At 62.5% G+C, this 115,343-nt stretch carries 86 protein-coding genes, 1 tRNA gene and 6 pseudogenes (1 of these 93 cut by a window edge); 52 read left to right on the plus strand and 41 right to left on the minus strand.

Going from position 1 to position 115,343, the window contains the following annotated elements:
- Positions 1-229: 229 nt before the first annotated feature.
- The 10 genes from XI08_RS33310 (at position 230) to XI08_RS33355 (ending at position 12,906) form a co-directional block, all read left to right on the plus strand.
- Positions 230-2,569, plus strand: a complete 2,340-nt coding sequence (locus tag XI08_RS33310; RefSeq protein ID WP_027547888.1) for a mechanosensitive ion channel domain-containing protein — start codon at positions 230-232, stop codon at positions 2,567-2,569.
- Between the two features lie 101 nt (positions 2,570-2,670).
- Positions 2,671-3,669 carry a Bug family tripartite tricarboxylate transporter substrate binding protein gene (locus XI08_RS33315; RefSeq protein WP_271577645.1) on the plus strand — a complete coding sequence of 333 codons (999 nt, stop codon included), beginning with the start codon at positions 2,671-2,673 and terminating at the stop codon, positions 3,667-3,669.
- A gap of 383 nt (positions 3,670-4,052) precedes the next feature.
- Entirely contained in the window at positions 4,053-5,705 is a 1,653-nt protein-coding gene (locus XI08_RS33320; protein WP_271577646.1) for an NAD-dependent malic enzyme, read from the plus strand.
- Between the two features lie 280 nt (positions 5,706-5,985).
- Positions 5,986-6,378, plus strand: coding sequence for a BlaI/MecI/CopY family transcriptional regulator (locus XI08_RS33325; protein WP_271577647.1), 393 nt, complete (start codon positions 5,986-5,988; stop codon positions 6,376-6,378).
- Positions 6,375-8,894 (plus strand): M56 family metallopeptidase, encoded by a 2,520-nt coding sequence (locus XI08_RS33330; protein ID WP_271577648.1) that lies wholly within the window; start codon positions 6,375-6,377, stop codon positions 8,892-8,894. Before XI08_RS33325 ends, XI08_RS33330 begins: the two co-directional genes overlap by 4 nt.
- A gap of 166 nt (positions 8,895-9,060) precedes the next feature.
- Entirely contained in the window at positions 9,061-10,524 is a 1,464-nt protein-coding gene (locus XI08_RS33335) for a DUF1800 domain-containing protein (protein WP_271577649.1), read from the plus strand.
- 2 nt (positions 10,525-10,526) lie between these two features.
- Positions 10,527-11,777: a DUF1501 domain-containing protein gene (locus XI08_RS33340; protein WP_271577650.1), complete on the plus strand. Its 1,251-nt coding sequence runs from the start codon at positions 10,527-10,529 to the stop codon at positions 11,775-11,777.
- A 28-nt stretch (positions 11,778-11,805) separates the two neighbouring features.
- Entirely contained in the window at positions 11,806-11,970 is a 165-nt protein-coding gene (locus tag XI08_RS33345) for a hypothetical protein (protein ID WP_271577651.1), read from the plus strand.
- Positions 11,971-12,123: 153 nt separating this feature from the next.
- Entirely contained in the window at positions 12,124-12,648 is a 525-nt protein-coding gene (locus XI08_RS33350) for a septal ring lytic transglycosylase RlpA family protein (RefSeq protein WP_271577652.1), read from the plus strand.
- 102 nt (positions 12,649-12,750) lie between these two features.
- Positions 12,751-12,906, plus strand: a complete 156-nt coding sequence (locus XI08_RS33355; protein ID WP_167771231.1) for a hypothetical protein — start codon at positions 12,751-12,753, stop codon at positions 12,904-12,906.
- A 72-nt stretch (positions 12,907-12,978) separates the two neighbouring features.
- Here the strand turns inward: XI08_RS33355 and XI08_RS33360 are convergent, their stop codons facing one another.
- From XI08_RS33360 to XI08_RS33370, 3 genes are all read right to left on the minus strand, one after another.
- Positions 12,979-13,284 (minus strand): hypothetical protein, encoded by a 306-nt coding sequence (locus XI08_RS33360; RefSeq protein ID WP_027547880.1) that lies wholly within the window; start codon positions 13,282-13,284, stop codon positions 12,979-12,981.
- A gap of 115 nt (positions 13,285-13,399) precedes the next feature.
- Positions 13,400-13,672 carry a hypothetical protein gene (locus XI08_RS33365; protein ID WP_271577653.1) on the minus strand — a complete coding sequence of 91 codons (273 nt, stop codon included), beginning with the start codon at positions 13,670-13,672 and terminating at the stop codon, positions 13,400-13,402.
- A gap of 133 nt (positions 13,673-13,805) precedes the next feature.
- Positions 13,806-16,496: a flavin-containing monooxygenase gene (locus XI08_RS33370; RefSeq protein ID WP_271577654.1), complete on the minus strand. Its 2,691-nt coding sequence runs from the start codon at positions 16,494-16,496 to the stop codon at positions 13,806-13,808.
- Positions 16,497-16,684: 188 nt separating this feature from the next.
- Here XI08_RS33370 and XI08_RS33375 point away from each other — a divergent pair, with 188 nt between their 5' ends.
- Both XI08_RS33375 and XI08_RS33380 read left to right on the plus strand, forming a co-directional pair.
- Positions 16,685-16,933 carry a hypothetical protein gene (locus tag XI08_RS33375; RefSeq protein ID WP_333928765.1) on the plus strand — a complete coding sequence of 83 codons (249 nt, stop codon included), beginning with the start codon at positions 16,685-16,687 and terminating at the stop codon, positions 16,931-16,933.
- A gap of 146 nt (positions 16,934-17,079) precedes the next feature.
- Positions 17,080-18,561: a carboxylesterase/lipase family protein gene (locus XI08_RS33380; protein WP_271577655.1), complete on the plus strand. Its 1,482-nt coding sequence runs from the start codon at positions 17,080-17,082 to the stop codon at positions 18,559-18,561.
- 7 nt (positions 18,562-18,568) lie between these two features.
- Here the strand turns inward: XI08_RS33380 and XI08_RS33385 are convergent, their stop codons facing one another.
- Positions 18,569-18,748, minus strand: a complete 180-nt coding sequence (locus XI08_RS33385; RefSeq protein ID WP_027547875.1) for a hypothetical protein — start codon at positions 18,746-18,748, stop codon at positions 18,569-18,571.
- A gap of 158 nt (positions 18,749-18,906) precedes the next feature.
- On the opposite strand from XI08_RS33385, the gene XI08_RS33390 reads away from it, so the two are divergent.
- Together XI08_RS33390 and XI08_RS33395 are read left to right on the plus strand one after the other, a co-directional pair.
- Positions 18,907-19,710 (plus strand): DODA-type extradiol aromatic ring-opening family dioxygenase, encoded by an 804-nt coding sequence (locus XI08_RS33390; protein ID WP_271577656.1) that lies wholly within the window; start codon positions 18,907-18,909, stop codon positions 19,708-19,710.
- A gap of 198 nt (positions 19,711-19,908) precedes the next feature.
- On the plus strand, positions 19,909-20,616 hold the full coding sequence (locus XI08_RS33395) for a Crp/Fnr family transcriptional regulator (protein ID WP_027547873.1): 708 nt from the start codon (positions 19,909-19,911) through the stop codon (positions 20,614-20,616).
- A 25-nt stretch (positions 20,617-20,641) separates the two neighbouring features.
- Here XI08_RS33395 and XI08_RS33400 read toward each other — a convergent pair whose 3' ends face one another.
- From XI08_RS33400 to glgC, 3 genes are read right to left on the minus strand one after another with little or no spacing between them, the layout of a single operon-like run.
- The gene (locus tag XI08_RS33400; RefSeq protein ID WP_271577657.1) at positions 20,642-20,902 is read right to left on the minus strand and encodes a SemiSWEET transporter; all 261 of its coding nucleotides are present in this window, start codon (positions 20,900-20,902) and stop codon (positions 20,642-20,644) included.
- A 45-nt stretch (positions 20,903-20,947) separates the two neighbouring features.
- A complete protein-coding gene (gene glgA, locus XI08_RS33405) occupies positions 20,948-22,405 on the minus strand; it encodes a glycogen synthase GlgA (protein ID WP_271577658.1) in 1,458 nt (485 codons plus the stop codon).
- Complete coding sequence (gene glgC / locus XI08_RS33410) at positions 22,402-23,664, minus strand: glucose-1-phosphate adenylyltransferase (RefSeq protein WP_027547870.1); 1,263 nt, start codon at positions 23,662-23,664, stop codon at positions 22,402-22,404. The genes glgA and glgC overlap by 4 nt, the downstream gene beginning before the upstream one ends.
- 336 nt (positions 23,665-24,000) lie before the next feature.
- On the opposite strand from glgC, the gene XI08_RS33415 reads away from it, so the two are divergent.
- A complete protein-coding gene (locus tag XI08_RS33415) occupies positions 24,001-24,411 on the plus strand; it encodes a hypothetical protein (protein ID WP_027547869.1) in 411 nt (136 codons plus the stop codon).
- Positions 24,412-24,527: 116 nt separating this feature from the next.
- On the opposite strand, the gene XI08_RS33420 is transcribed toward XI08_RS33415, so the two are convergent.
- The gene (locus XI08_RS33420) at positions 24,528-25,514 is read right to left on the minus strand and encodes an ABC transporter substrate-binding protein (protein ID WP_271577659.1); all 987 of its coding nucleotides are present in this window, start codon (positions 25,512-25,514) and stop codon (positions 24,528-24,530) included.
- 478 nt (positions 25,515-25,992) lie between these two features.
- Here XI08_RS33420 and XI08_RS33425 point away from each other — a divergent pair, with 478 nt between their 5' ends.
- The 9 genes from XI08_RS33425 (at position 25,993) to XI08_RS33465 (ending at position 34,931) form a co-directional block, all read left to right on the plus strand.
- Positions 25,993-27,093 carry an ABC transporter substrate-binding protein gene (locus tag XI08_RS33425; protein ID WP_271577660.1) on the plus strand — a complete coding sequence of 367 codons (1,101 nt, stop codon included), beginning with the start codon at positions 25,993-25,995 and terminating at the stop codon, positions 27,091-27,093.
- Positions 27,071-28,093 carry an ABC transporter permease gene (locus XI08_RS33430; protein WP_271577661.1) on the plus strand — a complete coding sequence of 341 codons (1,023 nt, stop codon included), beginning with the start codon at positions 27,071-27,073 and terminating at the stop codon, positions 28,091-28,093. The genes XI08_RS33425 and XI08_RS33430 overlap by 23 nt, the downstream gene beginning before the upstream one ends.
- Positions 28,087-28,887, plus strand: a complete 801-nt coding sequence (locus XI08_RS33435) for an ABC transporter ATP-binding protein (protein WP_271577662.1) — start codon at positions 28,087-28,089, stop codon at positions 28,885-28,887. The genes XI08_RS33430 and XI08_RS33435 overlap by 7 nt, the downstream gene beginning before the upstream one ends.
- A complete protein-coding gene (locus XI08_RS33440; protein WP_271577663.1) occupies positions 28,881-30,053 on the plus strand; it encodes an acyl-CoA dehydrogenase family protein in 1,173 nt (390 codons plus the stop codon). The genes XI08_RS33435 and XI08_RS33440 overlap by 7 nt, the downstream gene beginning before the upstream one ends.
- A gap of 30 nt (positions 30,054-30,083) precedes the next feature.
- Positions 30,084-31,184 (plus strand): LLM class flavin-dependent oxidoreductase, encoded by a 1,101-nt coding sequence (locus XI08_RS33445; protein WP_271577664.1) that lies wholly within the window; start codon positions 30,084-30,086, stop codon positions 31,182-31,184.
- Positions 31,181-32,119, plus strand: a complete 939-nt coding sequence (locus tag XI08_RS33450) for an ABC transporter substrate-binding protein (RefSeq protein WP_271577665.1) — start codon at positions 31,181-31,183, stop codon at positions 32,117-32,119. Before XI08_RS33445 ends, XI08_RS33450 begins: the two co-directional genes overlap by 4 nt.
- Positions 32,120-32,466: 347 nt before the next feature.
- On the plus strand, positions 32,467-33,312 hold the full coding sequence (locus XI08_RS33455) for a CmcJ/NvfI family oxidoreductase (RefSeq protein WP_271577666.1): 846 nt from the start codon (positions 32,467-32,469) through the stop codon (positions 33,310-33,312).
- 103 nt (positions 33,313-33,415) lie between these two features.
- Complete coding sequence (locus tag XI08_RS33460; RefSeq protein ID WP_027547860.1) at positions 33,416-33,712, plus strand: septal ring lytic transglycosylase RlpA family protein; 297 nt, start codon at positions 33,416-33,418, stop codon at positions 33,710-33,712.
- 49 nt (positions 33,713-33,761) lie between these two features.
- Entirely contained in the window at positions 33,762-34,931 is a 1,170-nt protein-coding gene (locus tag XI08_RS33465) for a Gfo/Idh/MocA family protein (protein WP_271577667.1), read from the plus strand.
- Positions 34,932-35,139: 208 nt separating this feature from the next.
- Here XI08_RS33465 and XI08_RS33470 read toward each other — a convergent pair whose 3' ends face one another.
- The 3 genes from XI08_RS33470 to XI08_RS33480 all read right to left on the minus strand — a co-directional run bounded on the left by XI08_RS33470 (position 35,140) and on the right by XI08_RS33480 (position 39,183).
- The gene (locus tag XI08_RS33470; RefSeq protein ID WP_271577668.1) at positions 35,140-36,450 is read right to left on the minus strand and encodes an ABC transporter substrate-binding protein; all 1,311 of its coding nucleotides are present in this window, start codon (positions 36,448-36,450) and stop codon (positions 35,140-35,142) included.
- Between the two features lie 248 nt (positions 36,451-36,698).
- Positions 36,699-37,820, minus strand: a complete 1,122-nt coding sequence (locus tag XI08_RS33475; protein WP_271577669.1) for a D-alanine--D-alanine ligase family protein — start codon at positions 37,818-37,820, stop codon at positions 36,699-36,701.
- Positions 37,821-37,950: 130 nt separating this feature from the next.
- On the minus strand, positions 37,951-39,183 hold the full coding sequence (locus XI08_RS33480; RefSeq protein WP_027548423.1) for an SMP-30/gluconolactonase/LRE family protein: 1,233 nt from the start codon (positions 39,181-39,183) through the stop codon (positions 37,951-37,953).
- A 274-nt stretch (positions 39,184-39,457) separates the two neighbouring features.
- Between XI08_RS33480 and XI08_RS33485 the strand changes: the two genes are divergently transcribed.
- The 6 genes from XI08_RS33485 (at position 39,458) to XI08_RS33510 (ending at position 44,504) form a co-directional block, all read left to right on the plus strand.
- The gene (locus XI08_RS33485) at positions 39,458-39,721 is read left to right on the plus strand and encodes a hypothetical protein (protein WP_271577781.1); all 264 of its coding nucleotides are present in this window, start codon (positions 39,458-39,460) and stop codon (positions 39,719-39,721) included.
- 700 nt (positions 39,722-40,421) lie between these two features.
- Positions 40,422-41,984, plus strand: a complete 1,563-nt coding sequence (locus XI08_RS33490) for a 2-isopropylmalate synthase (protein ID WP_027548421.1) — start codon at positions 40,422-40,424, stop codon at positions 41,982-41,984.
- Positions 41,985-42,209: 225 nt separating this feature from the next.
- Positions 42,210-43,211 (plus strand): TRAP transporter substrate-binding protein, encoded by a 1,002-nt coding sequence (locus XI08_RS33495; protein ID WP_271577670.1) that lies wholly within the window; start codon positions 42,210-42,212, stop codon positions 43,209-43,211.
- A 194-nt stretch (positions 43,212-43,405) separates the two neighbouring features.
- Positions 43,406-44,002: a Spy/CpxP family protein refolding chaperone gene (locus XI08_RS33500; RefSeq protein ID WP_271577671.1), complete on the plus strand. Its 597-nt coding sequence runs from the start codon at positions 43,406-43,408 to the stop codon at positions 44,000-44,002.
- 168 nt (positions 44,003-44,170) lie between these two features.
- Positions 44,171-44,246 (plus strand) — tRNA-Lys (locus XI08_RS33505).
- Between the two features lie 102 nt (positions 44,247-44,348).
- Positions 44,349-44,504 carry a hypothetical protein gene (locus XI08_RS33510; protein ID WP_271577672.1) on the plus strand — a complete coding sequence of 52 codons (156 nt, stop codon included), beginning with the start codon at positions 44,349-44,351 and terminating at the stop codon, positions 44,502-44,504.
- A gap of 44 nt (positions 44,505-44,548) precedes the next feature.
- Here XI08_RS33510 and XI08_RS33515 read toward each other — a convergent pair whose 3' ends face one another.
- From XI08_RS33515 to XI08_RS33530, 4 genes are read right to left on the minus strand one after another with little or no spacing between them, the layout of a single operon-like run.
- On the minus strand, positions 44,549-45,559 hold the full coding sequence (locus XI08_RS33515) for a Gfo/Idh/MocA family protein (RefSeq protein WP_271577673.1): 1,011 nt from the start codon (positions 45,557-45,559) through the stop codon (positions 44,549-44,551).
- Positions 45,546-46,595 carry a Gfo/Idh/MocA family protein gene (locus XI08_RS33520; RefSeq protein WP_271577674.1) on the minus strand — a complete coding sequence of 350 codons (1,050 nt, stop codon included), beginning with the start codon at positions 46,593-46,595 and terminating at the stop codon, positions 45,546-45,548. Before XI08_RS33520 ends, XI08_RS33515 begins: the two co-directional genes overlap by 14 nt.
- Before the next feature lie 10 nt (positions 46,596-46,605).
- Complete coding sequence (locus tag XI08_RS33525; protein WP_271577675.1) at positions 46,606-47,754, minus strand: N-acetylglucosamine-6-phosphate deacetylase; 1,149 nt, start codon at positions 47,752-47,754, stop codon at positions 46,606-46,608.
- A complete protein-coding gene (locus tag XI08_RS33530; RefSeq protein WP_271577676.1) occupies positions 47,751-48,533 on the minus strand; it encodes a glucosamine-6-phosphate deaminase in 783 nt (260 codons plus the stop codon). The genes XI08_RS33525 and XI08_RS33530 overlap by 4 nt, the downstream gene beginning before the upstream one ends.
- 132 nt (positions 48,534-48,665) lie before the next feature.
- On the opposite strand from XI08_RS33530, the gene XI08_RS33535 reads away from it, so the two are divergent.
- From XI08_RS33535 to XI08_RS33550, 4 genes are all read left to right on the plus strand, one after another.
- Positions 48,666-49,703 carry a LacI family DNA-binding transcriptional regulator gene (locus XI08_RS33535; RefSeq protein WP_271577677.1) on the plus strand — a complete coding sequence of 346 codons (1,038 nt, stop codon included), beginning with the start codon at positions 48,666-48,668 and terminating at the stop codon, positions 49,701-49,703.
- A 112-nt stretch (positions 49,704-49,815) separates the two neighbouring features.
- Positions 49,816-51,159 (plus strand): ABC transporter substrate-binding protein, encoded by a 1,344-nt coding sequence (locus XI08_RS33540; RefSeq protein ID WP_271577678.1) that lies wholly within the window; start codon positions 49,816-49,818, stop codon positions 51,157-51,159.
- A 63-nt stretch (positions 51,160-51,222) separates the two neighbouring features.
- The gene (locus XI08_RS33545) at positions 51,223-52,110 is read left to right on the plus strand and encodes a carbohydrate ABC transporter permease (protein WP_027547705.1); all 888 of its coding nucleotides are present in this window, start codon (positions 51,223-51,225) and stop codon (positions 52,108-52,110) included.
- Entirely contained in the window at positions 52,107-52,961 is an 855-nt protein-coding gene (locus XI08_RS33550; protein ID WP_271577679.1) for a carbohydrate ABC transporter permease, read from the plus strand. The genes XI08_RS33545 and XI08_RS33550 overlap by 4 nt, the downstream gene beginning before the upstream one ends.
- A gap of 144 nt (positions 52,962-53,105) precedes the next feature.
- On the opposite strand, the gene edd is transcribed toward XI08_RS33550, so the two are convergent.
- From edd to XI08_RS33570, 4 genes are all read right to left on the minus strand, one after another.
- A complete protein-coding gene (edd, locus tag XI08_RS33555; protein WP_271577680.1) occupies positions 53,106-54,935 on the minus strand; it encodes a phosphogluconate dehydratase in 1,830 nt (609 codons plus the stop codon).
- Positions 54,936-54,984: 49 nt separating this feature from the next.
- Positions 54,985-56,463: a glucose-6-phosphate dehydrogenase gene (gene zwf / locus XI08_RS33560; protein WP_271577782.1), complete on the minus strand. Its 1,479-nt coding sequence runs from the start codon at positions 56,461-56,463 to the stop codon at positions 54,985-54,987.
- Positions 56,464-56,513: 50 nt separating this feature from the next.
- The gene (locus tag XI08_RS33565; RefSeq protein ID WP_271577681.1) at positions 56,514-57,473 is read right to left on the minus strand and encodes a carbohydrate kinase family protein; all 960 of its coding nucleotides are present in this window, start codon (positions 57,471-57,473) and stop codon (positions 56,514-56,516) included.
- Between the two features lie 118 nt (positions 57,474-57,591).
- Positions 57,592-58,827, minus strand: coding sequence for an ROK family transcriptional regulator (locus XI08_RS33570; RefSeq protein WP_271577682.1), 1,236 nt, complete (start codon positions 58,825-58,827; stop codon positions 57,592-57,594).
- A gap of 221 nt (positions 58,828-59,048) precedes the next feature.
- On the opposite strand from XI08_RS33570, the gene XI08_RS33575 reads away from it, so the two are divergent.
- The 3 genes from XI08_RS33575 (at position 59,049) to XI08_RS33585 (ending at position 62,064) form a co-directional block, all read left to right on the plus strand.
- On the plus strand, positions 59,049-60,068 hold the full coding sequence (locus tag XI08_RS33575; protein WP_271577683.1) for a sugar ABC transporter substrate-binding protein: 1,020 nt from the start codon (positions 59,049-59,051) through the stop codon (positions 60,066-60,068).
- Positions 60,069-60,187: 119 nt separating this feature from the next.
- Positions 60,188-61,270 (plus strand): ABC transporter permease, encoded by a 1,083-nt coding sequence (locus XI08_RS33580; protein WP_271577684.1) that lies wholly within the window; start codon positions 60,188-60,190, stop codon positions 61,268-61,270.
- Complete coding sequence (locus XI08_RS33585; RefSeq protein ID WP_442869881.1) at positions 61,246-62,064, plus strand: ATP-binding cassette domain-containing protein; 819 nt, start codon at positions 61,246-61,248, stop codon at positions 62,062-62,064. Before XI08_RS33580 ends, XI08_RS33585 begins: the two co-directional genes overlap by 25 nt.
- Before the next feature lie 325 nt (positions 62,065-62,389).
- On the opposite strand, the gene XI08_RS33590 is transcribed toward XI08_RS33585, so the two are convergent.
- The 4 genes from XI08_RS33590 to XI08_RS33605 form a co-directional block, all read right to left on the minus strand.
- On the minus strand, positions 62,390-62,989 hold the full coding sequence (locus XI08_RS33590; protein ID WP_271577686.1) for a DsrE family protein: 600 nt from the start codon (positions 62,987-62,989) through the stop codon (positions 62,390-62,392).
- A gap of 36 nt (positions 62,990-63,025) precedes the next feature.
- On the minus strand, positions 63,026-63,646 hold the full coding sequence (locus tag XI08_RS33595) for a hypothetical protein (RefSeq protein WP_271577687.1): 621 nt from the start codon (positions 63,644-63,646) through the stop codon (positions 63,026-63,028).
- The gene (locus XI08_RS33600) at positions 63,643-64,686 is read right to left on the minus strand and encodes a TAXI family TRAP transporter solute-binding subunit (protein ID WP_271577783.1); all 1,044 of its coding nucleotides are present in this window, start codon (positions 64,684-64,686) and stop codon (positions 63,643-63,645) included. The genes XI08_RS33595 and XI08_RS33600 overlap by 4 nt, the downstream gene beginning before the upstream one ends.
- Positions 64,687-64,778: 92 nt before the next feature.
- Complete coding sequence (locus tag XI08_RS33605) at positions 64,779-66,971, minus strand: hypothetical protein (RefSeq protein WP_271577688.1); 2,193 nt, start codon at positions 66,969-66,971, stop codon at positions 64,779-64,781.
- A gap of 719 nt (positions 66,972-67,690) precedes the next feature.
- Here XI08_RS33605 and XI08_RS33610 point away from each other — a divergent pair.
- Positions 67,691-68,065 carry a VanZ family protein gene (locus XI08_RS33610; protein ID WP_271577784.1) on the plus strand — a complete coding sequence of 125 codons (375 nt, stop codon included), beginning with the start codon at positions 67,691-67,693 and terminating at the stop codon, positions 68,063-68,065.
- A gap of 464 nt (positions 68,066-68,529) precedes the next feature.
- Here XI08_RS33610 and galE read toward each other — a convergent pair whose 3' ends face one another.
- Positions 68,530-69,588: a UDP-glucose 4-epimerase GalE gene (gene galE / locus XI08_RS33615; RefSeq protein WP_271577785.1), complete on the minus strand. Its 1,059-nt coding sequence runs from the start codon at positions 69,586-69,588 to the stop codon at positions 68,530-68,532.
- Positions 69,589-69,838: 250 nt separating this feature from the next.
- Positions 69,839-71,221 (minus strand): polysaccharide biosynthesis/export family protein, encoded by a 1,383-nt coding sequence (locus tag XI08_RS33620; protein ID WP_271577689.1) that lies wholly within the window; start codon positions 71,219-71,221, stop codon positions 69,839-69,841.
- Between the two features lie 377 nt (positions 71,222-71,598).
- Here XI08_RS33620 and XI08_RS33625 point away from each other — a divergent pair, with 377 nt between their 5' ends.
- Positions 71,599-73,095 carry an undecaprenyl-phosphate glucose phosphotransferase gene (locus XI08_RS33625; RefSeq protein WP_271577690.1) on the plus strand — a complete coding sequence of 499 codons (1,497 nt, stop codon included), beginning with the start codon at positions 71,599-71,601 and terminating at the stop codon, positions 73,093-73,095.
- A gap of 1,514 nt (positions 73,096-74,609) precedes the next feature.
- Here XI08_RS33625 and XI08_RS33630 read toward each other — a convergent pair.
- From XI08_RS33630 to XI08_RS46455, 3 genes are all read right to left on the minus strand, one after another.
- The gene (locus XI08_RS33630) at positions 74,610-77,912 is read right to left on the minus strand and encodes an acetoacetate--CoA ligase (protein WP_271577691.1); all 3,303 of its coding nucleotides are present in this window, start codon (positions 77,910-77,912) and stop codon (positions 74,610-74,612) included.
- A 163-nt stretch (positions 77,913-78,075) separates the two neighbouring features.
- Positions 78,076-78,747, minus strand: coding sequence for a class I SAM-dependent methyltransferase (locus XI08_RS33635; protein WP_271577692.1), 672 nt, complete (start codon positions 78,745-78,747; stop codon positions 78,076-78,078).
- A gap of 794 nt (positions 78,748-79,541) precedes the next feature.
- The gene (locus XI08_RS46455; protein ID WP_442869882.1) at positions 79,542-80,213 is read right to left on the minus strand and encodes a glycosyltransferase family 4 protein; all 672 of its coding nucleotides are present in this window, start codon (positions 80,211-80,213) and stop codon (positions 79,542-79,544) included.
- Positions 80,214-80,831: 618 nt separating this feature from the next.
- On the opposite strand from XI08_RS46455, the gene XI08_RS33645 reads away from it, so the two are divergent.
- From XI08_RS33645 to XI08_RS33660, 4 genes are all read left to right on the plus strand, one after another.
- Entirely contained in the window at positions 80,832-81,575 is a 744-nt protein-coding gene (locus XI08_RS33645; RefSeq protein ID WP_271577694.1) for a WecB/TagA/CpsF family glycosyltransferase, read from the plus strand.
- A gap of 11 nt (positions 81,576-81,586) precedes the next feature.
- Positions 81,587-82,792: a glycosyltransferase family 4 protein gene (locus XI08_RS33650; RefSeq protein WP_271577695.1), complete on the plus strand. Its 1,206-nt coding sequence runs from the start codon at positions 81,587-81,589 to the stop codon at positions 82,790-82,792.
- Positions 82,789-83,184 (plus strand): hypothetical protein, encoded by a 396-nt coding sequence (locus XI08_RS33655; protein ID WP_271577696.1) that lies wholly within the window; start codon positions 82,789-82,791, stop codon positions 83,182-83,184. Before XI08_RS33650 ends, XI08_RS33655 begins: the two co-directional genes overlap by 4 nt.
- A gap of 184 nt (positions 83,185-83,368) precedes the next feature.
- A complete protein-coding gene (locus tag XI08_RS33660; RefSeq protein WP_271577697.1) occupies positions 83,369-84,823 on the plus strand; it encodes a lipopolysaccharide biosynthesis protein in 1,455 nt (484 codons plus the stop codon).
- Between the two features lie 577 nt (positions 84,824-85,400).
- Here the strand turns inward: XI08_RS33660 and XI08_RS46080 are convergent.
- Positions 85,401-86,315, minus strand: a pseudogene (locus tag XI08_RS46080) (NAD-dependent epimerase/dehydratase family protein).
- 457 nt (positions 86,316-86,772) lie between these two features.
- Here XI08_RS46080 and XI08_RS33675 point away from each other — a divergent pair.
- Positions 86,773-86,955 (plus strand): annotated as a pseudogene (locus XI08_RS33675) (transposase domain-containing protein); the annotation flags it as partial.
- Between the two features lie 273 nt (positions 86,956-87,228).
- Here the strand turns inward: XI08_RS33675 and XI08_RS33680 are convergent.
- Together XI08_RS33680 and XI08_RS33685 are read right to left on the minus strand one after the other, a co-directional pair.
- Positions 87,229-88,401, minus strand: coding sequence for a prenyltransferase/squalene oxidase repeat-containing protein (locus XI08_RS33680; protein WP_271577699.1), 1,173 nt, complete (start codon positions 88,399-88,401; stop codon positions 87,229-87,231).
- 56 nt (positions 88,402-88,457) lie between these two features.
- Positions 88,458-89,369 carry an AAC(3) family N-acetyltransferase gene (locus tag XI08_RS33685; RefSeq protein WP_271577700.1) on the minus strand — a complete coding sequence of 304 codons (912 nt, stop codon included), beginning with the start codon at positions 89,367-89,369 and terminating at the stop codon, positions 88,458-88,460.
- A gap of 276 nt (positions 89,370-89,645) precedes the next feature.
- Between XI08_RS33685 and XI08_RS33690 the strand changes: the two genes are divergently transcribed.
- Both XI08_RS33690 and XI08_RS33695 read left to right on the plus strand, forming a co-directional pair.
- A complete protein-coding gene (locus XI08_RS33690) occupies positions 89,646-90,488 on the plus strand; it encodes a glycosyltransferase (RefSeq protein WP_271577701.1) in 843 nt (280 codons plus the stop codon).
- A 1-nt stretch (position 90,489) separates the two neighbouring features.
- On the plus strand, positions 90,490-91,611 hold the full coding sequence (locus XI08_RS33695) for a glycosyltransferase (RefSeq protein ID WP_271577702.1): 1,122 nt from the start codon (positions 90,490-90,492) through the stop codon (positions 91,609-91,611).
- Positions 91,612-91,701: 90 nt separating this feature from the next.
- Here the strand turns inward: XI08_RS33695 and XI08_RS33700 are convergent, their stop codons facing one another.
- The 8 genes and pseudogenes from XI08_RS33700 to XI08_RS33730 all read right to left on the minus strand — a co-directional run bounded on the left by XI08_RS33700 (position 91,702) and on the right by XI08_RS33730 (position 99,039).
- Entirely contained in the window at positions 91,702-91,938 is a 237-nt protein-coding gene (locus XI08_RS33700) for an IS1096 element passenger TnpR family protein (RefSeq protein WP_333928827.1), read from the minus strand.
- 43 nt (positions 91,939-91,981) lie between these two features.
- A pseudogene (locus XI08_RS33705) lies at positions 91,982-92,116 on the minus strand (IS1096 element passenger TnpR family protein); the annotation flags it as partial.
- Positions 92,117-92,214: 98 nt separating this feature from the next.
- A pseudogene (locus XI08_RS33710) lies at positions 92,215-92,451 on the minus strand (IS66 family transposase); the annotation flags it as partial.
- Positions 92,406-92,582 (minus strand): transposase domain-containing protein, encoded by a 177-nt coding sequence (locus XI08_RS46460; protein WP_442869883.1) that lies wholly within the window; start codon positions 92,580-92,582, stop codon positions 92,406-92,408. The pseudogene XI08_RS33710 and the gene XI08_RS46460, both read right to left, overlap by 46 nt.
- 124 nt (positions 92,583-92,706) lie before the next feature.
- Positions 92,707-94,968, minus strand: coding sequence for a non-hydrolyzing UDP-N-acetylglucosamine 2-epimerase (gene wecB, locus XI08_RS33715; protein ID WP_271577703.1), 2,262 nt, complete (start codon positions 94,966-94,968; stop codon positions 92,707-92,709).
- Positions 94,969-95,450: 482 nt separating this feature from the next.
- Positions 95,451-95,582 carry a transposase gene (locus XI08_RS33720; protein WP_442869884.1) on the minus strand — a complete coding sequence of 44 codons (132 nt, stop codon included), beginning with the start codon at positions 95,580-95,582 and terminating at the stop codon, positions 95,451-95,453.
- A 272-nt stretch (positions 95,583-95,854) separates the two neighbouring features.
- Positions 95,855-97,756, minus strand: a complete 1,902-nt coding sequence (gene asnB / locus XI08_RS33725) for an asparagine synthase (glutamine-hydrolyzing) (protein WP_271577704.1) — start codon at positions 97,754-97,756, stop codon at positions 95,855-95,857.
- A 314-nt stretch (positions 97,757-98,070) separates the two neighbouring features.
- On the minus strand, positions 98,071-99,039 hold the full coding sequence (locus XI08_RS33730; RefSeq protein ID WP_271577705.1) for a glycosyltransferase: 969 nt from the start codon (positions 99,037-99,039) through the stop codon (positions 98,071-98,073).
- Between the two features lie 372 nt (positions 99,040-99,411).
- Here XI08_RS33730 and XI08_RS33735 point away from each other — a divergent pair.
- The 4 genes and pseudogenes from XI08_RS33735 to XI08_RS33755 form a co-directional block, all read left to right on the plus strand.
- Positions 99,412-99,919: pseudogene (locus XI08_RS33735) on the plus strand (transposase); the annotation flags it as partial.
- Between the two features lie 1,084 nt (positions 99,920-101,003).
- Positions 101,004-103,517 (plus strand): hypothetical protein, encoded by a 2,514-nt coding sequence (locus tag XI08_RS33745; protein WP_271577706.1) that lies wholly within the window; start codon positions 101,004-101,006, stop codon positions 103,515-103,517.
- A gap of 109 nt (positions 103,518-103,626) precedes the next feature.
- Entirely contained in the window at positions 103,627-106,275 is a 2,649-nt protein-coding gene (locus XI08_RS33750) for a type I secretion system permease/ATPase (protein ID WP_271577707.1), read from the plus strand.
- On the plus strand, positions 106,262-107,686 hold the full coding sequence (locus tag XI08_RS33755; protein ID WP_271577708.1) for an HlyD family type I secretion periplasmic adaptor subunit: 1,425 nt from the start codon (positions 106,262-106,264) through the stop codon (positions 107,684-107,686). The genes XI08_RS33750 and XI08_RS33755 overlap by 14 nt, the downstream gene beginning before the upstream one ends.
- 139 nt (positions 107,687-107,825) lie before the next feature.
- Here the strand turns inward: XI08_RS33755 and tnpC are convergent.
- Together tnpC and XI08_RS33765 are read right to left on the minus strand one after the other, a co-directional pair.
- Positions 107,826-109,393: pseudogene (gene tnpC / locus XI08_RS33760) on the minus strand (IS66 family transposase).
- A 512-nt stretch (positions 109,394-109,905) separates the two neighbouring features.
- On the minus strand, positions 109,906-110,820 hold the full coding sequence (locus XI08_RS33765) for a hypothetical protein (RefSeq protein ID WP_271577709.1): 915 nt from the start codon (positions 110,818-110,820) through the stop codon (positions 109,906-109,908).
- 910 nt (positions 110,821-111,730) lie between these two features.
- Between XI08_RS33765 and asnB (XI08_RS33770) the strand changes: the two genes are divergently transcribed.
- The gene (asnB, locus tag XI08_RS33770; protein ID WP_271577710.1) at positions 111,731-113,707 is read left to right on the plus strand and encodes an asparagine synthase (glutamine-hydrolyzing); all 1,977 of its coding nucleotides are present in this window, start codon (positions 111,731-111,733) and stop codon (positions 113,705-113,707) included.
- Between the two features lie 324 nt (positions 113,708-114,031).
- Positions 114,032-115,343, plus strand: partial view of an O-antigen ligase family protein gene (locus tag XI08_RS33775; protein ID WP_271577711.1) — the 5' portion only. Its footprint extends 47 nt past the window's final position; the window shows 1,312 of its 1,359 coding nt (coding positions 1-1,312); its start codon is at positions 114,032-114,034; its stop codon lies beyond the right edge, outside the window.

The raw sequence follows: 115,343 nt of genomic DNA on the forward strand, positions 1-115,343 counted from the left end.
TTTGGCGTGAGTGTCGTGTTGCATCGATGCACGCCCGCGAGCCGGCATTTCGCTGTGTCGGGAGCGGGTTCCTGTTTCTTGCATCGCGGCAAATGCCAAGAGAATGTCGCCTCCTTGGCCAACTTCCGACACAGCGCCGGGGCGAATAACAACCATCCGACATGACGCACGTGCTTCGGCGGTGACGGCCCCGTCGCCGCGGGCGCATTCATTTTTTCAAGGAATCCTCGTGTCGCATAAGCTTGCCTCGGCGCTCCTCGCAGCGCTCTTCCTCGCCATCTCGTCTCTCGCCGGCGCCCACGCCGAGCAGCGAGCGCCGGCGACCAATGGTGCGGCCACGCTGTCGCCGGACGAGGCCAGGCGTGCGCTGGAGACGCTGCAGGACGACCAGAAACGCGCTCAGATGATCGACACGCTACGCGCGATCGCGAATGTATCGGGTCAGCAGCAGCCTGCCTCGTCCGCGCCCGAACAGAAATCGCCGATCCCGCTTTCGGCCGACGGCCTCGGTGCGCAGCTCCTGCTCACGGTATCGGAGCAGATCGGCGAGATCTCGGGTGAGATCGCCAGCGTGGCGCGGACGCTCACACACTTCCCGGCCTTCTACTACTGGATCGTGCGAACCGCGAACGATCCCGCGGCCTACAATCTCCTGATCGAGATCGCCTGGAAGCTCGCGCTGGTGCTCGGCTGCGCCCTCTCCGCCGAATGGGTGATCTTTCGTCTGATCCGCCGTCCGGTCGCGTTCCTGGAAGGACGCGTGCCCCAGACCGCGCATCTGCCGGCGCACGCGACGCTCGTCGCCGATCCACCGTCATCGGTGGCCGATGTCACCCCGGCGCCCGAACTGCACAAGCGTCGCCACAGTCTGATGCGGATCTGGCAAGTCCTGCTGCGGTTGCCCTTCGTGCTGGGGCGCCTGGTGCTCGAATTGCTTCCCGTGTTCGTTTTCGTGGGCATCGCCACCGCGCTGCTCGGAACGGAGATCGGTGAGCCCACGACCGTCCGCCTCGTGATCCTCGCGGTCGGCAACGCCTATGCGTTCTCGCGCGGGCTCATCTGCGTGGTCCGCGCGCTGGTGGGGCCGTTCGGCCTGCTTCCGGTTCGGGCCGAGACCGCGGCCTATATCGAGATCTGGGCACGACGCATCGTCGGCGTCGGCGTCTCCGGCATCGCTTTCGCCAATGTGGCGCTGCTGCTCGGTCTGCATCGCGCCGGCTACGCCGCGCTGCTGCGCATGGTGATGCTGGTGGTGCATCTCTTCATCGTCGTCATCATCCTGCAATGCCGCCGCCAGGTCGCCGAAGCCATTCGCGCGCCCGCCGAGCGGCCGGGGATCGCGGCGCGCCTGCGCAACCGCATCGCCGGTGGTTGGCATTATCTCGCGATCGCGCTCGATCTTGCGCTGTGGGCCGTGTGGGCGCTCAACATCCGCAACGGCTACGCGCTGCTGCTGCAATATTTCGTCGGCACCATCGTGGTGGCGCTGATCACGCGCGTCGCCATCATGCTGACGCTGGGCCTGATCGACCGCGGCTTCCGCATCAAGCCGGAGATCCTCCAGCGCTTTCCGGGGCTGGAAATCCGGGCCAACCGCTATCTGCCGCTGCTGCGCAAGATCGTATCTGGCGTGATCGCCTTCATCGGCTTCGTGGCCGTGCTCGAAGTCTGGGGCGTGGACGCCATCGTCTGGTTCTATGGCGGCCAGATCGGCAGCCGGCTGATCTCGGCCGTGGCTACGATCGGCGTCGCCGTATTCGTCGCGGCGGCGATCTGGGAAATCAGCAACGCGCTGCTGGATCGCCAGATCAATGCGCTGTCCCGCGACGGGCACTACGCCCGCGCCGCGCGCCTGCGGACCTTCCAGCCGATGCTGCGCACCGCGCTGCTCTGCGTGATCGCCGCCGTCGTCGGCCTCACGGCGCTCAGTGAGATCGGCGTCAATGTCGCCCCGCTGCTGGCAGGCGCCGGCATCGTCGGCATCGCCATCGGTTTCGGTTCGCAAAAACTGGTGCAGGATCTCATCACCGGCCTGTTCCTGCTACTGGAGAACACGGTGCAGGTGGGCGACAACGTCAGCGTGTCGGGGCTGTCAGGCGTCGTCGAGAACGTCTCGATCCGCACCATCCGCCTGCGCGCGGGCGACGGTGCCGTGCACATCGTGCCGTTCAGCGCGGTCACGACCATCACCAATGCCAGTCGCGGTGCCGGCAACGCCTCCGTCAGCGTCAACGTGGCCTACAAGGAGGACACCGACCGCGCCGGTCAGATCCTCAAGGACATCGTCGACGAGATGCGCCGCGAGGGTGACTTCCGCGCGCTGATCCGCGGCGACCTCGAGCTCTGGGGCGTCGACAAGGTCGATGGCGCGATGGTGTCGATCGTCGGCCAGATCCGCTGCACCGAGGCCGGCCGCTGGCCTGTCCAGCGCGAGTTCAACCGCCGCATGAAGCAGCGCTTCCAGCAGAATGGCATCGAGGTCGCGTCCGCGACCCAGACCATCCTGATGCAGATCGCGCCGCCGGCAGACAACGCGGCCACCCTGACGCCGCGGCGGGCGGCCGGATAAAAGCTCGACGAACTTCCCCCTTGCCTCCGCTCACGCGGCAGCGTTCACTCCGGCTTCAGCCCGCTAGCAACATGCGGGCGGCAAAAAGGTGGGGGAGAACGATGCGGGGGCTGTGGGGCGGACTACGCAGTCATCTGATCGTCATAGGCGTGTTGATCGGATGCGCGGCAGGGACCGCGCCGGCAGGCGCCCAGCCCTTTCCATCGCGCCCCATTACGCTCGTGGTGCCGTTTGCGGCGGGCGGGCCGACCGACACGCTGGCGCGAATCCTGTCCGAACGAATCGCTGCCGAGCTGCACACGACGGTGGTGGTCGAGAACGTCGCGGGCGCCTCCGGCAGCATCGCCGGCGCCCGCGTCGCGCGCGCAACCCCTGACGGCACGACGATCACCATCGGCCATTGGGGCACGCATGTGCTCAATGGTGCGATCTTCAAGCTGCCCTACGATGTCATCGCCGATTTCGAACCGGTCGCGACGATTGCGATGGGGACGCAGCTCATCGTCGGCCGGAAGTCGCTCGAGGCCAGCAGTCTGAAAGAGATGATCGCGTGGCTGAAGGCCAACCCCGGCAAGGCCACCGCCGGGACGGCCGGCGCCGGCACCGGCGCCCATGTCGCCGGCGTCTTCTTCAAGGCGAAGACCGGGACCGACTTCCAGTTCGTGCCCTATCGCGGCGCGGGGCCCGCCATGATCGATCTCGTGGCCGGCCAGATCGACATCATGTTCGACCAGGCCTCGAACTCGCTGCCGCAATACAAGAACGGTGCGATCAAGGCGTTTGCCGTGACCTCGCCGACAAGGCTTGCATCCGCACCCGACATTCCGACCGTCGACGAGGCGGGGCTGCCCGGCCTCTACATCTCCTACTGGCACGGCATCTGGGCACCGAAGAACACGCCGAAGGACATCGTCACAAGGCTCAACGCGGCCATCGCCGCCGTGCTCGCTGATCCCTCGGTCAAGCAGCGCTTCGGCGAATTGGGGCAGGAGATTCCGCCGCCGGACCAGCAATCGCCTGCGGCGCTCGCCGCCTTCCAGAAGGCCGAGACCGAGAAATGGTGGCCGATCGTGAAGGCCGCCGATATCAAGCCTGAATAGTGCTGCAGCCGCATGACACTCCCTCATCCTGACAGATTGTGAGGCTTCTCGTCATTCCGGGGCGCGACGAAGTCGCGAGCTATGGTGCGCAATTGCGCACCTGAGAATCCATCGGGCCGCAGAGACGGCCGTGCAATGGATTCCGGGTTCGCGCTGACCTGCGCCCCGGAATGACGAGGGGAGAGAGCGGCCGCTCTCAATCCCTCACCATGAGGAACAGGAGCGTTGCGACGTTAACCCTTGCCTCGCGCGTGATCTGCGATCTGCACTAAAGTTCTCGCTGCGGTGCGAGATCATCGACACATGAGTCCTATGTCCTTGATCTCCGGGGAGCGCTGGCCGACAATGACTACGGTTCAATAAGAAACTCCTTGGGGGAATTCGTGAATAGACCTGCCCGGGTCGCGGCCCAGTCGCCATCGTCCGATCAATCGCACGGCATGGCGCTGCTGCGCGATCCCTTGCTCAACAAGGGCACCGCCTTCACGGAGGCGGAGCGCGCGGCGCTCGGCCTGCGCGGCCTCTTGCCGCCTTGCGTGCTGACGATGGAGACGCAGGCCGATCGCGTGCTCACCAACCTGCGCACGCTGCCGACCGATCTCGAAAAATATGTCGCGCTGAATGCGCTGCATGACCGCAACGAGGCGCTGTTCTTCCGCGTCGTGGTCGACAATATCGACGAGATCCAGCCGATCATCTACACGCCGACCGTCGGGCTCGCCTGCCAGAAATACGGCCTGATCTTCCAGCGGCCGCGCGGCATGTTCATCTCCTCGCGCGATCGCGGCCAGATCGCGGAGATCCTGAAGAACTGGCCCTATCCGGCCAGGCTGATCGTCGTGACCGATGGCGAGCGCATCCTGGGCCTCGGCGATCTCGGCGCCAACGGCATGGGTATTCCGGTCGGCAAGCTCTCGCTCTATTCGGCCTGCGCCGGCGTGCATCCCGAGCACTGCCTGCCTGTTGTGCTCGACGTCGGCACCAACAATGAAGAGCTGCTCAACGATCCCTATTATCTCGGTTTGCGCGAGCGCCGGCTCACGGGCGAGGCCTATGACAGCTTCGTCGACGAGTTCATGGTCGCCGCGCAAAAGACGTTCCCGGGCGTGCTGATCCAGTTCGAGGATTTCGCCAATCACGCGGCGTTCAAGCTGCTGCACAAATATCGCGACGAAGCCTGCGTCTTCAACGACGACATCCAGGGCACCGCGGCGGTGGCGCTTGCCGGCCTGTTCTCAGGTCTGCGCGTCTCCGGCGGCAAGCTGAAGGATCAGAAAATCCTGTTCCTCGGCGCGGGCGAGGCGGCGACCGGCATCGCCGATCTCGTGGTCTCCGCCATGATGGCTGAGGGCGCCACCGAGGCCGAAGCGCTCCGCCGCAACTGGCTGGTGGATTCCCGCGGCCTCGTCGTCAGCGGTCGGAATGGCCTGTCCGGTCACAAGCTTCGCTATGCACATGCCGACCAGGCGCCGATCACCGACTTCCTCACCGCGATCAAGACGCTGAAGCCGACGGCGATCATCGGCGTCGCCGCGGTCGGCGGCGCCTTCACGCCCGACGTGCTCAAGGCGATGGCCGAACTCAACGAACATCCGATCGTGTTCGCGCTCTCCAATCCGACCTCGAAGGCCGAATGCTCGGCGGAGGATGCCTATCGCTACACCGATGGCCGCGCGCTGTTCGCCTGCGGCAGCCCGTATGATCCGGTGACGCTCAACGGCCGCACCTTCGTGCCGCGCCAGGGCAACAACTCCTACATCTTCCCCGGCGTCGGCCTCGGCGTCATCGCCAGCCGCTCGCGTCTCGTCACCGACGAGATGTTCATGGCCGCCGCGCATTCGCTCGCCGATTGCGTCGGCAAGGATGACCTCGTGCAGGGCAGCCTCTATCCGGCGCTCCCCCGCATCCGCGAGGTCTCGGCCCGCATTGCCGCCGCAGTGGCAGACGTCGCCTATCAGCGCGGGCTCGCCGACGGCCCCGCGCCCAACGACGTGAAGGCCCTGGTCCAGTCGCAGATGTACGAGCCGAAGTACTGAATGCTTCCACGTCGTCATGGCCGGGCATAGCCGTCCGAAGGACGGCGTCGCTTCCGCTCGCCTATGTCCCGGCCATCCACGCCTTACCGCGCGGGACGAAGAACGTGGATGCCCGGGACAAGCCCGGGCATGACGGCCTCTCATGCTCTCGCCCAGCCTGGCCGCCGGTTAGGTCAGCACGCCGCCACCATTTCAAGTGGAATCGCCGTTGCGCGGCGCGGCCCTATATGCGACGCTCTGTAGCATTGCAAGAAGAACTCAATCCGCAAGGTCAGATGCCATGGACGATCGTATGCCCGAACTGGGCGACCTCGAGCACGAGGTCATGCAATTGGTTTGGGCCCATGGTCCCGTTACGGCCGAGGTCGTGCGCGAGCGGCTGTCGCGGCGTCTGAAGGAATCCACCGTCCGCACGGTGCTGCGCCGGCTCGAAGAAAAGGGCTATGCTCACCACACCGTGGACGGACGCACCTATGTCTACCACGCGGCCGAAGAGCGCTCGCGGGTTGCCGCCAAGGCGGTGCAGCGCATCGTCGACTGGTTCTGCAACGGCTCGATGGAAGAGGTCCTCGTCGGCATGGTGGACAATGCGATGCTCGACCAGCAGCAATTGCGCTCGCTGGCCGACCAGGTGGCCAAGGCGAAGAAGGCGAGGGGAGTGAAGAAAGAATGATCGCAACTCTGGCTGAGGCGGCGCTGCGCTCCTTCGTGCTGGGAGGCGTCGTCTGGTTCGGTCTCAACCTGTTTCGCGTGCGCAATCCGCACGTTCACATGACGGCGTGGGTCGTCGTGCTGCTGGCCTCGCTCGCGATGCCATTCGTGATGCATTGGCCGACGCTCACCATCGACCGGCTGCCCTTGTCCGTGCCGGTGCCGGACGAATTGTGGCCGGCCGACATTTCGATGCTGGAGACGCCGCAGCCGGCGTTGCCGATTGCGCCCGGTGCGGCCATTGCGCGGCCGGTGAAAAGCGTCGCGTCGATCGACTGGTGGCTGGTGGCCACGGTGGTCTATGCCGGCGTCGCCAGCCTGTTGCTGCTGCGTCTCGCGATCGGCCTCGGCCTGACCTGGCGCCTGGCGCGCGCGGCGAAGCCGGTGAAGGGTGTGCAGCTGATCGGCGCCGACGTGCGCGTCAGCCGCGGCGTCGGCGGCCCCGTGACGTTCGGCTCGACCATTCTGGTGCCGCCGCAATTTGCCGGCTGGGATGCGAAGAAGCGCCTCGCGGTGCTCGCCCATGAAGGCGCGCATGTCGCCAACCGCGATTTCTACGTCCTCTTGCTCGCGTCCCTCAACCGCGCGGTGTTCTGGTTCAGCCCGTTCTCGTGGTGGCAGCTTGCGCGCCTTGCCGAGCTTGCCGAGATCATCAGCGATGCCCAGGCGATCGCGGTGATCGACGACCGGCTGTCCTATGCCGAAATCCTGCTCGATGTCGCAACCGGCGTGAAGCCGCGGCCGATGGAGCTCGCGATGGCGCGGGCCTCCACCGTGCGCGCCCGCATCGAGCGCATCATCGCGGCGGCCGCGATGCCCGTCGCGGTCGGCTGGCGCAAGCGGCTGTGGATCGCGGCCGCGATCGTTCCGGTCGTGGTCGTGTCCGCCGGCATGATCGCCTATCGCACGCCGGATCCCGCGCCCGTCGCCGCGGCTCTCGGTGACGTGCCGGCCCAGCACTACCGCCCCTTCGTCAATTTCTACGCCATGGGCCCGGCCTCGGTGTTCGCCATCTTTCGCGAGGGCGACGAACTCTATGGCCAGCTCACCGGGCAGCGCAAATTGCGCCTGACGGTGGGCAATGACGGCACCGCGTCCTACACCGCCTCGTCCGGCGAGATCACGTTTCCGCTCGACGCGGAGCGCCGCTCCGCGGAGCTGATGCTGCGCATGAACGGCCGCGACATTCGCGCACTTCGCGTCGCCGAAGTGCCGACGGCGGCCACCGATTCCGTATCGCTCGACCAATATGTCGGCTGGTACAGGGTCGCGCCGAACCGCGTGCTCACCGTGCGCCGCGACGGGGATCGGCTCCAGGTGCAGGAAACCGTGCAGGGCCGGGCGGCGCTCCTCGCCGAAGGTGCCGACGTCTTCTCGATCCATGGCGACAATCTCCTGGTCTTCCTGCGTGACGACCAGGCCAAGGTCTCGCGCGTGCTGGTCCAGAACGCGGTATTCGGCGCCCGTCTCGCGCCGCGGATCGACGCGGCTGAGGCGCAGGCGATCGAGGCCGACTTCGCGCGCCGTATCGCGGAAGCGCCGGATCGCTTCCGCGAGCAAGTTCCCGTCGCCGGCGGCAAGGAGATGATCCTGCGCGGGATCGAGGATCTGCGCCATGGCACGCCGAATTACGGTCGGATGAGCGCGCCGCTCGCTGCCAAGGTCCACCGTCAGGTCGACGAATTACACGCGACGTTCGTCGCTCTCGGCCCGGTGGAGTCGCTGTTCTTCCGCGGCGTCGGGCCCGGCGGCTACGACATCTATGGCGCCAAGTTCGAGAACGGCACGGCGGAATTCCGCCTGCTGCTCGAGCCCGACGGCAAGGCCGGCGACGTCATCTTCCGCGCCGACGGCAATGACGAGCTCGGTGGCATCGTGCCTTGCGCGGAGGAAGCGAATGTGCGCGGCCGCGCCGGCACCTCGCCGATCCGGATCATGGTCTACAACGAGATGGGCGACGACATTCAGGTCTTCAATCTCGATGCGAACGGCGAGCGCAAGGCGCAGAGCGTCGTCAGGTCAGACATGACCTGGGTCGCGCTGACCACCGTGAACAATCCGTGGGTCATTGCCGACAAGTCGGGAAAATGCTTGGAGATCCTGGTGCCGGGGCGGCAGACGCGCTTCCACAATGTCGAGGCAGCGAACGTCGGGGCCCGGCCGGGGCGCGCCGCGCGTCGCGCCGTTCCGATCGCCAATGGCGAGGCGATGCTGCGGCAATATCTCGAGGGCATCGGCAAGGGACAGCCGGACTACGACCATATGACGTCCGAGGTCGCCAACATCGCGCGCCAGCAGCTTCCGTTCGACCAGGCGATCCTGGCGCGCCTCGGTGCCTTGCGCGCGATCTCGTTCCGCGGCGTCACCGCGCTCGACAGCGACATCTACATCGCCCAGTTCGCGAACGGCTCGGCGGAGTGGCGCATCGGCGTCAGGAACGGCACGATCACCAAGATCGCGCTCGGGCCCAGCTTCTAGGATTGTTGGAGCCGCCCGTCCGTCAGACCGGCGGCTCCCGTGTTCTTGATGGCAGTGCCTCAATCTCCGCTTGTCGGCTCGGATCGCCAATGTTACGTTACGTAGCATTACGGATCGTAGCTTAGCAAGGCGCCGCCGGCAGGCGCGAGAGAATTGGGCGTTCGCCATGAGCAATTCCGCAAAGTCCGATTCTGTGCTCGCGCTTCATCGCTTCGGGATGGGGCCGCGACCGGGATCGATCGCCGCCGTCGGCACCGATCCGCGCGGCGCGCTGATCGCCGAACTCGACAGGCCGCTGCTGCTGACCGCCGCGGCCGCGCTTCCCAGCAGCGCAAAGGCGTACCGCACCGTGGCCGACGCCAATGCGCGGCGCACGGCCCGCGCCAAACAGGCGCAGCAGCAGGCCAAGAAGCAGCAGATGGCTGCGGCGCCCGTCATGTCCGAAGATCAGACGCAAGGACAGGCACAGGGACAGAGTGCCGACAAGGATGCCGCCGAGATGGCGGCCAAACTAGCGGCCGAGGCCATTCCCGATCCCGGGCGTCCGATCTATTTGCAGGAAGCCATGCTGCGCACCGAGGCTGCGCTCGCAGCCGACATCGGCTTCGCCGAGCGGCTGGTGTGGTTCTGGTCCAACCATTTCTGCGTTTCGGCCAACAAGATCCAGAGCATGTCCGGCGCCTATGAACGCGAAGCCGTTCGCGCCAACACACTCGGCCGCTTCGTCGATCTCCTGCTGGCCGTCGAGGGCCATCCGGCGATGCTGTTCTATCTCGACAATCTCGCCTCGATGGGCGCGAACTCGACCGCCGGCATCAACCGCAGCCGCGGCCTCAACGAGAACATCGCCCGCGAGATCATGGAACTGCACACGCTAGGTGTGCGCACCGGCTACACCCAGGACGACGTGATCAGCTTTGCCAATGTCATGACGGGATGGACGCTCGTTCCGCCCGGCGACAATCCCGAGCACGGCGGCGAGTTCACCTTCAATCCGCGGCTGCACGAACCCGGCGGACAGACGGTGCTCGGCAAGCGCTATGAGCAGGAGGACGCAGAGCAGGGCCGCGCCGTGCTGCGCGATCTCGCCGCGCATGCGGCGACGGCGACCCATGTCGCAACGAAGCTTGCGCGCCATTTCGTCGCCGACGAGCCGCCGCCGGCGCTGGTCGCGCAGATGGCGAAGGCCTTTCGCGACACCGAGGGCGACCTCAAGCAGGTCGCGATCGCCATGGTGTCGTCGGACGAGGCCTGGCGCGGGCCGCCGTTAAAACTGAAGCGTCCCGGCGAATGGGTGGTCGGCATGGTCCGCGCAACCGGCATCACGAGCGTCGATCCTGTCCGCTACACCGGCGGCCAGGAACTTCTCGGCGAAGCGCTGTGGCGCCCGCCGGCGCCGAAGGGCTATCCGGACGACGAGGCGAGCTGGATCGACGGGGTCGGCCGACGGCTCGACGTCGCCAATTATTTTGCCGAACGCGTCACCGGCACGGCCGACCCGCAAGGCATCATCGAAGACGTCTTCGGATCCGAGATCGCGCCCGAGGTGAAGCAGGCGGTCGGCCGCGCCGAGAGCCGGCAGCAGGCGCTCGCGCTGCTGTTCATGTCGGCGGATTTCCAGAGGAGGTGACCATGGGCTCGGACAATCATTTGCCCACGCGGCGCGAGCTTCTGATCGGCTCCGGTACCCTGTTCGCCTGGAGTCAGATGCCGCGGATCGCGCGCGCCGAAGGGCGCGATCCACGCCTGCTCGTCATCGTCCTGCGCGGCGCGCTCGATGGTCTCGGTGCGGTCGCGCCGGTCGGCGATCCCGACTGGATCTCCTTGCGCGGGGATCGCGCGCTGGTGCTGGATGGCAAGCCGCCGGCGCTGCCGCTCGATGCCTTCTTCGCGCTCAATCCGGCGATGCCGAACCTGCACAGGCTCTACAAGAGCGGCAAGGCCTCGATCGTCCACGCCGCCGCCACGCCCTATCGCGAGCGTTCGCATTTTGACGGCCAGGACGTGCTCGAGAGCGGGTTCACCAGACCCGGCGCGACCGCGTCGGGATGGCTCAACCGCGCGCTGGTCGCACTGGAATCCGGCGGGCGCGTCGATCCGCGCGGCAGTCGCGCGCTCGGCATCGGTTCGGTGACGCCGCTGGTGGTGCGCGGCTCCGCGCCGGTCATGACATGGGTGCCGCAGAAACTCTTGCCGGCAAGCCAGGACACGCAGAATCGCCTGCTCGATCTCTACCAGCACACCGACCCGAAGCTTGCGAGCGTGCTTCAGGCGCGCATGAAGCTCGCCTCGCTCGACGGAGCGGTGGGGACCGGCGATCCGATGTCGGACGATCCGACGCTGGCGCCTCCCGGCATCGCACGCGTGCGCGCCTATTTCGCCGAAGCGGCCGGCACCGCCGCGCGCTATCTTGCAAAGCCCGACGGCCCGCGCGTCGGCGCCATGGGCTTCGTCGGATGGGACACGCACATCGCCGAAGGCGCGGCCTCGGGCCAGCTCTACAATCTGCTCGGTGCGCTCGACGGCGCCTTCGCCGCGATCGAGACCAACATGGGCGAAGCTTGGCGCGAGACGGTGGTCGTGGTCGTCACCGAGTTCGGCCGCACCGCACGCATCAACGGCACGCAGGGCACCGACCACGGTACGGGCACGGTCGCCTTCCTCATCGGTGGCGGGCTCACCGGTGGCCGCGTGATCGCGGACTGGCCGGGCCTGAAGCCGGCGCAGCTGTTCGAGGACCGCGATCTCAAGCCGACCACCGACGTGCGCGCCGTGCTGAAGGGTCTGCTCAGGGATCACCTGCGCGTGGAGGAGAAGGTGCTCGCCGAGACGGTCTTCCCCGGCAGCGCCGACGTCAAACCGATGCCAGGCCTCGTCGGCTGACGGCGCCTTTCGAAACCGGATCGGGGTCATGGGCACACTGACACAACGGGAGCTCGACTTTCTCGCCAGCCTGAAAACCGGCTGGCGAAGGCTCTATCGGCTTGAGCTGGCGCGGCTGCTGAACGGGGGCGCCGAGGCGAGCGATGCTCAACCGGAGGCGCGCCCGATGGTCTGGCGCATCGTATCAGGCTGATATTCGCTGATTTGTCCCGATTCAGGACACGCCAGTGTGGTGGAATCGTCACAGCCGGGTGCGAAAAAACCCCGGCCTCAGGCCCGCTTTTGTTCCGACAAGGTTCTGCCCTCATTGCCCACCGAAACTTGAGGCCGTTCGGAGGGGCGTATCATGTCTCGCTTTGCACGTGCCGAAAGTGCCCGGATTTCCCCCGCAACCTCGTGCCGGCTGCTGCTCGCCATCATTGCCGCGGCCTCGCTCGCGGCCTGCGCGCAATCTCCGGTCGGCCGCCAGAAGGCCGATCTCGCTGGCACCAGCCGGCAGGCCGCGGCCGAGCGGCCGCACAGAGTGGCGGCGCTGCATCCACGGCCGACCAACCGGGCACGTCCGTCCGGTGATGCGGTGAGCAGCGCGCGGACAGGCTCACATGGCATTGCCAGTTTCTATTCGGATACGGAGACTGCGAGCGGCGAGAGGTTCGACAAGAACGAGCTGACCGCAGCCCATCCCAGCCTGCCGTTCGGCACGAAGCTGCGCGTCACCGATGTCTCCTCCGGCCGCTTCGTGACCGTCAGGGTCAACGATCGCGGACCCTACGTTCGCGGGCGCGTGGTCGACATCTCGCCGTCCGCGGCCGAGGCGCTCGGCATGGTGGACAAGGGCCTCGCCAATGTCAGGCTCGACGTCGTGCGGTAAGGACGATTCGTCGCTGCAAGGCGCGGCCGCTTAACCGCCTGTTAGCCGCTTCTCACGCACCATGGATGCCCAACAATTCAGGGCTTTTGGGGAGGCGGACGCTTGAATACGATCCAGTATCTCGAAGATCAGGCCGCGCGTGCCGAGCGGCTCGCCAAACGGATCACGGATACGCTGACGATCGAAAAGCTCCTGGCCTTCGCCGACGAACGCCGCCGCGAGATCGACGTCATCGCCGGCAAGTATCGGCGCGCTTAATCCACCACGAACGCTGCGAGAGCGGCGCTTGTTGCCTGCGATTTGCAGCGCGTCGACGAGAACGATGCGCGGTCAGGTGTGGCTCTCGACGAAATCGCTGAGATAGTCGGGAAGCGTGATGCGGTCGATGTCACAGCGCGCCCGGATTTCGGCGGCGATCTCGGGCGAGATATCCTTCACCCAGTGCTCGAGCGTGTTGAACGAGATCACCTTGATCGGATCGTTGAAGCAGCCGGCGACGAGCTCATTGATCGTGACTTCGAGATCGTTCCGCTCGATGCGGATTTCAGTGGCCTCGTCGCGGCGGTCGATCACCACGAACAGGGTCTGGTCTGCGCCATAGGGCACGACCGGAGATGGCACGTCAGCTCTAAGCATCTTGGACACTCACGCCTTGGCTTCCGATCCCCGTTAACGGGAAAAACCGGAAGAAGGTTCCTATGGGTGTGGATGAAGCTTGTCGTGGACGTGCAGCTTTGCCGTCTGTACGCAATCAGAGAAATTCTCTCAAGCGCGAGAGCTCGATGATGTGCTCGGGCGAGAGGATATCCGTGACCAGCGGCGGCTGCGCCGCCGTGCGGATCTCATAGAGATGCCTGGTCGCTGCCGGCTTCTCCATGAACGCCGAGATGCATTCGTCGAGCGTGCCCTCGCTCACCTGGTAGGACTCGCGGTCCGGCCGGCGCTGGTTGGCAAGTGACGGCCATTTACACAGCGCGGCGCGGGCGCTGAAATCGACCTTTGAATCCGTAACCACGTCCCCCATCGCCCGGCCTCACGCAAAAAAGAACCCCAGCACGCAAATCTGCGCGCCGGGGCCTACATCCAAACGCTGCATCTCAATGCTACGAGCACACAACGCGGCAGTCGGGGAAAGGTTCCCGGCTGCCTTATTGTTGTCAACTGGCGGCCGCTGCGATCCTGTGCCCCGGGCGGGTATGACCGTGGCTCTGCTCGTCGCCGAGGTTGACCTGCGTCGGAAGCCCGGCAAAGCGCCGCAGGGCCTCGGCCATCTGCACCCGGCCTGGCGCGCCGGTGATCACCACGTCCACCATCGTGAAGGACGAGTGGAAATGGCCGCGCGCCTTGAGCTGCTCGACCGGCACGCCGGCAGCGGCCATCGCTTCGGCATAGGCGATGCCCTCGTCGCGCAGCGGATCGAACTCGCAGGTGACGACGAAGGCGGGCGGCAGGCCCGCGACCTTGCCGCGGAGCGGCGAGACGCGCGGGTCAATACGGTCGGCCGGCGAGCAGTAGAGGTCCCAGAACCAGTCCATCAGCGAGCGCGTCAGGAAGTAGCCGGTCGCATTGTCGTTGTAGGAGGGACGATCGAAGTCGCAGTCGGTGACCGGGCACACCAGGAGCTGGCCGGCAATGTCAGGCCCGCCGCGGTCGCGCGCGAGCTGGCAGGTGACGGCGGCGATGTTGCCGCCGGCGCTCCAGCCGGCGACCAGCACCGGGCCCGGCTTGCCGCCGAGCTCGGCGGCGTGCTCGGCGATCCAGCGCGTCGCCGCATAGCCGTCCTCAGCCGCGGTCGGGAAGCGATGCTCCGGCGCGTGGCGGTAGCCGACGCTGACGAACATCATCCCGGTCCGGCGCACCATGTCGCGGCAGAACGGATCGTCCGACTGCTCGTCGCCGAGCACCCAGCCGCCGCCGTGGAAATAGACCACGACCGGATGCGGCCCGGGCGCTGCGGGCTTGTAGACACGATAGGGAAGCGGGCCGTCGGTGCCCGGCAGCGTGCCGTCCACGACATCGCCGATCGGTCGTCCCGCCGGGCGGCCCTTGTTGAACTCGTTGACGAAGGCGCGGGCGCCGAGCGCGCCCATCGATTCGATCGGCGGCAGGTTCAGCGTTGCCAGCAGGTTCAGCACCAGCCGCACATCGGGTTGCAGCCGCACCGCCTCGCCGTCATTGCACTGCGCGGCGACGTGGGGGCCGGTGAGCCTGAAGCCGAGCATGCCGCGGCTGACGACCTCGTCGCAGATGCTGCGATAGGGGCCGACACCGCCGGTATAGGGCATCAGGCCCTGCACCTTGCCGGGCACGTTCGCGCCCGTGTACCAGGTGTTGGCGAGCCGGTGCAGCGTCAGCGTCGAGCAGTCGGCCATGTGCCGGCCCCAGCCGGCCTGCGCCGCCTCGGTCGGCTCGATCGTGGTGAAGCCGGCATCGCGCAGCGCGGCAAGGCGGTCGACGACCCAGTCGACATGCTGCTCGATCGACACCGCCATGTTCGACAGCACCGAGGGGCTGCCGGGACCGGTGATCATGAAGAAGTTCGGGAAGCCCTCGACCGTGAGCCCGAGATAGGTCTGTGGCCCCTGTGCCCAGACATCCGACAGCGACTTGCCGCCTCGCCCGGTGATCGGATGCACCGCGCGGATCGCGCCGGTCATGGCGTCGAAGCCGGTCGCGAACACGATGACGTCGACGTCGACGCTGCGCCTGGCCGTGGTGATGCTGCTTGCGGTGATCGCCTTGATCGGCTCCTGGCGCAGATTGACCAGCGTGACGTTCGGCCGGTTGTAGGTCGCGTAATAGTTGGTGTCGAGGCAGGGGCGTTTCGCACCGAACGGATGGTCGTGTGGCATCAGTGCCGCCGCCGTCTCGGGATCCTTCACGACGGCGCCGATCTTCTCGCGAATGAGATCGCAGATCAGCTTGTTGCCGTCGACATCGACCGCCTGGTCGGCCCAGAGTTGCGTCAGGATATAGACGAGATCGCCCTTGCCCCACGCCTCCTCGAACCGCGCACGGCGCTCGGCGTCGCTGAGTTGCCAGCTCACGGCCGTCTGCTGCGGATAGGGCACGCCGGCCATCGACTGGCGCGCCTGCTCGCGATAGGCGGCGCGGTCGCCTTGCAGCAGACTCATGCGGTCGGAGGGCGCGGGGCCGTTGTGCGCCGGCAGCGCGAAATTCGGCGTGCGCTGGAACACGGTCAGATGCGCGGCCTGTTCGGCGATCAACGGGATCGCCTGGATGCCCGACGAGCCCGTGCCGATCACGGCGACGCGCTTTCCCGCGAGATTGACGCCGTCATGCGGCCAGCGGCCGGTGAAATAGACCTCGCCTTTGAAATCCTTGACGCCGTCGATCTCCGGCGGCTTTGGCGCGGAGAGGCAGCCGGTCGCCATGATGTAATGGCGACAGGAGACCGGCGCGCCATTGTCGGTGGTGAGCTGCCAGCGCTCGGTCGCCTCGTCCCATTTGGCTTCCGTGACCTTGGTCCCGAAGCGGATGTCGCGGCGCAGGTCATAGCGGTCGGCGACGAAGCCGAGATAGCGCAGGATCTCAGGCTGGGTCGCGTATTTCTCCGACCAGGTCCAGGCCGTTTCGAGTTCCGGATCGAAAGTGTAGCTGTAGTCGATGGTCTGGATATCGCAGCGCGCGCCGGGATAGCGGTTCCAGTACCAGGTGCCGCCGACATCGCCGGCCTCTTCGAGGGCGACGGTCGTGAAGCCGGCCTTGCGCAGGCGATGGAGAAGATAAAGGCCGGCAAATCCGGCGCCGACCACGGCAACGTCGACCTGCCGGGGTGTTCCACGCGCCGCGTCAGAGGCACGCGCAGCAACCATTGCGTCAGGCATTCATTCCTCCCGTGTTTTTGTTTTGCCGGCACGCTATCGCCACAGGCCGGGCTTGTCATCAGAACAAGTGCAATCTTCGGTAGCTGTTTGCGGCGTCATCGTGGCAGCGCGAAGGTTACCTCAATGCACGCACCGCGATGCACAATCGCCGTGATTTACCGGTCTAATCAGGCACGATCCGCCTGTGTATGCTTGCGGTTACAAGCCACGCGAACCGACCGGGCGACATGACAGAGTTGAGTGAGCGGACGAAAGCGAACATGGACGTCGTCCTGGAGGAGACGTGCCGCCAATTGCCGCACGGCGGCGATCACGACAGCCGCAGATTCATCGCCGAGCGCCTGATCGAGGCGGCGCAAGCGGGACACTCCACTCTTGGTGAGCTCGGCATCGTCGCGCGGCGCGCGCTGGCGGAGCTCATCGGCAAGGGCGGCTAGCCGCTGTTGCGATGAAGTTGGGCTCTGGCCGCGGCGCGCTCCCTCGCCCCGCTCTTGCGGGGAGAAGCAAGGCCGGAGCTTGCTTCTCCGTCAGTCGTAGACGTAACCTTCCGGGGAGCTTCTCCGCGCATTGAGATCCCCCAAAGATGCGGTCCCTGCTTGCGCTCACAGTGGTTTCCGTAGTCCTTTGCCTCGCCGGTTCGGCCATGGCCCAGCAGGTCGGACAGTTTCCATTCGCGCTGACGCGCGAGGGCCAGATGCTCGGCGGCGTCGAAGGCGAGGTGGCCTTCTTCAAGGGGCTCGCTTATGCAGCGCCGCCGGTCGGCCCGCTGCGCTGGCGCCCGCCGGAGGCAACGGCCGAGAGCTCCGAGATGCGCACCGCTTATGAGTACGGCGCGCCCTGCCTCCAGCCGTCGCTGCCGAAGGCGAGCGAAGATTGCCTCACGCTCAACGTGTTCCGTCCCTTCGGGGTCGATGGCCCGCTGCCGGTGATGGTGTTCATTCATGACGGTGCCTTCGTCGGCGGCACTGCGAACGATCCGATGTTCGACGGCGCGAAACTCGCGCAGGCGGGCGTGATCGTGGTGACCGTGAATTTCCGCCTCGGCGCGCTCGGCTGGCTCGCGCATCCGGCGCTGTCGGAAGGCGGCTCCGGAAACTACGGACTGATGGACCAGATCGCGGCGCTGCATTGGGTCCACGACAACATCGCGGCGTTCGGCGGCGATCCCGGGAACGTCACCCTGTTCGGTAGTGGCGCGGGCGCGACGTCGATCGCGCTGTTGATGCTATGCAACGAGGTGCGTGATCTGTTTCAGAAAGCCATCCTGCAATCGGTGCCCGGCCGGGCGCGCCTGCGCTCGCGGCAGGAGGCGGAGGCCTGGGGCCGGCAATTCGTCGCGACGCTCGGCGCTGATGGCAAGGAGATCAACGCGCGTACGATCCAGGCCATACGGCTGCTTGCCGCCGAAACGAAGCTGCTCGCGAAATTCCCGCACGGCTTTGCGCCAACGATCGATGGACGCCTCGTGACGGAAGATATCGCCGCAGGTTTTGCGGCCGGGCATGAAGGGCGGATTCCCCTGATCGTCGGCTCCAACAATGACGAGACGGATTTCGACAGCGAAGCTGACATCGCGGAGGCGCTTGCATCGTCTGGCATCACCAGCGATGACCTGCCCAAGCTCTATCCCGACCTCGCCAGGGCTTCGGACCTTGCGGCAAGGTTTTATACCGACAAGGTCTTCTCCGAGCCGGTGAGACTGCTGGCTCGTTTGCACGCCGCAAGCGGCGCGCTGACCTTCCGCTATCGTTTCGCCTACGTGCCGGAGGCCCGGCGGACCAATCCGGAGGGCGGTCACGGGCGGGAATTGCAGTTCATCTTCGGCGTGGAAGGCGTGCCCGGTGCCGGCATCTTCTCGCGGCGCGATCGCGAGCTCGCAAGCCGCATGCGCAGCTACTGGATCAACTTCGCCAGGAGCGGCGATCCCAACGGTCCCGACCTGCCACGCTGGGACGCGGCGGCAGGCGGCGATCGCCTGCTGCTGATCACGAATGATCGCATCGCGAGCGGAGACGATCCCTTCGCGGAACGTCTCGACCGGCTCGCAAGTGAGAGCAGAAAATGAGCTGGACTTAGGCCGCGAGCTCGACGCGCGGCGCCGGGCTCAGCCGGTCTTCTTCCAGATAATCCATCGCGCCGTCCTTCTCGACGGCATAGAACTGCTGGCCTTCCCGCGACTTGAAGGCGGCGCGAACGACGCCGCGGCGGCCCTTGTCACTGTTGACGACGTCCCCCAGCGCAAACTTCCTCATCACACGTCCTCGTCTTCTGGCCGACTCCTTCGGCCATGGCGGGGATTTTGAAAGGCAAATCGTTAACGGCTTGCTAACCATAGGGGTTTGCCTATGCTCGCCGCCGATCGTGCGGCCAGTTCGCACGCGCATGTTGTCAACGAGACGAGCTTTCGCCCATGACGCGATTTCCGACCCTGTTCCTGTCCCATGGCGGCGGCCCCTGGCCGTTCATGGAGGACCGACGGGTGCAATATGCCCGGACCGCCGAGGAGTTCGGGCGGCTGCCGCAGCTTCTCCCCGAAAGACCAAAGGCCGTGCTCGTCATCACCGGACATTGGGAGGCCGACGCCTTCACCGTGTCGACCTCGGCGCATCCGCCGATGGTGTACGACTATTACGGTTTCCCCGAGCATACCTATCACCTCAAATATCCAGCGCCGGGCAAGCCCGAGCTTGCAGCTAGGGTGAAGGCGCTGCTCGCGGGCGCCGGCCTCGATTGCCGCGAAGATGCCAATCAGGGTTTTGATCACGGCACCTTCGTGCCGCTCGGCCTGATGTATCCGAACGCCGACATGCCGATCGTGCTCTTGTCGCTGAAATCGACCTACGATGCGGCCGAGCACATCAAGGTCGGGCAGGCGATCGCCTCGCTCCGGGACGAAGGCATTCTGATCGTCGGCAGCGGGCTCACCTATCACAACATGCGCGGCTTCAACCGGCCGGAGTCCAAGCCGGTCTCCTACGATTTCGAGGCCTATCTGAACGAGGCGATCAGCGCGCCGGATGCGGCGCGCCGCAACGCGATGCTGGTCGATTGGGAGAACGCGCCGAGCGCGCGCCTGGCGCATCCGCGCGAGGACCACCTGCTGCCGCTGATGGTTGCGGCCGGCGCCGCCGGCAGCGACGTCGGCCACCGCGTCTTCGTCGACGAAGTCGTAAACGTCGCGATGGCGTCGTACATGTTCGGCGGCCAGCCTTGAATCGCGCGTCTGCAAGTGAAATCGGCGGAAAGTTCCAGATTGTCCCTCGGGATAGTTGAGTAGGGGCATCGCGCCGACGGCAGAAAACGGCTCATGCACACGCCAAAGTGCTTATGCGGGCCATTTCTGTCCGTTTCGCTCGATTCATTTTCGCGCTATGGTTGTGTCTATTGCTCTATGATTTTTCCGAAGAATTAGATGGTATCGGCGGATCCATTCCGGAACGCTTTTCTCAAGTCGCTGAGGCCAGCCGACTTCGCGGCCATTCGCCCGCATCTCAAGGCCGTCGAGCTTCTGGAGGGGGCTTCGGTGATCGAGCTTGGCCAAACCGTTGCGTGGGCTCATTTTCCGCTGACAGCCGTCGTGTCTCTCGTTGTCGAACTTGAAGCGGGAGAACGGATCGAAGTGGCGTTGGTCGGCCCCGACGGCATTTTGGGTACTTTTGGCGTATTGGGAGAGCCCGTCGCACTGGTTCACGCGGTCGTATTGGTGCCGGGTGTGGCTCTGCAGGTCGAAGCTGCCCGCCTTCGCGCTCTCGCGCAGCAGAGTGTCGAGTTCCGGGATGGCCTGACGCGTCACAGTCAGGCCCTGTTCGTTCAGGCCCAGCAATCCGTGGGCTGCAATGCATCCCACACCGTCGAGGCGAGATTGGCGCGATGGCTCTTGCGTGTTCGGGATCTATCCGGCAGCGACCGCTTCAAGCTCACGCAGGAATTGATGGCCGAGATGATCGGGGTTCGCCGGAACAGCGTCTCGTTCGTCGCCCATGCTCTCCAGGAAGCGAACGTCATTCGATTCAGCCGCGGTCACATCGAGATCGTCAACGCCGCCGAGCTCAACAAGGCCACCTGCGAATGCTACCGTGCGGTGAAGTTGCAATACAAGCGGCTTCGCTTTTCCGACTGAAGAACGATCCGCGGAGCGAGCAAGCTCACCCGTATCTCAGCTTCATCACCAGAATGCCGCCGGCGAGCAGCATGGTGACGGCGTTCGAGGCGATCAGCGGGCCGTCGCCGCTGAGCAGGCCGTAGACGAGCCAGAGCGCCAGGCCCAGCACCATGACCAGAAACATGCCGAGTGAGATGTCGCGCGCCGCGCGGGTCTTCCAGACCTTGATGAACTGCGGCGCGTAGGCGACGGTGGTGCAGGAGGCTGCGGCAAAGCCGATCAGCTTGATCAAGAACGGGTCCATGCCGATCCTATAACATGGATTCGGCGCGCCCTCCGCCGGTATGCGCTAGGCGCGGCGTGATTCGATCAGGCTCCGGTACAGCGCGGCATAGTCGCCGGCGCGGTTGCGCCAGGAGACGTCGGTCGCAAGGCCGTTTCGCTGCAGGCGCCGCCAGGTCAGCTTGTCGTGGAAGACCGCGTTGGCCTTGCGCAGCGTGCCGGCGAGGGCATCCGCCGTCACCGGGCCGAACTTGAAGCCGGTGGCATCGCGGCCGGACGCATCGGCCTCGCCGATGTCGACGATGGTATCCTCGAGACCGCCGACGCGGGAGACGATCGGCACGGCGCCATAGCGTAGCGCGCAGAGCTGGGTCAGGCCGCACGGCTCGAACCGCGACGGCACGATGAGCGCGTCCGAGCCCGCCTGGATCAGATGAGCGAGGATCTCGTCGTAGCCGATCACGACCCCGATCCGGCCGGGATTGGCGCGTGCCGCTGCCTGATAGCGGTCCTGAAGATCGCGGTCGCCGCTGCCGAGCAGTGCGAGCTGCATGCCTTCGCCCAAAATGGTCGGAATGGCCTCGAGCAGGAGATCGAGCCCCTTCTGCCAGGACAGCCGGCTGATGACGCCGAGCAGGGGGGCTTCGTCCGAGGAATCGAGATTGAATTGTTGCTGAAGCACCGCCTTGTTCGCAGCCCGGAATGCGAGATCTTCCGCACTGAAGCGATAGGCGATGTGCGAATCGGCCTGCGGATTCCACACCGCGATGTCGATGCCGTTGAGGATCCCGCTCAATGCGCCCGCGCGTGCGCGCAAGAGGCCGCCGAGCCCCATGCCGCCCTCGTCGCTCTGGATCTCCCGCGCGTAGGTCGGCGACACCGTCGTGATGCGATCGGCGAATTGCAGGCCGGCCTTCAGGAAGCTGATGCCGCCGAAATACTCGAGGCCGTTGACGTCGAAGGAGCTCCACGGCAGGCCGATCGCACCGATCAGCTCGGGAGCGAACTTGCCCTGATAGGCCATGTTGTGGATCGTCATCACGGTGCCGGGCCGCGGCCGATTGTCGTAGTGCAGATAGGCCGGCGCGAGCCCGGCCTGCCAGTCATGGGCGTGCACGATGTCGGGCACGAAGGCCGGCACGAGGCCGTGGCCGATGTCGGCCGCCACGCGCGACAGCGCCGCAAAGCGCACGCCATTGTCCGGCCAGTCGACGCCTTCGGCCGTAACATAAGGGTTGCCCGGCCGCGCATAGAGATGCGGCACGTCGAGCACGAACAGGTCGAGCCCGTCATGCGTGCCGGCGAGCAGCCGGCCCGGCCCGCCGAAATAGTCCGGCCAGCGCTGGATTTCCTCTGCGCCGGAAACCAGCCGCATCACGTCGGGATAGCCCGGCATCAGGGTGCGCATTTCGACGGCATGCGCCTTCAGCGCAATCGGCAGCGCACCGGCGACATCCGCGAGGCCGCCGGTCTTGACGATGGGATAGACTTCAGAGGCGACCGCGAGGACGCGAACAGGCGTCATGTATTGAGCCTGTCGATCATCGGCTGGGTGATGAGGGAAATGCCCTGCTCGGTGGTGCGGAAGCGCTTTGCATCGAGTTCGGGATCCTCGCCGATGACGAGCCCCTCGGGGATCTCGACGCCGCGGTCGATCACGACATTCTTCAGCCGCGCGCCGCGCCCGACATTCACATAGGGCATGATCACGGCGTTCTCGACATTGGCGTAGGAGTTGATGCGCACGCCGGTGAACAGCAGCGAACGGCGCAGCGAGGCGCCGGAGATGATGCAGCCGCCCGAGACCAGCGAGCTGACGGCCTGGCCGCGCCGGCTCTCCTCGTCGTGGACGAACTTGGCGGGCGGCGTGATCTCCGAGTAGGACCAGATCGGCCAGGCCCGGTCGAACAGGTCGAGCTCGGGCACCACGTCGGTGAGGTCGATATTGGCCGCCCAATAGGCGTCGACCGTGCCGACGTCGCGCCAATAGGAGCGGGGATCGCTGCCGGAACGGACGCAGGAGCTGGAAAACTGGTGCGCGATCGCGCGGCCGTTCTTGACGATGTAGGGAATGATGTCCTTGCCGAAATCGTGGTTGGACTTCGGATCCTCGGCGTCGCGTTTGAGCTGATCGAACAGGAATTTCGCATCGAACACGTAGATCCCCATGCTGGCGAGCGAGACGTCCGGCTTGCCGGGCATCGGCGGCGGATCTTTCGGCTTTTCCAGGAACTCCTGGATCCAGCCGTTCTCGTCGATATGCATGATGCCGAAGCCGGAGGATTCCGCGCGCGGCATTTCGAGGCAGCCGACGGTGACATCGGCGCCGCTGTCGACGTGCTGGCGCAGCATTACCTCGTAGTCCATCTTGTAGATGTGGTCGCCGGCGAGCACGACGATGAAACGGGCGTTGTGCGACTCGATGATGTCGATGTTCTGGTAGATCGCGTCCGCCGTGCCGACATACCACATGTTCTCGGAGACACGCTGGCTCGCGGGCAGGATGTCAAAACTCTCGTTGCGCTCGGGGCGGAAGAAGTTCCAGCCCATCTGAAGATGCCGGATCAGGCTGTGCGCCTTGTACTGGGTGGCGACCGCGATGCGGCGGATGCCCGAGTTCACCGCGTTCGACAGCGCGAAATCGATGATGCGGGACTTGCCGCCGAAATAGACCGCGGGCTTGGCGCGCCGGTCGGTCAGCTCCAGAAGCCGGCTGCCGCGTCCGCCAGCCAGGACGAACGCCAGCGCCTGACGGGCGAGCGGCTCATTTCCGACGGCACTCATGTCATCCTCCCACTCTTCTCTGGCGCAAGCCGGAGCCCTCGCGAGATGCCTCTCGGCCGCGCACCATTGGAACCGATAGTAACGGTACGAATAGTAAATCGGGAAGGAGGTTGTTGGTTGCGAATGCGCGGGAAGCTTAATGCTTTGCCGTGGCGATCGGCCGTCGGCGTCGTCGCGCCGCGTGCCGCCTCCCCGGCGACCCGCTGATCATATTTGAGGCATGCACGGGCTCTCTTGTGCGCCGCACGCAAAATCGAGGCTTTGACTTGGCGCCGGGATGCCCGATCATGGTGAGTGTTCCTTTTCCAAATGAAACGTCAGACAAGGAGCAAGACGATGAGGATCTGGACAACGGCAATCGCCTGTTCGCTGGCGGGCGTGGTCATCGCGAGCCAAATCGGGCAGGTGGCGGCAGCCCCGCTGCCGACCAACGTCGCGGCCATGAAGGCCGCGGCCGGCGACGACGTCACGCAGGTGCACTGGCGTGGCGGCGGCTGGGGATGGGGTCTCGGCGGCCTCGCGGCCGGTGCGATCATCGGCGGCGCCATCGCCAGCAGCGCGCCTTACGGCTATGGCTATTATGGCGGCGGCCCGTATTACGGTGGCTATGGTTATCCGGGATATGGCTATGGTTATGCGCCGGCCTATTACGGCTATGGGCCAGCCTATCCCCGCTATTACGGCTATCGTCGGTACTATCGGCCCTATTACGGTTACTACCGCCCGTACTACCGCGCCTATTGGTGACGGTTAGAGCGAGAGCCACACGATCAGGCTCATGCAGGCGAAATGCGCGAGCACGATCGCGGCGAGATGCAGCGGGCCGGCCTTGAGGCGAAGCCTGTGCATCCCGCCGTCTCCGCCTAGTTCGATCCCGCGGCCGCGGCGGTGAAGCTGCGGTCGACGGCTTGGTTGACGTCGAGCTTCTTCGGCAGGATGCCGTAGCGCGTCGAGCGGTCCGAAGCTGCCTGGATCTCCTTCACCACGTTCTCGTCGATCACGATCGGGCTGGTGCGCTGCGCGGTGTAGGCCGACAGCAGTACGTCCTCCGGCAGCCTGGTCAGCTCGGCCGTGCTCCTGGCGTATTCGGCAACATGATCCAGCGACCACAGCCGTGCCTTGTTCAACCGCTGCACGAGGTCGTGCACGGCCGCGCGCTTGGTGGCGATGGCATTGTTGGAGGCGACGATGAAGGTGATGGTCGGCGTCAGGCCTTCGCCGTCGGCGATCACGCGGGCCTTGTCCTTCAGCGTCGCGAAGGAGACGTAGGGCTCCCACACCGCCCAGGCGTCGATCGAGCCGGCGACCAGCGCGATCTTGGCATCCACGGGGCCGAGCGGCGCGAAGGTCGCGTCCTCCAGCTTGATCTGCGCCTTCTCCAGCGTCGCGTCGATCAGGAACTGGCCCCAGCCGCCGCGCGTGCCGGCGAGGCGCTTGCCCCTGAGGTCGGCCGCCGACTTGATCGGCGAATCCTGCCGCACGAGGATCGCCTGCGTCTTCGCATCCGAACGCGTGCCGCCGATCGCCTTGATCGGCGCACCCGCCGCATAGACCGACAGGAAGGAGAGATCGCCGGTGTAGCCGACGTCGAGCGCGCCGGCGTTGAGTGCTTCCAGGATCGGCGCCGCCGCCGGGAATTCCGACCATTCGATCTTGTAGGGCAGGTCCTTCGCGTAGCCGGAGATTTCGAGCAGCGAGCGATTGCCGCCCTTCTGGTCGCCGACGCGCAGCACGACGGCGTCGGCCGCGAGTGATGCAGCTGCCGTCGACAAAGTGATGGCGGCGGCCAGCAGCGAGGTCGCAAGTCGGCGCGTGATCGAATGATCGAGAGAAGAGAAGTTGATGCTCATGTGATCTGTCTTGTTGGTTTGCTCACGGCGCGTGAGCGAACGATGCAGCGGGACGATCAAGTCTATGAGCGCGCGACGCGCAGTCAATGAAATGGCCGTCCGTATTGTGCCTGCGCCAGGCAACGACGTTTCAGTGAGGCGTTGTTTTCGAGAACGTGCGGCGTGCGCGGCCGATGCTGCGCAGGAATGAAGCAGGGGAAAGAGTCGCAAGGGCTCTCTGCCAACCGATGCATCGGCGGAAATCGTTTCATCGTTCCTGCACGCGCCGGTGGAGAGAATGACTTTACCTCGCGCCACATTCGAAATTCCATTTCATTGACGATGCGGCAGGCGCGCCGCATGATTTGCGCATCGCATCAACGCGGCGCGGGAAGCGCCGCTGAAAAGATATTCTCTCAACGCAGCTCCGCACGGAACATGCGCAACGTCATCCGTTGCGCGAATGGCGGAGCCGTGCCAGCGCAGGAGCCAGGGGCCGATGAACAACGAGAACAAGCGCGGCGGATCGAGCCTCGATCGACGTCACCTGCTCCAGGCGGGGCTCGCTGCCGCTTTCGCCGCGCCGCTGGGTGCGCTCGGCGCGCAGGCCTTTGCGCCACAGGCGATCGCGCCCGGTGTCGACCTCTCGGAGTTCCCGCTGTGCCGGACGGCGGCAGATAGCCCAGCGCTCACCGGCGCGCCGCGCAAGCTGAAACTGTCGTGGAACGCCGGCGCGGTGTGCCTCGCGCCGGTCCCGGTCGCCATCGAGCACGGCTTCTTCCAGAAGCACAATCTCGACGTCGAGCTCGTCAACTATTCCGGATCGACCGACCAGCTGCTCGAGGCGATCGCGACCGGCAAGAGCGATGCCGGCCTCGGCATGGCGCTGCGCTGGCTGAAGCCGCTGGAGCAGGGCTTTGACGTCAAGATCGCCGCCGGCACCCATGGCGGCTGCATGCGCGTGCTGACGCGCAACGATTCCGGCGTCGCCAAGCTCGCCGATCTCAAGGGCAAGATCGTCGCGGTCGGCGACCTCGCCGGTCCTGACAAGAACTTCTTCTCGATCCAGCTCGCCCGGCTCGGCATCGATCCGGTCAAGGACGTCGACTGGCGCGCCTATCCCGGCAACCTTCTCAACGTCGCGGTCGAGAAGGGCGAGGTGCAGGCCTTCCTGTCGTCTGATCCGCTTGGCTATCTCTGGCTCAAGGACACCCAGTACAAAGAGGTGGCTTCCAATCTCGATGGCGAATATCGCGACAAGAGCTGCTGCATCCTCGGCCTGCGCGGCAGCCTGGTGCGCGAGGAGCCGCAGGTCGCGCGCGCCATCACGCAGGCGCTGCTCGATGCCGCGATGTTCACCTCGCAAAATCCGTCCGTCACGGCGAAGTCGTTCCAGCCCTACGCGCCGAAGACGGCGACGCTCGCCGATATCGAGGGCATGGTGCGCTACCACACCCATCACCATCATCCGGTCGGCGAGGTGCTGAAGCGCGAGCTCAAGGCCTATGCCGACGACCTGAAGAGCGTGCAGGTCTTCAAGCAGAGCACCGATACTGCCAAATTCGCGGAGCGCATCTATGTCGACGTATTCGCTGTCTGACGGCCTCGCCTCCGGCGCGCCGCGCCTCTCGCGCGCACCGCTGCTCGCGACCTGGGTACGGGACTCCGGCGTCGGCATTCTCGCCAGCGTCGCCTGGATCGCCTTCGGCCTGTCCTGCCTGTGGTGGGACGATGTCGGCGACTGGTCGCGCACGCATTCGCTCGGCATTGCCGCCTTCGTCATCGCGGCCGTCGCGCTGTTCGGCACCGTCGGTGCGGACTACCTCGGCTCGGCGGGCAAGGCGTTGCACCAGCGCGCGCCCTGGCTCGTCGCGCTCGGTGCTTTCCTGACCTTGTGGGAAGTCGCCACCGCAAAATTCGCCTGGCTGCCGCTGCCTTTCTTTCCGCCGCCGCAGTCGATCATCGAGGTCTACACCGACGACCTGCCCAAGCTGCTCGACAGCGTGTTCGCTTCGGTCAAGCTCCAGCTCGGCGGTTATCTGATCGGCGCCACGGTCGGTTTCCTGACCGGCGTCTCGATCGGCTGGTCGCGCGCGGTTGGCTATTGGGTGCATCCGGTGCTGCGCTTCATCGGCCCGCTGCCGGCGACCGCCTGGCTGCCGATCGCATTCTTCAGCTTCCCGTCGAGCTGGAGTGCCTCGACCTTCCTGATCGCGCTCGCGACCGGCTTCCCCGTCACCGTGCTGACCTGGTCGGGTGTCGCGAGCGTCAGCAACGCCTATTACGACGTCGCGCGCACGCTGGGCGCAAAGCCGTCCTTCCTGGTGCTGAAGGTCGCGATCCCCGCCGCGCTCCCGCATGTCTTCGTCGGCCTGTTCATGGGGCTCGGTTCGTCCTTCGCCGTGCTGGTCGTCGCCGAGATGATCGGCGTCAAGGCCGGCCTCGGCTGGTACCTGCAATGGGCGCAGGGCTGGGCCGCTTACGCCAACATGTACGCAGCGCTGATCGTGATGTCGCTGCTCTGCTCCGGCGCGATCACGCTGCTGTTCGCGATCCGCGACCGCCTGCTGGTCTGGCAGAAGGGGACCGTGAAATGGTAGCCACAGTCGCACTGGCCGAAGTCGCCACTCATCCCGCCGCCGGCGCCGCGCTCGACATCGAGCAGGTCAGCCACGCCTTCGACATCGACGGTGCCGAGCTGCTGGTGCTCAGCGACGTCAGCATCTCGGTCGAGTCGGGCGAGTTCGTCGCGCTGCTCGGCCCCTCCGGCTGCGGCAAGTCGACCTTGCTGCGCCTCGTCGCGGGTCTCGACAAGCCCAGGGCAGGGACGCTGCGTGAGGACGAGGCCCGCATCACCCGGCCGCATCCCTCCCGCGTCGTCGTGTTCCAGGATCCGACCCTGTTTCCCTGGCGGTCGGTCTGGGACAACGTCGCCCTGGGCCTCGAGGCCCAGGGCATCCTGAGGAGCCAGCGGCAGCGCGTGGACGATGCGCTCGATCTCGTCGGGCTGTCGTCCTTCCGGAAGGCCTATCCGCACCAGCTCTCCGGCGGCATGGCGCAGCGCGTCGCCCTGGCGCGTGCGCTGGTCAACGATCCCAAAATCCTGATCCTCGACGAACCGCTCGGCAAGCTCGACTCGCTCACCCGCATCACCATGCAGGCCGAGCTCGTCTCGCTCTGGCAGCGCAAGGGGTTTACCACGCTGTTGGTGACGCACGATGCCGAGGAAGCCCTGGTGCTCGCCAACCGAGTCATTGTCTTCAGCGATCGCCCCGCGCGCGTGGAAGCCGACATCCGCGTCGACCGGCCCTATCCGCGTCATCGCGGCGACCCGTATCTGGCCGACCTGCGCCGCCAGATCCTCGGCCTTCTGGGATTGGATGCCACATGGTGACCTCTATAGCCAAGGGCCGCACGGCTCATAGCGAACCCGACTATATCGCCCGTGCCGAGGCGCTGGCCGAAGCTTTCGCCGCGCGCGCGGCCGAGCACGACCGTACCGGCAGCTTTCCGTTCGAGAATTTTCGCGAGCTTTCCGAGGCCGGCCTGCTGTCGCTGACGGTTCCGGCAGCTCATGGCGGGGCCGGCGCCGGCGCACGCTACGCCGCGCGCGTCATCGGCATCGTCGGCAAGGCCGATCCGTCCACCGCGCTGGTGCTGTCGATGCACTACATCAACCATCTCGTCATGGCGCGTAGCCCGACCTGGCCGGCGCGGCTGTCGCGCAAGCTTGCGCGCGAGACCGTCGAAGGCCTCGCGCTCGTCAATGCGCTGCGCGTCGAGCCCGAACTCGGCTCGCCCGCGCGCGGCGGCCTGCCAGCGACGATCGCGCGGCGGACCGAGACGGGCTGGCGCCTGACCGGCCACAAGATCTATTCGACGGGTTCGCCGATCCTGAAATGGTATCTGGTCTGGGCCCGGACCGACGAGGCCGAGCCGCGGGTCGGACAGTTCCTGGTGCCGGCAGGACTGCCGGGCAGCCGCATCGTCGAGACCTGGGACCATCATGGCCTGCGTGCCAGCGGCAGCCACGACGTGATTTTCGACGACGTCGTGATCCCGCTCGATGCCGAGGTCGATGTTCGCAGACCTGTTGATTGGCGCGCGCCGGACGTCACACAGGCCACGGTACACACCATCTTCGTTGCCGCGATTTATGACGGTGTCGCCCGCGCCGCGCGCGACTGGCTGATCTCGTTCCTGAAGCAACGCGTTCCCGCCAGCCACGGCGCGCCGCTTGCGACCTTAGCCCGCGCGCAGGAGATCCTCGGCGCCATCGAGGCCCGGCTCGCGGTCAATGCGCGGCTGATCGCCTCCTTTGCCGGTGATTTCGACGACGGTGTCGAGCTTTCGGCGGCCGAGTCCAACGTGATCAAGCTCTCCGTCACCAACAACGCGGTGGCCGCCGTCGAGGACGCGTTGTCGCTCACCGGCAATCACGGCCTCTCCCGCGCCAATCCGCTGGAGCGGCACTATCGCGACGTGCTGTGCGGTCGCGTGCACACGCCGCAGGACGATTCCACGCGCGTCGGCCTCGGCCGTGCCGCATTGGGCCTCTAGCCTTTCCGCAAAACAATCAGGGAGACGACCATGTCGGTCGAGTTCATCGGCTTTATCGCTAACAGCAACGCTTCCGAGACCATCGTGCGCCAGGGTCCGGTGCTCGATCCGGCCTATATCGAGACAGTGGCGAAGGCGCACGAGCTTGCCGGGTTCGATCGTGCGCTGCTGGCGTTCCATTCGACGACGCCGGATGCGTTGCAGGTCGCCCAGCATGTCCTCACCATCACCAAATCGCTCAAGGTCATGATCGCGCAGCGTCCAGGCTTCACCGCCCCGACGCTGCTGGCGCGCCAGCTCGCGACGCTCGACCAATTCTATGGTGGCCGCGTCTCGCTGCACGTCATCACCGGTGGCAATGCGACCGAGCTCAGGCAGGACGGCAACACGCTCGACGACAAGGACGAGCGTTACGCCCGCACTGGCGAATTCCTCGATGTGGTGCGGCTGGAATGGACCAGCGAGAAGCCGTTCAACTACAGCGGCAAGTACTACAAAGTCGAGAACGGCTTTTCGCAGGTGAAGCCGCTGCAGAAGGGTGGCATCTACACCTTCGTCGGCGGCGGCTCCGACGCCGCGATCGATGTCGCCGGCAAGCATGCCGACACCTTTGCGCTGTGGGGTGAATCCTATGCCCAGGTGCGCGACGTCACCTCCCGCGTTCACAACGCCGCGGTCCGGCAGGGCCGGCCGACGCCGCGCTTCAGCCTCTCGGTGCGGCCGATCATTGCGCCCACCGAAAAGCAGGCCTGGGAGAAGGCGGAGGAGATTCTGGCGCGGGCCACCGCGCTTCAGGACAAGACCGGCTACCGCAAGCCCGCCGACGGCCATGCCACCGCCGGCGCACGGCGCCTGCTCGCGCTCGCCGACCAGGGCAGCCGGATCGACAAGCGGCTCTGGACCGAGATCGCAAAGCTTACCGGCGCCAACAGCAACACCACCGCACTGGTCGGCACCCCCGAGCAGGTCGCCGAGGTCTTCGGCGACTACTACGACCTTGGCGTCAGCCACTTCCTGATCCGCGGCTTCGATCCGCTTCCCGATACCATCGAATATGGCCGTGAGCTGATCCCGCTCACGCGCCAACTCGTCGCCAAGCGCCGGGCCGTTCGCGGCGAGGCCGCGGAATGATCCGCCTCATGCTGGCCGGTGCGCTGCTGTTCGGTTCGTTGGAGCTGGCGGCAGCGCAGACCACGCTCCGCGTCGGAGACCAGAAAGGCAATGCGCAGGCCGTGATGGAAGCGGCAGGCGTGCTCAAGGATGTCCCCTACAAGATCGAGTGGAAGGAGTTTCCGGCCGCAGCGCCGTTGCTCGAGGCGCTCAGCGCCGGTGCGATCGAGACCGGGCTCGTTGGCGATGCGCCCTTCACCTTCGCCGCCGCCTCCGGTGCGCCGGTGAAGGCGATCGCCGCGATCCGGCAGACGCGCGAGGGGCTCGCCATCCTCGTGCCCGAGAACTCGCCGATCAAGACTTTCGCCGACCTGCGCGGCAAGAAGATCGCGACCGGTCGCGGCTCGATCGGCCATCAGTTGATCCTCGCCGCGCTCGAGAAGAACGGCTGGGCTGCGTCCGACGTGCAGATCGCGTTCCTGGCGCCATCGGATGCCAAGATCGCCTACACGCAAGGCTCGGTCGATGCGTGGTCGACCTGGGAGCCTTACGTGAGCCAGGAGGAGGTGCTGTTCAAATCGCGCCGCATCATCACCTCGGAAGGGCTGACGCCGGGCCTGAGCTTCCAGGTGGCGCGGCCCGACGCCATCCGCGACAAGCGCACCGAGCTGACCGACTTCATCCGCCGCCTGACCACCGCGCGGGCCTGGTCGCTGAACAACGTCGACAGCTATGCCGCGACCTGGGGCCGGCTGATGAACATCCCGACCGCCGTGCCGCTCAACTGGCTGTCGCGCGCAAAGATCCGCATCGCGCCAATCGATGACGGCGTGGTCGCGGACGAGCAGGGCACGATCGACCTCTATTTCCGCTGGGGCCTGATCAGGCAGAAGCTCGATGCGGCCGAGATCGTCGACCGCTCCTTTGCGGACGCGATCGCCAAGGCGGGGTTGTAGGCAGCGGTCGTGTCCCGGACGCGCTGCAGCGTGTAGCGCTGCTTCTTCCCCTCTCCCCTTGTGGGAGAGGGTGGCTCGCCGCGATAGCGGCGAGACGGGTGAGGGGTCTCTCTCCGCGCACTGATATCTCCCTGTTGAGCTCGCGGATAGATACCCCTCATCCGGCGCTTCGCGCCACCTTCTCCCACAAGGGGAGAAGGGGAGCAGTGCGCGTAGGACCATCCTCGGAATGTTCCTTCTGCATTTTGCGCTAACGGCGACAGTGACATTGCTATTTGCACCACCTCCCTTGCAGCCGCGCGCGCCCCGCCAAAAATCAAACCGACGACCACATCGGGAGACCGGCCATGGGCCTGCAAGAAACAAGAATCGAATCGCTTCCCTTCGTCACCGCCGAACTCAACTACCTCGCGCCGACACCGGGCAAGCCGCGCACCTACGCCTTCGATCCGCCGCTGGGCGAGCCGAAAAGCACGTCGCTGCCGGAGCCGCATCAGGTGCCGATCTTCGACGCGCGGCTGATCGCGAACAACATCTCGCTCGATCGCGAGGGCTTTGCGCTGGTGCGCCATCCAACCCAGGTGAAGGACTTCTACGACGACGCGGAGGTGAGGGCGGTCTATTATCCCGCCGTCGAGGCCTTCTTGCGGGCGACGCTGAAGGCCGATCGCGTTCTCATTTTTGACCATACCGTGCGCAAGCGCGTCGAGGGCGCTGCCGATATTCGCGATGGTGGTCCGCGCCAGCCGGCGACGCGCGTCCATGTCGACCAGACCGCCGTCTCCGGCGCCAACCGCGTGCGCGAGCATCTGCCTGACGAGGCCGACGAGCTGCTGAAGGGGCGCGTGCAGGTGATCAATCTGTGGCGGCCGATCCGCGGTCCCTTGCGCGACTCGCCGCTCGCGATGGCCGACGGCACCACGGTCGCGCCGGACGATCTTGTCGCCTCCGACCTGATCTATCCCAACCGCCGCGGCGAGACCTATTCGGTGAAATACAATCCGAACCACCGCTGGTTCTATTTCCCGGAGATGACGCCGGACGAGGCGTTGCTGCTCAAGTGCTACGACTCGACGACCGACGGCCGCACCCGCTTCGGGCCCCACACCGCCTTCGTCGATCCGACCACGCCCGCCGATGCGCCGCCGCGTGAGAGTATCGAGCTGCGCACGCTGATCTTTCACAAACAGTAACAATGTGTGATCGCACTGCCGGGGTGACCCGGCAGTGTTCCCGGAACTTCGGGGAACAAGGCGACGTTTGCAGCACGGGCAGGGCCAACCGGGGAGCGGTGCCGTGCGAGCGCTGACCACTTTATTATTTTGTCTTGCGACATTTTCTCTGGCGCATGCCGAAAGCGGACTTGCCTCATATTACGGGTACGGAAAAGGCAAAGGTTCCGAGCTGACCTGTGCCCACCGCACGCGCCCATTTGGCACCGTGCTGAGGGTGTCCTACGGCAGCCGCTCGATCCAATGCCGCGTCAATGATCGTGGCCCCTTCATCCGCGGCCGTATCGTCGATCTCTCGGTGCCCGCAGCCCGCGCGCTCGGCATGATGAGCGCCGGCGTGGTGCGCGTCTCGGTGGAATAGGCCTCCAAGCGCGCTATAGTGCCGCCCAAAGCATCGGTGAGGGGGCGCTATGGCCAGGATCAGGGTGGGACTCGTCGGCTGCGGCTTCGTGTCGGAGCTGCACATGTACGCGTTCCGGCGCGTCTATGGCGTGGACGACGAGGTCGCGGCGGTGGCCGCGCGCGGCGACCATGTCGTCGCATTCGCCGGCCGCCACGCAATCCCGCGCGTCTATCGCAGCTTCGCCGAGCTGATCGCCGACCGCGAGCTCGACGTCATCGACATCTGCACCCCGCCCAATCTCCACGCAGGGATGATCGTTGCCAGCATGCAGGCCGGCAAGCACGTGATCTGCGAGAAGCCCTTTGCCGGTTATTTCGGCCGCGAGGGCGACCAGCAGCCGATCGGCAAGCACGTGCCGAAGGCGCTGATGTATGAGCGCGTGCTCGAGGAGATGGACGCGACGCGCGCCGCGATCGAGCGCACCGGCAAGCTGTTCATGTATGCCGAGGACTGGATCTACGCGGCCGCAGTAACCAAGACCGCGGAGATCATCAAGGCGACCAGGGACAAGATCCTGTTCATGAAGGGCGAGGAGAGCCATTCCGGCTCGCACGCGGCGCATGCCGCGCAATGGGCGATGACGGGCGGCGGCTCGCTGATCCGCATGGGCTGTCACCCGCTCTCCGCCGTGCTCTATCTGAAACAGGTTGAAGCCAGGGCGCGCGGCGAAACCATCCGCGTCGCCAGCGTCACCGGCGATGTCGGCAACGTCACAGCCAGCCTGAAGCCGGAGGAGCGCACCTACATCAAGGCCAACCCCGTCGATGTCGAGGACTGGGGCACGCTGACGGCGACATTCTCCGACGGCACCAAGGCCACCGTGTTTTCCGGCGACATGATCATGGGCGGCGTGCGCAATCTGGTCGAAACCTACACGTCCGGCGGCTCGCTGTTCGCCAACATCACGCCGAACACGCATCTGATGAGCTACCAGACCTCTGAGGAGAAGCTCGCAAACGTCTACATCACCGAAAAGGTCGACCGCAAAACCGGCTGGCAATATGTCCGCCTCGAGGAGGAGTGGACGCGCGGGTATTTGCAGGAGATCCAGGATTTCATGGAATGCGCCGCGACCGGCCGGCAGCCGCTGTCGGACCTCGCCCTGGCCTACGAGACGATCAAGGTGAATTACGCGGGGTATTGGGCCGCGGAAGAGGGGCGGCGGGTGCTGCTGTAGGCGATGAGTTCGCTGAGCTAGCCTCTGGCACACTGCCAATCCTTCTCCCCTTGTGGGAGAAGGTGGCGCGAAGCGCCGGATGAGGGGGCTGTCTCCGCAAGCTCAAATGCGAGAGGCGTGCGCGCGGAAAACCCCTCACCCGTCTCGCCGCTGCGCGGCGAGCCACCCTCTCCCACAAGGGGAGAGGGTGCACCGCCAGCGCCGCCCTTCACGTCCCGTAAGTCGAGCCCTTCGGCAGCGGAAACACCGGATCCTGCGTGCGGATGTTCGTCGGCCACACCACCGAGATGTGCTCGCCGGCGTTCTGCATCACGACCGGCGTCGAGCGTTCGTTCTGGCCCGAGAGCGGCGTGCCCGGCGGGAAGAATTTCACGCCATAGCCCTGGATGGTGCCGCCGGCGGGGATGTCGACGTCGAGCGCGGCCTTGCGGATCGCCTCGGGCTCGAAGCTGCCGTACTTTTCCTTGGCGACCGGCAGCACGTTGTTGAGCAGCACCCAGGTCTGGTTGAAGCCCATCGAGCAATGCGGCGGCACGTCGGTGGCGCCGGTCTTGGCCTTGTAGCGCGCCACCATGGCGGTGGTCAGATCGCCGATACCTGGCGCCAGCTTTGCCGGATCGAGCAGCTGCGCCGGTACCGGATCGATGTTGCAGAAATTGTCGATGTCGGGACCAAAAGTGGCGCGCAGCTTGTCGAGCTGGCTGTAGCCGGCGCCGGCACCGAACAGCATCTTGAAGCGTAGACCGCTCTCGCGGGCCTGGCGCAGGAACAGGGTGATGTCGGGGTTGTAGCCGGCATGCGAGATCACGTCGGCCTTGGCCCGCTTGATCTTGGTCACCAGCACCGAGAGATCGGGCGCCGAGGCCGAATAGCCCTCGCGCAGCACCACCTGGATGCCGGCCTCCTTGGCATAGGCCTCGTCGGCGGCGGCGACGCCGACACCGTAGGGGCCGTCCTCATGGATCAGCGCGACCTTGACCTCCTTGGGATCCATTCCGAGCTTTGCTTTCGCATGCTCGGCGAGGAAACCGGCAAAGGCCTGGCCGTACTGGTCGGAATGGATCTGCGCGCGAAACACGTATTGCAGGTTCTTGTCCTTGAACACGGCGGTCGAGACCGCGGTCGTGATCCAGAGGATCTTCTTCTGCTGCTCGACCTTCGCCGCGAGTGGCACCGCATGCGAGCTCGCATAGACGCCGTTGATGATGTCGATCTTCTCCTGGCTGATCAGGCGTTCGGCCTCGTTGATCGCAACGTCGGGTTTGCTCTGGGAATCCGCGGCGACTGGAGCAATCTTGGTCTTGCCGCCGACTCCGCCTTTCTCGTTGACGAGATCGATCGCGATCTGCGCCCCGATTGACGAGGCGACCGAGCCGCCGGCGGCGAACGGGCCGGTGAGGTCGTAGATCAGGCCGATGCGCAACGTCTCGGCTTGCGCCTGGGCCCTTGTCCAATCGAGGCTGAGTGCGGCGGCAGCAGCCGCCGAGCTCTTCAGCAGCTGCCTGCGTGAAGTCGGCATCCTATCCTCCCTCAAGACCGTCTTTTGATTGGTTGTTATCTTTTTGCGAAGTATGGGGAGCGGGACGGCGGAAAGTCAACATCGCCCAAGGTCGATACGCGGTGCGCCGCCGCACAACGCATCTGCGAAAGACAGGAATGCCCACCGCTCGCTCAGGAGGCGACGGGCATGATCGCGCTGTGTTACTTCAACGCGGCCCCGCGCGCCTTGCGCGGCCGTGTGCCCGGCATGGAGCGACCGGAGATCGACTAGCTCGCGTAACCCCGCTCCAGAGCTTGCCTCTGCCCGTGCCGGTCCAGCGCCAGATTGACGAGACGCGTTAGCAACTCGCCATACGGTACGCCCGAGGCTTCCATCATCTTCGGATACATGCTGATCGACGTGAAGCCGGGCAGGGTGTTGATCTCGTTGAAGCAGAACTCGCCGGTTTTCCGGTCGAGGAAGAAGTCGACGCGGGCGAAGCCGCTGCATTCGAGCGCCGCGAACACCCGGGTGGCGAGCGACCGGACGCGCTCCATCTGAGCCGCGTCGAGCTTGGCCGGAAGGTCGACCCGAGCGCCATCGGGATCGAGATATTTTGCCTCGTAGGAATAGAACTCGTGATGGGCGTTGGGGTTCAGCTCGCTGGCGACGCTCGCGAACAGCGTCTCGCCGTCGAGCACCGCGACCTCGATCTCGCGCGCGTCGATGCCCTGTTCGACCAGCACCTTGACGTCATAGCGAAACGCATCATCGAGCGCCGCTTCGAGCGCATCCGGTGTCTTGACCTTGTGAATGCCGACACTGGAGCCCATGTTGCATGGCTTGACGAAGACCGGGAGGCTCAAGCCTTCGACCGCCTTCGCAAGCGATGAGTTGCGGTCCTGAACGTAGGCCTTGCGGGTGAGCACGCGATAGGGCGCGACCGGAATGCCGGCGAATTCGGCGAGCCGCTTGGCGACATCCTTGTCCATGCTGACGGCGGAGGCGAGAACGCCCGATCCCACATAGGCGACGTCGGCCAATTCCAGCAGGCCCTGCACGGTGCCGTCCTCGCAAAGCGGCCCGTGGATGACCGGAAAGACGACGTCGATTTCGATCGGGTCGGCGGCGCCTTGCGTGATCGGCATGAGGACGCCGCGTCCATCAGGTCCCCTGGCGAGCCGCATCTCCGGCGCATCGGGCAGGATCGGCAAGGCCGCCGCGTGCGCCTGATCGAGCGTCCGAAGGTCATTCCATTGCCACCGGCCCGTCTTGTCGATGGAGACCGGGATCACCTCGAAGCGGGTACGGTCGAGATGCCTGAATACGGAAGCGGCCGATTTCAGCGAGACCTCATGCTCACCGGACCTGCCGCCATAGAGAACAACGACGCGAATTTTGTCTGCCATGGCTCAATTATCACGCGCTCTGTCCGGAAGTCACCTCTGTTGCCCGGTTCAAGCATCGACGGAGCGATGGAAATAATTCGGCGCCGGCGAGGACCGCCGGCGCCGTCTCGCAATTGGAGGCTTGTGCCGCTCAGCCCGGACCTGCGCCTTGCGTCGCCGTGTACACGGCGTAGAGCGACTGGCTCGCGGCCATGAACAGGCGGTTGCGCTTGGGGCCGCCGAAGCAGACGTTGCCGCACACTTCCGGCAGGCGGATGCGGCCGAGCAGCTTGCCCGCCGGCGACCACACCGTCACGCCGCTATAGCCGACGGCGCGGCCCGCATTGCTGGAGGCCCAGACATTGCCGTTGACGTCGCAGCGCACGCCGTCCGGGCCGCACTTCACGCCGTCGATCGTGCAGTCGGAGAAGCGCTTCTGGTTGGAGAGCTTGTTGTCCGCCCCGACGTCGAACACGAAAATCTCACCCTTGCCGCCGGGGCCGCTGTCGCCCGGTCCCTTGCCGGTCGAGACGACGTAGAGCTTCTTGAAATCGGGCGAGAAGCACAGACCGTTCGGATCCGGCACCTGCTCCTCGGTGACGACGAGGTCGACGCGGCCTGAGGGATCGATGCGGTAGCAGTTGGTCGGCAGTTCGCGCTTGCCCGGTGTGAAGCCGGCCGGCTGTCCGATCCGCGGATTGAGCTTGCCGCCAGAATTGCTCGGGCCGCCCGCGACGTCGGGCTCGCCTTCGTACAACTGGCCGCCATAGGGCGGATCGGTGAACCAGTAGCTGCCGTCGGGATGCGCTGCGACGTCGTTCGGCGAATTCAGCCGCTTGCCCTGATAGGAGTCGGCGAGCACCGTGGCGGTGCCGTCATGCTCGTAGCGCGTCACCCGCCGGGTCAAATGTTCGCAGGAGAGCTGACGGCCCTGGAAGTCGAACGAATTGCCGTTGGAGTTGTTGGAGGGGGAGCGGAACACGCTGACGCGGCCGTCGTCCTCGGTCCAGCGCATCTGCCGGTTGTTGGGAATGTCGCTCCACAAGAGGTAACGGCCCTGCGCGCTCCACGCCGGGCCCTCGGCCCACAACAGGCCGGTGTGAAGGCGCTTGATCGCGGTGTTGGGCTGCGCGAGATCTTCGAAGGACGGATCGACCGCGATGATGTCGGGGTCCCAGAAATACGTGGTCGGCGCGCCGTTGGGGCCGAAATCGCGCGGCGGGGTGGTGATCGTCGTCGGCGGAGCGGCAGGTCCGGTCTGGGCCAGCGCCGGGCCGGCCATCGTGGCGGCGGCACCGAGCGCAAGCCCCCGGACAAGTGTCCGTCGTGAAAGCGCAGCATCCTGGTCACGCTGCTCGTGGTCACGAGTCTCCTGGCGTGTCATCGCGTCCTCCCGGTCATGTTTACCGGCCGGTTGATCCGGCCGTACGGTCGAAGGTTAGTCCGGTCCGCGTCCGGTTGCGAGGGGCAGGTTCGCATCCTCCGTGCGATGTCGCGAACGCCGCAACATCGCCGCATTGCGGCTGTGCAAAGTCCGAGCCGACAATTCGTCCTGCCAGTGCGCGGCTAACCGGGACCGGTTTCAGGGCCTGTCAAGCCTTGACCTCGCGCGCGTTGCTGGCAGAACATTCCTCGGGGGAAAGAGGCCGGAACTCATGGTGTTAGCTGTCGTCGTACTGGTCATGCTGCTCGCGATCGCATTCGTGGCCGGCTATTTCACCCGCGTCTACGTCTCCCGCAAACGCCGGGCGGAGGCGCGCCGCTGGCGGGAGTATACCGAGCCGGATTGGCTCAACGCCAACGCGCCGGCCAACACCAACGAGATCGCAAAAACCGGCAAGGCGGTGCCGATGGCCACCGGCGAGCTCGGTCAGATGCTGGACCGCTGGGAAAGCCGGGCCCGCGCGCGCCGCACGGGATAACTCCTAGATAGGGGAGTTGGATCACTATGACGTTGCACCTTGCTCCGTCATTGCGAGCGTAGCGAAGCAATCCAGACTGTCACGGCGGAAAGACTCCTTCGCTTCGCTCGCAATGACGACGTTGAGGCAATTGTGCGCAAATGTCTCCCATCGTCGTCCTGGCGAACGCCAGGACCCATTATCCCAGGGAGTGGTTTGGCGAAGGCGCGTCTTGTACTGCAATCGATCTCCACGGACAGACCTCGCGGTATGGGTCCTAGCGTTCGCCAGGACGACACCAATGACGTGGCTTCGTTGCGCTTTTCCCAATAGCCGGGAGCACGCTCGCGTCCATGGTAGGTCAGTTCCCCTGACCATCTTTTGGCGTTGCAGTTGCGCCTGTTTCTCGTCTAGAAACAACCGCATTGGGCCTCCCGGCAACCAACCGTCAACGGTTTTGCCCGAGGATTTGAGGGCTCAAAAGGGTCTGGCAATGCTGATTCGCGGCCAAATCGATGGGATTTCGGGGGAGGTGGCTCTGGCCGCCGCCACGATCCCGGCCGCGCTGCTGCCCACCCTCCGTCTTGGCGGGCTTCTTCTTACTTGCCCCTGAGGGCCGGCTGGGCGCCACGCGCCTGGGCGCTCAGGGGTTGGTCGAGATCACCGGACATCTCAAGCGCCCAGCAGACTGACGGCGCGCAAGCTCAAAAGGAATTTTGCAATGGCCCCCGCGAACAAGTCCGATAAGGACCGCGTCATCATTTTCGACACCACGCTGCGCGACGGCGAGCAGTGCCCCGGCGCCACCATGACCTTCGAGGAAAAGATCGAGATCGCCGAGATGCTCGACGACATGGGCGTCGACGTCATCGAAGCGGGCTTCCCGATCACGTCCGAAGGCGACTTCCAGGCCGTCAGCGAGATCGCCCGCCGTTCCAAGAATTCCGTGATCGCCGGTCTGTCGCGCGCCAATCCAAAGGACATCGATCGCTGCGCCGAAGCGGTGAAATTCGCCAAGCGCGGCCGCGTGCACACCGTGATCGCGACTTCGCCGCTGCACATGCGCGTCAAGCTGAACATGACGCCTGAGCAGGTGATGGAGCTCTCGATTGCCAATGTCACCCGCGCTCGCAACCAGATCGACGACGTCGAATGGTCGGCCGAAGATGCTACCCGCAGCGAGATGGACTACCTCTGTCGCATCGTCGAGGCCGTGATCAAGGCTGGCGCTACCACGGTCAATATTCCCGACACCGTCGGCTACACGACGCCGGAGGAATATAGCCGCTTCATGCGCACCTTGATCGAGCGGGTGCCGAATTCCGACAAGGCGGTGTTTTCGGTTCACTGCCACAACGACCTCGGCATGGCGGTGGCGAACTCGCTGGCCGGCATCGCCGGCGGTGCGCGCCAGATCGAATGCACGGTCAACGGCATCGGCGAGCGGGCCGGCAACGCTTCGCTCGAGGAAGTCGTGATGGCCATCAACGTCCGCAACGACGTGTTTCCGTGGTGGAACAAGATCGACACCACGCAGCTGACCCGTGCCTCGAAGGTGGTGTCGGCGGCGACCTCGTTCCCGGTGCAGTACAACAAGGCGATCGTCGGCCGGAACGCCTTCGCGCATGAGAGCGGCATCCACCAGGACGGCGTGCTGAAGGACGCCTCCACCTACGAGATCATGCGGCCCGAGATGGTCGGCCTGAAGCAGTCCTCGCTGGTGCTCGGCAAGCATTCCGGACGTCATGCCTTCGTGCACAAGCTGGAGGAGATGGGCTACAAGCTCGGTCCGAACCAGCTGGAAGATGCGTTCACGCGGATGAAGGCGCTCGCCGACCGCAAGAAGGACATCTACGACGAGGACATCGAGGCGCTGGTCGACGAGGAGTTGGCGGCGTCGCACGACCGCATCAAGCTGACCTCGCTGACCGTGATCGCCGGCACCCATGGCCCGCAGCGCGCGACCATGAAGCTCGACGTCGACGGCCAGATCAAGATCGAGGAAGCCGAGGGCAACGGTCCGGTGGACGCGGTGTTCAACTGCATCAAGGCGCTGGTGCCGCACGAGGCCAAGCTCGAACTGTATCAGGTCCACGCCGTGACCGAAGGCACCGACGCGCAGGCGGAAGTCTCCGTGCGGCTGTCGCATGAGGGACGTGCGATGACGGCGCGCGCGGCCGATCCCGATACGCTGGTGGCCTCGGCCAAGGCCTATCTCGGCGCGCTCAACAAGATCGTCATGAAGCGCCAGCGCGACACCGTGACGACGGCCGCGGCGAGCTGAACGTTCACGCTCCGGATGAAACGGCGGAAACGCGGTGCCCTTGGCACCGCGTTTTTCGTTGATCGCCGCCGCGGACGTTTTCCGCCCGGATACAGCATTTTTGCAAGGAGACCCCTGCTAAGGGGCAATGGCGCCTCAGCCTGCTTCCCTATAAAGCTGCCTCCCAAGAATTTAAGGCTTGGGGCCGGCGGTCCGTGCCCCACAAAAAAACGTACTGGAGGAAGCATGCGGAAACTCATTTGGGCTGCGGCATCGATTGCGGCTTTGGCGCTGAGCGGGCCGGCATCGGCCCAATCGCCTGTTATCATCAAGTTCAGCCACGTGGTGGCCACCGACACGCCGAAGGGCAAGGCGTCGGAAAAATTCAAGGAGCTCGCCGAGAAGTACACCGGCGGCAAGGTCAAGGTCGAGGTCTATCCGAACTCGACGCTCTACAAGGACAAGGAAGAGCTCGAGGCGCTCCAGCTCGGCAGCGTGCAGATGCTGGCGCCGTCGAATTCGAAATTCGGCCCGCTCGGCATCCGCGAGTTCGAGGTGTTCGATCTGCCCTACATCCTTCCCGACCTGAAGACGCTGCGCAAGGTGACGGAAGGCCCGCTCGGCCTCCGTCTGCTCAAGCTTTTGGACTCCAAGGGCATCACCGGCCTTGCCTATTGGGACAACGGCTTCAAGCAGATGAGCGCCAACAAGAAGCTGATCGCGCCGACCGATTACCAGGGCGTCAAATTCCGCATCCAGTCCTCGCGCGTGCTGCAGGCCCAGTTCAAGGCGCTCGGCTCGCTGCCGCAGGTGATGGCGTTCTCGGAAGTCTACCAGGCGCTGCAGACCGGCGTGGTCGACGGTCAGGAGAACACCTGGTCGAACATCTATACCCAGAAGATGCACGAGGTGCAGAAGTACATCACCGAGACAAATCACGGCTACATCGGCTACGTCGTGATCGTGAACAAGAAGTTCTGGGACGATCTGCCGGCCGACATTCGCGAGCAGCTGTCGAAGGCGATGAAGGAGGCGACCGACTTCAACAACACGCAGTCGCAGAAGGAGAACGACGACGCGCTGGCCGAGATCAAGAAGGGCGGCAAGAGCGAGATCATCAAGCTCACGCCGGAGCAGGACGAGGCGATGCGCAAGGCGATGGAGCCGGTCTACAAGGACGCCGCGAGCCGCGTCGGCCAGCCGCTGATCGACGAATTCCTGAAGGAGTCGAAGAGCACGACCAACTGACCTAAACGATGCATGAATGAAGGGGCTTCCGTGCCAGGCGCGGAAGCCCTTTTTGTTGCGAATGATTTCCGGTTGCGGCTGGAGGTAAAATCAGGCGTTACATCCTCGTCAGGACGCCCTCCCTGTCCAAGTTGTAAGTTGCGCGCGGGGCGCGCGGCGCCCATCTTCAGGGCATCCTTCCAGAGGAGGTTCGGATGAGGAAGTTCACCATCGCCGCCATCGCCGTGCTCAGCATCGCCGGCTCGGGCGCGGTCTATGCCCAATTTCATCGCCCGTGGATGGAGCACTTCCGCCACGTCCGCATGAACCCGGAAGACCGCGCCGCCTTCGTCGACGCGCGGATCGCCGCCGTCCATGCCGGGCTGAAGCTCAGCGCCGACCAGGAGAAGCTGTGGCCGCCGGTCGAGGCCGCCGTGCGCGAGTTCGCCAAGCTGCGCATCGACCGCGCCAATGCGCGCATGAGCGCCGCCCCCGGCGCCGCCGACAAGCCCGAGGATCCGGTCGCCCGCCTGCGCCAGCAGGCCGAGGACATGGGGGCTTCCTCCGCGGCCCTGAAGAAGATCGCCGATGCCGCCGATCCCCTCTACAAGACCCTGGACGAGGGCCAGAAGCGGCGCCTCGCCGCACTGACCCGGCACCGCGGCCCGTTCGGCGGCGGCGAGGACGGCCCGCACCGCCATTTCATGGAACGCGGCATGGACCGCATGATGGAGCGCGGCATGGACCACTTCCATGGCGACCGTTTCGACCGTGACGGCGGCCCGGACCGGGATCGCGACGGCCGGCTCTGAGCCAGCCCGGATTTTCCCGGGATTAACCTTGGCGAAGCCGCTGGAATCCGGCGGCTTTTCGCATTTCAGGGCTTATCGACGAACCCTTGGAAAACATTCGCCGCATCGCTTGCCAGACCCGGATCGCTTTGCTAAACGACCGGCCTCGCAAGGCATTCACCGCCTTTCGGGCGCATAGCTCAGTTGGTAGAGCAGCTGACTCTTAATCAGCGGGTCCCAGGTTCGAGCCCTGGTGCGCCCACCATCCCAAAGCCCCGCTAGCGCAGGGTTTTTCCACTTCGGGCCCTGGAACAAAGCGCGTCTCGTGCGACGCTTTTCGTGGTCGGACGTCGCACGGTGCGACGACTTGACGATGTTTGCGAGATGTTCTTGTTGGCGCAATGAAATAATCTGTCTCGTCAAAGAGCGCGACTATTGCGTTGAGATCTGGAACGACGCCGGCCAGCACTACATCCGCGTCGACGAGATCGACAGGTTCGACGCGCTGGCGCATTCCGCCTGAGAACTCATAAGCTGGGTGGTATTTCTGCCTGCCCGCGAGGAATCTCAACTCCATCGCATGGGCTTGCCGCCATTTGCCGCACTCTCCTGAGCGAGTATCGCGATGCGCGTGGCCCGCAGGGCTTCATTTGTCGGAATTTGCAAGGTCTTGCCACGGGCGAGATGATCGAAGACGAAGCCGGCAGGCGAGACGCCCGCGGGCAGGTCGACTTCGCGCAGGGGTCTCGTCGCCGTCTCGACGAGCAGTTTATTTTCAGCGAATAGAACGTCTGCGCGCCCCTTTGTCCCGGAAATCCGCATGGCATAGTCGCCATGCCGTGGCGAAGCTTCGGGCTGGATCCAGTCGACTTCGATCGCGAATTGTGGGCCGCCGTCGCAGGCGAGGATGGCACGCCCCAGCGCGGGAAAGTCCGTCGTGCCGGCAGCCGCGATCGGTGATATCCAGCCGCTGACCGTACCGCTGGTATATCCCGTCAGCCAAAGTGCGAGATCGATGTCGTGAACCGTGAGGTCGGCGAGGATGCCGCCATAGGTCGATGGTTCGAACATCCACGCGGGACGACGGCTCGGGACGAGCTTGTGCGGCCCGGTTGCGGTGATGGATACGACGTCTCCAAGTTCGCCGCTGTCGATGATCGAGCGGAGCGCGAGGGTGACCGGATAAAAGCGTTTTTCCAGCAGAAGCGTCAGCAAATTGCGCCCGGCGAGAGTTTCCTCGATTGCTGCGAGCTGGGGCAGGGTCACCGCCATCGGCTTGTCGGCGATCGCGAAGATGCCGCGGCGCAAGAGTTCGGCCACGATCGGAGCGCGAAGGCCGAATTCGGTGAAGACCGCTGCGGCTCGAACCTGATGCGCGTCCAAAAGCGCATGTGGATCGGCGTAGCCGGGCGCCATCGTGCGTCGTTCGAGCTCGGCGCGTCGCGCCGCGTCATGATCGGCGATGGCCACGACCTTGACGTCGGTTCGGTTCGCAATCTCCGAAAGTATATATTCGACGTGTGGGTGGGCCGCGCCAATGATGGCGATGTCGAGCGTCTCGGAGTTACTCGTCGGCATGAATGACCTCAGGTGCGACTTCGTTGGGGCTGATGGCCCGACCTCCCGAGGCCGATCGATAGATGGCGTCGACCAATCTCGCAGCTTCGAATCCGTCCCTGAACGAGCTCGCGGGTGACCGTCGCTCCCGGACGGCTTGAGCGAAGTCGCGCCATTGCGCGATATGTCCTTCGATCCCGATGGCCTTGGGATCGCTGGCGGCGCTGCCAACCCCGGCCGCACTTGGCGGCTCTGCGACGCCGGGAAAATCCCAGCGGACGATGCTGTCGTTTCCGAGTTCGCAACTGCCGCGGTCCGTGAACAGCCGAAGCATGGCCGGCCGTCCCGGAGGCAGTGCCGTGCTTGTCACGATCACGCCGAGCGCGCCGGACGCGAAGGAGAGCAGCGCCGCTGTCGTGTCCTCGACGGCGTGTGTGTGCCCGAGCGTTGCCATCTTGCCCTGAACACTGTCCACAGTCCCGAACAACCAAAGCATCAGGTCGAGATTGTGAACGCCCTGATTGAACAGCGAGCCTCCGCCGTGCTCCGCTTCGCTGCGCCACGGCTTCTCCGCGTAGTATGCGTCGGAGCGGTACCAATGGATCGCCGCCTCGATCAGGCGCGCCTGTCCGAGATGACCTGCGTCGAGCAGAGCCTTGATCGCCTGGTGTTGCGGTTCGAGACGGCGCTGCGAAACAACGCCGCACGTCAGTTGCGAGCGCGCGGCCGCGCGGACCAGCGATGCGGCCTCGGCCGGATCGACGCAGAGCGGCTTTTCGACGAGCACGTGCCGTCCGGCCTCGATCGCAGCAAGCGCGACGTCATGATGCGCGCCGCTCGGGGTGCAGACCACGACCGCGTCGATCTCGGCACTTGCGAGCATCGCCTCGGCGGTCGCGAATGTCGGAACAGGTTCGCCGTTCGTGCACGCCGCAATCTGCTCGGGCGTGCCGCCGGCGATCGCGGACAAGACGGTTTCGTCGAGCGCTCGTATCGCCCGCGCGTGCGTTTCACCGATTGCCCCTGGGCCGATCAACCCGATGCGAAGCCAGTTCATGTCTCATTCCTCAGGGGGTGAGCGGGTAAGGCCGGCCCGCGACATAAACCGTCTCAGGCACAAGAGAGCCATCCTCGCCGAGACGGAATCGCAGCAGATCGGCCGGTGCTCCCACCGTCAGCGCGGGAAGGTTGAACAGCAGGCGCGGATTGATGGTTGCGAGCCTCAGCGCCTCTGCCAGGGTCAATCCGGCCATGCGCCTGGCCGTGGCTATTCCGAACTTGAGGCTGACGGCCGCGCCCGCCAGTAAGGATGTGCCGACGACCTCCAGCCGGCCGTTCGCCTTCAGTTCGACCTTGCCGCCGATCGGCGCGTCATAGATTCCAGGCGTGCACCCCGCGAGCGCGGCGGCGTCCGACACCAGGATCGATCGCTCCAGTCCCTTCGCACGCAGCATGGCTTTGAAGGTCTCAGGAGGGAGGTGATGGCCATCGGCGATGAAGCTCGCCCACAGCCTGTCTTCGGCCAGTTGAGACCAGATCGGGTTGGGATGTCGCGGCAGCGTGGCCGCGATGCCATTGCCAAGATGCGTCGACAACACTGCGCCCGCCGCAACAGCAGCGGAGATCTGATCCGGCGTCGCATTGGTATGACCAAGCGCAACGCGAACACCGCGCGTCCGAAGGCCACGTACATATGCTTCCGTTTCTGGCCAGTGCGGCGACATTGTCGCGAGGCCGATGAGGTTGCCGCTGGCGGCTTGCCACGCGTCGAACTCGTCGAGGCTCGGCGGCCTCACATGTTCGGCCGGATGCGCGCCGCGCGGACCGTCCTCCGGCGCGATATGCGGTCCTTCAAGATGGACGAATGGCATCGCATGCTTGATGAGCGGATCGCTGTCGCGTGCCTGCGCAATGGCCTGTAGCGCGTCGATGGTCGCATCGTGCGATGCCGTGATCAGCGTCGGGGCAAAGCGCGACACGCCGCTTCTGTGGACGGCCGAGACGAGATCGCGGACCGTCTGGGGATCAGGGCGGGCATTGAGATCGTAACCGCCAAAGCCGTTCAATTGCAGATCGAACAGGCCGAGCGACAGCCACAGCCCGTCATCGTGTCCGCCAGCAATGATGTCCGAGATCCGGCCATCCTGAATGACGATGGTGCGATTCTGTCCAGTCTCCGGATCGCGGCCCCAGACGCGTGTTGCCGGATCCGTCATGCGCGTGCCGGTGTTTGCGGTGAGAGCTGCGGCGGCGTGGAATCCTGGTCGAGATACAGCGCGCATCGCGGATGCGTGCGGAGCGCGCTCGCCGGGCAGGCCGTTCCGATCGGGCCGTACAGCGATCGCTCGACGGCGGTGCGCTTGGATGCGCCAGGCACGACGCAAAACAGCTGGCCGGCGTCCAGCAGCCGCGGAATCGTCAGCGTGATCGCATGTGTCGGGACCTGCCCGAGGGTCGGGAAACATCCATCGTCGACCTGCTGCTGCCGGCAGATCGCGTCGAGTTCGACGACCTTGACCTGTTTCGTATCGTGCAGGTCGGCGACCGGCGGGTCATTGAAGGCGAGGTGACCATTGACGCCGATGCCGAGGCAAATGATGTCGATCGGGGCCTCTGCAAGAAGGGCCGCATAGCGCGCCGCTTCCCGGTCCGGATCCGGCTCTTGTCCGATCAAGTGAACGGTGCCGAAGGCGACACGCGAGAAGAGGTGACGCGTCAGCCAGGCCCCGAAGCGCTCCGGCGCGCCCGAAGGAAGTCCGATATATTCGTCCATGTGGAAGGCTGTGACGCGCCGCCAGTCGATATCGCGCTCGCGTGCAAGGGCATCCAGCATCTCTGCCTGGCTTGGCGCCGCGGCAAATATCATCCGCGCCGTGCTCTGCCGCGCGAGGCGGTCGCGCAGCGCCACACCGACATCCGCAGCAGCCGCACGGCCCATCGCATCCCGCGTCTTAAATGTCGCGATTGAGGGAGTAACCGAAGCCGTCATGCTCATCCATGGTTCTGTCGGGCTTGCCCGCCACCCCAAGCGGAGAGAATGTAATGCAACCGGTTGCATGTCAAGCTTGCGCCCCGGGCCCGACCGAGGCATGTGTAGTTGGATGCGATGCAGAGGAGGCGGCCCGCGGTGAAGCGCGATCCTGATAGCGGCGGGGAGGGGCGTCCATCGGTCGTGCCGACGATCAGTCAGGTGGCGAAGGCTTCCGGGGTCTCCCGTGCGACCGTATCGCGCGCCTTTTCGCGGCCCGAGATGCTGACCGAGGAGACCGTCCGGCGTGTCAAGGCGGTCGCCGACAAGCTCGGCTACGTGCCAAATCAGGTCGCCCGCGCACTGTCCACCGGGCGCCATGGCAATGTCGCTCTCATTGTCTCGGATGTCGCGAACCCGTTCTTTCCGCCGCTGATCAGGGCCGCGCAACTTCGCGCCGACCAGGCGGGGCTGTGCGTTTTCCTCGGCAACTCGGACGAGGATCCCGCGCGTGAGGAATTGCTGGTCGGCCGCTTCATCGGCCAGGTGGAAGGGCTCGTCCTCGCCTCGTCTCGCCTGGACGAAGAGCATATCCGCCGCCATGCGATGCGCCGGCCGCTGGTGCTCATCAATCGCGATATCGAAGGCATTACGCGGGTCCTGATCGACACGGCGCCGGGCGTCGCTGCTGCGATCGCGCATCTTGCCGAGCTGGGGCACCGGCACATCGCCTATGTCAGCGGCCCGACGACATCGTGGTCCAACCAGCAGCGGCGCAATGCCGTCCGGCGCGAAGCGGAGAAGCGCGGGCTCAAGGTGATTGCCGTTCCCGCGCGCCCGCCATCCTACGACACGGGCCGGCTAGCGGCCACCCAGATCGTCGCCAGCGGCGTCACCGCGGCGATCGCGTTCGACGACCTGGTCGCTCAGGGTCTGCTGGCCGGGCTCGCGGCGCTCGACGTCGAGGTGCCGAAATCGTTCAGTGTCGTCGGCTGCGACGATGTCCTCGGTGAAACCACCTATCCGCCGCTCACCACCGTGTCGGCGCGCTGCGCCGATGCGGGCGATGTCGCGGTCGGTCTCCTGCTCAGCCAGATGAAGGGCGGCGTGTCGGGCGAGATCCGCCACAAGCTGAATTCCCATCTTGTCATTCGCGCCAGCACCGGCCCGGCTCCGGTGAAGCGGAGAAGCCGCTGACGATTTAGTCAACGGCCTCAGAAAGCGGCAATGGATCGCAATTGACACGCAACCGGTTGCATGCGAGCTTTTTCGCAGGATTTGCTCAATTCCGGATGCGAGAGTGACCTTCATGATGAGACCCGTCGGCAGGTTCGGCTACATGACGCTCCCCGAGAACAGAATTCGCCCGGCGACGCCGGATCGTCGGTCATGGATGTCGGCAGCGCTGTCACTGGCGCTGGTTGTCGCTGCCCCCGTGTTTGCTTCGCCCGCGTCGGCGGAGAAGCTGACGATATGGAGCGGTTGGCCCGACCTTGCCCCGTTTTACAAGCGCGTCGGCGACCAGCTGAAGAGAAAATATCCGGATCTCGAAATCAGCGTCGAGGCCATTGCCCTGCGTGAGCACGAGAAGCGGCTGGCGCTGTCGCTGCCATCCGGCGCGGCCGGGGACGTCATCGAGATGGAGGTCGAGGCGGCGAGGTATCTCGAGGCTGGCGTCATTCCGGAGCCGCCGGCGTCGATCGTCGATTTCGTCAAAGCCAATTACGACATGACGCGTGTGAAGACCGCCATGTACGACGGCAAGATCTTCGGTGTGCCGTTGTTCCAGGGGCAGGGCGCGCTGTACTACAACACCGAGATGTTCGCCAAGGCCGGCCTCGACGGCCCGCCCAAGACCATGGCCGACTATACCGCTTATGCGCAGAAGCTTGCGCAGCGCGATGCGTCCGGCGTGCCGACGGTGAGCGGATGGAGCTTGCGTCTCAGCGGCGGCGGCTCGGGCATCGCGGAGAAGTACTGGACCATCCTCTATAACCACGGCGGGACGCTGTTGCAGGACAAGGGCGGAAAGTGGCGCGCCGCCTATGCAAGCGAGGCCGGTCGCGCCGCGCTCAAGCAGTATCTCGACAACGTCGTGGTTTACCGGACGGTGACGCCCGAGATGAAGGCGGATGCGGAAGCCTTCGAGCTCGGCCAGACCGCGATGTTCATCCGGGAATCCTGGGTGATTGGCGACGTCGCCAAGAAGGCGCCCAACCTCAAATACGCCACCGCCCCGTTACCGAAGGGCACGCTGATGGTCCCGGTCGACCTCTATGTGCCGAACAAGGGACCCAAGAGTCAGATCGCCTGGGATTTCGTTCAAAAGGCAAATGAGCCGGAAAATCTGCTCTGGCTGCTCGAGAACACGGCCTGGGTCCCCAACCGCAAGGGCCTCGACTACTCCGCAGTCCTCAAGAAAGTCCCGCAGCTCGGCGCATTCGTCAACGTTCCGGCCGACCACGTCTTCTTCACCGTGCCGGCGATCAGCCCGGCGAGCGAAATCCTCACCAGGCTGGCGGCACGGCTGGAGAAGGCCTTCACCGACAAGTCGCTGGCGGGCAACGACGCTGCGATCGATGCGTTCCTGAAGTCTGCGGCTGATGAAAGCGACAAGATCCTCGTCCGGGAAGACCTGCTGGCCAAACCCTAGAGCTTCCGACAGGGGCGACCCAATCCAGGCGCCGGCCGCTGACTGGCGCTTGCTGGAGGATCCATGCGCACCACGCCAAAATGGCTGTTTCCAGTTCTTGCGCTTCTTCCGGTCCTCGGGCTCTACGGCTGTGTCCGCGTCTATCCGATCATCGAGACGTTGCGGCTCAGCCTCTTCCAATGGAATATCATCTCGCGGCGCAAGCCATTCGTCGGATTCGCCAACTTCATCGAGTTGGCGAGCGACTCGCTGTTTCTCGAAGCGATATTCAATACAACAATCATCGCCTTCAGCGTCGTGGCGATCACCATTCCGGTTGCGCTTGCGCTCGCAACGCTGATCAACAGCCGGCAGGGGCTGCGGCGCAGCGGCATTTATGAAGCCTCGGTTTTTCTGCCGCACGTCGTCTCGCTGGTTCCGGCGGCGATGGCCTGGAAATGGATTTTCGACGCCCGGCTCGGACCGCTCAACGCCTTGATCGGACTGGTCGGAATCCCGGCCCAGTCGTGGTTGTTCGACCCCATCCTGTCACTGGTGTGCCTGATTGTTCTCTGTTCCTGGCAGGCGATCGGTTATGCCGTCCTGATCTTCCTTGTCGGACTGAAGAACGTTCCGGATGCGCTCTACGAGGCCGCGCGCCTCGACGGCGCCTCGTCACTTCAGGCCTTCCGCTACATCGCGGTGCCGCTGTTGAAGCCGGTCATGCTGTACGTATCGGTCATTACGCTGATCTCGTCCTACAATATCTATGCGCAGGCCTTCGTGCTGGCATCCGATGTGCAGGGGGCGCCGGGACACCTCGTTCGCGTCCTCGTCCTCGACATGCTCGAAAACAGCTTTCGCAACTACCGGGTCGGCTACGCCGCCGCAGAAGCCGTCGTGCTGCTCGTCATCGTCCTCATCCTGACCGGCGCGCAGTTCAGGCTGTTCCGCGACCGGAGCCGGGCATGAGCGAGCCCGATTGTCCGTCCGTCGTTGGTCGGCACCGTGCCGTCGGCCTCGTGATCGACGCTGTTCTCTGCGCCGTCAGCCTGATGATGCTGTTGCCGCTGGTCTTCCTGATCAGCAACGCGTTCAAGACGCCGCCGGAGCTGCTGGCCTGGCCGCCGACCATCATTCCGCACCAGCCGACGCTGGACAACATCGTCAGCGTCCTGCGCGAAACGCCGCTGTTTCGCTGGATCGGCAACTCGCTCATCTTCGCAACGCTCTCGACCGCGAGCATCGTCAGCACGTCGGCGATAGCAGGCTATGTGCTCGGCAAGTTTGATCTGCCGGGTGTGCCGGTCATCTTCGGCATCATCATTGCGACGGCGGTCGTTCCCTTCGAAGTCTACATGATCCCGCTCTACCTCAACGTCCAGTCTGCCGGACTGTTGAACACCTGGCCCGGGCTTCTGGTCGGCTATCTCATTATGAGCTTTGGCATCTTCCTGGTGCGGCAATACGTGATGACGTCGATCCCCGACGAGCTCCTGGAGGCCGCGCGAGTGGATGGCGCCGGAGAGGGCTGGATCTTCCTGCGGATCGTGCTGCCGCTGATGCGTGGCCCGTTGGGCGCTCTCGCCGTGCTGGCGTTCTTTCAGGCCTGGACCGCATTCGCGTGGCCGCTCGTCGTCATGACCAACAAGGAGACCTATACGCTCGAGGTTGGGCTGGCATTGTTTCAAACCGGTTTCACCGTGGATATCGGCCGTCTCAGCGCGGCCGCCGCCCTGGCTCTGGTTCCGAGTGCGCTTTTCTTTTCGCTGATGCGTCGAAATTTCGTGCGTGGCGTGGCCGCGAGCGGTTTGAAAGAGTGACGCCTTGGCAGCATTCCGACGAAGAGAAAACCCGTTGCGATTTCAATGCCGGCTTGGGGGCTCAGTTGTCGGAATGGACGCAGATTCTTCCAGCAAATCATGCGCCTCGTCATCAGTGGGCGCGCTGAGCCTGCCTTCTTGCGCCTACGCTACAAAAACGCTTGCGCCGCGATCCGCGCAACTGACGCGCTCGCGGAAGAAGCCGAAGAGTTCACGGCCGATCCCGACATGCATCGTGGAGAGATCGGCTTGCGCACAGGCTCGCGCGGCCAACTCGCTCGGGGTGACGCGTACGTCAAGCTGACCGGTGACGGCGTCGAGCCGAATGACGTCGCCATCACGGAGCCGCGCAATCGCACCGCCATCCGCTGCTTCAGGAGTGACGTGAATGGCCGCAGGCACCTTACCCGAGGCGCCTGAAAGCCGCCCATCTGTGACAAGCGCGACTTTCAGTCCGCGATCCTGAAGCACGCCAAGGAGCGGCATCAGCTTGTGCAGTTCCGGCATGCCGTTCGCCTTTGGACCCTGGAAGCGTATCACCGCGATCATATCACCCGCGAGCTCACCCGCGGCGAAGCTCCGCTGCAGGTCGTCCTGGGAATCGAAGACGCGAGCCGGGGCTTCGATGACATGGCGTTGCGGTGCGACCGCAGACGTCTTGACGACCGCGCGCCCGAGATTGCCCGTCAGAACCTGAAGGCCGCCGCCCGTCTGGAACGGGTCAGCAGTGCCGCGAAGCACGGCAGAATCGCCGGTTCCAGCCGGTCCTTCGCGCCAGGTCAGCTTGCCCTCGGCATCGAGCAGCGGCTCCTGCAAGTATGCATCGAGCCCGTCGCCGCAAACGGTCAGGACGTCGCGGTGCAGGAGCCCCGCAGCAAGCAATTCGCGGATCAAGAAGCTCATTCCGCCGGCGGCATGAAAATGGTTCACGTCTGCTGAGCCGTTGGGATAGATCCGCGCGATCAGCGGCGTCACCCGGGCGAGGTCGGCGAAGTCGTCCCAGGTCAGGGTGAGGCCGGCCGCCGCAGCCATGGCAACCAGATGCAGCGTCAGATTGGTCGAGCCGCCGGTGGCGTGCAGGCCCACGATGCCGTTGACGAAGGCGCGCTCGTCGAGCACGCGGCCAATCGGGATGTATTGATTGCCGAGCGAGGTGATGTCCAATGCTCGCTCGGTCGCTGCGACGGTCAGCGCATCGCGCAAAGGTGTGTTCGGGTTCACGAATGATGCGCCCGGCAGCTGCAGGCCCATGATCTCCATCAGCATCTGGTTGGTATTGGCGGTCCCGTAAAAGGTACAGGTCCCCGCGCCATGGTAGGCCTTCGCCTCCGCTTCCAGCAAAGCCTCGCGACCAAGCTTTCCTTCCGCGTAAGCCTGCCGGATTTTCGCTTTCGCGTCGTTGGCAAGGCCCGAAGTCATCGGACCGGATGGAATGAAGACCGCAGGCAAATGCCCGAACGAGAGCGCGCCGATGACGAGACCTGGCACGATCTTGTCGCATATGCCGAGAAACACCGCGGCGTCGAAGGTCTGATGCGACAGCGCGACCGCGGTGGACAAGGCGATGACCTCGCGCGAGAACAGCGAGAGCTCCATTCCAGCTTCGCCTTGCGTGATGCCGTCGCACATCGCCGGAACGCCGCCCGCGACCTGGGCAACACCACCGGCTGCGCGTGCGCTCTGACGGATGAGTTCAGGGAAACGCTCGTAGGGCTGGTGGGCCGAGAGCATATCGTTGTAGGCCGTGACAATTCCGAGACTGGGGACGTGGCCATCCTGCATCAGCTGCTTGTCGCGCCCCCCGCAAGCCGCGAAGGCATGAGCCTGGTTGGCGCATCCCAGTCGCCGCCGCACTGGCGTGCTCGCCGCGTTCGCGATGCGGTCGAGATAGCGTGCTCGGCTGTCGTGACTGCGACGAGCGATGCGATCCGTTACTTCGGCGACCCGCGCATTGATCCTTGCTTCGATGGTCATACAAGCCTCCTGGTTGCGGACTGAGCATCGGCGATGCGCTGCTCCGTGGTCACGGACCGTCCTCCATCCATGTCCGGCCGTCGCGTTCGATCAGTGCGACGGCAGCGGAGGGGCCCCAGCTGCCGGCGACGTAGGGACGCGGGAGATCATTCATCTGGCTCCATGCCTGACGGATCGGATCGATCCAGCGCCATGCCGCTTCCACTTCGTCCCGTCGCATGAACAAGGTGGCGTTTCCGCGGACCACATCCATCAGGAGCCGCTCGTAAGCGTCAGGCACCGAGACGTCGAATGCTTCCGCAAAGCTCATGTCGAGGGGGACATACTGCAACCGCATGCCGCCCGATCCAGGCTCCTTGATCATCAGCCAGAGCTTGATTCCCTCGTCCGGCTGCAGGCGGATCACGAGCCGCGTCTGCAAAGCCTTTCCGCAATCCGAATTGAAGATCGAATGCGGAACTTTCCTGAAGGTCACGACGATCTCGGAACTGCGCTGCTGCAGTCGCTTTCCTGTGCGCAGGTAAAAGGGCACGCCGGTCCAGCGCCAGTTCGCAACAGCGACCTTGAGCGCGACGAAGGTTTCGGTCGAGCTCTGGCGATTGTCGATCTCTTCCACATAACCCGGAACCGCAACGCCGCTGCATGCGCCGGCGCGGTATTGACCCGGCACGGTCAGGAATGCCGCGTTTGTCTCATCGATGCGCTCGAGCGATTTCAGGATCTTGAGCTTCTCGTCGCGTACGGCGTCGGCTTCGAGCGAATGTGGCGGCTCCATCGCCACCAGACAGAGCAGCTGCAGAAGGTGATTCTGAACCATGTCGCGCAGGGCGCCGGACTTGTCGTAGTACGTGCCGCGTTCCTCTACGCCGATGGATTCGGCGACCGTAATCTGCACATGGTCGATGTGGGCGGCATTCCACAGCGGTTCGAACAATGCGTTGGCGAACCGTAGTGCCATCAAATTCTGCACCGTCTCCTTGCCGAGATAGTGATCGATCCGGTAGACGCGTTCCTCCGGAAAAATCATGCCGACGGTCTGATTGAACCGGATTGCGGATTCGAGATCCTTGCCGATCGGCTTCTCGATAACGATGCGGGAATCGCCTTTTGAAAGACCGTAGTGCCCCAGCCTTTCGCAGATTGGTCCGAATAGATGCGGCGCCGTCGCCAGATAATGGACCTGAACGCGGTCGGCGTAGGCCGACAGGGCGGCTGCGAGTTCGGTCCAACCGTTCTCGCCTTCTGCATCGGCAGCCATGTAGGAGATGCGGGCCAGGAAGCGATCGAGTTCGGGTCCCGCCGTTTCCGATGCCGGCACATGTTTCACGATCGACGCGCGCGTCAGAGCGAGGAAATCATCCCGCGACATTGCGCCGCGCGCGACGCTGAGAATGGCTGCTTCATCCGGCAGCTGGCCCGCAAAATCGCGCCGAAACAGCGCCGGCAACAGTTTGCGGCGCGCGAGATCGCCTGTCGCGCCGAAAACCGTCAGGACGAAGGGAGCCACCGGGATGACGCGGCTGGTCAGACCGGAGCCTTGCTCAATTCGATCCCTGCTGATGTGCCGCATTGCGTCCGTCACTCTGTCAAGCATGGCTGCGTGCTCCCATCGATATCGGCGGTGGTCGGCAGGTCGGCGCCATCGCGTGAAACCGTGACGGCGGCGGCGGCCATCCCGTAAGTGAGCAATTCGCGGATTGCCGCCTGGTCGAGCGCCGCGATGGCGTCGGGATGGAGCCGCCCGGTTTTGGCAAGCTGCGCAAGCAGCGCGGCGTGGAATGTGTCACCGGCGCCCACGGTGTCGCGCACGGCCACTGAGCGACCGGGGACCGATACGCTTCCAGCGGCGGAGAAGGCGGTTGCCCCCTTCGCTCCCTCGGTCACCACGACCAGGCGCGCGCCGCACTTTTGCCAGTAGGCGGCCGCATCGGCAATTGAGAAACGACCACCCCATGCAAGGCGAACGTCCTCGTCACTCGCCTTGATCATTGTCGCCGTCCGGTAGAAGCGTTCCGCGGCGACGGCCCAGCTTTTCATATCGCCGACGACGGTCGAACGGACGTTCGGATCAACGCTGATGACGCGACGCCCATGTTCGCGTTGGGCGAGCGCGGCAAACGTGGTGCCGACCGGCTCGACGGCCATGGAATAGGAGCCGAAGGTCAAAGCCTGGATGTCGTCGGGCAACGTGCCGGGCAGATGAGCGAGCAGGAGCGAGCGATCTGCTGCACCTTCGCCATGGAAAGTGTAGTTCGGCTGGCCGTCATCGGCGGTCGCCACGATCGAAATAGGGGAAGGCCGATCGGTGCGCACGAGAAAACGACCATCCACACCTTCGCGAGCGAGGCGGTCCGCGAGGAACGCGCCGAAATGATCGCGCGAGATGCCGCTCAGGAAGGCCGTTCGAACACCGAGGCGAGCAAGGCCAACAGCGACATTGAAGGGAGAGCCACCGGCAACGGCATGGGTCGACATCTCCGGCCCGCCGGTCAGCCTCACAAACAGATCGATCAGGGCTTCGCCACAGACAAGAATCACGATGCGTCACCCTGGTTCATCACGACAGGACTCTGGGCGGTTCGGCACTTGCGGGAAACGGGATCCGCGCCAGGCACGTTGCTGCGCTCGAAGCGGAGAGCCATGTCGTTGACCATGCTCAATCCTTGAAGAGGACGTCGTAATCGCGGGCGAACGCCGCGAGCAACGGCAAGGCCGCGCCGCCGATTGCGCGTGCATCACGCCCGATTGAGCCTTCCACCACCGCAGCGTCGGTGAGGCCCTGTCGGTCCATGCGGGCCCAATGTTCGTTTGTGCGCTCGACGAGACGGCGGCGCACACCGACCGGAAAGGCCCCGTCGATGATGACGGCTTCAAAGTCGATCACGGCGAGTAATGCAGCGACTGCCTGCGCCAGGGCCTCCGCTGCTGCAGTAATCCACGCTTCGAGCGGATCCGCAAAACTCGACCAATCGTCCGGTGAGAGCCAGATGTCGGTGCCGCGTTGACCGGCGGCGATCACTCGGCGCTCCAACTGATAGATGGAGGCGGTGCGGATCAACTGCTGAAGGCTTGTCTCACCGTTTTCCTCCCGTCGCATGATCGGCATGGACCCGAGCGCGCCGGCATTGCCGCTGCGACCCGGGAAGAGGCTGCCATTCAGAACGATGCCGCCGCCGATGAAGGCGCCGATGTAGAAGTAGGCGAAATCCCGGTACGCGGCGCCGGTAGCGAAGGTGAGTTCGGCCGCACATGCCGAAGTCGCGTCGTTGCACACGCGGACCGGCCAAGGGGCGAAGCGGCGCGACAGTTCAGCGGCAACGTTGAAGTCACGCCACTTGTCGAGCGCGCCGGGTGGTGTCTGCAGATCGGCTTCCCAGTTCCACAATTCAAATGGCATTGCGACGCCAATGCCGCTGATCCTGCCGTGCTGGGCTTTTGGCAGTTCGGCGACAAGGCCCGGCATCTCGCGTTCCGCAAATGCCATGATCTCTTCGGGCGTCGGGAAGGAATAGATCATGCGTCGCCTGGCGCGGATGCCGGCGGTGAAGTCCATCAAGACCAGATCGGAACTGCGCCGGCCGATCATGAGCCCGAGACCGAAAGCGCCGTCCGGATTGAGCGAATAAGGGACGGAGGGTTGGCCGATGCGGCCTCGCTGCGGTTCGCCCGCAAGCAGCAGCCCATCGGCTTCCAGCCGATTGATGATCACGGTCGTGGTTTGAGTCGAAAGGCCGGTGAGGCGTGCGATCTCGACCTTGCCGAGACTGCGATGGCGTCGAATAAGGGAAAGGATCAGGCGCTCGTTGTACAGTCTCACGCCCGTCTGGGTGGTGCCGCGGCTGTCGCCGGGCAAAGCCACCGGTGCGCCCGCAAGCGGTGCTGTTTCTTCCATCCTCGGCTCCGCCAAACTCCGGGAATCTGTCGTCGCGACAAGTTCTGTTGGCCATTCCCCGGCAGTTGGCACGCTACAATGGACGCAGTTGAGAGCTGCGTCAATTAATAAATCGGGATGATTTATTTATTGACAGGGCCGTTTGCAGCTCTTTAGGATCGGCGGCTACACGCGGTCGAAACCGCGCAGGCCAACAAAAACGTCCAACGGAGAGGGAATAGATGCGTCATTCACTTGGACTGTTCACAGCGTTCACGCTTGCTCTGGGCACCACCGGCAGTTTCGCTGCCGACAAACCGATCGTCGGTCTCATCACCAAGACCAACACCAATCCGTTCTTCGTGAAGATGAAGGCCGGCGCCGACGAGGCCGCGAAGGCGAATGACGTCGAGCTGCGCTCGTTTGCCGGAAAGGTCGACGGCGACAACGAGAGCCAGGTGGCGGCCATTGAGAACCTGATCGCCGCCGGTGCCAAAGGCATCCTGATCACACCGAACGACTCCCGCGCCATCGTTCCGGCTGTCGAGAAGGCACGCGCCGCCGGCATTTTGGTCATTGCTCTTGATACCCCGCTCGATCCGGCGAGTGCGGCGGATGCGACGTTTGCAACGGACAATTTCCTGGCGGGTCAAATGATCGGCCAATGGGCCGCCAAGACGCTGGGGGCCAAGGCGGCATCGGCGAAGATTGCGCTGCTCGACCTCAACGTGAACCAGATCTCGGTCGATGTCGCCCGCGACCAGGGCTTTCTGAAAGGCTTTGGCATTGATCTCGGCAACCCCGCCAAGATCGGTGACGAGAAGGATGCGCGCATCGTCGGTCATGATGTGACGCTTGGCAGCGAGGAGGGCGGCCGCAAGGCGATGGAGAATTTGCTCCAGAAGGATCCCGGCATCTCGCTCGTCTACACCATCAACGAGCCTGCGGCGGCGGGAGCCTATGAGGCCCTGCGCTCGGTCGGGCGCGACAAGGACGTGCTGATCGTTTCCGTCGACGGCGGTTGCCCCGGCGTGCGCAACGTGAAGGACGGCGTCATCGGCGCCACCTCCATGCAGTTCCCGCTGCTGATGGCGGCGAAAGGTGTTGAGGCAGTGAAGGCCTTCGCCTCTGGCGGCGGCAAGCCGAAGGCCTCGCCGGGCCTGGACTTCGTCAACACCGGCGTCGAGCTCGTTACCGACAAGCCGGCCGGCGAGATGCCGTCGATCGACAGCGCCGCCGCCCTGAAGAAGTGCTGGGGCTGATCCCGCTCTTTGACTTGTAGCCGATGGCAAGGACTGGCGGCCGCGATCCGGGCGCCAGATAACGCCGGGCAAGCTCGCCTGAGATTGGCAGGTCTCCACATGCAACGAGGAAAACGGCCATGACTGATATCGGCAGTAGCCGCCCGGCTGCCCAGGCCTTCGAGCTTGTGCTCGACAAGGGCGAGAGCCGCGTCGCCGAATTCGAAGTCCGTGCAAGGTCGCCGCTGCAGAAGCTTCAGCACTTTCTGCACGCCAATCCGACGGCCGTGCCGGCAATTGTGCTCCTGCTCAGCGTTACGGCGTTCGGCTTCACCGTCGGCACGCGTTTTCTGTCGATGTTCAACCTGTCGCTGATCATCCAGCAGGTCACGATCATCGGCGTGATCGGGGCGGCGCAGACGTTGATCGTGATCACCGCCGGCATTGATTTGTCGGTTGGGGCCATCATGGTGTTGTGCTCCGTCATCATGGGCAAGCTCGCGGTCACCATGGGACTGCCGGCTCCGATCGCGTTCGTTGTCGGTGTTGCCGCAGGCGCGGGCTGCGGCGTGGTCAACGGTGCACTCGTGACCCGGCTCAAGCTGCCGCCCTTCATCGTAACGCTTGGGACGTGGTCGATCTTTTTCGCTCTCAACCTCTGGTATTCGGCGTCCGAGACCATCCGTTCGCAGGAGGTCGCGAAAATCGCCCCGTTGCTCCAGTCACTGGGAACGTCGGTGAACGTTTTTGGCGCCCGCTTCACCTACGGCTCCTTCTTCATGCTCGGGCTCGTGGCATTGATCTGGTTCGTGCTGAATCGCACAGCCTTCGGGCGCCATCTCTATGCGGTGGGCGACGATCCCGATGCGGCGCGGCTTGCCGGCATCCGAACCGACCGCATCCTCTTCAGCGTCTACGTGATCGCCGGCGTGATTTGCGCGCTCGGTGCGTGGGCATTGATCGGGCGCATTGGGTCGATCAGCCCGCAGGCCGGCCAGACGGCCAATTTGGACAGCATCACGGCGGTGGTCGTCGGTGGTGCCAGCCTGTTCGGCGGGCGCGGCTCGATTGTCGGCACGCTGATCGGCGCCCTCATCGTCGGCGTATTTCGCAACGGGCTTGCCTTGTCCGATGTCGACGTGCTCTGGCAGGAATTCGCCGTCGGCTGGCTGATCATCATCGCAGTCGCACTCGATCAATGGATTCGCAAGGTGTCGGCATGAGCGCAAAACCGAACGTTCCCGGGGTAACACCGCTCCTGCAGGCGCGCGGCTTGAACAAGCGCTATGGTCGCGTGACGGCGCTCGATCACGCCGACTTCGATCTCTATCCGGGCGAAATCCTGGCCGTGATCGGAGACAATGGCGCCGGAAAATCATCGCTGATCCGCGCGCTCTCGGGCGCACTCGTTCCGGACGCCGGCGAGATCAAGCTGGCCGGCATGCCGGTCGCGTTCCGCTCGCCGCTCGACGCTCAGGCGGCTGGCATCGAGACGGTCTATCAAACGCTTGCGCTGTCTCCGAGCTTGTCGATCGCCGACAACATGTTTCTCGGCCGCGAGCTGCGCCGGTCGGGTCCGCTCGGCACGATCTGCCGCATGCTCGATCGCAAGGCCATGCAGCGCATTGCGCGCGAGAAGCTCACCGAGCTTGGCCTCATGACCGTGCAGAGCATCAACCAGCGCGTCGAGACCTTGTCGGGCGGTCAACGCCAGGGCGTGGCGGTGGCAAGGGCCGCGGCCTTCGGCTCGCGCGTGGTGATCATGGACGAGCCGACCGCGGCGCTCGGGGTCAAGGAATCGCGGCGGGTGCTGGAACTGATCCTGGATGTGCGACGGCGTGGCGTTTCGGTGGTCTTGATCAGCCACAACATGCCGCATGTGTTCGAGATCGCCGATCGTATCCATATCCATCGACTGGGGCGACGGCTCACGGTGATCGATCCCAAGGCATACACGATGTCGGATGCGGTCGCCTTCATGACCGGCGCGCGGGCGCCCATCGAAGTTGCGGCGTGACAAGCGAAACGTCGCGATTTCGTGCTCGCGCGCGGACGAGCGAAGGTAACGCGGCCGGACGGATGTGGGCAAGGAGGGAGGCGCCATCCATCGATCCGGCCGTGGATTGTCGATTCACTCGTTAATCGCGACCACATAGTCTGCATGAAGAGTAATCGGAGCCTTCGATCCATCGAGAACCACACGGAGACTCTTCGGATAGTATCCAACGCCAACCACCCTCCCAGTCTTTCCAGCCAAGCGAGGGCCCGCCGTGGGCTTGACCTGAATACGCGACCCCGGTGGAAACCTGGGGTTGGTTTGGGTCGATCCGGACATGGCTGGCTTACGGTTTGACGTAGGTCCAGCCCTTCTCCTGCAATTCCATCACGCGCACGACGCCCGACTTCACGACCTCCGCCTGCCGAACAATCGGTATGTCCTTGTTCTCGGCCTTCTGCATCTTCTCCTGCGTGTTGCCGCAGGCCTTGAACGAAACCTCGGGCGTGCTCAGTGCCATCTCTTCGATGCGCGTCTTTACCGGCGAGGTGTCTTCACGCAGCATGTGCAGGCCGGGCCCGAACGTCACGACTTCGATCTTCACCTTCTCGCCGGCGTCCTTGTAGTATTGCGTCACATTGGTTGCGTTGTTGAGCGCGAGATTCATCGCTGCGGGGTCGTTGGTATTCACCTGCAGGATCAAATGATGTTCTCTTTTCTTCGCTGCGGCCGCATCCTCCATGCGGGCAAACGCGGAGTGCTTCCGCGTCGCCGTCGTCGGCTTCGCTACCTGTTGCCTTGCATGGCTCGCCTTGTGCGGGACGGGTTGCCCGTCTGCCGGCGTCCAGTATTTTCCGCCTTGCTCCGCGGCCGAAAACGATGCGGAAACCAGAACGGTGATCGCTGCCATCACGACCGCTTTGCCAATATGTTGAAATCTGATCACTACCACCTCCATCGAAAGAAAATCATATGCGCGCCATCAATGATTTGGTGTCGCGATCGCGCGCGGCCATTTGCACGCCGCGGCGATCTTCGCACGCGCCGCGTCCAGCCCGGCGAGGGAGAACGTTCCGTCACGGGCAGCGCCGCCCCGTGGTGAGAGCAGGACAATGAGCTCCCCGCCGTCTGGAAGCGACTGCAGCAAGCGGACAACGTCCCCGGTGAACGCGACGCCGGGACCGAATGCCGGGACGGCTGCTGCAACCTGCACCGCCGGGTTGTCATTGACGCGATAGGAAATTGCATCCTCACCGCCTCCGCGGGAGATGCCGGGGCCCGCGAGGGCCAGCTCCGTCCGGCCGCCGCGACAGCGGATCGATAATTGCATCGCGGATTCGCCGGTTTCGCCGCGCGACGATGTCGTGGCGGTCGCGATCGGTGAGTAGTCGATGGGCGAGGTCGTCTGGCTGACGATCCAGTCGTCTTCGGGCGTCAGGCGAGGCTGGGGCGCGGTGGTACGCGTCAATTTGTTCAGACACGCCAGGCGCTCCGCGTGGTCCTTCTGAAGGCAGGAACGGAGCTGCGTCATGGGATCCTGGGCCAACGCATTGCCGCCTGTACCCCCGAGTGCGATGAGAAGAAGGACCGCCGCGCGCTTCATTGCGATGCTTGTGTTGCGCGGTGCTGCCGATCCAGCCACGCCTGCGCCGCAGGGACGCGCGCAAGACCCGGAACTGTCGCAGCGAGGTTGATGGATTTCCACTTCGGATCGAAACCGGGCGCCTGCAACCTGTCGATCCGGGAGAACAGGTGGTCGATGAAGCGCGCGACGCGCTCAGAGCGGTTCGAGTTGGCCGGCCAATTGAACGCGACCAGAGCGGTCGGCACCGCGATCGTCGAAACCCGTTCGCCCGGTTTGATCAGACCGGGATAGTCGGCTTCACCGAGGGTAGCGGGAAGATAGTAGTCCTCGAACCTGCCGTCGTAGGGGAGGGGTAGGAACTTGAATCCCGGCTCCCAGCGCCCCCGCACGAAGGCATCCACCGGCTTCGATGTAATGAAGACAACCGCTGCCATCTCGCCCTTGCGCATCTGCTCGAGCGCGACCTGGTGCGGAATGAAGGTCTTTTCCACCTCGAGGTTGAGGCGGCTGAAGATCAGCGGCCCCGAATAGGCCGCAGCGGTGCCCTGCGTATTGAAATTGACCTTCTTGCCGGCGAGATCGCTCAAGCTCTGAATCTCCGGCCGAACGAAGATATGCAGCTCGGACGGGAACAGATTCAGGACATACGCAATTCGTCGCTGGATGTCCGGCACCTGGCTCTTGTACTCCTCGAGCGCGTCGGAGTTGATGATTGCCGCATCGATGCCTCGCAAATAGAGCAGGGAATTCACGTTTTCTGTGGCCCCGCGGGTGACCACCGGCAGGACATGGAGGTTATCTCCATCGTCGACCACACGCGCGATCTCCGCCGCCAGGCGGATCGGCGCGCCCTCGAGAAGACCTCCGGCTAGGCCGATCGTCCAGGCGTTCATGGCGGTCACCTCAGGCCTTGGCTGCGGCGGCTCGGGCCGTGCCAGACGGACCTTGTGAGGCCGAATGTCTTGCGGCCGCGCATCCGCCCAGGGTTGACTGGCCAGGAGCAATGATGCGAGCGCCACGAGCAACAGCAGCCTTTGCAATTCCATGAATCTTTTCATCAACGAACTCCTTGACGCACGCTGCATCCGTGTCTGTGCTTTCGATCCTTGATGGCGCATGTCGGCCTGGAAAATCGCCTCATGAGACCGTGCTATCGGCGCAACGCTTCGAATCGCGCCTTCGCTTCCTTGATTCCTCCAGCTTCGGCCCGCGCATAGAGATTTTGCGCTCTCGTGGGATCGCCTTGCGTTCCATACGCTCCGAAGTTCGGAAGGATCAGCGGATCGTAGGTTTCTGCGAGCACGAAGCTTGCTCGAGCGCTGCCCATCTCAGCGGCACGTTCCAGCACGATCCGCGCCGCGCCGATGTTTCCCTGTTCAAGCAGCACGCTCGCGCGCGCAACCAATTTCGCCGCTTGCACCCCTTCGTTAGGATTGACTTCGTTAGGCTTGACTTCTTTAGGAATGACCTGGGCACCGCCCTGGCTGCGCGCCGCCATGTCCTGGTCTTGGACTGGCTTGTCTCTGACCGGTTTGTCTTGGGCTAGTTTGTCTTGGACTAATTTGTCTTGGACTGGTTTGTCCTGGACCGGCCGGCTCTGGATTGGCCGTGCGGGCGCTGATAGCGGCTCCTCGCGCACGGCCTTGCCGGTGGTAGCCGGCGGCGACGCAGCGGAGGGAATCTTCGCCGCAAGCGCGCTGTTGTCTCGATGCGCCGATGCGAGATCCCTTTCCAGTCCCTCGGCCCGCTCGCGTTCATGCAGCAACAAGTTGCGCAGCTCGGCCGAGTCGCGCTCTCCGGCTTGCTTGATCCTTGCGGTTTCCTCGGTTGCCTTGGACGCGCGCTCGGTCTGTGCGTCGAGATCGCGGCTCGCTTTCGCGAGATCCCGGGCCAGTTGGTCAGCCCGCTGGCGCTCGCGTTCCGATTGCGCCGAGGAAGCGGTATTGTTCGCCTCAGCCTGTTTGAGCCGTGCTGCTTCCGCGCTGGCTTTGGCCGCTTGAGCCTCGTATGCGTAGATCGTGCTGCGTGCCATCGAGAGATCCTGCGCCAGCGCCTCGGCTCTCTCGTGCTCCTTCTGCATCGACCGTCTCTGCTCCGCGGCGCCAGCTTTTGCTGCTTGCGTCAGCCTGGCGACTTCGTCGCTGGCATTTGCAGCCAGCGCCGTCTGCGCATCGATATCTCGTCGCGCAGTCGCAAGCGCCTGCTCCAGCTGGCCGGTCCGATCCCGCTCCTGCTGCAGGGATTTCTGCAACTCCACCGCATCGTCCCCTGCTGCCGCTTTCAGCAGGGAGGGGCCCTCGCTGGCTTTCGCCAACAGCGCTGTTTGCGCCTGATATGCATGAATGGCGCTTTGCGTCAGAGAGAGATCCTGTGCAAGCGTGTCCGCCCTTTCGCGCTCCTTCTGCACCAATTGCCTCAAGTCCTCGGCACTGGCCTCCGCCGCCCGACTTCGCTGCGAAAGGTCCTCGTTCACGGTTACCGCCAGCGCAGCCTGGGTTTCGGCATCGTGCCGCGCGGCTGCCAGAGTCTGCTCCAGCCGCGACGACCGTTCACGCTCCTGCTGCAGTGTCTTCTGCTGCTCCGTAGCGACGCTATTCCCCGCTTGCTTCAGCGCGGCGACTTCCTCACCCGATTTCGTCGCCAGCGCGGTTTGGGTTTCGACATCGCGCCGCGCGGCTGCGAGATCCTGCTCCAGCCGCGCCAACCGTTCACGCTCCTGCTGCAGCGCCTTCTGCAGCTCCGTGGCGACGCTCTCTCCCGTCTGTTTCAGCGAGGATACTTCCTCACCTGATTTCGTCGCCAGCGCGGTTTGGGTTTCGACATCGCGCCGCGCGGCTGCGAGGTCCTGCTCCAGCCGCGCCGACCGCTCGCGCTCCTCCTGCAGGAATGCCTGCAGCTCAGCGGCGCCACTCTCGCCCGCTTGATTCGGCCGGGAAGCTTCCTTCGGTCGGGAACCTTCCTCGACGGCCTTCGCCGCCAACGCCTTCTGCGTTTCGGCCTCGCGCCGCGCGTCGTCAAGTGCCTGCACCAGCCACTCGACCCGATCATGCTCCCGCTCGAGATGTTGCAGCAACTCTATGTCGCGCCTTGCGAAGGCAAGGTCGCACGACAGCGACTCCGCCCAGTCGCGTTGCCGTTTCGGAGGCTGCTGCGGGGCTCCCGTGTCGCTGGTCGTCGCTTGCGCAACCTGTATCGATTTGTCGCTGCCGCCCGGGCGCGGCAACAACTTCCTGAACTCGTCAGAACCGCGATCGCGGGCAGTCGTCGCCTGCTGCGCGTCTGCGAGGTGCCGCGCCTGATCCTGGGAAGCCTCCGTTTCCGACGCCCACGTCATAGCGAGCATGACCGCTGCCATCCACAGGGGGGCGCATCTTCCCCGCGTGGGGGAGATCTTCACGTCCCCGTTGAGCATGACCGTGCCAGCCATCTACAATCACCTGTCGCGTGGCGATACGATATCCTTCAGATGCCCCCAGATGCCTCATTATGCGCTCCATCTTTACGCGAATCATATAGCTCGAATGGAGGACCCTCCCCACCACTTTGGGGTTAGGCGACGGACTGTGCCCGATCATCCAAGCCGTGAACAATGAGATGGCCTCAGCGGGCTGGAGCCTTCCGGATTTGGTTCAGTGTTCAATCCTTTTGGAGTACTCTCCTTTCGTCCACGCACATCAGGAATCCTGCGCTTTTATGTCAGGAGCAGGTGGTAACCATTGATCTGGTACCGCTCGGGTAGGGCATGAACTTGGTCGAAAGGAATTCCACAGCAGGTCGACGGGATTGCTCCAGAGCAGGCCGCGCCGCTACGAGCACACCCTGCTGCAGACCCGTTAGCTCGGCGTGGAAACTGGCAGGTCGATCTGACGCGAGCTGGGAGCGCTGCAGCCGAATGGATCGTTCAAGGTTCGCGGCCTCGGCGCAGCGTGCGAAAGATACTTGCTGAAGGGTGCGATGATTGAGGTTGCCGGTTGCGCTGAGTGGAGGGAGCATGTTCTTGAAATCGAGTCTCAGGAATGAAGAACCCCGGGTGGGGCTGCCAATCGAGGCCCTTTAGTGGTTATCACCGCTCTCCTTCGGATTATCGCGTGGCTGCTCGCGGCCGCCGTCACTTTCGTAACGCTTGGACCTCAGCACGTTCGGCCTCACCCCTTTCTCGGACAACAAGGCGATCACGCGCTTGCCTTCCTTCTGATCGGGATTGTCTTCGGCCTTGCCTATCCGCAGCGGCGCTTGACTGCCACAACGCTCGCCGTTGCCCTGATCGGCCTGCTTGAGATCATGCAACTATGGGTGCCGGGACGGCACGCGAGGTTTGAGGATTTTGCGGTCGATGCGCTCTCGGCCTGCGTCGGCTTCGCGCTTTCCGCGGCGGCCGGCTGGATGATGGCGCAATTAGGCCAGGATCCCGACGCAGTGACGCGCCAACGCCCCTAGTGAGCGCGCTGATATGGCTCGCACCGGGGGTGCGCGAGTTGACCGCGAGACGAAGCGCACGATCAATCGAGCTCAGTGCATTGGTGCACGGACACTCCGTCGCCGCCTGGAGCGGTGCTGCGGATCGTCGAATTTGAGCTCGGCAACCAGTCGCCAAAGCTGAACCTCGTGACCGTCCGCCAACCGACCGGCCCGCTTGGTTGCGGACGCGTCGTCAGGGCAGTGAAGGTTGACGACGCTACCCAATTGGCCATGTTCATCCAGAACGTACGCACGATAGTGTGGCATCGCAAATCCCCAGGCGCGACTGCATCTTACCTGCAGGCTTGTTCCTCAGTGAGGAGATTTTGGGTCATTACGAGCTACCTCTGATGGGCGACATGCACGCTGCTGCAGCTCGTTCCGAACTCCACTCATGCCGTCAGACCCGCCGGTGCACGTTTCAAAACCTCGGATGCGCACGCTCAGGCATGACGACGAAGATGCCTGGACCGCTCCCGACCCTTCGGAAGCTCGCTGCCCTGATAACCGTTGGGGTTCTGCAATTGCCAACGCCAATGTTCCGCGCACATTTGTTCCAACGACCGCGTCGATGCCCAGCCCAACGCGTTCTTCGCAAACGTCGGGTCGGCATAGCAGGCGGCGACATCACCGGCCCGCCGCTCCCCGATTTCATAGGGGATTGATCGCCCGCTCACCGATTCAAACATACGGACGATGTCCAGAACGCTGCTGCCGTTGCCCGTTCCAAGATTGACCGTGATCAGACCGGGCTGTCTGAGCTGGCGCAGGGCACTCAAATGCCCGGATGCGAGATCGACCACATGAATGAAGTCGCGGATTCCGGTGCCATCAGGCGTGTCATAGTCGTTTCCCCAGATCTGCAGCTTCTCCCGCCGTCCAATCGCCACCTGCGCCACAAACGGCAACAGTTTGCTGGGAACGCCCAGCGGGTCTTCGCCGACGAGCCCGCTTTCGTGCGCGCCGACCGGATTGAAGTAGCGCAGATTGCCGATCCGCCAACCGTCGTCGGACCTGCGGAGATCCTTCAGCACCTCTTCGATGACGAGCTTTGTGCGGCCGTACGGATTGGTCGGACCGAGGGGATGCTTCTTGTCGAGCGGCAGGTATCTGGGCATCCCGTAGACGGTCGCCGACGAGCTGAACACGAGCGTCTTTACATTCGCCCTCCTCATGGCCGACACCAGCCGCATCGTGCCCAGGACGTTGTTCTCGTAATACATCATGGGCCGTACGTTGGAATCGCCGACCGCCTTCAGTCCTGCAAGGTGAATGACTGCGGTCACTCCGCAGGTACGAAGCATGTCGTAGATCAGCTCTTCATTCCGGATATCTGCATGCCGAAAGATGAGCGATCGCCCGCAGATGGACTGGACCCGCTCGAGCGAGGCCTTGCTGCTGTTGGAAAGATTGTCGACGGCGACGACGCCGAGCCCGGCGTCCAGCAATGCGATACAGACGTGGGACCCGATGTAGCCGGCACCTCCGGTCACCAAGATCATGTCGGACAGCTTCCGCATTCGCTCAACTGGCCTCCGTGCAATGCGGCACCACATTACTTGCAAGTCGCGCCCACGGCGCGTGGAGATTTTTGGCCTTATGAGCTACCTCCGGTGGATGGCATCGCGGGTGATGCCGCAGCGAGGCGGTTTCGCCGACGTTGTTGCGATAATAGAGCAGGGGGTTGGAGTCGCCGACGCAGGCATCGATGGCAAAATGCCATCTCCCGCTGCGGAATTGCGACGGCGCTTGTTACCTCTGTCCGACGCGCACCGAATCGCCTGGGGTCGCATCGGGCCGGCTTGTCCCTGATGGAATGTCTGAACTGCCGACCCTTCGAGGAGGCAAGGCGGGACCATCCTGGTATCGGAGGGTGACCTCGACGGCGTCACCCGGCTGCAACTCGGTATCTTCGCTAGCGATGATCCGTTCCTGTCCCTTGTTGCCCTTCCTGATGACGGCAATCTCCGCGTGGTTGCCGGTTGCTTGCACGAGCTGTGATCGAACCATCGCAGTGTACTGAAGTTTCTCGCCGACGCTCTGCAGCTTTTCGCGGATCTGATTGAGCTTTACGCTGGTATCTTGCAGCTCACGGAGCAGGTCGAGCCTGCGCTGGTCATCCAGCTTTGCCAGCTTCCTGACGAACTCGTCCTGCTGCTTCTTGACCTGCATCAGCTGCGCGGAGGTTTGTAGCTTCCGGGTTGATGACAGCAGCACGGCGCGCCGCGCATCCGTAACGCGAGGGCTGATCAAGGAACCTTTGCCGAAGAGCTCGGTCGCTTTCTGCAGGTCGTCAAGATCTGACAGAAGTCCTTCGTCATCCTTCTTCTGCTGTTCTGACAGCACGCGGACCTCGTCGTCCCCCTGTCGAATGCCGCGCTGAAGGTACGTCTTTTCCTGCTGATAATCGCTCTGCTTGGTCTTCAGATATTCCGTTTCTGCGTTGACGATTTCCGAGATCGCCGATCGAGCCAAGGGCGCGTCCATCAGAGCGGCTGGACTGATCTGGGTTCCCTCTCCAAGTTCGGACTTGATGCGCCACATACGCGCCTGTTCTTTGGCCAGCTCCGTCCAAAGCGAACCATACTCGCTTCTCAGGTCTGCTGACTCGAGATAAGGGTTGTTCATTCTGACGCGCATGATGTCGTAGCCGCCTGCCACCGCGACGAGCTGGCGTGCGGTGATCGACGGACGATAAGGGTACTCGCCCGGCTTCGATACATCCCCATTCACGTATATGGGCTTGTATTCCGCGATGATCGTCGTGACCTCGTCTGCGTCGATCACGACGACCGTCTCCCGGCCATCGGTCGTCCTCTGTCGAAATACCTTGCGCGCAAGGGCAGCCCCGATTTTGGCTCGGATCTGTGGTAAGGGCAGGCCGGCCACTGGAAGCGTTCCGATCAGTGGCAACGAAACATTCCCGTCCATTTGAACGGGAGCACGATGCCGTAGCTCCGGCACGCCCGCCACCGCAACCTCCAGTACATCTCCGATGTTTACCAGATATTCCGCCCTTGCTTGAGTGACGGAGATCGCCAGGCCAACAGCCACCAAGGCCCATTTGATGCAACGACCCAGGTCGCCGCCAGAGACGTCGACATGGAAGCTATTGCGCAGTCTGGAGTTCGGCATGGCGTCATTCCCTGTACGAACGTGGTCACCGAGGTGAAGTCTTTCAAAGTTGTTCATGGAAGGCAGCACGCCAACAACCGTCCGAGTAGCCGTCCAGACGGGCGATCCGAAAAACGACGTTCTGTTCTCTCATTGACGCCGAACCGCTGGTGCCTTCTTCCCCTCTGTTCGACTGATCGGTTCTCCATCATGCCCATCGAACCCACTGGGACGGGCGCTTACATTGCTGCCCGAATCTAATCCCGCGCGGTCGCGGCTCAATCGACCATCGTAGTTACCCACTTTTTTCCCGACCCATCCGCATTGCCAATTTTCATGCAGTGACCCGGACTGTACTGAATCAGCCCAAGTGGCGAGTGATCGGGTGGCTGACTGCGATGACTTATGCGTCCTTCACCAATTTGCCGGCCTCTACCAAGCTTCAGGCACATTCGTTCAATGACGGCAGGGCGATTGCAGGAGGCGTTGGATGGAGCAGATTGACTGCTCTGTTGGTCGTGGCAGCAGGCACAGAGTTCCTGTTCGTAGCCGGTGCGGCCTATTTCGCAGCTGTCCTTTATCATCGAGTGGTCTTGCTGGAGTCGCCGGATTCCGCCAGGTACATTCTGGAATCACTTCTGATTTCCACATTGGAATTGCTGGTTTCCATAGGACTACGGCAATATTCCCGGATCCTGACGCAGCCCCGCCACGTCTTCCTATGGAGCGGCGCCAACGCCGTCCTCCTCGTATTCTCCTTCTTCGTCTCGGCAATATTCGTTCTGAAAGCCTCCGGGGATTACTCGCGAGCAACTGTCATCATCCAGGCCGGGAGTGTCCTGATCACCGTGCTGTGCACGCGGGCAATATGGTTTTCAGTGCTGCAGCCTGCTATCGTGTCTGGTCTGATCGATGCCAGGCGCGTCATCCTCATAGGAGATCCGGGTCACTGCTTGCAGTTTTCTGCGCGAGCTAACGCCACCGGAATTCGGACCATTCGCTCGTTCGACTTTCCGCGAGCTCGCGCCGCTTCCTTGGTTCCGGCGCGCCCCGACGCCGGCCAGGCGCCACCTGATGTCCGCCAATTGGTCGCGGACTGCCGACCCTTCCGGGTGGATGACGTTGTCATTTTGATTTCGGAATCAGATTGTGGCTCTGCTCTCGCGCTTGCCGCCGCCCTGTCAGACCTGCCGGTAGACGTTCACGTCGTGCTCGTTGGGTCCATCGATCTGATGGCCGTGTCGCGGAGCACTCAGTTCGGCAACATGGTGACGATGCGGATATTCCAATCTCCGCTCACTCCTTTCAACCGAGCAATTAAAAGGGGAGTCGACATCGCCGTTGCAAGCGCGGGCCTTGTTCTGACCAGCATTCTTTTCGTGATTGTTCCGCTCGCGATCAAACTCGAGTCTCGTGGACCGGTGTTTTTTCGACAGACGCGCCACGGCTACAACAACGAGCCCATTCGCGTGTTGAAATTCCGATCGATGACCGTCATGGAAGATGGCGACAACTTCAAACCGGCCACCAGACACGATCCGCGCGTGACCCGTGTTGGACGCCTTCTGCGCCGGACCAATGTCGACGAGCTTCCGCAATTGTTCAACGTCCTGCTCGGCAACATGTCGATCGTCGGGCCCCGTCCGCACGCAACCTCGCAAAACGAGTCGTTCAACGAGCTGATTTCGTCATTTTCCCGCCGCCACAACGTCAAGCCTGGTATTACAGGTTGGGCTCAGGTCAACGGGTATCGTGGTGACGTCGATACGCTCGAGAAGATGCAGCGTCGGGTAGAGCATGATCTGTATTATATCGACAACTGGTCAGTCCTTCTCGACCTCAAAATCATGGTCATGACCTTCTTTTCCAGAAAGGCGTATTGGAACGCTTATTGACTCCGTCTGCAACTCCTTCTGCTGACCGATCTTTTCGTTTTGTTTGGTAAATCGCAGGGCGTATCGGACGTGGGCGTGCGGTAGCATCCCGCCGGGCGCGTTGTTTCACCTGATGTGCGAAGCCTTAGAAGTGTAACTGTGAGCCGAGAAGATGCTCCCGATGAATAAAACGGATAGCTATCTCCTCGTCCACATTACGCCCACGATGCGAGGGGCAAGCGCCTCCGTCTTCGTCCCGCCGTTGGAGACGCAGCGCGTTGTTCGAGGTGCGTCTCCTGCGGGCATTGGACTTGGGTCCCGTGCTCCTGCGCGCGTTCTGGCGGTTAGCCGCGATCTGCCGTTTGGTCGCCGCCAGGTCCGACGTCAGTCTCGGCCTACAGTCGCCCGGAAACTGCGATCCGGGACCACGTCGGCGCGCGCAACATCTTGGAAAAGATGTGGACATCAGAGAGGCACTTCCGAAGGAGACTTGTCGCTTCAGAGCCTGTTTTTCTGCTCCCAATCGCGTAAGCTGCAGTGCAGGCGCGATGCGTGCACAAATGTCCAGCGCCTCAAGCATTCATTGTACCCGGAACGCGGGACTGCTGACCCAAATCTTCCCGCCCGGACCGTGCCGAGCGCGACTGAACTATCGAGATAGATCATCGATCCTTCGGTCTTGCTGCAAATCATGCAACAACTTACTGGGTTCGTCGTCGGCCTGCGCTCGGGAAATGTTCCGACACCGACAGCGAGGCCTGATTCACCCCAACCGAACGCCGCGCGGATATCACTCGACCGGTCGCACAGGTGGAGGACAAGCTCGTCAAGCTCGGTCCCGGCATGGCCGTGACAGTCGAGATCCAGACCGGCGCGCAGGATCCTCAGCTATCTTCTCTCGCCGTTGGCGCTATACGATCGGGAAGCGCTGCGCGGGCGGTAAGAAGCCGGCTTCCTGCCGGCGAGCCCGCGCGCCGCACTGCGACGTAAGCCAAAGGCGGATGCTGGAAGATCGAGATCGATGGTGTCACGATCCGGGCCGGCCGCGGCGGGACGCGGGTATGCTTGCGACGATTGTCGAGGCCGCTGAAGGCGAGCCGAAATCGGGCCACCGCTGTTGCGCCTTTGTCTTATTTAGCGCGGAGGTGACGTAACCCAGCTTCGCATACAGATCGGCAGGAGCACGACTCCGAATACAGCCTGTCGAGTGTGTCGTTCACGGCATGCTTGGTCTGGGATTCATCTCGGCCGCCATCGGCAAGCCGGCTCCGTGCGCTGCCACCGTCTACCTCACTCAGACAGTGCGGTTTCCTGCGCCCCATCAACATGGGCGACAGGCTAACCCCGTGGCGGAGGTAAGGAAGATCGACGCGGAGAAGCGCCAGGCGACGCTGAACACGGTCCTGATATGAGCAGGTCGTGAAAGGCAACGCCCTCGTCCTTCTGGAGCCGCTGAGGTAAAGAGTTGCTCCTGCGGATCGGTGCCGGGCAGGGACTCGACAGCCTTCTCAACTTGGGTGAGGTGAGGGATATGTTCAGGTCGAGTTGGCCGGCAGTGCGGCCGCCTGTGGCGCCTTGCTTTCGAGCCGCTCCAAGAAGCCGCGCAGATATCCGATTCCACTCGTCCGATGGTAGTAGTCCCTGCCGTGCGAAACACGAGCGAGAAAGTAGTCGACCATGGGGGTGACGTCGACGAGGACGAACGGAATATATCCCCGCAGATAGACACGTTTCACGATGCCCAAGCGTTCCATCTCCGGATAGCAGTGGCGTGGGTCGATCTGTGCGCCGAACACCGGGTTGTGCAAGAACACGCTGACTCTGCGCTGCTGACCGCGCCAGTCTACGACGCGCATGTCGGCAGGCCGTTCGAGATAGGCCTTGACCGGGAATTGGTCGCGCAGAATGCCTTCGACTATGTGAATTTCGGTCAGATGCAAGCCGTCCAGCTCCATGAACAGCACTTTCCCGCCGCGGCGATAGAGGCGGCCATAGGGACCGTTGAGGTGAAACGGCACGGGATCGTCCTCGTGCCCGGCGGCCCAGTCCTCGGCATTACTCCCCCACAACGCCACCGGATGAGTGGGGTGCACGCTGCGCGTCGTGCCGCGGCTGCGTCGGAATACCTCGTTGATCAATCCCATCTGCGAAGGCGTGCGGCGCACGTCAAAGATAGGATCCGTCGCTGCGTACTCCGACATTGAGCCGCGGAACGGCGACGTGTTCATCCAGAGCAGCCCCCTGGGCGTCACTCGTTCCTTGAGGTGCTCGAGCAGCGCAGGTATGCCTCCCTGGATTTGGGCGAGCACGGCACTATGCGAGTGGATGCTCAAGCGATCGCCGCTGCCGATCCTGAGTTGATCGAGCACCGCTTCGACTTCTTCCAGCTTTAGCGGGTGACCCGCTGCCAACTCGCGCCGGAAGCGTCCTGCGTGTCTGTTTCGATAGAAGCGACGCGCCCGATTGAACAGCGGTGAAATCATGTGTCGTTTCACATTGTTGCGCCACGTGGCCGCCTCGACTCGCGGCAAGGCCTCGTCGAGGAAGCGGCAGACCGGCTCCTGGTCGTCCGGACCCCAACCAGAATGCTGCGCCGCCATTGCCTCAGCGCCGATAGGCAGTACCGCGGCCAAGCCTTCGACCGACGGCGCCGACAGAAAAGCCGAAAGGGGCATGGGACGCCCAGCATAGCCCTCGATCTCGAGCAGCAGGTTCACCGCTGCCAGCGAGTCCGCGCCGAGGCCAAGAAGATTATCGGACCAGCCGATGGGCGAGACGCCCAGCACGTGCTCGCAGATCGCCTGCAGGTCCTGCCGCAGCCGGTCACCATCCGGGATCGCCCCATGGTCTGGCGCCGGCGCTCGCGATACCCGGACGGCTGCAGGCGCGAGGACAGCCGGATGCTTGGCAATCGTTTCGAGGCATTCGGGGTTCTGCAGGGCATCACGGTTCCGTACAGGGCGGCCATTCACCGCATCCCGCGCAGCCGCCTCGGACCGCTTGCCGCTAAAGGTCACGGGAAGTGCCGCGACCTGTGCGATGCGCGCCGGCACGAAGGCAGGAGAGCCGCAGCGCGCAAGCTCCGAGCGGATGTGCTTCGCCAGCATGTTGTCGAGCACCAGGCCTTCGCGCAGCACGACCAGCAGAACCATGCGCGAGCCGCCCGCCTCCTCCTCGGCCTGCTGCTCGACCGCCATTGCCTCGCGGATCTCCTCGATGTCAGCGAGAATGCGGTAGATCTCCGCGGTGCCGATGCGGATGCCGCGCACATTGAGAACCCCATCGGAACGGCCATGCAGCCGCCAACCGCCATGGGGCGTCGCCTCGATCAGATCGCCATGCGTCCAGAAGCCGGGGTTCTGGGCGAAATAGGCGGCATGGAAGCGCGTGCCGTCGGCGTCACCGTGAAAGCCAAGGGGGCGCGAGGGGAACGGGTTGGCGCATACTAGCTCGCCGACCCGCGCCTGCGGATCGTCGGGCGGCAGCAGCGAGCGGACATCGAGGCCGAGGCTGCGGCACTGCGCCTCGCCGCGATGGACCGGCAGGTTCGGATTGCCCAGAACAAAGCAGCCGATAATGTCGGTGCCACCCGAGATCGACTGTAGCGGCATCGTCGCTTTTACCTGACCGCCGAGCCAGTCGTACTGGCGGGGATACAGGATGGAGCCGGTGGAGAGCACAGCCCGCAGGTCGGAAAGGTCGAACACCCGTCCGGGGGACAAGTCTGCCTTCTCGCAAAAGTCTAGATAGGCAGGGTTGGTGCCAAAGACGGTCACGCGTTCCTCGGCAACGATCCGCCAGAAGGTCTCCGGCCCTTCGAGCGGTCCATCGTAGAGAACGAGCTCCACGCCGGAGGCGAGCGCGGAGAGCTGCCAGTTCCACATCATCCAGCCGCAGGAGGTCTGGAAGAACAGTTTGTCGCGGGGGGCGAGATCGCAGTGCAGTCGGTGCTCCTTCACATGCTCCAGCAGGGTGCCGCCGGCACCGTGCTGGATGCATTTCGGCGGGCCCGTGGTGCCGGAGGAGAACATCGTGAACAGGGGCTGGTTGAACGGGTGGCGCAGCCAGCCCGGCCGGTCCTCGCCACCAACGGAATCGCGGAGCAGATCAGCGAGCCTGTGCAGGGGCACCGTCCTCTCGCCGCCGGGAAGCGAGCCGTTGTCCAGCGAGACGATCGCGGCGAGGCCCGGCAGGCCGGCTGCCGCTCCGGCGACGCGCGCGGCGACGGGGACGCCCAGGTCCCACGGCTCTGCCCGGAGACAACAGAGCAGCACCACGGGCTCGAGAGGGGCGAAGCGTGCGAGGATAGCGGGAACGCCCATGTCCGGCGCGCAGCTGGCGAAGGTCGCGCCAAGGGCAGCGGTGGCCAGGGCGGCAATGACCGTTTCGGCATTGTTGCGTGCGATCGCCACGACATGGTCGCCACGGCGCACGCCCAGCCGCTGCAGCGATGTCGCCAGCCGGGCGACCGCGACGCGCAGTGTGCCACGCGTGAACCGGTCGCGGCTGCCACCGGCGTGGCAGGCCGTCAGGACCGGCTGGTCGGGACCGCCAGCGAGGAGGCACTCGGCGTAGTTGAGGCGGAGATCCGGGAAGAAGCGGGCGGTCTCGCAAGCATCGCCGACACAGACCGGCTCGACCGCACCCTCCCGGGGCAAGTCGCACCACTCGAGGAAGAGGCGCCAGAAGCTGCGGAACTCCTTCACTGAGAAACGGTCCATCGCGGCATGATCAGGCAGGTGCTGGCCAGTCCGGTCCTCACACCACTCCCTGAAGGCGATCAGTTGCGAATGCGGAACCTGATCGTTGGGACCGAGCACCACTTTCTCGAGAGTCATCCGAAAGCCTTTCCCCTCTGATCAGGGGCAGTCCTCACGCGTCCAAAGTGACACTTCTTGGCCGACTGAGCAAAGTTGTCCAACCTCTCATCGTCGCTCTATCTGAATCTATCGTACAGAACACGCGCCGCAGAAGCCGGAAGCCGCTGCCCGTGGTTAGGCCTCAAGCCTTGACCGCCATCAGGGACTTGGTCATGCAAAGATAGCGCTCGCGATATATCTTTGCGTCAGGGAAAGTTTCGGCCATTTCGCGCCAATCGAGCAGATACCACTCCGGATCGGTTGACGCGAACCAGAAGCGATTGATGAATCTGAACAGCGCAATCTGCAGCCTTCGCGGCAGCAACACGATGATGCCCGGAAGACAGGTGTGACTCTCGATGAAAAAGTAGCGATATGGCGTCTGGACGTAGAACCGCTTTGCGACGCGCGCGATCTCGCGGGCAAATTGCCCCTGGCGTTCCCGTGCGATCGAGCGAAAAGCGGCATCGCCCGTGATGTTCCAGACGTCGTGCTTCGGCGCGGTCACGTGCTCGATCACCGACGAGCAGAAACAGAAATCAAATTCCTTATCGTGGAACGGCAGATTCCCGGACTCCTGCAACAGCACGGTCTTGTAGCCATAGGTCTCCCGAGCTGCTTTCAGGTCTCGTTCGGAGATGTCGCAAACTGTGATGTCCGAGTGACACGGCAAGACGTCGTGGATGTGACGCCCGGTCGCTCCACCCAAGTCAAGGATTCTCGCGTTGAGAGGCAGATCCACCACGCGCATCAGGAATTGACCGCGTCGCTTCCGTGCCCTTGAAGAAATCCGATCTTGAAGTTGTCTCAGCATAGTCGCGGCTCCCTCCGGATCGACCATAGCAACTTTTCAAGGCGAAGTGGATACTTACTGTTGGAGTATTCGGCAGCCTGAAGGGCCGGCACAATACTCACAACGGGGTAGCTACAAGGACCGGTTGTTAGAGTACCCTACGAAAGGACGCCGCTTGCCTTCGCGTCTATCGAGGTGGCATTCATTTCTTGGAACATATCGAACTTTGAGCCAAACGGATCACGCGCTGCGGTGGACCACAGTTTGACGGAATTGATGACCGCCGCTTCTGTTGAGCTATTTGATACTCGCTCAAGTGGCTGCAACGAGAAGGATGGACGATTGTAAGCCTTGCTGAGTGTCTTGATCGGCTGGCTCGAAATGACTGATCGAGTCGCTAGGCCGTCCTTACTTTCGATGACGGGTACCGAGACAATGTTTCGGTAGCGCTACCGATCCTCGAGCGCAATAGCGCTGCATTAATATCTACGTGCTGACCGGCGCACTGACGCGGCGCATGCAATCCTGGTGGCTCGGAATACGCGAGCTAGTTCGCTGGAGAGAAGAGATAGCAATCGATGCAGTTCCATATGGAGGTCCGTGTGCGTGCGGTTTTACGAGAAGAGCATCTTGCCAATGAAGTGGGGGTTGGGACGATAACTGGTCAACTGACCGTGTCGGGTCGTTACGGCGCTCGCATAGCCATTCGCGCTGCCCCCGCATTGGGGTGAGCAGTGCAAGTGACTCGGAAATGTCCTTTGCTGCTCGAAATGAGCGGGGTTCGGGCGGCAGCGCAAACGCTGGTCGCGCGGCGGTCACGTCGGAAGCGGTGAGAAGATCCTTCTCGCCTGGCCCGACCGACAATGGGCTGAGGCGTCTTCGGAGGGGGGCTCGTTATGATTCTCGTCCGAACCGGCGCTGCAATGATCGCGCCGCCGGAAGCGTACGCGCGATTGCGCTTGTCCAAGAAGAGGCCAGGGCCGGCGGTTACACAAGTCTCTCGGAGACTCAACGCCGTGCAGCCTTCCGCCAAATCGACGCCAGGCGCTTTCATATCGTTCCGCATGGTCGCGGCGGGCGGCGTCGCCCAGGCGCCGCCTCAACGCTCCATCTTCGAGCAATCGTTTAAGCGCATTGGCAAGCGCCTCAGCGTCCCCCACGGGCACGAGGAGCCCGTTGCGTTCGTGAGCAATGACTTCGGGAACAGCACCAGCAGGTGTTGCGACCACAGCTGCACCGTAAGCGTAGGCTTCGATGATCGACATTGGCAGACTTTCGACAAACGATGGGAGCGCGAGAATATCGGTCTGCTGGAGCAGGGCCGCGGTTTCTGAAGGGCCGAGCCAGCCCGGGAAGTCCACGCGATCGGCGATTCCGAGCCGTTGAGCCCGATCGCGGGTTTGCTGGATTTCTCCGCTTCCAGCTGTGATAGCGGTCCAGTTGGTGCGGCATGCCAGCTTTCCGAGTGCATCAACGAGTTGTGGCACACCCTTTCTGGATCAAGGAAACCAAGGAGGGTAATGCGAAGCTGCCCGGATTTCGACCGCCGCCGATTTGGTTGGCCCGGGGAGGTGCCTGCGTTCAGAAGGATCGTGATTTTATCTCGAAGGCTGGGTCGCTCGACCTTGACGCCAAGATCTCCGCGTTGGTCGATTGTATCGATGATGAGATCCGTAAGGCGATCAATTCCTCCTCGCCCCATGCGGGCCGTAGGGTGTAGCTACGATCAAGCAAAGCGCCTGCGGTCCGACAGAACACGATTGCGCTGCGTTCTCGCGGTTCGCCCGGACGCTCGCCGTACTGAGACGAGGTTCGCTCCAATAGCCGCGCTACTGAATATCCCTGGCCGCCTCGTCGAAATTTGTAATGTCGGGCTTCCTCGACGGGCAGTACCGAAAATCGGTTCTTCGCCGAGCTACCCATAATTGGGTAGCCACTCAGCCCCAAGGTAACAACCCTTTTGGTTGCACTTGCTCAGCACATTCCAAGCCTATTGTCGCCGAATGAAAAGTGCGGTGTTCGGATCTAGCTGCGTCCGCATGACGGCCGCCAGAGGGGTAACGATGCGTGCGTCATTTTTAGGATGCCCGATTGATGTCCTGACGATGGCCGATACGGTCGAACTGGCACACAGGGCGATGCGTAGCCGGCAGCGTTTGCAACATGTTGCGCTCAATGTCGCCAAGTTCGTCAGCATGCGCTTTGATCCCGTGCTCGCTGCCGATGTCGTTCGTAGCGATGTGATCAGCATTGATGGCATGGGCATCGTGTGGGGCGCACGGGCACTCGGGCTGCCCGTCAAGTCGCGCGTGACTGGCGTCGATCTGCTCACCGAGATTCTTGCACTCTGTGAAAGGGAGGGATTCAAACCGTATTTTCTCGGAGCGACTCCGGGTGTGTTGCAACAGGCCGCGCGGCGAGTCCTCGACAAGCATCCTTCGATTGCGTTCGCTGGCCTCAGGGACGGCTACTTCACACGAGAGCACGAGGCCGACGTGGTCCGTGAAATTCGGTCTAGCCGCGCCGACTGCCTGTTTATCGGCATGCCTTCGCCGCGGAAGGAGCGCTTTCTTGCATCCCATCGCGATGCGCTCGGCGTGCCATTCATCATGGGTGTCGGTGGTTCGTTCGATATCCTTGCCGGCGCAGTACGGCGGGCGCCGGTTCCCATGCAGCATCTCGGGCTCGAATGGCTTTACCGTGTTTATCAGGAGCCGGGACGCATGTGGTGGCGATATGCCAAGTCCAATACGCTGTTCGCCGGCATTCTGGCCCGAGCCATTTTACGCCAAAGCCTAGGCATGGCGCCGCGAGCGAACAGCTGGCTGCCGCCCGGAACGGTTCGGTAGGAAAAGAATCCATGGCGAACTCGCTTGGGGAGCACGAGGCAACAACACTTAAAGGCATTCAGTCTAAGAAGTTCACCAAGCCGACCGCAGCCATGAAGGTGTGTTTCGTCGGTTTCGAAAACCTTCCCGTCCTTGCCCGCGAATACAACCACTATGGTAGTGGCGGGGCGCAGTTACAGCAGACGTTGCTCGCGAAAGCACTCGTTGCTCGCGGATACCAGGTTTCCATGGTCGTCGGGGATTACGGTCAGCCAGACGCAGCAGCCTGGCACGGCGTTTCGACCTACAAGGCGTACCGTCCGGATGCGGGTCTTCCGGTACTTCGTTTTGTTTATCCCCGCTGGACCGCAACGTGGGCGGCGTTGATGCGGGCCGATGCGGACGTTTACTACACGAGTTGTGCGGGCATGCAAGTCGGCTTGGTCGCGATGTTCTGCCGCCGGCATGGACGTGGCTTCATACACCGCTTGGCACACGACACCGATGCCGATCCTGAACGACTGTTGATTCGCTATACCCGAGACAAACAACTGTACAAATATGGATTGAGACACGCTCATACTGTCCTTTGCCAGCACGCGGGCCAGCAACGCGCGCTCATTGAAAATTACAAGGTGACGAGCGTGGTCGCAGACCCGCTGGTGGATCCCCCGGGTCGGCGGCTGGATCGTGATCAGCGCGATTTGGAAATTCTTTGGGTCAGCAACCTGAGTGCCTTCAAGCGGCCCGAACTCGCGATCGAGTTGGCGCGTCGCATGCCTTCCCGGCATATCCACATGGTCGGTGGTCCACAACCGGGTTTTTCCGATCTGTACAGCAAGATCGAGTATGCCGCGAAGAGACTGCCGAACCTGACGTTTTGCGGTCGCGTGCCTTATCACGACGTAGGTGACCTCTATGACCGCGCCAAGGTCTTCGTCAATACCTCCGACACGGAGGGTTTTCCCAATACCTTCCTTCAGTCTTGGAGTCGCGGCGTTCCTGTAACATCATTTTTTGATCCTGATGGACTTATCAGTCGCGAAGGCCTGGGTGTCTCGCTCCGGTCCATCGATGAGATGGCTTGCGTTGCGGAGCGCTTGATTGCCGATGAAACGGAATGGCGAAAGGTGTCCGCGCGGTGCAGGAGCTATATGGACCGGAAGCATGGCGATGACGTGGTGCTGAAGCCCTACGTCGCAGCAATCGAGGAAGTGGTTCGCCGAAGGAAAAAATGACGCGCGTCGAGCAAACCGCCACAGCTTTTCTTGTCACCTCCCTGGGGGCGGCGCAGAAGCATACGCTTCAGCTTTTCAACTCGATTGAGAAAGGCCGATTCCGGGTTGCACTGCCTTATTTGAAGCGTGCGGAGCATGTGCTCGCGCAGATCACGCCGGACTGCGCTTCACAGGAGTGGTGCGCAGATTTCCGCCGCGGGTGGGATTTCCGCGGCCTGAATCGGCTGTCCAAATGGCTGCGCGGTTTCGATTCGGAGGTGCTGGTGTGCGTCAATTCCTATCCGCTATTCTGCAGCCACCTGGCAAGGATGCTGGCGCGGGTGCGAATTCCGATCATCGAAATCTTCCACGCACGAAACTGGCGCCCGACGAGGACAGGAAGATGCGGCTGATTTAATCAGCGACCGGTTCAACTACGTCAGCGAGGTCCAGCGAACGATGTGGGAATCCCGCGATATCAGTCACGACCTCGGACGATGCGATCGTCAGCGCATCCATGAGCACCTTTCCTTTGCTCCACACGCTGGAAGTACGAAGGTCTGCTGGAGAGGGCCGCACACAGGAGGCGCGCTCGGCATGAGATTGGGGGTTCGCCGCAAGGCAGGATTTCTCGTGGCTGCGGGGCTGCTCGACTATGCTCTGCAGTTGGGGGTACCTGTCATCTTGGTCCGCCACCTGACCGCGCAGGAGTTTGGGGACTACCGCCTGGTGTGGCTGGTCGCCCAGACAGGGTTGATCCTCTTTTCCCTGTTCCTGCCGCAGTCCCTATTCTACTTCCTGCCGCGCGCCGCTCCCGGAACCCGCCCAAAGCTGGTGGGCAACACGTTCGCAAGTCTCTTGGCCCTTGGGGGGCTCGCCATTCTGTTGCTTTTAGGGCTGATGCCGGTCTTGCCGAGTTCGATTGCAGGCCTCCAGCGTCACTCGCCCCTCGTTCAGATTTTCGTCGGCACTTGGATATTGGCGTCGATTCTTGATGTCTTGCCGACGGCGGACGGAAAGGCGGAGTGGGGGGCCTGCGCAACGATCGGGTTTGCGATAGTCAGGACAGCGGCATTGGCAGGTGCGGCAGTCGCATCTGGCGATGTCGGGTTTATTCTGGTGGTGATGTGCGGCCTAGCCATGCTGAAGGTCGGGCTAGCGGTCTTCTATGGCCTGTTTGCCGCGCAGGAACGGGGTCTCGGATTCGACGGCCAGTTGGCCCGCGCGCAGTTGAAGTATTCGCTGCCCTTTGCGATGGCCAACGGTTTTTTCGCCTTGCGCGCGCAGGCCGATCAATGGGTCGTGGCAGCGAACTTCTCGAGCTCGGCCTTTGCACTCATCTCGATTGCATCAGTGGTCACTCTCTTCGCATCGTTGGTCCGACAGCCTCTGGGAAATGCGGTTCTGCCCAATTTCAGTTCCCTGGTGAGCGAGGGCAACCTTGATGGCGCCCGCGAGCTGGTATCGAAGGCGTATCTGCTGCTGGTATGCATGCTGCCGGTCTACGGGGGGCTGATAGCGACCGCGGACGACCTTGTGGAACTGATCTATACACGCGAGTATCTCGGGGCAGTGCCGCTCATGCAAATTTATTTATTGGGGCAGATCGCAACTGTTTTCGGGGCCGGCCACCTGCTTTGGGCGTTCGGATTCGGCCGGCAGGCCGCGACGACCGGCGCGATATCGCTTTTGCTGTCAATTGCCGTGAGCATCCTTGGTCTCCAGTTATTCGGCCTCGCCGGTGCGGTTGCAGGAAGCATCGCCGGTCTCGTTCTTTGGGAGTGGTGGGCGTTGATCAAGGTCGCCAAGGCACTCGGAACCAGCATCGCCAAATTGATACCTATGGATCAGACCTTGAAAGTCGCCCTTGTGGTTGCGGTTGGTGTGCTGGCCGCTCACATTGTCTCCTATGAGCTAGACACATCCGTTTTTCTGCGACTCGTGGCGAAGTCTTCGGCTTTTATGACGACCGTGCTGCTTGGGTTCGTGCTCACGAAGGTCCATCACTCCGTGATATCTCTCGTTCGTGGCGCGAGTGAAAAAGCGCCTTAGCAATGCTTGAAAATGCTGGCGCAGGACACGAACTCAGTCGCCTGGTCGACCGGGTCGCCTTCGGTAGGCCGACTTCTCGTACCTTCCCTCGTGTACTTGGAGGCACGAGCGAGCACGGTCAATGTGAAATGCAGCGGGGTGAGCGGACAGAAAATATCACCGGACGCGAATTGCATAACCCCACTGGGCTTAGTTGCACCGGTCAGCTGGCTTGACCCGAGGATAAAGGAGTTACTCTACACGGCTCAAGCTGCCAGAATCTCTTCGAGCGCCGGCCAGGGGAGGTTGTGCTCAGCCTTTCCGGGGACGAGAGAGTCGCGGAGGAAGTTAAGGAAACGTCAGGTCTGTCACTTTGAGCGGAACGGGCGGTGTACTCGGCCCGATTTGCTCTCGCGTTGTTGAGGGCAGAATCAATGGCATCCGTCAGGGACGTTGGCCCAAACTGTTATTAAGTTGGTCCGGCGCGGCGGAGAAAAAATTCCGAAGTCGTTAACCAGAGGCCTTGGCAGCCTGAAGGTTGCGCACCGCGTTCCGGCCCAGCCGCACATGATCAAAGATCGGCTCATGGCAGTCCGCCCTAGATCCTGTGATAATCACGATACCATTTCACAAACTGGGCGATCCCGTCCTCGATTGCAGTTTGCGGCCGAAAGCCGATGGCGCGTTCGGGATCGGCGACGTCGGCATAGGTCGCCTTAACGTCGCCGGGTTGCATGGGCAACATCTTCTTCACGGCTTTTCTGCCGAACTCCTGTTCCAGCAGCGATACCACGTGCGTCAGCTCTTCTGGGCGATTGTTGCCGATATTGTAAATGCGCCAAGGCGCGCTGCCGGTCGCTGGATCGGGGTGGCCGCCGTCCCAATCCGCTCGCCCTTGCGGCGGGCGATCGATCAGGCGCACGACCGCCTGGCTCACGTCGTCAATAAACGTGAAATCGCGTCGCATCTTGCCGTGGTTGAAGAGCTTGATTGGCTCGCCCGCGAGAATGGCGAAGATGAACATGGCCAGTCGGGCCGACCCCACTGCCCATAGACGGTGAAGAAGCGCAGGCCAGTCGCCGGGATGCGATACAGATGGCTGTAAGCATGTGCCATCAGCTCGTTGCCTTTTTTTGACGCCGCATAGAGGCTGACGGGTGGTCGACATTGTCGCGCACCGAGAAGGCAATTTGGTGTTGGCGCCGTAGACCGATGAGGATGACGCGAACACGAGATGCTTGCAGCCGCTATGGCGGCAGCCCTCCAGCACGTTCGTGAAGCCTTGAAGGTTGGCATCGACATAGGCATGAGGATGTTGCACCGAGTAGCGGACGCCCGCCTGTGCGGCAAGGTGAACCACCAGGGCGGGACGATGCTGTTCGAACAGAGATTTCGATGCCGTGCGGTCCGACAGGTCGAACTTCCCAAAGGTGAACCCGGCATCACCCTTGAGCAGCCCAAGGCGCGCTTCAACGTGAAATCCGATAAAGCCGGCGACGCCGGTGACGAGTATCTTTTATCTTTTCCTTCGGCATCAGAGCGGCCACAATTCGATGCCCTCGGGCTTTAACGCACGGTCGAGCTCCATTTTGACGTCGAGCACGAGCCCAAGCCTTCGCGCAGAAACCGCCGCATGAGCACCCAGCCGTCAACATAGTGATCATGAGCGACAGCCAGTATGACGACATCGGCAGGTGTCAGCACTTCCAACCTCTTCAACCCGATCCCATCTCCTCCTCGACGGCGGCAGCATCTGCGCACGACATTGACGTTGCTCCCCCGGCCAGGCGCGAGCACAGGACGATTGATTGGCCTCACTTTATGGTGACCCTTCACAGCCAGATACACAGCATCTCTTTGTAAGCACTCCTTCCGAGTGAGGCTCCTCCCGGAGAAAGTCACAAAATACAGCAGCAACTTGGCTTAACCCAACGGCTGCAGCCAAGGAAGGGCGCTGCTATGGTCCTCCTGGTTGCGACGAGGGTGCGGAGAATTGGGCATTGCTGGCTTCGCTGATTGAGACGTGTAGGCTCAATAGCGTCAGTGCCGAGCACTGGCTTGCCGACGTTCTCGCGAAGCTCGTCAATGGTTGGCCTGCAGCACGACTGGACGAACTGCTCCCCTGGGCATCGACCTACACGATGCATGCATAGGATCCGAGGCCGGCAGCATGAGCCTCAACACGACCGCGGTCCGGATCAAGGTGACCCTCTTGTCGGAAAAATGGAAGCCGCGTCGGCGCACCATGCGGTCAAAATTAGACGTCAAGCGCCAATAAAGGGCCGCTGAGCTACGCTTACCGCGCCGGGCAAACCATGCAGACGGAGTCTTCGATCCGAGCTGCAAGTGCGGATCGTGTGTTGATATAATCGGACCGCCAACATCTGAAGGATCAGTGCACGCGATCGGGTGCTGTTTCCGGCGAGCTAACTAGCTGACAGTTGAGGCGGCCGACCAGTAGGACCAGTCAGCGCTCTTTGCTTCGCGAGCAGTGCATCGATGAAGAATTTGGTTGCCCAGTTCGGATATTGCAGAGGGGCATAGCGGCCGTAGATGGGGAACGAGCCCTTGATTCCGCCATAGTAGGGTTTCGCCGGCGACATCACGTTCTGCGTCGCAGCAACGTCGTCGAGCAGATTGAGTCCTACGTTGAGAAATCGCTTGTCACCATCCAGGCCATAGAGCCTGAAGAAGACGATCGCCAATTGCGCGTACCCTGTGAGGCACAAATGCCTCGCGAGAAACTCCCAATTTTCGCCGATCTCGGAAGCCAGGCAGCCCTTGGTGCCATAGACCGAAACGATGCGCTCGGCTGCACGGCGAACGGCAGCGAGGTAGGACGCGCGTCCCGAAATGCAGTGGATCTCGATTAACCCTTGCAGCACATAGGCGATGCTATGTGTGTTGGCATTCCAGCCTGGCTGGAAGACGTTGTTGAGGAAGAAACCATTGGCTACCTGTTGCGCCACCGTCCAGTCGGCATTGGCGAGCGCAACATTTTCATACTTCGTTTCTCCGAGCAGCCTACCTAAGGTCAGCAGCGCCCAGGCGCTTCTGACGTTGTACGAGTGCACCATGTCGTAATGCTCGTTGCGCACGAAGGATCCCGTTTCGTCAGCAGATGAGACGAGGAAGTCACCCGCCCGCCGCGCGTGGGGGACGAGATCCTGCCGTCCACGGCGTAAAATCAGCGAGTTGAATCCGTGAAGGATTTGGCCGGTGTTGAAGGCGATCGGCTTTGCGTCTTCGTGGAGATCGCGCTCGACAAAGCCGCCACTCGGTTCTTGCTGTTCTGAGAGCCATTCGCCCAGGCGCTCCGCGGTCAAGGCCAAATCGGGTCGCTTGAGGTGATCAGCCAAATCGAGGAGCGTCGGTATGATGTACCCGGTGGTCTCTCGATACGGAGGCAGCCATCCTTTGCCAACCTTATACCCCTTCGAGGACGCGCACCCTTTCCCTTGCTCTATGGATCGCGTGATAAAGGTGACCGCCGCCTCAAGGTTACGTCGATCATCCGTCCGTCGTTCCGACGTTTTTTGGCCTGGGAACTTAATGCGGAAGAAGTCGCGAACGCTCTCGGCGGCGAAATGAGTCAGCATCGTTTCGGTTGTCCCTGCTCGCAATACAGAAAAGGCGCGCTTTGTCGCGAGGACGCTTAGGCCGCGATATATAGCGTTTTACCGGACGCGGCAGCGGCTCCGAGCGCGCGGTTAATCTCCGAGGCCTCAACGCAGTAGAGCCGAACACCCTTGTATTTCCAAACCGTTAGAGCGCCCGGGGGAAGGAATCCGGTCAGTCGCTCGATCCTGAGCACGAACTTGCGCGAGAGAGGCGGCGACATCACGTATGGAATATGCCGGCCGGCACCGTCGATCAGGGTAACGCGGATGGGTTCCTCGCATTCGCGCGGGATGGGGAAGTCGGGACCCATGTGGTCCTCGATGGCGTGAACCTGCGTGAGGCTACGATAATACTCGGTGCCGACGCCAAGAATCACTGTCTTATATCGCGCCATCACCCCGAACGGTGACAGTGGCCCACACTCTGCGGAGCTCAGGTGATGGCTACGGGTAAGTTCTTCGGCAAGAGGCCCCAACGCGCAGACGCTGTGGGTCGGGTGGAGGCTGCGCAAGACGACGCTCAAGTGACGAAATAGCTCGCTCGCAATTCCCATCTGGGACGGCGTGCGCCGCACGTTGAACAGTGGATTGGCGCGATAGTAGTCGAGATGGTACTTCTCAGGAGTGCCAAAAAAGAAGGCTGGCATGGCCAACGTTCGATCGGGCCCTGTGATGCGCAGTAAGGCCTTGAGCAGTTTGCCGGGATCGTCGCGATACATTGGGATCAGGCTATTGTAAGAACAATGTACCATCAGAATATCGAAATCGTCCGGCAGATGCCGGCGAATCTCGAGCTCAAGCTCGGCAGTCGAGAAGGTTCCGTTCCAGACTCGGATCAGGGGGGCGCATTTTAGGCGTAGCCGCCAGAGCCGCGACTTGAGATCCTGACGCATCGACCTAGAGGTCGCCCGGCGCAGTAGGTAGAAGGCTTCTTTCTTGAGGCTCAATTGCTTTCATCCTTCTTGGTGGCCGGAGCGAAATTGCGGAACGGGACTTCCTGCACGTTCATGGCCAGAGCCTTCCATTTCATGGTTCGAGCGCGCGAACCGCTTAAGATGTTCCGCTTCGGTTCGATTGGCAATCTAGCCGCCCGCACTCGCGAAGTCGGCGGCGCGGAAGTAGAGGTTGGAAGGCCCGCGCTTCCAAATGTGGTACCTCCGAAGTGGAGCTATTGACCCGAGCTGAGGTCAGGTATCGTCGCGTTGATGATTGAGACACCACTGTTGCAGAACAACAGGACCGATAGTTGGATAAATCGCGGCAATGGGCCGCCTGAATTTCGTCCAGGGCCGGTCGTGTCGCTGCCAGAAGTGCTGGCCGTGCTGGCCTTCATACGACGACATCTACCGATCGTATCGCTGACATGTTTCGCGGCGCTCGGCGTTGCTACGCTTTACCTCGTCATCGCCGTACCGACGTTCATCGCCAAGGCACTACTTATCGTAAACTCGAACGCGACCCTTCTGGACGCTGCGGCGGTGTCAACGGTCCTGGAAAGCCAGATCGAAATCATAAAGTCCGAGAGCATCGCTAGCGCCGTGATCGAGACGCTCGGCCTTGCTCAAGACCCGGAATTTGCGACCGGGCAAGGTAGCGGCACGATATCCCGGCTGTTCGGCTGGAGTAAACCAGCGACGGAAGTTAGCGCCGCGCGCTATGCCTTGGACCGCTCGAGGCCAAGCTTGTCGGCCCTACGTATCTTGTCGAGACTACCTTCGACTCCCGAGATCCCGATCGAGCGGCGCAGATGCGAGCGGACAATATTTTGGTGCTCCAGCGAAAATCTTCGGATGACGGTGATTGAGGCGTTGGCTCACGGCGCGACCGTCGTTTGTACCCCAGTGGGGGCACTTCCAGAGCTGATTGAGTACGAGAGAACTAGACTGATCGTCGAGCCCGGTGATGTCGAGAGACTTGCTTCTGCATTGAGGCGCCTCATTGACGATCCCGAATTGAGACAGCGCTTGGGAGGAAATGGGAGGACTCAACATAGAACCCGGTTAGCCATCGAAATTTGCGCTGAACGCCTCGTTGCGATTTGGACTGAACCCCCGGGAGAGCGCTGACATGCGTATATTACACTTTACGGAGTCTCTATGCCGGGGAGGGAAAGAACGACAAATCGTCGAACTGTTGAGGGGGCTTTCCCCTCACCGTGACATAAAGTCATTCGTCGCGGTTACGGACGAGGACGAAGTTCGTTACGAAATTGACCATGAATACGCGCAAATTATTCAGCTCCTTCGAAGAGGCAAGAGAGATCTGCGCCTCTTCAAGAGTTTGTACGAGCTGGTCTCTGGCTTGAAAATAGATATCATTCACTCTTGGGGCTCGATGTGCTCTCTTTATGCAGCTCCGGTTGCGAAACTGTGCGGCACAGCTTTCGTGAACGGCTTTGTGCGAGACGCGCCGCCGCATATGACGCTGTGGAATAAAAACTATTCAAGGGGCAAGCTGACTATTCCATTTTCGGACATTGTTGTCGCTAATTCGCGCGCGGGCCTAGCTGCCTACCATATTCCCGAGCGCAAAGGTGTATGTATCTACAACGGGTTCAATCCTGAAAGAGTCTTCAACTTAACGGACGAGGCGGAGCTTCGCAGCATTTTGGGAATCACGACCCCCCACATTGTCGGGATGGTTGCTAACTTCACGCCTAATAAAGATTATGCAATCTTTGTCGAAATGGCATGCCGCATTTGCCATCTTAGGGACGATGTTACTTTTGTGGCTGTCGGCGACGGTGAAAAGTTGTGCCAAGTGCGCAATAGCGTCCCACCAGAACATTCGTCGCGCATAAAATTTCTGGGACGGCGGGAAGATGTAGAAAGTATCGCTAATCTGTTCACTGTGGGAGTTCTCGCTACCAACAGCCGCGTACATGGGGAGGGTATTTCCAACGCGATTACCGAATGCATGGCACTGGGTAAACCAATCGTAGCAACAAACGATGGGGGCACTCCTGAATTGGTCCTGGAGGGGCGGACAGGGTTTCTTGTGCCGAGCCACGACGCTGGAGCGTTGACGGATCGTGTGCTCAAACTGCTTAACAACGTTGAGCTTGCCCATGATTTCGGTATAAAGGGGCGTCGGCGTATTGAAACAGCGTTCTCGCTCGATGCGATGACTAACGCGTATCTCTGCCTTTATCGCGGGTTGGCGGATAAGAGGGGCACGCGCGCCATGTAACCCAGTGGCGACCGAGCGCCATCTGTTCGACGTGCTCAATACTGCGGCCGAAAGGCTTGTCGTCCGACTGTTCGTAGCTCTGGGGCCCCTTCAATTGGCGCTTGACGTTTGTTTTGATCGCAGCTTGTGCCGACGCGGCTTCCACCTTTCCGACAATGCGTTTACGGTGGCGTCGAGCGCCTGCCGATCGATGACGGTCGGATCGAACCGCTCTGGGCCCCAGATACGCATATTTTGATGCTCCGGATGGGTGGGATCGCCAATAGCTTCGAGGTAGTCCGCATAGCCGTGCGCACCGCCGACGTCTTCCAGGAGGGCAGCGGCCAGCGACCTCGAAAAAAAGCGGGAGACCGTCCGTCGGCGTGATCTCGAACCATTTTTCGAGCCTGATCACATGATCCCAGCTATCTCCGAAGTCATAGAGGTAATGGATCGTCTTGGCGCCGGTCTCGCGAACGATATCTGGCCTTGCGAGCATCGATGGGCTGGTGGCCAAAGTTATCATCAGGATCAGGGATGCTCCAATGCATCTCGCCAGCGTGGAACTCGAAGAGGTGGCTATCCGTCCTGCCGAACGCCGCCTGGAGCGTCAAAAGGACCCGGGTAGCCGAGCTGTGCTTCGACCCATCGCTTCAAAGCGGCGGCCAGAGGCCGGGCATGCGCCTGCCGGCCAGCGCTTCGTTCCGCAGCAGATCGGCCGCGCAGCACCTTTTCGACGGCGTAGAGCTGCGCGATGTGCTCGAGAGCTTCGCGGGCGACCGAAGCCGGTGCCGGCGCGGCTTCGCGCTCGATCTTCACGAACTGGCGCCGCAGATGCGACCAGCAGAAGGCGAGCGTACCGCGACGGCCCCATCCAGGTCCTCCAAAGCCAGCCGTAGCTGATTTGCGTCAAACTTTTCCGAGGATCGACCGAAGCGCGCATCATTCGCAAGCTTAAGCAACCGCTCAAGCTTGGCACAGCGATCCAGCACGGACCATCCGAGCTAGTTCTGCCGCACCATTTCCACTGGAGGATCATTATCGCGCAGCACAGGCGTGGGAGCTTGCTCCAGTCTGGAAGGCTCTCCGATGATCGCGGCACTACGTTGGAGAGCTTCAGTGCGATGGTGCCTGAACTCCAGCTTCGGCGTTGATCAAATCTTCGAACGAAAGCAGTGGGGAGCGAAACTGCTTGGATCCGTAGATCTTGTGGTTCGAAAGAACCACCAAAACGTCGGCCCATCCATCAACCTCTTCGAGGGGGAACAGCTCGAGCTCCCAAGCTTTCACGAAGGGGTCGTGGCAGCGGATTTCGTACCGTTTGGAGAGAAGGGTTGCGACTTGCAAAGCTGGGGTTTCTCGAGCATCGTCGACGTCCGGCTTGTAACTCACTCCCAACAGTCCGAGTTTCCTTGCGGACGAACTGATTTTCCGTTGAATTCGCTCGACGGTGTGGTTTGGCATCTGATCATTCAATTCGCGCGCCGCTCTAATGACATTGAGATCATCGATGTCCTCGGTCAAAAACCACGGATCGATCGCGATGCAGTGACCGCCGACGCCGATACCCGGTTGCAAGATGTTAACGCGAGGATGCCTGTTCGCAAGCTCGATCGCAGCCGAAATGTCGAACTTGAATTTGTCGGAAATCAGCGAAAACTCGTTCGCCAGGGCGATATTCACGTCGCGAAAAGTGTTTTCCATCAGCTTCACGCACTCTGCGGTCAAAAGGCTCGTCGTGTGCATCGTGCCCTTCGTGAAGCTCGAATAAAGGTGCGCCGCTCTTTGTGCCGCTTCCGGCGACGTGGCGCCAATGATGCGATCATTGTGCACGATCTCATGCAAGGTATTGCCGGGAATGGCGCGCTCCGGGCAATGCGCGACTTCCACCGTCAGCTTCTTCGATCGAAGGATTGAAAGAATGACGTCCTCGCAGGTTCTCGGTTTGATCGTTGACTCGATGATCAGCAGATTTCCGTCCTTCATGACCGGAAGCAAGCTGTGGACCGCTGATACGACAAACGACAAGTCGCATCTCTTGCTTTCGTGCGGAGTCGGTACGGCCACGACGAAGACGTCCGCCGCTACGGGGCTGGTTCCGGCTACGAAGTTTCCACTCTTGAGAGCCTTGAGCAACAATTCCGGAATGCCGTGTTCCTCAAACGGGCAGTGGCCGCTATTGATGTCATCGACTTTCTTCTTGCTCACATCAACGCCGGTGACCCGAACACCCGAACTCGCAAGCAAGAGCGAAGTCGGAAGCCCCATATAGCCCAAGCCTACGACGCAGACTGTATCATGCGTTTGCAGAGCCGGCTGCACACGTTGGCCCATGATGATGTCGAGGATCCTCTCTGCGGTGTGACCGTCACCAAACGGGTTGGTCCAGAGTTTGATCGGGCGATTGAGGGCCGCGAGCATCGCTTCAGGGTTTCGGTGCACCAGGACGTTGGCGCCAACGTCCACGGTTTCGGGACGCTCCGTGCGATCGCGAATCGTCACGCAAGGTACGCCGAGGATACAGGCCTCTTCCTGAACGCCGCCGGAATCGGTGATAACGGCCGCGCAATTCGAAAGCAAATTCAGGAAATCCAAATAGCCGACGGGTTCGGTCCAGGTGAGATTTGGCGGTAGTCGGATTCCGCTTTCCTTGAGCACTTTCTGCGTGCGGTAGTGAATCGGCCAGCAGACATCTCCGGGGATTTGCCTGATCAGCCGGATGATTTCGTTCAGCGCATCGGGATCATCCACGTTCGCGGCCCGGTGGCAGGTGAGAAGGTAATATCCCTTTTTTTGCAATTTCAGTTCAGAGAGAATTTGGCTGTGTTCCTCCGCTTGAACGCGATTGGAGAGTAGAGCGTCGACAATCGTATTACCCACTTTGAAGATCTTCGACTCCGGCAAACCCTCTTTCTTCAGGTGACCGACCTGAACGTCGGTGACCGCGAACAAATAGTCAGAGACATGATCGGCGATGATCCGGTTGCTTTCTTCGGGCATGGTTTGGTCGAACGAGCGCAATCCAGCCTCGATGTGTCCGACCTTGATATGGAGCTTATGTGCCGCGAGGGCGCCCGCGACCACTGTATTTGTGTCTCCCTGGACGAGCAATACGTCGGGTTGCTCCGATATGAGAATCGGCTCGATCTCCACCAGTATCCGGCCTGTTTGGTTCGCATGACCACCGGAGCCGACGTTCAAATTGTATTTCGGCGCGGGAAGATTGAGTTCCGCGAAGAAGATCCCGTCGAGCTTCTCGGAGTAATGCTGTTTCGAATGAACGATGAAGTAGTCGAGCTTCCGGTGCTGGCATTCGCGAATGACGGGCGCCATTTTTATGATTTCCGGGCGAGTTCCGACGAGAATAGCGATTTTCATCAATTCTCCATGAGCGGCTCAAACCATGAGGAAATGGTACCGATGCGCGTCGCCCCACGGATCACAATGCACAACTGGCAATGGTGCAAGCCGGACTGCATTCCGGACCCGGCATGACCGAGACGATGACCACGGCAAAGCACGGCATTGCCGCATTTCTGATCGCTGACAGCTGGGGATGATTTGGTCACGCGCTCAAGTCCTGCGAAAGATAGCAATTCCCATGCGTAGGCAGGACACCTGCCGTCGGATGGACGAACGTAGGATATCCAAGACTCGCCCTCCATATGCGGACCCTTCGGGGTTACCCCTCTCGGTTCTCATGCGAGCGGACGGCACGGTGCGTTGCGGCCGCAGTCGTCAGCCGTGATGTTCAAGCGCGCAGGCATTTCTTTGAGGTGTCCGCTCGGGACGAGAAGTCGCGAGGTCGATCCGGCCGTGCACCATGACCTCCGGGCAAGATATGCGCGACGCGTGGTATATCATTCGCAGGGCCCATGACGGTGGGTAACATAGCTGATCGACATGCCCGGTTGCAGCGTCTCATTGACGACCGAGAGCTTCTGCTCCGTTGTGAACCGCCGCCGGCGGGCAACACCGGTGATGACTTCCACCTTCGAAAACTCCCCGGACATAGGCGTATGCCTAGGACCATGCCTAGCTCCTCCGGCTAACGCCGGTGTCCGGTCAGAACAGGATGCAGTTCATTGAAAGCGATACGGGATGGATCGGTGGCAAAGAAGTTCCAAGCTTCACACGTTTTGCCGGCGATGTTCTCGTAATCATCGAAGACGGGGGATGGCGACAGACGTTTTCGATCGGGTTGAGCTCGGGCGCATAGGGCAAGCGCAGAATGCTGCACCGGATCGCCATCTAGCAACCCGCTTTAATGCACAAGATGTGGACGTCGCGTTCGCTGTTTGGCGATGCGAAGCCATTGCTCCAGCACCACTACACTAAACAGCATCTTGTGGCGGTCGGCCCGGCCTGCGGCGTGGTCACCCAGCATGGACTTCACCGCAGCCGGCTCCAGGAACTGGTAGACCTGTGACTGCGGATCGGTCAGGTATTGCCGGATCCGTCCGTCGAGTGATTGGCGGAACCAGCCATCGACCACATTCCCCGCAAATGCGCGCTTCTTGCGATGGATGATTTCCGACGACACCAGCCGCTTGCTCACTTCGCGGTGAAGCCACTTGCGAACGCCATGACGCACCTTGAAGGACGTGCCCAATTGCTGGACGTGCTCGACCACTTCGCGATCGAGATAGGGTACACGAACCTCGAGGGCGTGCGCCATGGATAGCTTGTCGCCATACATGAGCAACTCGTCCGGCAGCGACGAGCGCAGCTCGAGTAACTGAAAGGCGTTCAGGTCGTCCAGGTTTTCGAAGGCTGGCCGGAATTCCTCCCAGCAGCGGGCCGCCACGGTGGCTTCCCCGTCAGCGATCAGCTCGGGGCGAAAAAGCCCCCGCATTGCGTTGTCTGAAACCAGGGAGAATACCTGCTGGAAACGACGAAGCCGGTCGGACTCGTGCAGCGAGTAAAGGCCACGCTTGATCGTATCGTTCCGCGGGAGGGCGCGCGCGAGTGCGGCACTGGTTGTCCGCAACCAGCCGGGCAGCGCGCGCCAGGCGGCGCCATAGTGCACGCCGAGGTGTCGAGTGTATCCGCCGAACAGCTCGTCCGGCCCCTGGCCGATGAGCGCCACCTTCACCTTTTCACGGGCCCGCTGGCAGACGAAGTACATGGGCACGATCGACGACGCGGCGACCGGTTCCTCGAGGACGTTCACGACGCGGGGCAGGACATCTTCAAACGTTTCCCGGGTGAGGTGAACCGCGTGGTGCCTGGCCCCGTAGGTCCGAGCCGTTTCGGCGGCATCCTCGAGCTCATCATCGGCGAACGACGATCCATACCCGACGCTGAACGAGTGCCAATCGCGGCCATAGAAGCTCATCAGCGCGAGTAGCAGGCCCGAATCCAGGCCGCCGCTGAGCAGCAGGCCGACCGGAACGTCGCTGATAAGATGCCGCTTGATGGCCGCCTTGTAGAGCTCGATCAATTTTTCCGCCGCCTCCTCCGGGCGCGGCTGCGGGGCGAATGGCACCGGGGAGAACTGGTAGTAGCGCGAGACGTGCACGTGGCCGTTTTCGACAACGAGTTTTTCACCCGCGGCGAGCTTCTGGATGCCCTTGAACATCGTGCGCGGGGCTGGCGTGTAGCGATAGCGCAGAAAAAGAGCAACGGCTTCGGGATCAACGCCCGGCGGCTCGCCGAGAGCAACGCAGACCGGCCGGATCTCGGAACCAAAAGCGAGCGATCCGTTGCAGATTGCGTAGTAGACCGGCTTGATGCCCATCGGATCGCGCGCCAGCAGCAGCCGGCGCTTTTTCACGTCCCAGATGGCGAGGCCGAACATGCCGTTGAAGCGGTTCAGCACGGCGTCACCCCATTGCTTGTAGCCATGTACGATCACCTCGGTGTCGCAGTTGGAACGAAACACGTGGCCGTGCCTTTGCAACTCCTGCCGGAGCTGCTGATAGTTGTAGATCTCCCCGTTGAAGACCACCCACACCGTCTGGGCTTGGTCGGACATCGGTTGGTGGCCGGCGGGTGACAGATCGATGATCGCCAGCCGACGGAAACCCAGGCCGAGATTCCCGTCCAAATGCTGGCCGGCGTCGTCGGGTCCGCGGTGGATGATCGTGCCCATCATCGCTTCGATGGTGGAAGCGCTGACAGGCGCACCGCTGCGGAAGTTAAACTGCCCGCAGATGCCGCACATGGTGGAGTCCTTTCAGTGGAGTTCGAAGCGTCTTCTCGTCGCGCACCCGCAGGCAGAGCGCGCGGACCATCTCCCGACTGGCCCCACCGGCGCGCCCTACGTGGATCGCGCTGGGCGCCATTATCGGATGAGAACTTGTGAAGCTTCGCCAGATGGATACGCGAAGATGTTCGCTAACACCTTTCATTCGAGGGTTTCCCAAGGTTTCAATCCTGGCGCCGACGTGACCATCGGCGGTGAAGTAGTTCGCCCGCAACGGCTTGCTGTTCATCAACGATCGTCATCCCCGCGCCAATCTCTCTCCTCCTGCAGCTTCACGAAAGAACCCGCTCGTACACGGATCGTATTCGCCTTGCGACCTTTGCGAGCGAAAGTTCGTCGACCGCGGCATGACAGCCGGAAAGACGCTTTCCACGGACCAGTACCTTCTCTACAGCTTCCGCGATAAAGGTCGGTTCGTCAGGTACGATGTAACATCCTTCGAACTCTCTAATTCGCTCGGCCACGTCGCCAACATCGACGGAAACTATCGGTAGATTGCAGGCAAGAGCCTCCTTGACAATGTTCGGAGAACCCTCATGAGCGGACGTAAGGAGCAAACAATCAACGGCGTTCAGGAAGCGCGCTACGTCTTGTTGAGGCCTCCTATCAAGTGTGACCAATTGGGCAGATGGATTGGATTTTCTAACCAACTCAAAAGCGGCTTCGGCGAGCGGGTACCTCTTATAACCCCCTGCTGTCGGCCTGCCTGCAAATAGGACGTGCTGCTCGTCTTCCTTCAGACCCACTTCGCGCTTAGCGACCGTTCTGGGATGGAAGACATCAAGATCCACCCCATTGGAAATGACGGACGATGTTTTGGCGCGAAGATATTTTGCAAGACCGGCACTCTTCGCAATATTGTGAGCCGTCGTGTACGACAATAAACGGGAGAATAGTCCGTGCAACACTCGATTAGAGAATCGATATTCTCCCCACTCGTTGCAATCTCCATATACGTCGTTTCCCATAAAAGACACAACGAGTGGCAGAATAGTAGCGAATCTGGCAGTCCAGCCTGAGTACATATAGTGCGCATGAACGATATCGTACTGCCTCGAACGCAAAGCCTTCCGTACTTCAGCAATGCCCTTAATATATTTGGCAAGGCCTGTGCCCTTGAGCAGGCAAACATCAACATCAATCCCAAGCCTCGCCAGCGACTCCACTTGAGTGCAGATGAAAACGCCCAAGGACGGATTCTGTTCAGTAGGGTATACCCCCGTAACATGCAGAACCACCATCCAGCTTGCTCCTTCGTGTATATCGCAGGTGACGCGGATTTCGTTCCCCAGTGGCCGCAACCGACGACGGCGAACGACGGGTCGCCTTTCGCGGTCTGAATTTCCGCATCCTCGGTACGAGACATGATCCGCTTAGGTCACGCTCTTTTTCGAATTTGCTACGATCAGCTCAGTGGAAGGAGACCCTCGTCGTGCGTTCAGTCGAGATAATCGATTTTAGCGCGCGTGCTGCTGAAGAACACGGATTATGATCTAGGCTCCTTTGGGGTACACAGGTGGGAGTACCCGCGCGCTTGTCGGCGATCCCGAGTCCGCCTGTGAGCGTCCAGAGCCGAGCTGCTTCCGGCCCGTCGCCGATGATCAGGCAGGCGATATCGACGATGTCCATTGCCCCGACCACCAAGTCTACACCGTCCCGCTCGGCAATCACTCCCACATAGCCGACGAGATACGATCACGCGACCGAGCCAGGTCTGGGCGATGGACATCACCTACGTCCCGATGGCGAGTGGCTTCGTCTATCTCGCCGTGGTCCTGGACTAGGCAACACGTCGTGTTCTGTCGTGGCGGCTGTCGATCACCATGGAAGCAGCCTTCTGCGTCGAGACGCTGGAGGATGCCTTGGCTCGTCACGGCAAGCCGGACATCTTCAACACGGATCAGGGCTCGCAGGTCACCGGACAGGCTTACCGGCGTGCTCGCCTACAACGGCATCGCAATCAGCATGGACGGCAAGGGCGCATGGCGGGACAACGTGTCTGTCGAACGGCTCTGGCGCAGCATCAAATACGAGGAGGCGCAGCTGCGGGCCTATGACAGCGTCAGCGAGGCGCGCAGCTCGATCGGCCGATATCTCGACTTCTATAACAGCAGGCGTCCCCGCGTTCGGCGAAGGAATCGTGGCGCTTGAGGACGAGGCCGGGCGCGAGCGCATGCGGAACTACGGCAGGGAGCGTGCCTACGGCGCATTTCAGTGTGGGCTCGAAAAGCGTTCCCTCCTCGCCGCCCATGCGACGCTGGCGCGGTGCCGATGCGGATCCTCCCCGAGAGCGGAAGCAATTAGCCTCCATGCGGTGGAGCGGGTAAACTGCTCGATCGCGAGGTCGCCGAGAGTGTACCACGGGCCAGCCCCCTGGATCGCAATGTCCGGATCTCAGCTCCCGGCCGCGGCAAGACCGATCTGCACGGGGTGCGCGCCAGCGGCCAGACCCTCGCGTGTCAATCGTTGCGACTTCCGTGCGCGTACCGGCAAGAAAGCCTTTCATTGAAAATGCGGTTTCGATCCGGACCAGGTAACTGCCAGCCCCCCGCCAGAGAACGATGACGTGGATTTTGTCCGCGCTGTCAGATGTTTTTGTCTACGCGTCTGGGGGCGGTACCTCTTTTGGTCTACCTCTTTCAATCCTTGTCGGCGTCTTTTAATGCGATCGTAAATTGCATTGCGCTGCGCAGATCTCATTGAGACGCTCCATGCGTGGATGACTTATCGAGGCGCAACGCATGTTTATTGGCGCAGCGTTGCCACGTGCACTTCATGCGCAACGCGCTGGCGCATGCGGGCGAGAGCTGACGGCGCGTCGTCTCCGCTTCCATCGCCACCGATCGCCCAGGAAGATGCGCCAGCCGCCACCGCCCAAGACTGATGTGCTCGTCTGCGCGACGTTCCCGCCCTGGCGTCGAATCCAGCTGTACCTCTCCGACGGTGAGACAAGCTGACAGAAAGATCGAGTGCGCGTAACTTGAACCAAATGATTCAATACGTGGCGCGATATAGGCTAAGTGGGCGCTACATACTTGAGTATAAATCACACTTTGAAAGTTTTTTCGCCATTTTTGCTCATTAACCAACCGACCCAGCAGTCGGGGGGGCACATTCAAAATCCCACTGCTTTGGAATCCGCTCGCGGTCCCGAGACTGCGATGCGTTGGAATCCGCTCGCGGCCTGAGGTTGAGAGCACGTGGTATGTCGCGCGCCTTCGCGATGCGCGGCAGTGGAATTCCGTTGTCAACGTCAAAGAGAAACCCCTCTCTAAACAGACAGTACGAAAGGGTACGCATGTCGTTCAACTTGTCATCTGCTCCGTTTTCGTCGGACTCGCTTTGGAACAAGCAGGTCAACACCGGAGCAAACTATACTCCGCTTAACTGGCCCACCTCGACCGGATCGAACTACGGCGTGACCTGGAGCCAAACCGGGTTTCCAGTCTACGTCGCCTCGTCGTCGGACCCGGTCGTGCAGGTGTCTGTTCCCGCCAGCTGGGGGTGGCCCGGCGGGACGGTCAGCGTCCATGTTCCGGCCGGGGCGACCGGCCAGCCCGGCGGGGGATATGGGACAGACCCGAATCCCGACGCCCCGATCATCGTCATCGACGGCGACATCGCCTATAATTTCTGGCGATTCAGCCGCACGAGCGACACGACCGCGACCGCCCAGGCGTATGGCGAGGCGAACGTGTTCACGGGCACCGGTTGGGGCTACAACGGCGTGGGCGCAGGCGTCGGGGCCGCCGGCAACAGCGAGCTCGGCGGGCTCCTGGTCCAGGCGCAGACGGACACGGGCACGATTAATCATGCCCTGGAGCTCGCCGTCGCAAACAACATCTTGCTGCCGGGCTACGTCGCTCCGGCCATTGCCAGCGACGGCTACAGTTCCACCGGCATCGTGAAGGAAGGCCAGCTTCTGGGCATTCCGCCCGGAACGGCGATGCCCTCCGGCCTTTCGCCGCTCGGCCAGGAGGTGTTCCGCGCCCTTCAGCAATACGGCGCCTACGTCACCGAAAGGGGCGGCGACACGACCGTCCTTCGCGCCCAGGCGAACGCCTATAATGCGACGACGATCAACGCCCTAAATACGGATTTGAATAAGCTGCTTCCATTGCTCAACGCAGTGAGCGGGGGCACGCCGACACCGTCGGGCAGCACCTCCTCGCCCACCACCCCAACGGTCACACCGGCGGTGACGCAGGTCACGGCCTCTCCGGGGACGGGCATCGAGCATGCCGGCGACACCATCACCCTGTCGCTTGCCTTCAACAAGGCCGTGACGGTGGCGGGCACGCCGACGCTGTCGCTCAACGACGGCAATATCGCCACCTATGCAGGTGGCTCGGGCACGGGCACGCTCACCTTCAAAACGACCGTTGCGTCGACCGACACGAACACCTCGGCGCTCGCCATCACCGGGGTCAATCTTCCGAGCGGTGCGGGCATCAAGGACGCCTCTGGGGTCGCCGCAAACCTGTCGGGTGCGGTGAAGACGTTCACCGGTCTCCAGATCGATCCGGTCCAGCCGGCGGTGACGCAGGCCACGGCCACTCCGGGAACGGGTACCGAGCATGTCGGGGACACGATCACGCTGTCGCTCGCCTTCAACGAGGCCGTGACGGTAACGGGCGCGCCCTCGCTGTCGCTCAATGACGGCAGCAAGGCCACCTACTTTGGCGGCTCGGGCACGGGTACGCTCACCTTCAAAACGACTGTCGCCTCGACCGACACCAGCACCTCGGCGCTCGCCATCACCGGCGTGAACCTGCCGAGCGGTACGGCCATCAAGGACGCGAGCGGTCTTGCGGCGAACCTGTCGGCTGCGGTGAAGACTTTCTCCGGCCTGGCGGTTTCGACGGCACCGACGGCACCGACCCAGCCAACGACGCCGACTACGCCGACCACGCCGACGACACCACCGACGCCGTCAGCGACCAAGCCGGTCCTCACCGTCGCGGATCACTCGCTCTGGGTGGCCGGAAGAGGCGGCAAGGTTGATCTCGGGACCAAGGTGACGACGACCGACACCAACGATCGCGTGACGGTAAACATCACGGGGTTGCCGAGGTACGAGACCATCACCGACAAGCTCGATGGTCAGACGTTCCGGGGAGATAACATCACCTTGACGGCTGCGCAGGTCGACAGCGGACTGGAACTGCACTCGTACTATCGTGGCGGCGGCCATCCGACCGCAACGCTCACGCTGACTGCAAGTGCGAAGGATCCGACCACCGGTGCGGTTGCGACGGCCTCGCCGCAGACCATCACCGTGGTGGATCCACGACCTGCGACGACCACGACGACGTCGTCGCACCACCACCACCACCACACCGCGACGAATCAGCAGCCTGTTGCCACCACGACGGCCGCGGCTCCGACGACCTCGCACACGACCGAGTCCACGGATCATCAGCACACGACCGCCGCAAACACGGGGTCCTTGGCAAGCCAGAGCTTTGCGCTGCTCCAGCAGCACTTTGACCCGGCCGCCAGCACCCTGGCAACGACCGCTGCCCATCCGATCATGGCGGCGGATCATCCGGCTGCGACCGGCACCACGATGGCGTCGTTCGCAAGCCAGAGCTTTGCGCTGCTGAACCAGTACCTGGCCGCTCACACCGGCCACGTGGATCCCGGTCAGTTCGTGGCGGCTCTGTCGCAGGCGACCGGTTGGGGCCACGACTCGTTGCTGGCCCGACCGCAACACTAAGGCCGAGCCGCACCCAGGCTCAGCGCCTGGGTGCGGCCCCGTCAATATTTGGGAATGCATGAGAAGGAACATCATACGCGGCCGGTAGCCGCGAAGGGTTGAGTAATAAATGGCGATCCAGAATGGAAATGCCCATGCCGCAGATCTAGGGCTTCGGTCCCTTGCTCTGTTCCTGCGCCTTCATGGCGTGAACGCCGAGCCCGACCAGCTCCGCGACCGTTGCGGAGAGAGCGCAATCGGCATCCGTGCGATGCTTCGCTGCGCCCGCGATTTCGGACTGAAGGTCGGTTCGCGCACGACACATTGGAAACAGCTTGCAGGCATCAGCCTGCCCGGCATCGCCGCGCTGCGTGATGGCGGATTTCTGCTGCTCGGGAAGGTCGATGACGACGCCGCGCTTGTGCTGCATCCGACCTCGGCACATCCGAAGCTGATGCCGCGTGCGGAATTTGAAGAAATCTGGGACGGCCGCTTAATCCTGACCGGATCTCATGGTCTCGCCGATCGGGCGCAGCATGCGTTTGCCGGTCTGATTGCGCGCGGGCGTGATCTGGTTGCGCTCGCCGGCGATGCTCTGGCCTCCGCACGGTCCGCGGAACGTCGCGATACGCCCGTCCAGGAGCCGGCTCCTGAGCCTGCGGATGGCGATGAGTCGGGACTCATTGCGATGGCGATATTGCTGCGTTGCCATGGCATTGCGGCCGACCCGGAGCAAATTCGCCATCGCATGGGCACCTCGCGGATCGGTGTGACCGAAATCCTGCGCTGTACCAAGGAGTTCGGCGTCAAGGCCCGGGCACAGCGGTCAAGCTGGAACAGGCTTTCCGTCACGCCGTTGCCGGCGATCGCCGCGTTGCGCGACGGCAGCTTCCTGGTCCTGGGCAAGGTCATCGACGACAAGCTTCTCGTTCAGCGCCCATTGTCTTCCCGACCCGAATCCATGACGCAGGCCGAACTTGAGGCCGTCTGGGATGGCGACATCATCCTGATGACCCGGCGTGCGGCCCTGACGGATCTGTCCAGGCGATTCGATATCGGCTGGTTTCTCGGTGCGGTCCACAAGTATCGCCGTCTTCTCGGCGAAGTGCTGATCGCGTCGTTCTTCCTTCAGGTCTTTGCCCTCGTCGCTCCGCTGTTCTTCCAGGTCGTCATCGACAAGGTACTCGTGCACCGGAGCATCAGCACGCTCGACGTCCTGGTCGCGGGTCTCGTCGCGTTGACCTTGTTCGAGACCGTTCTCGGCACGTTGCGCGTCCATCTGTTCGCGCACACGACGAACCGCATCGACGTCGAGCTCGGTGCCCGGCTGTTTCGTCACCTGATGGCGTTGCCGATCGCATATTTCCAGACACGCCGCGTCGGCGACTCGGTCGCACGCGTTCGCGAACTTGAGAACATCCGGCAGTTCCTGACGAGCTCGGCGCTCACCCTTGTCATCGATCTTCTGTTCACTGTCGTCTTCCTTGCGGTCATGTTCTACTATTCGGCCGCTTTGACGTGGATCGTTCTGGCGTCGTTCCCGTTCTACATCGGCATTTCCGCCGGCGCCGCGCCGCTGTTTCGCCGGCGACTCGATGAGAAGTTCAATCGCGGCTCGGAGAACCAGGCCTTCCTGGTCGAAAGCGTCACGGGCGTCGAGACGCTGAAGGCGATGGCAGTAGAGCCCCAGATGCAACGCCGCTGGGAGGAGCAACTCGCCGGCTATGTGGGGGCGAGTTTCCGCGTACTCAGCCTGAACAACACGGCGAGCCAAGCGGTCCAGATGATCAACAAGCTGGTCACGGCCGCAACGCTCTACTTCGGCGCCAAGTTCGTGATCGGCGGCGACCTGACCGTCGGCGAGCTGGTCGCGTTCAACATGCTGGCGGGGCGGGTAAGCATGCCGGTGCTTCGGCTCGCGCAGATGTGGCAGGATTTCCATCAGGCCCGGCTGTCGGTCGATCGGCTCGGCGACATTCTCAACACCATCCCGGAACCAAGCTTCAGTTCGGCCCGCGCCGCGCTGCCGGCGATCCGCGGCAAGGTCGTATTCGAGCACGCGACCTTCCGCTACCGCGTCGACGGCCCCGAGGTGCTGCACGATGTGTCCTTCGACATCGAGCCCGGCCAGGTCATCGGTATCGTTGGCTCTTCGGGCTCGGGCAAGAGCACCATCGGCAAGCTGATCCAGCGTCTCTACGTGCCGGAGAGCGGACGCGTGCTGGTCGACGGCGTTGACCTCGCGACGGTCGACCTGACCTGGCTTCGGCGCCAAATCGGCGTGGTCTTGCAGGAGAACGTGCTGTTCAATCGCTCGATCCGCGAGAACATTGCCCTCGCCGACCCGGCCATGCCCATGGAGCGCGTCATCGATGCGGCATCACTCGCCGGCGCTCACGACTTCATCCTGGAGCTGCCCGAGGGCTACGACACCATCGTGGGCGAGCGCGGCAGCAGTCTATCCGGCGGGCAGCGCCAGCGTGTCGCGATCGCTCGCGCACTCATTACCAACCCCCGCATCCTTATCCTCGACGAGGCAACCAGTGCGCTCGACTACGAAAGCGAGCGCGCCATCCAGCAGAACATGAAACGGATTTCCGCCGGCCGGACTGTCATCATCATCGCTCACAGGCTTTCTACCGTGCGCAACGCGAACCGGATCATCACTCTCGAGCATGGCCGCATCGTCGAGGACGGCAGCCATGATGAACTCATTCGCTCGAACGGGCGCTACGCAAATCTCCACTATCTGCAGGCCGGTATCCATGACGTCCGCTAACCGGAATATCGTTCCGTTTCCGAGAGCCGAGGTCAGACGGCGCGAGCACGAGATCGCGTTTCTGCCGGCGGCACTCGAGATCACCGAATCGCCGCCGTCGCCGATCGGTCGCGCGATCGGGGCGAGCATCATCGCGGTCTTTTGCGTTGCGCTGTTGTGGGCATCACTGGGCAGCGTCGACATCGTCGCGACTGCGACGGGCAAGATCGTGCCCGGCGGACGCACCAAGCTGATCCAACCGTTCGAGACCGGCGTTGTTCGCGCCATTCACGTACGTGACGGACAGAGCGTCAAGGCCGGCGATGTGCTGATCGAACTCGACCCGACAATGACGGAAGCCGATCAGGAGCGCCAGAGAAGCGATCTCGTTGCGGCCGAACTCGACGTCGCCCGGCTGCGGGCAGCGCTCACCAGCGATCCGCTTGCCGCCTTCCGATCACCGCAGGGCGCAAGCGCGGCGGAGATCGAGATGCATCGCCAGTTTCTGATCAGCCAGCGCGCCGAGCAGAGCGCCAAGCTCGCGGAGATCGAGCGCCAGCAAGGTCAGAAGGAAGCGGAGCGGGCGACCACATCGGCAAGCGTGGCGAAGCTCCAGGCGACGATACCGGTGCTCCAGGAGCGGGTCGACATTCGCAAGGGTCTCGTCGACAAGGCCCTGGCTTCGAAAGTTGTCTATCTCTCCGAGTATCAGGAGCTGGTCGGCCTTCAGCAGGATCTGGTCCTCCAGCAGAGCCGGCTCGGCGAAGCCGACGCCGCCATCGCCCTGCTGAAGGAAACGAAGGAAAGGACTGCCGCGGAGTATCGGCGTGCCACCTATGACGCACTCGCGAAAGCTGAGCAGAAGGCAGCGAGCGCTGCGCAGGAAGTGGTCAAGGCGGATCGGCGCACGAAGCTTCAGCAGTTGACCGCGCCGGTCGACGGCGTCGTTCAGCAACTCGCCGTTCACACGGTGGGAGGCGTGGTGACGCCGGCGCAGTCGCTCGCCATCGTGGTTCCAAGCGAGAGTCAGCTCGAGATCGAGGCCATGCTCTCCAACCGCGACATCGGCTTCGTCCATCCCGGACAGAAGGCGGAGATCAAGATCGATACGTTCAACTTCACGCGCTATGGGCTCCTGCACGGGAACGTGCTCAGCGTGTCGACCGACGCCATCACGCGGGACAGGCCGGGCGGACCGAACGACCGCGCGGCGGGCACGGCGCAAGGCAGCAGCGAGCCGAAAGGCCAGGAGCTGGAGTATGCGACGCGGATTTCACTCGACCGCACGCACATGCAGGTGGAGGACAAGCTCGTCAAGCTCGGTCCCGGCATGGCGGTGACGGTCGAGGTCAAGACCGGCGCGCGCACGATCATCAGCTATCTTCTCTCGCCGCTGGCGAGGTACAAGCAGGAATCGCTGCGAGAGCGGTAGACGAAGCGGAGCGTCATCGAGGAGCGATGCGCGCAACCTGCCGATGTCGAACCGGCTGAACTAGTTCCCCTCCTAAAACAATGTACGCGTCAGGTGACGGCCCCTGGTTAGGTCATCTTGAGCGGATGGCTGACCGCGCTTATGCGGCCAGAGCGACGTTCTGAGGTCGCCAATTCCAGGGCATGAGTTCGTGGATGCGCTTGGCGGAATGATCCGGCAGGCGGGCCAGCACGTCGGCGAGCCAAGCCTGTGGATCGATGTCGTTGAGCTTGGCGGTGGCGATAAGGGTGTAGATCGCAGCCGCACGCCGGCCGCCCTCATCGGAGCCGGCAAAGGTCCAATTTCTTCTGCCGACGGCGACAGCCCGAAGCTCGCGCTCGGCGGCATTGTTCGACATGCAAAGCCGTCCGCTATCAAGGAAACCGGTAAATGCGTCCCAGCGGCTGAGGCAGTAATTGATTGCCTTGATCGTATCGTTGTTCCTGGAGAGCTTGGCGCGCTGTTCGCGCCACCGCGCCTGGAGTTCGACGATCGGAGGGCGGCTATGCTCCTGGCGCACGTGCAGGCGCTCCTGCGGAGCAAGATCGTTGATCTCACGTTCGATGGCGAACAGGACATCGATGCGCTTGACGGCCTCGGCCGCGATCGGCGCCTTGCTGAGCCGCGCGAGATCGAAGAACTTGCGCCTGCCGTGTGCCCAGCACGCGGCCTCGATGATCGGGCCTCCTTTGCCATTGGCCTCGTAGAGCTTGCTGAACCCGGCATAGGCGTCGGCCTGCATCAGTCCGGCATACCCGGTCAAATGCTGCTCCGGATGCTCACCGCCACGATCCGGCGAGTAGAAGAACACGGCCGCCGGCGGATCCGGCCCGGCAAACAGACGATCGTCGCGCACATAGGTTCAGAGCCGGCCGGTTCGGGTCTTGCCATTGGCCGGGACCGGTACTGTGGTGTCGTCCGCGTGGATGCGTTCGGCCGCAAAGACATGGCTCCGGATCGCATCAACCAGCGGCATCAGGGTTGCGGCGGAACCTACCACCCAATCTGCCAGCGTCGAGACATCGAGGTCGATGCCTTCACGCTGGTAGACGTCGCTCCGACGATTGAGCGGCAGGTGCAGGCCGTACTTCGCGAACAGGACATGGGCCAGCAGCTTGGGCCCTGCACGCCCGCGCGCAATCGGGTGCGAGGGAGCCGGCGGCTGGGTGATTCGCAGGCCCGGCAGACGAGCTTCTCGCGCACGTGCTGGATCACTTTCCACTGGCGCGGAACGAGCTCCAGCGTCTCGGTCACGTCCTCGCCGAGTTTGCGCAACCGGCTATCGTCACAGCATGGGCAGGTCGCAGGCACCGGATAGCCAAGGCGTTCCCGCGGCAAATGCTCCGGCAGCGGCCGGCGGGCTGGCTTGCGACGCTCGAACGATGGCACCGCAATCTTCTCGGCTGCCATCTGCGCCGCGGTCTCGGCTTGGGCCGCGTTCTCCTCCAGGTCGGCGAGCTGTAGCTCGGGCTGGTCCAGCAATGCGCCTCGCTCGGAGGACTGTCAGAACTGCTCGTGCCGCACCTTCTTGATCGTGAGCTTGAGCTTCTCGATCAGCAGTGTCCGTGCCTGAGCTTCCGCCTCCGCAGCCAAGCGGGCCACTCGCTCGGCGCGCGGCATCGCCTTCAGGGTGGTCACATCGTCGGGGAGAGAATCATCGGCGTCCATCGCCGACCAGACAATCACAAGACGCGGTCTCCGTCCGGACTACTGGTCGCGCCGTCGATTCAAATCACAGCGATCAGCCGGCCGTCGAGCCGTTCGACTTGGGCACTGCGCTTATCACTGTCCATAAGGACAGTTCTCAACAACACGCCTCACTCGGCAAGGCGGCCCTCACCGGACGATACAAACAAATCGGCAAGGACACAGGCGAAGAATTCACGCCAAACCACGGCAACGAACGACGCGCGTTATTGAGAGATCATACTTAGAGCCAAGACGCGCCCGCTCGAGATGCAGAATAGCGCGGCCGGCGAAGACACCTAACGCCAATCGTAACCGCTGTTAGATAGCACAGCCACCCAAATATTCCGATCAGTCGGAGGTTCGCCCGAATACGAGTTCATGGCATCCAGATCCGACAAGTCCAAGGGACGGAGGAATTGGGAACGACCGATCTCCGGAAATGCTTCGGCCTCGGAGCGATCCGGATGATAACTAACGAAATGCGCGTTGGCTCAGTTAAATTCTGTCGGATGCGGACTCGACGTCGACGGCCAATACGTCCACACTTCGATGTTGGTTTGCTCGGTTGAATATGTGTTCGTTGGTGACCGCATAAGATTCGAATACGCGGCAAACGGAAAAATCCGGTCGATAGGATCTTGCGTGGCTTTGTTCCAACCCACGTATTGTGTGACTCCATTCCAGGTGAAGTTGAACGCACCAGACTGAGCAAAAACTTGAACACCATTGATGGCCGCCCAAATCCAGCCGGTGCCGTTCATACTACGATTCATTGCGAATTCGATATGGAACCACTGACCGAGAGGCACCGGTGCATAATTGGTCTGACCGGCCACCATGGAGCCAAAGGACGAAGAGGGGCTTAACAGAGCCTGAGCATAATTTTTGTAAACTTGATTGATCCAGCCGTCATGGCTGACCTGCCAAATAATCTGGTTTTTAGTCCAAACGGCCATCACAAGCCCGACGCCGAATCGCTCGGTATTGAGGTTGCCACCGCCGACGCTCGCTCCATTGGTCTTGGTCTCCATGAACATAAACCAAAATCCTCCGCGCGAGGCCAAGTCGGGCTGCAGCCAAATCCACTTCGAAATATAGAGCATTCCCTGTGGCTGGTTCACATCCGGAAAGATCTGAAAGCTATCTTGAGTTGGAGCCACATACGGATTCACAAAAGTAGATTTAAACACTTTATTGGAAACCCCGGCCGGGACAGAATTGTCCGTGACGATCTGACGGGTCTCGTCCGATGGACTATTCCAAATCATTTGCAGCGAGTCGATCGCTCCGGCCTTTCCGCCCCAAATGCCGGCGGGGTAGCGCGGGCTTGTGTTGCCGTAAACAAGGTCAGTGCCCACAATGTCCGTCCAACCGCCGCCGTTGTAGGTCCGCGCACCTATATTCAAGGACAATCCCTGAAACGAAAGACCCAAAAATGGACCCGAGCCAGGGGCGGGAGCTGGAACTGGAGCTGGTGCCGCCGGCGTGGATTCGCAGGCGTTCGATGATATGCAAGATCGCGTACCAGCTAATTCTAGCACCGTATCTTGCGAGGTCTGTTCAAACCTACTTATCGAGCGTTCTAGAGAGGGACATCCATCTTTGACGAGATATGTTCCGCTCACATCAGCGCAATTGAGAGCGTGTGCCGGAAACGTCCAGAACGTGAGAAGAGCAACGCAAATCGATAGGTGTTTCATTTAACTCCCCAGAACAAAAACACACGCCCCGGCCCCCTTAAGCCGAGACAACGCTTCCACCAAGCCCATAAGCATAAACTGCACCCCGATAGCCGCAAGCCCAAGCGATATCGCGCCGTTCTGGGAACGGCGCGCGGCAGGAGATAGAAGAAAGACTGTGGCAGGTGCAGACCATAGTTGAGCAGCTCCGCAGCTGCCTCAAGGCCGGACGAACCATTGACCCGAGGATGATAAAGCATTTCCTCGACCACGGCGGCGCTCGACGCCGACGACAGTTCAGCCTATTCGATCGCGTGGATCGACTGCCTTCCTAAGGGCGCTCAGCTTGGCCGCTCGCTCGTGTTCCTTCGGCGAACACGCGACTCGACACGAGTTGCGGGGCCGTTCGGCGGAGAACCGGTTCCCTCGCTCGGCGATCCAGAGCCCTCCATGCCGATTGACTTCCCGGCTTAGCGCTTACCCCGTTCCGCAATCTGCTGGCCTTGGCTTTTCCCGTGATCGAGAATGGGTAATCCGAAAGGGTCGAGCCGCGGACCGGTTCAAAATACTATGCTGCTAGGGTGTGAGTTTGGATGCCATGCGTTGACGTCCTCTCATTAGGGAGCTCTTTTCAAGCATGTGCGGAATTTCCGGTATTTGGGAGCGTAATGGTTGCAGCCTGCAAGATCTAAAAAGGCGGGCGTCTGCAATGACGCAAACCCTGAGCCACCGAGGGCCAGACGACAGCGGAGTTTGGTTAAGCGAGCAAGCCAGCATTGCCTTCGGGCAGCGTCGCCTGGCAATTATCGACTTGTCCCCGTTGGGACATCAACCAATGGTCTCGGCCAACGGGCGATATACAATTACGTTCAATGGTGAAGTATATAATTTCCAAGAACTGAGGGCCGAATTGGAGCATTGCGGAGTTCGGTTTCGTGGGCATTCAGATACGGAAGTCATTGTCGAAGGAATCGCCCAATGGGGGATCAAATCGACGATCGCCCGCTTGAACGGAATGTTCGCAATTGCAGTGTGGGACGCCGGAGAGCGTCAACTGTTCCTGGCTCGTGATCGAATGGGCGAAAAGCCGCTCTATTGGGCGATTTTCGATGGACTAGTTTTGTTCGGATCAGAATTGAAGGCGCTACGCGCTCATCCCGGTTGGAAGCCAAGTCTCAATCGGGGAGCGATCGCCGCCTTTCTTCGGCATAGTTATGTGCCGGGCCCATTCACGATCTATGAACATGTCTACAAACTGCCGCCCGCCGGGTTTGTCAAAATCGCGAGCGGCGGCGGCCCCGAAGTGGACGCGTACTGGGATCTGGCTGGTGTTGTTTCGCAGGGGCAACGCAATACGCTTCGAGCCGACGAAGAGGGACTGGTCGATGAGCTCGAGGCGTTGCTGCATGATGCAGTATCGCGCCGCATGATAGCGGATGTTCCGCTTGGCGCCTTTCTGTCGGGTGGTTATGACTCATCTACTGTCGTCGCGCTGATGCAGAGAGCTTCTCTGAGACCAGTCAGGACGTTTACCATCAGCTTTGAGAACCCGGCATTCGACGAAGCCAAACACGCTGAGGCCGTCGCCCGACATCTTGGGACCGACCATACAACGTTTCCCGTTAGCGGCGCTGACGCTCTTGATGTGGTGCCGAAGTTGGCCGAGATGTATGACGAGCCATTCGCCGACCCCTCCCAGATCCCAACCCATATTGTTTCCGCGTTGACGCGAAAACGCGTCACGGTGGCTCTGTCAGGAGATGGTGGAGACGAATTGTTTTCCGGATACGACCGGTATCAACGGACGGACAACGTTTGGCGACCGAGTGCGAAGATGCCGCTTGCGCTTCGCCGCCTCGTGTCTTCAGGCATTCGCGCCGTGCCACCTAGCACTTACGACAGCATAGCGCGTTATGTACCATACGTTCGGCGCGTGCCACGTGTTGGCCACAAGGCTCATCGGTTGGCCCAACTGCTCTCAATGTCATCGATCGATTCCGTGTACTATCAAGTTGTCTCACAGACCCAAGACAATCTCGTAAAAGGATCCCGAGAGGTGCGGACGGCCTGCTGGGGTCAAAACCTCGAGGTTCTCTTGCCAGATCCGGTGGACCGTATGCGCTACCTGGACCTGTGCACGTATTTGCCCGATGACATCCTGACTAAGGTTGATCGAGCCTCTATGGCCATCGCTCTTGAGGTGCGTGTTCCGCTCCTCGACCATCGCCTGGTTGAATGGGTCTGGAAGCTGCCGACATCTCAGAACGCGCGTGCCCGGCGTCCCAAACATTTGCTCCGGCGCGTTCTTGCCCGCCATGTGCCCGATCGTTTGGTCGATCGCCCGAAAATGGGGTTTGGGGTTCCGCTCGCAGATTGGTTGCGTGGTCCCTTACGGGATTGGGCCGAAGACCTGATGAATGAAGCTGACCTGAGCGCCGGTGACATTTTTGAAGTCGAGGCCATTCGCTCGCTCTGGGCTGAATTCTTGAGCGGAAATAATGAGCGATATTACCTCATTTGGAATGTTCTAATGTTTCAGGCGTGGCATCGTCGGTGGGGCGATGCGTCGGTGGCGGACATCGGAACAAGACGCTTGGCATCCCTCTTGAATTGAAGATTTGGCGACTTGGCTTTGGTGGAGAACCGCCAATGCGATTCCCGACAATGTCAAATACACATCCCCAGATACACGGGCATGTCTACTCGGACGCGGCCGCTACTTTGCCGCGCGCAGAACGCAGTTATGTATGGGGCGCGCACGGCTATAAGGACTCTATCAGTCGCTTACGCCCGAAACTGTTGCCGCCTATTTTCCAAATTGTGATGCTGACGACCGGACGTCGAGACCTGGAGTTTCCTCGCCGCGACCTGACCAGATGCGAGAAAGTGTAATGGACCGTTAGAGTAGAGCAACCACAATAGGTCGATGAGTACATCTTTGAGCAATAACGCCCGAGCGCCTTATCATCTCACGTTGCCAGTTTCAGGCGCGCAAGCTGGAACTTTCTTCTTTCTGCTGTTCGTTTTCATGTGGCCCTTCCAGCTCTTACCATTTATGACAGACAATTTGTTCGGCATCCAAGGGCTTAAACTCTTCAACTTATTATCAGCAGTAGTCTTGGCTTATCTGATGTTCGACACTGCGCCCCTACACGCGACCGACAAAATCGAACGAACATCCATCAGAGTTTTTCTCCTTTACTTCGCAACTTTTGCCATCGCCCTCATTCGATCAATTCCGAACGCGCCCCTTTTGCATAGTCGCTTCCCTGTTTCATTTCCAGAGTCCTACTTTGACTTTGTACTATCGGCTTGCATTGTGCCGACGTTTTACACTCTATCCTTCCTGTTTACCCTTAAGCGTATGTGCTCCTTTCAGGAGCTCGAGAGGATCACGACGGTGATCTGCCTTTCGATACTATTGCTATCAATCGCTTTCGTCGCGGTCGTCATGACGAATCCGTCCGTTCTGCTTTCAGGTCACCCGGGAATGACTGATAACGAGCGGGACGAAATGGCCCAGTTGTGCCAAGCGTATTTTGGAACCCATTACAATGTGATTGGAAGCATGTACATTTCTACTGTACCTTTGTTGCTCTATCGAGCTCTTACGCGCGGCGCTCTCTGGATCGCACCCCTGTGTCTCTCGCTCCTGGCGGTTCTTCTCCTCGGGTCACGAACCGCGCTTGTCACAGTAGCGGCTTCGTGTTGCCTATTTCTGATCCTGAGGCGCAGCTTTGTCATTTTAGTTCTTGGTGTTGCGGCGGCTGGCGTCGCATCGTTGGTGTGGATCGGACCAACCGTGGACGCTCTTCTCTCGGTCGGGCTTGGTAGCAGTTCCGGCTTCTCGGCCGATGCCTTGCTGACGGGCCGAGTTGATTTCATTTGGGGGCCGCTGCTTAGGGAATGGACGAGCAATATCGGCCTGTTCCTGTTTGGCGCTGGTCGCTACGGAATGGGGACGAGCCAGCTTTGGGATACAGGAACCCTGATACAGGCCAACGTAGCGCATAATGCAATTATCGAATTCTTTCTTGATTGCGGGGTGATTTTAACTGGTGCGCTTCTAATTTTTCTTCTCGTTGGAACAGCTACCGCCTGGCGAGTTGGGCGAAGGTTGAATAGTGACCTATATTGGGCTCTGTTCGCGAGCATCTTTGGTTATGGAATTGGTATGGCGACTGGGCGCAACATCTTTCCAACAATTGAAAACATGTATTCATTTCCGATCATTGCGATGATGATCAACT

This window comes from Bradyrhizobium sp. CCBAU 11361, assembly GCF_028128935.1.
GTDB lineage: Bacteria > Pseudomonadota > Alphaproteobacteria > Rhizobiales > Xanthobacteraceae > Bradyrhizobium > Bradyrhizobium niftali.

Coding starts and splice junctions, on each gene's coding strand:
- XI08_RS33455 (WP_271577666.1), top strand. CDS start 32,467: ATGGGCCTGCAAGAAACAAGAATCGAATCGCTTCCCTTCGTCACCGCC.
- XI08_RS33620 (WP_271577689.1), bottom strand. CDS start 71,221: ATGCCGAACTCCAGACTGCGCAATAGCTTCCATGTCGACGTCTCTGGC.
- XI08_RS33755 (WP_271577708.1), top strand. CDS start 106,262: ATGACGTCCGCTAACCGGAATATCGTTCCGTTTCCGAGAGCCGAGGTC.
- XI08_RS33415 (WP_027547869.1), top strand. CDS start 24,001: ATGAGGATCTGGACAACGGCAATCGCCTGTTCGCTGGCGGGCGTGGTC.
- XI08_RS33380 (WP_271577655.1), top strand. CDS start 17,080: ATGCGGTCCCTGCTTGCGCTCACAGTGGTTTCCGTAGTCCTTTGCCTC.
- edd (WP_271577680.1), bottom strand. CDS start 54,935: ATGACCATCGAAGCAAGGATCAATGCGCGGGTCGCCGAAGTAACGGAT.
- XI08_RS33315 (WP_271577645.1), top strand. CDS start 2,671: ATGCGGGGGCTGTGGGGCGGACTACGCAGTCATCTGATCGTCATAGGC.
- XI08_RS33425 (WP_271577660.1), top strand. CDS start 25,993: ATGAACAACGAGAACAAGCGCGGCGGATCGAGCCTCGATCGACGTCAC.
- XI08_RS33325 (WP_271577647.1), top strand. CDS start 5,986: ATGGACGATCGTATGCCCGAACTGGGCGACCTCGAGCACGAGGTCATG.
- XI08_RS33605 (WP_271577688.1), bottom strand. CDS start 66,971: ATGCTCGCTATGACGTGGGCGTCGGAAACGGAGGCTTCCCAGGATCAG.
- XI08_RS33545 (WP_027547705.1), top strand. CDS start 51,223: ATGCGCACCACGCCAAAATGGCTGTTTCCAGTTCTTGCGCTTCTTCCG.
- XI08_RS33490 (WP_027548421.1), top strand. CDS start 40,422: ATGGCCCCCGCGAACAAGTCCGATAAGGACCGCGTCATCATTTTCGAC.
- XI08_RS33750 (WP_271577707.1), top strand. CDS start 103,627: ATGGCGATCCAGAATGGAAATGCCCATGCCGCAGATCTAGGGCTTCGG.
- XI08_RS33400 (WP_271577657.1), bottom strand. CDS start 20,902: ATGGACCCGTTCTTGATCAAGCTGATCGGCTTTGCCGCAGCCTCCTGC.
- XI08_RS33340 (WP_271577650.1), top strand. CDS start 10,527: ATGGGCTCGGACAATCATTTGCCCACGCGGCGCGAGCTTCTGATCGGC.
- XI08_RS33345 (WP_271577651.1), top strand. CDS start 11,806: ATGGGCACACTGACACAACGGGAGCTCGACTTTCTCGCCAGCCTGAAA.
- XI08_RS33745 (WP_271577706.1), top strand. CDS start 101,004: ATGTCGCGCGCCTTCGCGATGCGCGGCAGTGGAATTCCGTTGTCAACG.
- XI08_RS33360 (WP_027547880.1), bottom strand. CDS start 13,284: ATGCTTAGAGCTGACGTGCCATCTCCGGTCGTGCCCTATGGCGCAGAC.
- XI08_RS33500 (WP_271577671.1), top strand. CDS start 43,406: ATGAGGAAGTTCACCATCGCCGCCATCGCCGTGCTCAGCATCGCCGGC.
- XI08_RS33495 (WP_271577670.1), top strand. CDS start 42,210: ATGCGGAAACTCATTTGGGCTGCGGCATCGATTGCGGCTTTGGCGCTG.
- asnB (WP_271577704.1), bottom strand. CDS start 97,756: ATGTGCGGCATCTGCGGGCAGTTTAACTTCCGCAGCGGTGCGCCTGTC.
- XI08_RS33625 (WP_271577690.1), top strand. CDS start 71,599: ATGACTTATGCGTCCTTCACCAATTTGCCGGCCTCTACCAAGCTTCAG.
- XI08_RS33600 (WP_271577783.1), bottom strand. CDS start 64,686: ATGAAAAGATTCATGGAATTGCAAAGGCTGCTGTTGCTCGTGGCGCTC.
- XI08_RS33630 (WP_271577691.1), bottom strand. CDS start 77,912: ATGACTCTCGAGAAAGTGGTGCTCGGTCCCAACGATCAGGTTCCGCAT.
- XI08_RS33465 (WP_271577667.1), top strand. CDS start 33,762: ATGGCCAGGATCAGGGTGGGACTCGTCGGCTGCGGCTTCGTGTCGGAG.
- XI08_RS33530 (WP_271577676.1), bottom strand. CDS start 48,533: ATGAGCATGACGGCTTCGGTTACTCCCTCAATCGCGACATTTAAGACG.
- XI08_RS33365 (WP_271577653.1), bottom strand. CDS start 13,672: ATGGGGGACGTGGTTACGGATTCAAAGGTCGATTTCAGCGCCCGCGCC.
- XI08_RS33660 (WP_271577697.1), top strand. CDS start 83,369: ATGAGATTGGGGGTTCGCCGCAAGGCAGGATTTCTCGTGGCTGCGGGG.
- XI08_RS33650 (WP_271577695.1), top strand. CDS start 81,587: ATGGCGAACTCGCTTGGGGAGCACGAGGCAACAACACTTAAAGGCATT.
- XI08_RS33350 (WP_271577652.1), top strand. CDS start 12,124: ATGTCTCGCTTTGCACGTGCCGAAAGTGCCCGGATTTCCCCCGCAACC.
- wecB (WP_271577703.1), bottom strand. CDS start 94,968: ATGAAAATCGCTATTCTCGTCGGAACTCGCCCGGAAATCATAAAAATG.
- XI08_RS33440 (WP_271577663.1), top strand. CDS start 28,881: ATGGTGACCTCTATAGCCAAGGGCCGCACGGCTCATAGCGAACCCGAC.
- XI08_RS33635 (WP_271577692.1), bottom strand. CDS start 78,747: ATGCTGAGACAACTTCAAGATCGGATTTCTTCAAGGGCACGGAAGCGA.
- XI08_RS33595 (WP_271577687.1), bottom strand. CDS start 63,646: ATGAAGCGCGCGGCGGTCCTTCTTCTCATCGCACTCGGGGGTACAGGC.
- XI08_RS33570 (WP_271577682.1), bottom strand. CDS start 58,827: ATGGAAGAAACAGCACCGCTTGCGGGCGCACCGGTGGCTTTGCCCGGC.
- XI08_RS33730 (WP_271577705.1), bottom strand. CDS start 99,039: ATGGTGGTTCTGCATGTTACGGGGGTATACCCTACTGAACAGAATCCG.
- XI08_RS33435 (WP_271577662.1), top strand. CDS start 28,087: ATGGTAGCCACAGTCGCACTGGCCGAAGTCGCCACTCATCCCGCCGCC.
- XI08_RS33585 (WP_442869881.1), top strand. CDS start 61,246: ATGGATTCGCAAGGTGTCGGCATGAGCGCAAAACCGAACGTTCCCGGG.
- XI08_RS33395 (WP_027547873.1), top strand. CDS start 19,909: ATGGTATCGGCGGATCCATTCCGGAACGCTTTTCTCAAGTCGCTGAGG.
- XI08_RS33525 (WP_271577675.1), bottom strand. CDS start 47,754: ATGACGGATCCGGCAACACGCGTCTGGGGCCGCGATCCGGAGACTGGA.
- XI08_RS33580 (WP_271577684.1), top strand. CDS start 60,188: ATGACTGATATCGGCAGTAGCCGCCCGGCTGCCCAGGCCTTCGAGCTT.
- XI08_RS33385 (WP_027547875.1), bottom strand. CDS start 18,748: ATGAGGAAGTTTGCGCTGGGGGACGTCGTCAACAGTGACAAGGGCCGC.
- XI08_RS33540 (WP_271577678.1), top strand. CDS start 49,816: ATGATGAGACCCGTCGGCAGGTTCGGCTACATGACGCTCCCCGAGAAC.
- XI08_RS33645 (WP_271577694.1), top strand. CDS start 80,832: ATGGCCGATACGGTCGAACTGGCACACAGGGCGATGCGTAGCCGGCAG.
- XI08_RS33430 (WP_271577661.1), top strand. CDS start 27,071: ATGTCGACGTATTCGCTGTCTGACGGCCTCGCCTCCGGCGCGCCGCGC.
- glgC (WP_027547870.1), bottom strand. CDS start 23,664: ATGAGTGCCGTCGGAAATGAGCCGCTCGCCCGTCAGGCGCTGGCGTTC.
- XI08_RS33695 (WP_271577702.1), top strand. CDS start 90,490: ATGCGTATATTACACTTTACGGAGTCTCTATGCCGGGGAGGGAAAGAA.
- XI08_RS33390 (WP_271577656.1), top strand. CDS start 18,907: ATGACGCGATTTCCGACCCTGTTCCTGTCCCATGGCGGCGGCCCCTGG.
- XI08_RS33520 (WP_271577674.1), bottom strand. CDS start 46,595: ATGAACTGGCTTCGCATCGGGTTGATCGGCCCAGGGGCAATCGGTGAA.
- XI08_RS33470 (WP_271577668.1), bottom strand. CDS start 36,450: ATGCCGACTTCACGCAGGCAGCTGCTGAAGAGCTCGGCGGCTGCTGCC.
- XI08_RS33655 (WP_271577696.1), top strand. CDS start 82,789: ATGACGCGCGTCGAGCAAACCGCCACAGCTTTTCTTGTCACCTCCCTG.
- asnB (WP_271577710.1), top strand. CDS start 111,731: ATGTGCGGAATTTCCGGTATTTGGGAGCGTAATGGTTGCAGCCTGCAA.
- XI08_RS33480 (WP_027548423.1), bottom strand. CDS start 39,183: ATGACACGCCAGGAGACTCGTGACCACGAGCAGCGTGACCAGGATGCT.
- XI08_RS33420 (WP_271577659.1), bottom strand. CDS start 25,514: ATGAGCATCAACTTCTCTTCTCTCGATCATTCGATCACGCGCCGACTT.
- XI08_RS33370 (WP_271577654.1), bottom strand. CDS start 16,496: ATGCCTGACGCAATGGTTGCTGCGCGTGCCTCTGACGCGGCGCGTGGA.
- XI08_RS33475 (WP_271577669.1), bottom strand. CDS start 37,820: ATGGCAGACAAAATTCGCGTCGTTGTTCTCTATGGCGGCAGGTCCGGT.
- XI08_RS33550 (WP_271577679.1), top strand. CDS start 52,107: ATGAGCGAGCCCGATTGTCCGTCCGTCGTTGGTCGGCACCGTGCCGTC.
- XI08_RS33680 (WP_271577699.1), bottom strand. CDS start 88,401: ATGCTGACTCATTTCGCCGCCGAGAGCGTTCGCGACTTCTTCCGCATT.
- XI08_RS33450 (WP_271577665.1), top strand. CDS start 31,181: ATGATCCGCCTCATGCTGGCCGGTGCGCTGCTGTTCGGTTCGTTGGAG.
- XI08_RS33515 (WP_271577673.1), bottom strand. CDS start 45,559: ATGCCGACGAGTAACTCCGAGACGCTCGACATCGCCATCATTGGCGCG.
- XI08_RS33445 (WP_271577664.1), top strand. CDS start 30,084: ATGTCGGTCGAGTTCATCGGCTTTATCGCTAACAGCAACGCTTCCGAG.
- galE (WP_271577785.1), bottom strand. CDS start 69,588: ATGATCTTGGTGACCGGAGGTGCCGGCTACATCGGGTCCCACGTCTGT.
- XI08_RS33375 (WP_333928765.1), top strand. CDS start 16,685: ATGCTTGCGGTTACAAGCCACGCGAACCGACCGGGCGACATGACAGAG.
- XI08_RS33335 (WP_271577649.1), top strand. CDS start 9,061: ATGAGCAATTCCGCAAAGTCCGATTCTGTGCTCGCGCTTCATCGCTTC.
- XI08_RS33330 (WP_271577648.1), top strand. CDS start 6,375: ATGATCGCAACTCTGGCTGAGGCGGCGCTGCGCTCCTTCGTGCTGGGA.
- glgA (WP_271577658.1), bottom strand. CDS start 22,405: ATGACGCCTGTTCGCGTCCTCGCGGTCGCCTCTGAAGTCTATCCCATC.
- XI08_RS33575 (WP_271577683.1), top strand. CDS start 59,049: ATGCGTCATTCACTTGGACTGTTCACAGCGTTCACGCTTGCTCTGGGC.